Raw genomic sequence first — 113458 nt, 5'->3', positions numbered from 1 at the left:
AATCCGGGCAAGTACTTCTACGGCATCACGCAAAACGGCAGTTCAGCCCATCTGGCTATGGAGCTGCTGAAGGCCACGGCCGGCCTGGACCTGCCTGGCGTGCCGTACAAGGGCGCCGCAGCGGCGGTCAACGATTTCCTGGGCGGGCAGTTCCCCATCCTGATGGACGTCGTGATCAACCAGCAGCAGTTCATCCACGGCGGCAAGTCGCGCCCGCTGGCGGTGACGTCCGCGCAGCGCGCGCAGGCGCTGCCCGATGTGCCCACCGTGGCCGAATCCGGCTTCCCCGGCTATCAGGCCATCGGCTGGAACGGCATCTTCGTGCCGGCCGGCACGCCCGCCGCCATCGTCAAGACGCTGAACGGCGCGGTGCAAAGCGCGCTCAAGCAGCCGGCGCTGGCGCAACTGACGCAAAACGGGTTGGAGCTGCATGGCGGCACGCCCGAAGAACTGGGCCGCTTCGTTGCCAGCGAAAGCGAGAAGTGGCGCACCCTGATTAAAAGCGCCGACATCAAGGCCACCTGATGCAACGAATTCCTTACGGCGCCGCCGTCCGCGCCGACGACAACCCCTGGCTGCCGCTGGACCACGAACTGCGCGCCCAAGGCTTGCGGGCCGCGAACGCCCCGCCGGTGCGCGCCGTGGTCTGCGTCACCGTGCACGTGGACGGCCCCGCCGTCGAAGTCGGCCGCAAGCAGTTTCCGGCAGGCCCGTACACCGCGGGCCGCTACGCGATCCGGCGCGGCGTGCCCCGGCACCTGGAGATCCTGGCGCGGCACCGCATGCCCGCCACCTTCTTCGCATGCGGATACGACGTCGAACACTACCCCGCCACCTTCCACGCCATCCTGGCCGCCGGCCACGAAATTGCCGCGCACGGCTATCTGCATGAAGCCTGGGACCTGGGCGACGAAGAACCCGCGCTGCTGGCCAAGACCCACCGGATCATCCAGCAGGAGCTAGGCGTGACGCCGGTGGGCTGGTGTTCGCCGTCGGGGCGCAAAAGCCATCGCACCCTGCCCGCGCTTCGCGAGTTGGGCTATTGCTACGACGCCAGCGAAAAGGACCAGGACCGGCCCTACCTGGCCGATGGCGACGACGGCTTCATCATGTTGCCCAACAACACCGTGTCGCTGGACGACTACCCCTTCTACTTCTCGGGCCACAGCCTGGCCGCCGAAGCCTGCGACAACTGGGTTCAGGAGTTCGAGGCGCTGCGCCAGGCGGAAGGCTATGTGCACCTGACCGTGCACCCCAAGGCGGCTGGCGGTTCTGGCACGCCCGCCCGCGCGGCGGCCCTGGACCGCTTCCTGGGCCACGTCGCCGCGCAACCGGACGTGCACGTCATGACGCTGGAAGCGCTGGCCCGCCACTGCCTTGCCCATCCCGACAACTGGAGACGCGCATGACCGCCCCCAAGACCGTGCTGGTCACCCTGAACGTGCAAGGCATCGGCCCCGAAGCCGCGACCCAGCCCGAAACCGCGCTGCACGGCCGTGACGCCCATGGCCGTTACACCTATGGCGGCGGCCTGGCCCGCGTGCTGGACATGCTGCGCCGCCAAGGCATCCGCGCCACGCTGTTCTGGCCGATCTTCGAAGCCGAACGCTGCCGCGACCTGCTCGAACAGAGCCTGCGCGACGGCCACGAGGCGGCCTCCCAGGGCAACGCCTTCGAAGACCTGAGCGCCCTCGGCGACCGCGAGGCTGAGGTGCTGGCACGCGCCCGCGACCGCCTTACCCAGTTGACGGGCATCGCGCCGCAAGGCTTCCGCTACACCAGCAGCGCATTTTCAGCGCGCACCGTGCCGCTCCTGCGGCAATTGGGCTACCGCTATGACAGCAGCGCGATCGATGACGACGCGCCCTATGCGCTGGACGCCGACGGCGGCGCAGGCATGGTCGAACTGCCCTGGAGCGAAGGCCTGTGCGACGCCAGCCATTTCAGCCGCCGCGTCACCCAGGACCGCGCCTACGCGCACTGGGTGGAACAGGGCGACGCGTTGCTGGCCGCCGACGGCTACGCCTGCCTGACCCTGCATCCGCGCGCCGACCACGGCGTGGGCCGGGCGGCGCGGCTGCAGAAGTTGGAGCAATTGCTGGAACGCTTCCGGGCGGCGGGTGCCGAGTTCACGACTGGCGGCGACCTGGCGGCGCGTGCGTTACGGCAGGCTAGGGCCGTCATTGGGTAAACCCTGAGCAATATTGGCGCCAAAATAAGCTAACATTTTTGCAATATCGATTTCCCTCCGACTACACGGCGCGCGTCGCCGCTTACCGTCCATGACCCAGATCACCCAATTCCCCTTCGTATCGGTTTCCGGCACGCCCGAAGCCCGTGGCCGCTCCTATGGCCAGCAAGCCGCCGACCGCGTGCGCAAAAGCGCGGCCATGTACGGCCAGACGCTGGTCGACCTGGGCTACGACGCCATGGCGCGCACCCAGCTCATCGCCCACTTCGCCCGCGAAATCGAGGACTTCGCCCCGCATTACCTCGAAGAAATGCGCGGCATCGCCGCGGGTGCGGACGTGCCGTTCGAAGACATCGTGATGGTGAACGCCCGCACCGAAGTCGTCGCCAAGGCACGTGCCGAAAAGAAGAAAGCCGCCGAACTGGAACCCGGCGACGGCTGCACGGGCGCCCTGATCCTGCCCACGCGCTCGGCCAACGGCAACCTGATCCATGGCCAGAACTGGGACTGGCGCGCCGAATGCGCCGAAACCGCCATCGTGCTGCGCGTGCGCAACGACAACGGCCCGGACATCCTGACTTTCGTGGAAGCCGGCGGCCTGGCCCGTAGCGGCCTGAACAGCGCCGGCGTGTCCATCACCGCCAACTACCTGGAATCCGACCGCGACTTCCGCCAACTGGGCGTGCCGCTGTCGCTGATCCGCCGCAAGGTGCTGGAACAACAGCATTTTGCGCTGGCCATCAAGGCCGTCGCCACCACGCCCAAGTCGTGCTCGAACAACATCATGATCGGCATGGCCGCGGGCTTTGGCGTCGACTACGAATGCACCACCGATGAAGCCTTCCCGATCTACCCGGGCGCCGACGACCTGATCGTGCACGCCAACCACTGGGTCAGCGAAGTGGCGTTGGGCAAGCTGCGCGACACCGGCCGCGCCAGCACGCCGGAAAGCGCCTACCGCGACTGGCGCGTGCGTCGCCTGCTGAACGAGAAGACCCAGCTGACGCGCGAAGACCTGAAGCACGCCCTGTTCGACGACTTCGGTTCGCCCTATTCCGTTTGCCGCCCGCCGCGCCCCGGCAGCCACGACAACCTGTCGGCCACGGTCGCCATGGTCGTCATGGAACCCGCCGCCGGCCTGATGGAAGTGGCGCCGCTGCCTGCGCTGAACCGCACGTTCACCCGCTACAGCCTGACCGCAGAACCCGAACTGCTGGCCGCCGCCTGACCGGCAATGCGCCCGCGCAACCCGAGGAAATATCAATGAAGAACCATTGTTTGCGCGCCGCGGTTGCGCTGGCGCTGGCCACCCTGGCCGGCACGGCCGCCGCGCAGTCGGCGCCGCCGCTGCGTATTTCGCTGACGGCCGACATCCGCTCGACCGAACCCGGCGTCAACCGCGACAGCAACAGCGACGCCGTCGTGCTGCACATCGTGGAAGGCCTGGTTGCCTATGGCGAAGACGCCGAAGTGCGCCCGCTGCTGGCCAAGTCGGTCGACATCAGCCCGGACGGCAAGACCTATACGTTCAAGCTGCGCGACGGCATAAAGTTCCATAACGGCAAGCCGATGACCTCGGCCGACGTGCTGTGGACCTGGCAGCACTACACCGCCGCGAATTCCGGCTGGCGTTGCGCCAGCGAGTTCGACGGCCGCGGCACGGTGAAGGTCACCGGCGTGGAAGCGCCCGACGCACAGACTGTCGTCTACCACCTGGAGAAGCCCACCAGCCTGTTCCTGGCGTCGCTGGCCCGCACCGATTGCGGCGGCACCGGCATCCTGTCCAAGGATTCGGTCGGCGCGGACGGCGCGTGGATCAAGCCTATCGGCACCGGCCCGTTCGAACTGGCCGAATGGAAGCGCGGCGAGTACATCCGCCTGACCAAGTTCGCGGGCTATTCGAACCTGGACGGCAAGCGCGACGGCTACACCGGCTCGAAGCGCCCGTTGGTGGACGAAGTCCGATTCATGATCGTGCCGGACGACTCCACGGCCAAGGCCGCCTTGCAGCGCGGCAACATCGACATCATCGAAGACGTGTCCAACAACGACGTGCCGGTGCTGCAAGGCACCCCGAACGTGAAGGTGGCCTACGCGCCGGTGATGAGCATGACGGCGCTGCTGCTGCAGACCAAGGACCCGGTACTGTCCAGCCCGAAGATGCGCCAGGCCCTGGCCCACGCCATCGATTACAAGCAATTGGCCGCAGCCGTCACGGAAGGCCTGGCCCAGCCCAACAATTCCATCGTGCCGCTGGTCTCGCCCTACCATGACGCGGTTCAGAAGAAAGGCTGGGATTACGATCCGGCCGCGGCGCAGAAGCTGCTGAAAGAAGCGGGCTACAAAGGCCAGGAACTGTCGATCCTGACGACCAAGCGTTACCCGCAGTCGTATAACTCGGCGGTGATCGTGCAGGCGATGTTGCAGTCGGTGGGCATCAATGCGCAGTTGTCGGTGGTGGAGTGGGCAACGCAGCTTGACCGCTACAACGCGGGCACCTACCAGATGATGACGTTCCCGTATTCCGCGCGCCTGGACGCGGCGCTGAACTACGAGATGGTGACGGGCGACAAGGCCAAGCAACCGCGCAAGGTCTGGGACAACCCGGAGGCCGCGAAGCTGGTGGAAGCGGCGTCGGTGGATACGGACCATGCCAAGCGGCAGGCGGCGTTCGACCAACTGCATCAGCTGTTCCTGGCGGATGTGCCGAGCATTCCGCTCTATAACGGGCTGGATATCGGGGCTTACCGGAGCAGCATCAAGGGGTACCAACCTTGGGCGGTGAAGAAGCCGCGCGCTTGGGAAGTGGAGCGGGTTGCTCAGTAAGCGCTGTAGATGTAGTGAGGTAGGCCGCCCATCGGTGCAGTCATCCTGATGGCGCACGCCCACGATTGCGGTCCGGAGCCTTCGCTCCGGACTGCCCCTTTGTCATCTTCGTTGCGGCCTGCGGCCGCTGCCTTCAGATTCCCTCGGGCGCATCGAGGTTGCGCGCCATCAGGATGACTGCACCGACGGGCTACCCGCGTCTTGGCTCGAGGCGCTGCTAGACCCGTGGGTGGTGGAGAGTCTTGCGTCGCCCGCCGAATTGCGGCCGCGCGGGCGGCCACAATCGGCATACAGGGTTGTGGGCGTCGTGGCGGTGTCTATGCGCTAAAGCGCCCCCTTCTGGGCGTCCCCCTCCCTCCTCGACTCCGGTCTCTGATCGGGGCATTCCCGTCTCCCATTTTTTGCCGTTCGCCTGCGCAGGCGCGTTCGGCCCCTATATTCGGGATACTACTGGTATCCCATTGGGATACCAATGAAGTACCGTTCACCTATCGCATGGCCGCGACCCGGTTTTTCTGGTGGCGGCGCCACTTCTATTTCTGCAACACGCCATGAACGCTACGCAACGCACCTATCAAACACTGCTGGACCAAATCGTTTCGCGCCGGATTCCGGCTGGTGAGGTGCTGGAAGAGCGCCGCCTGGCGGATGAGCTGGATGTGTCGCGCACGCCGTTGCGCGCCGCGATGAATCGGTTGCTGGGCGAAGGCATGCTGGAGCGCCTGTCCAACGGGTCGATCGTGGTGCGGTCGTTCGGTGTGACGGATCTGCTGGAACTGCTGCAGATCCGTAGCCTCTTGGAAAGCGAGGCGGCGGCGATGGCGACGGGGCGTATTCCGGCCGAGCCGCTGGAAGGACTGCGCACGCGTCTCCAGGCCTTGCTGAATGCCCAGACGCCTGACGAAAAGTCGGATTGGGAGGTCGACAACGCCCTGCATGATCTGGTGGCCGCCTATTGCGGCAACCGGAACCTGGCGTCGATGATCACCGCGACCCGCCGGCAGGTGCGGATGTGCGACGTTGAACGCTTGCCGCAGCGGCAGGTGCAAGCCCGGGAAGAACACCTGGCAATCGTGCAGGGGTTGTTGTCCGGCGATTCGGCGCGCGCGCGCCAGGCGATGGCCGCCCATTTGGAGAGCGTGCGCCGCAGCTACGTCAACTCGCTGGGCTATCTGACCCATGGCGCGTGACATGACGGATCCCCTGGTCGTCGTGCGCGCGCGGCCGCTTACTGCCGACGCATTCGCGCCTTATGGCGAAGTGATTGCGCACCAAGGCACGGAACGTCGCCACTTCCTGACGGAGCCGATGCGGCACGGGCCGCAGGTCGCGCGGCAAGCCTGCTGGGTCAGCCGCGTGAATGCGCGGGCGCCCGGCCCCGTGGTGATCGAACTGATGGAGCGGCACCCCTACGCAGCCCAGAGTTTCGTGCCCTTGACCGCCACGCCTTACCTCGTAGTGGTTGCGCCGACCAGGGCCGACGGCTTGCCGGACATGGCGCGGCTGGAGGCCTTTCTGGCTTCCGGCAGCCAAGGCGTGTGCTATCGCGTCGGCACCTGGCATCACGGCCTGACCGTGCTGGGCGGGCCGGCGGAATTCCTTGTCTTGATGGGCCAGACCGGCCGCGATGACGACGATGAATTCTGGCAGGTGCCGGCCCCCCATGCCGTCGTTTCCCTTCCCGGTTGATTCCTTTCAGGTGGCTTGTCCGTCATGAACTTCGATCCCCCACACCTGCGCCGCGATTTCATCGGCTATGGCGCAAATCCCCCCGATCCCCAATGGCCCGGCGGCGCGCGTCTGGCGCTGAACCTGTGCATCAACTATGAGGAAGGCGGCGAGCCTTCAGTGCCGGACGGCGACCCGGAATCCGAGACCGGGTTGACCGAAGGCGGCGCGGGCGGCTTCACCGGCCGTGATCTGGCCGCCGAGTCGATGTTCGAGTACGGCAGCCGCATCGGCTTTTGGCGAGTGCATCGGATGCTGCAATCGCGCGGCATGACGGCGACCGTGTTGGGGTGCGGCCTGGCGCTGGAACGCAATCCCGAGGTCTGCGAGGCGATCAAGGCCGCAGGATATGACGTCTGTGCGCACGGCTGGCGCTGGGAACGGCACCAGACTCTGACACTGGAACAAGAGCGCGAGCGCATCCGCCGCACGGTGGAATCCATTACCCGCTCGGTGGGCGCCCGACCGCTGGGCTGGTATTGCCGCTACGGCCCCAGCCTGAACACCCGCGCGCTGCTCGTGGAGGAAGGCGGGTTCCTGTACGACTCCGACACTTACAACGACGAACTGCCCTACTGGACGCAAGTCGGCGGCAAGCCGCATCTGCTTGTGCCATACGGTCTGGCCAACAACGACGCCAAGTTCATCCGAGGCGGCATGGCCACGGGACAGGACTTGTTCGAGTACCTGCGCGACGCCTTCGACGTGCTTTACGAGGAAGGGTCGGCGGCCCCCAAGATGATGTCCGTGGGGCTGCACCTGCGCCTGGTCGGCCAGCCCGGCCGCGCGGCAGGGTTGGCGCGCTTCCTGGACCACGTGGCCGCCCATCGCGATGTGTGGGTGTGCCGCCGCGAGGATATCGCCCGCCACTGGCATGCCTGCCACCCGTACGCCCAGAGCGCGCTGCGCTGATTCGTTTTCTGCAATGACCAAGTTTTCTCTTTCAGGAGAGCAGTATGTCGAAGTACAGGAAATTCAATCGCCGCAGCGCGATGACCACGGCGCTGGCCGCGTTGCTGGCGCTGGGCCTGGGGACGGCCGCGCAAGCGCAACCGCAACCCTATCCGAACAAGCCCATCCGCATCGTCGTGCCCTTCCCGCCCGGCGGCGCGGCTGACACGCTGGCGCGCGCCCTGTCGCAACAACTGAACGACACGCTGGGCAAGCAGGTCATCGTCGAGAACCGGGCGGGCGCGGGCGGCACGATCGGGACCAACGCGGTGGCCAGGGCCGAGCCGGACGGCTACACGCTGCTGCTGGGCAACGTATCGACGCTGGCGATCGCGCCCAGCCTGTACCCGAACCTGAACTATGACCCGGTCAAGGACTTCCAGCCGATCACCCTCGTCGGCAAGAGCCCGCTGGTCTTCGCCATCAACCCGGCCCTGCCCGCGAAGAATCTGCCCGAACTCATTGCCCTGGCCGCGAAAGAGCCCGGCAAGCTGACGTTCGGCTCTTCGGGCGCCGGCAGCATCACCCACCTGACGGGCGAAGTCCTCAACCTGGCCACAGGCGGCAAACTGGTGCACGTGCCATACAAGGGAAGTTCGCCGGTGCTGCTGGCCGTGGCTTCGGGTGAACTGAGCATGGGCGTCACCCAGGTCGTGGAAATGCTGCCCCAGTACAAGGCCGGCCGGGTCGCCGCCGCGGCAGTGACGGGAACCGAGAAGTCGCCCGCGCTGCCCGACGTCTCGACAGCGGGGTCGCAGGGCGTGAAAGGATTGGAAGCGACCACGTGGTACAGCCTGATGGCGCCCGCCGGCGTGCCGGCAGCCGTCATTGAGCGCTTGCAACCCGCGCTGCAGCAAGTGCTGACCAACCCGGACCTGCGCAAGCGCTACGCCGACGAAGGCCTGATCCTGGCGCCCTCCACGCCTGCGGAACTGAGCGCCTTCCTGGGCAAGGAAGTCCAGGATTGGGCTGCCGTCATCAAACAGGCGGGCGTCAAGCTCGATTAACGCCCCTGGCGAGTCAGGGGCTCGGGTAGGGCAGGAGGGGCAATTGCTGTATTGAGAACGATTTGCAATAATGCACGCCCCTTTGTCCCCAATGGCCCCTATCCCGTGTCCTCCCGACGCCCGCCCCTGCCCGGATGGCTGGCCCATTACGCTGAGCTCGTCAGTGCGTGGGCACGGCGCAAGCATGATGCCGATGAGGGGCAGGATGCCGCGCAGAATGCGGCGCTGAGCCTGTTGCAGGCCGCGCAGCCCGATCTGCTTCGGGATCCCGCTGCTTACCTGCGGCGCAGCATCCGCAATGGCATGACGGCACGCTATCGGGACAAGGTCTCGGTCCATAGCGTGGCCTGGCAGGATTTGGCGGAACAAGAGCACCCTGCCGCCGCGGAAGTCGAATCGAACACTCGGGCAGCCCAGTTGTCCGACGCCTTGCAGCAAGCGCTGGAAGAACTGCCCCTGCCTTGCCAGCAGGTCTTTGCCTGGCATCGGCTGGAAGGCCGGACCATGGGCGAGATCGCGCAGCGCATGGACCTGTCGGTCAGCATGGTAGAAAAGCATATGGCCCGCTGCATGCGCCATCTGCACGTCCGGTTGAAGCAGCATGCCCCCTGAGCCCCTGTATAGTCTTCGGCTTCCCAAGACGGCATCAACCCGCGCGCCCATGACGAATTCCTCACAACCCGATTCCAGCGACCTTGCCTCGCAAGCGGCGGCGGACTGGTTCGCGCGTGTGCGGTCGGGTGGGATGACGCCCGCCCAGCAGGCGGAATTCGAGGCGTGGCGAGAGGCGGATCCCACCCACGCCGCCGCCTACGCCGAGATGGAAGCCGTCTGGCAAGCCACCACCCAGTTCGACACCGAGCGCTTGCGCCGCGTGCTGCCGTCGCGCCGCCCGTTGAATATCGCCCGCCGGCGCCTGGCGTTCGGACTGGGGCTGAGCGCGGCCGCGATCGCCGGGGTCAGCTGGAATCTGTGGCCATCCGACCCGATCCTGCAAGAACAGGTCATCACGACCCGTGCGGGCGAAAGGCGCCAGGTGCTGCTGGCGGACGGAACCATGCTCGAGATCAACACGGCCACCCGCGCGCGCGTGCGGCTTTATGCGGACCGTCGGAGGGTGGACATGGATTCGGGCGAAATCATGTTCTCGGTGACGCCGGACGCGCAGCGGCCGTTCCTGATCGACGCGGGCCAGACGCACGTCCGCGTGACCGGCACCCGGTTCAACGTCCGCCGCGATGGCGATGCGACGTCCGTCGCCGTCGAATCCGGATCGGTTGCCGTGACGACGGGAAGCTGGTGGCGACGGCAAGCCGTCAACCTGACCGCCGGCCAAGGCGTACGCAAGCCCGCGGGCCAAGCACTGTCGGACATCGAATCCGTCGACGTGCAGGCGCTGACCGCCTGGCGCCAGGGAAAGATCGTCGTCGCCAATGCGCCGCTGGCGGAAGTCACCAGCGAAATGAACCGCTATCTGACGCAACCCATCCTGCTGGCCGATGCGCGCCTGGGACGGCTACGGATTGCAGGCGTCTTTAGCATCGACGACCCCAGCGCCTTCCTGAACGCCTTGCCGTCGATGGTTCCCGTCGAGGTCTTGCGGGGCAGCGACGGCGGCATCGTCATCCGTGCGCGCTGAGCCGCCCGGTGGCGCGAATAAATACATTTAGTTGCAATTAACCTGCGCTTTCCATTACGGACTTTTGCGCGTTTTCCACTCTGGACAGTAGCGGTTGCGCGGCGGGACTTCCGCCGCCTTCCAAAGCACCTTTGGCCAAAGGGAAACCGGCGCATCGCGCCTGCACGCCTCGTCATGGAAAAGAAGGATCGTGAGCATCAACATTTTGCGCAAGCGCAAGCCAGCGCTTTCCCGTCCCGCCGCTTGGCGCACCTGGATCGGCGCATGCGGCCTGGCCGCAAGCCTGGGCGCCCTGCCCGCCCTCAGCACCGCGCAGGCCCAACCGGCCGCTGTCCGGATCGACATCCGAGCCCAATCGCTGAACCAGGCGCTGCTGCAACTCGGCCAGCAGGCGCCTATCGAAATCTATTTCGTGCCTGACCTGGTGGCCGGGCTGAACGCCCGCCAGGTCAGCGGGACCATGACGCCGGAACAAGCGCTGGACCAGTTGCTGCAAGGCACCGGCATCCGCTACGTGCGCGACGGGGGCAGCATCACGCTGACCTCGGCGCCGGGTCCGGTGCAGCTCGCGCCCGTCACCGTGACGGGCGCCTACGATGCCACGTCCGAAAACACCAATTCCTATGCCGCCCAGGCAGTGACTCTGGGCAAGACTGCCGAATCGCTGCGTGAAACGCCTCAGTCCGTCACGGTCATCACCTCGCGCCAGATCGAAGACCGCGGCATGACGACCCTGGCGGACGCGATGACCGCGGCAACCGGCATCACCGTCGTCCCCGACGAATACGTCACCGGTGGCAAGTATTTCTCGCGCGGGTTCCAGATCACGGACATCCGGGTGGACGGCGGCGCAGTCGCCGCGCTGGGCAAGAACGACTTCATCGCCGACCCGGACCTGGTCAAGTACGACCGCATTGAAGTCCTGCGGGGCGCGGACGGCCTGTATTCCGGCGCAGGCGAACCCGGCGGCACCATCAATCTGGTGCGCAAGCGGCCACTGGAAGGATTCCAGGCCAAGGGCAGCGTGTCGGCCGGCAGTTGGGACAACTATCGCGCCGTCGCGGACCTGAGCAGCCCGCTGGTGGAAAACGGCAAGCTGCGCGGGCGCATCGTGGCCGCGGCCGACACCAAGCACTACTTCTACGACACTGCCAAATCTGCCGGCCAGACGTTCTACGGCGTGCTGGAGGCCGACGTCGCCCCGCGCACCACCGTCATGCTGGGCGCCAGCTACGACAAGCGCCGCGAGACGCCCTGGTACTACGGCTTGCCCCGCTACAACACCGGCGAAGACATCGGCTTCACACGCAGCACCAGCCTGGCGACGGACTGGAGCGCCAAGCACCATGAAGCCTGGGACATCTTTGGCGACGTGAAGCACACCTTCGCCAACGGCTGGAAATTCTCGCTGTCGGCCACCCATTCCGCCCAGCACTACAACGACAAGTACGGCTACCTGAGCGGCGCCGTCGATCCGGCGACGGGCGACGGCATGGCCTACAGCGGCGCCTATTTCCGCTCGGCCGGCTACCAGAACCAGCTTGATACCAATCTGGCCGGCAGCTTCGACCTGTTGGGGCGTTCGCACGATTTCATCATCGGCGCCGACTACAGCAAGCACAAGGCACACGCCAAGCGCACGGAGCTTGCCGGCGGCGGCCCCGTCAACCTGGCGGACCTGTCGCAGGCGTATTGGCCTGAACCCGAGACGCCTGACTTCGGCGTTGGCACGTCCTACATCGACTTCCCGTATTACGGTGAAGAGCGCTCCGGCGCCTATGCCCGGTTGCGTCTGTCGCTGGCCGATCCGCTGCACGTCATCGGCGGGCTGCGGATCAGCAACTACAAGCAGTTCCTGGAACGCTCCGGCATGGCCGACGACGGCACCGCCAACTGGACCGAGCGCTACAACTTCAAGGACAACGATGTCATCACGCCGTTCGGCGCGGTCACGTACGACCTGAACGAGGCCTGGACTACCTACGTGAGCTATGCCGAGATCTACAAGCCACAGGCGGGATACCTGTCGGGCCCGCAGCCCGGCAGGCCGCTGGACCCGATCACCGGCCGCACCTATGAATGGGGCGTGAAGGGATCGCACATGGGCGGCAAGCTCAACACGTCGGCCGCGCTCTACTACACCGAGCGCAACGGCGAAGCCGCGCCCGACGGCCGCTACCCCACCGATTCCAACCCCGACGACGGCAGCGCCTGCTGCTACATCGCGCAGGGCAAGGTGGTCAGCCGCGGCATCGACCTGGAAGCCAGCGGCGAACTGGCGCCCGGGTGGCAGCTGTACGCGGGCTATACCTTCAACCACAACAAGGACCGCCGGGGCGACCAGCGCTACGCCAAGAACACGCCGGCGCATCTGTTCAAGCTGTGGTCCACCTACCGGCTGCCTGGCCAGTACAACAAGTGGATGGTGGGCGGCGGCGTGACCATGCAAAGCAAGAGCTCGGTCAGCGGCCAGGAATGGGTGCAGTCGGGCGGTGAATGGAGCCAGGCGGGCTACACGACCCGCCAGGGCGGCTACACGGTCGCCAACGCGCTGGTGCAGTACGACATCAGCAAATCCATGAGCGCCACGCTGAACGTCAACAACCTGTTCGACAAGCGCTACTACTCGGGCCTGGGCTCCAACAGCAAGAACAACTATTACGGCACGCCGCGCAACGTCATGCTGACGATGCGCGCCACGTTCTGAATGCAATAGGCCCCGGGGCATCACTGCCCCGGGGCCTATCGCGCCAGGCGGCGCCCGGACGGGCGCCGCGCCTTAGTTCGCGATCTTGGTTTCCCAGACGCGCGGCTTGCCTTCCCAGACCGAGAAGCCTTCCACGCGCTTGTTGACCGCCCAGGCGTCCGCCCCGTTGTACAGCATCAGCATCGGGGTCTGTTCCAGCATCAGGGCGTGCAGCTGGTCGAACAGGACCTGGCGCTTGGCTGGGTCGGATTCCAGGAAGCTTTCGTCGATCAGCTTCTGCGCGGCGGGATCATCCCAGACCTTGCGCGGCTGCTTTTCCTTGTCGCCGGCGAACTGCTCGAAGCTGAGCGACGGGTCCAGGCGCGACGAGAACGAGAACGAGCTGACCTGGTACTTGCCGGTGTTGTAGCGGTCCAGCTGCGTGGCCCATTCCAGCACCTCGATCTTGGCGTTGATGCCGACCGACTGCATCATGGCCTGTGCGATCACGGCCACCTGGTAGCTGGGCACGTGGGCGCGCTTGTTTGCGTAGATGACGACGGGTTCGCCCTTGTAGCCCGCTTCCTTCAGCAGTTGCTGCGCGCGCGCCGGATCGTATTTGTAGCTGCGCTTTTCCGCTTCCTTGTAATAGGCCGATCCCGCGTAGACCGCCGAATTGTTCAACTGGCCCAGGCCTTCGGAGGCGGCGGCGACTACTTGCGGAATGTCCAGCGAAGCGGCGATCGCCTGACGCACCTTCACGTTCTTCAGCACCGGGTCCTGCGTCTGGAACAGCAGTACGTGCTTGACGGCGTCGTGCGGGCTGAAGACGGTCAGGTTCTTGGCGCTTTTCAGTTCGCCCACATCGGTGTTGGTGATCTGGCTGGCGTCGATGGCGCCGGACATCAAACCGGCCTTGGACGTCGACGGGTCCGGCACCACCAGGAACTTCACCTCGTCCACCAGCGGGCGCTTGGAACCGACGTAGCCGTCCGGCTTGTCGCCTTCGGGCGAGACATAGTCCTTGAACGCGGACAGCAGGGTGTATTCGCCGCGCTTCCAATCCTTGAACATGTAGGGGCCGGTGCCCACGGGCTTGATCCACGAACCGTCCGCCGACACCGAATCCTTGGAGATGATGGCGGTCATGCCGCAGTCGGTGCGCGCCAGCGAATCCAGGAACACGGCCGACTTGCGGTCCACCTTCATCACTACGGTCTTCGCATCGGGCGCGGACACGTCCGTCACCTTCAGGCCGTTACGGCCATCGAAGTCACTGCGGCAGCGCCAGTCCGTCTTGGGATCCATGTAGCGCTGCCAGTTCCAGATCACGTCCGCCGAGGTCAGCGTGGCGCCGTTGTGGAACTTGACGCCGTCACGCAGCGTGAAGGTGTAGGTCAGGCCGTCTGGCGACAGGTCCACCGACTTGGCCAGCAGCGGGCCGACCGTGCCGTTCTCGCGGTAGCCGACCAGGCCTTCGACGATGTTCAGCACCACGCCGTCGGTGGTGTTGTCGCGGTTGACGCCGGGGTTGGTCGAGCGGATGTCGGCCGGCTGCGCCACAGTGAGCACTGCGGCGTGGACCGGCACGGCGGCAAGCGCCAGGGAGAGCGCAAGCGCCCGCGGAACGAAATGGTGGTGCATGGAAAAGACTCCCCGGCGTGCGGCGCAGATTTCACGCATATATTGGCGCCAAAATAATCTGCTAATTATGGCGACTCTGCAACGAGCCGCCATCGGGGGTATCCCTGAAACGGCTGCGCAAAAACACCGCGGCGGCTCCCTTTTCAGGAAGCCGCCGCATGGGGGAAACGCAAACCGGTCAGGAAGCTCGCGTCAGGAAATATCCTGTCCCACGTGCTGGGCGATGATTTTCTGCAGCTGCTTGACGTCGCGGGCCTCCAGCGCATCGACCATGTCGAAGTGCTCGCGCGCCGAGATCTCGATGCGTGACCGGGTCACCCATTCCTTGGCGGGCGCCGCGGGGCCGCGCGCGCGGGTTTCCTGGATCAGCGCGGCTAGTTCACGGTTGCTGCACAGGTCGTACATCCCCGCGTGGAACGCCAGGTTGACCTCGTACTGCTCCAGCAAGGTGCCGTCGTGCAGCAGCTTGGCGAAGCGTTCGGCCAGGGTGCGCAAGGCGCGGACCTTGGCGGCCGTGACGTTGGGCATCAGGTCGGCGGCCGCCCCGGTTTCCAGCAGGACGCGGATGTCGCGGATCTGCAGATGCTGGTCCGGATCCATGGCGTACACGTGGTAACCCCGGTTCGGGATGTGCGCGATCAGCCGCTTGGCGGCCAATTGGTCTAACGCCCGCCGGACGTCCAGACGCTTGGCGTCATAGCGTTCTTGCAGGTCGATCTGTTTCAACCAGGCGCCGGGACCATACATACCCGACTGAATATCATGGGCAATACGGTCAACCAGGCCGGGTTGCGTCGCTGCCGCTTTCGGCATGGACCACTCCCGTCAATCAATTCCAAGCGCGTATTTTAGGCATAACTTCTTGCGGCGATAGCAGGGGGTTCCCCCCCTGCCCTCAGGCGCTTGCCCGCAAGGGCTCCTGGCCGTCCAGCCGCCAACGCAGGCGCACCCCTCCGGTATCGGTGGATTCCAGGGCCGGAATCGCCGACAGCAGGCTGCGCGTGTAGTCTTCCTGCGGCCGGTCGAACACGGCGTCGCGCGAACCTTGCTCGACGATGCCGCCGTCGCGCATCACCACCACCCGGTCGGCCACCTGCTCGACCACGCCCAGGTCGTGGCTGATGAACAGGCACGAAAAGCCGTGCCGTTCCTGCAGGTCGGCGAACAGGTCCAGCACCTGCGCCCGCACGGTCACATCCAGCGCGGACACCGGCTCATCGGCAATCACGAAGGCCGGCCGGCGCACGATGGCGCGGGCGATCGCCACGCGCTGGCGCTGGCCGCCGGACATTTCGTGCGGAAAGCGCTTGGCGTATTCGGAGCCCAGGCCTACCTCGGCCAGCACCTCGTCCACGCGGCGGCGCTTATCCGCCGAAGGCATGTCGTCCAGCATGCGCAGGCCTTCGCCTACCAGTTGGCCGATGGTCATGCGCGGGTCCAGCGACGAATACGGATCCTGGAACACCATCTGGCAATTCAAGCGGTAGTCGCGCCAGGCGGGCGAGCGCCGGTTCACCAGCTGGTTGCGGAACAGGATCTGGCCCGAGGTGGGCGACAGCAGGCCGGCGATTGCCCGGCCCAGCGTCGTCTTGCCCGAGCCCGATCCGCCCACCACCGCCACGACTTCGCGCGGCTGGACGTGCAGGTCGATGCCATTCAAGGCGCGCTTGGCGCCCGTGCGGGAGAACAGGCGCTGATGGCCTGCGTAGTCCACCACCAGGTTCTTGACTTCGACGATGGGCGGCTCCGGCGCCAGCTTGCGGGCCGGCAGGCGGCGCGGCATGGCGTCCAGCAGCTTGCGCGTGTACGGATGCTGCGGGCGCTCCAGGATGCCGGCGGTCGTGCCGGTTTCCAGCACCTTGCCATGCTGCATCACCACCATGCGCTCGGTGTAGCGCGCCACCATCGGCAGGTCGTGGCTGATCATCAACACCGCCGTATGATGTTCGCGCGTCAGATCCACCATCAGTTCCAGCACGTCGCGCTGCACCACTGCGTCCAGCGCGGTGGTGGGCTCGTCGGCGATCAGCAGCGCAGGCTCCAGCAGCATCACCGAGGCCAGCATCATGCGTTGGCGCATGCCGCCCGAAAACTCGTGCGGCCAGGCGTCCATCGCCCCCTGGGGGTCGCGGATGCCCACGCGGCGCAGCATCTCAAGAATGCGTTCGCGGCGCTGCGCCGTGGACAGGTCCTTGCGATGCAGCTTCAGGCCTTCGTCCAGTTGGCGGCCGATCGGCATGGATGGGTTCAGCGACGTCATGGGTTCCTGGAAGACCATGCCGATGCGCGCGCCGCGCAGCTTGCGCAGCACGGCCGGTTCGGCCTTGGTCACGTCCACGCCTTCGAACAGGATGGCCCCGCCCGCCACCACCAGCGGCGCGGGCGTAAGCCCCATGATGGCGCGCGCGGCCTGGGTCTTGCCGCTGCCGGATTCCCCAACGATGCCGACCATTTCACCCGGCGCGACCTCGAAGGACACGCCGCTGACGATCTCGCGGCCGCCTGACCCTACCGTCAGGGTCAGGTTCGATACGGATACCAGTGCGCTCATTGCACGCCCCTCATGCGGGGATCGAGACGGTCTCGCACCGCATCGCCCAGCAGGTTGATCCCCAGCAGCGCGAGCGCGATGGCCAGGCCGGGAAGAATGGATAGGTACGACGCCTGCGCCATGAACGGACGCGCGGCGGCCAGCATGTTGCCCCAGGTCGGTGCGGGTGGCGGCACGCCCAGGCCCAGGAAGGACAGCGCGCTTTCCGCCAGGATCACCCAGCCGAACATGGATGTGGCCAATACGGTAAGCGGCGCCACGCAGTTAGGCAGCACGTGCCGGAACATCGTGTAGAGCTCGGAATTTCCCAGCACCCGGGACGATTCGATGAACTCCTTTTCGCGCAATGACAGCACCGTGCCCCGCACGATGCGCGTCACCGACGGCGTGTAGGCCAGTCCCAGCGCCAGGATGATGCCGTACTTGTTGGCGCCCACCACCGCCAGCAGCCCCAGCGCCAGCAGCAGGCCCGGAAAGGCCAGCAGCGCGTTGTTGAAGGCCATGATGATGCGGTCGGTCCAACCGCGCACGAAACCCGTCAGGGTGCCGATGGCGGTGCCCGCCACGATGGCGAACGTGACGGTCAGCAGGCTGATCCAGACGCTGCTGGATGCGCCCGCCAACAGGCGCGACAGCTCGTCACGGCCGAATTCGTCGGTGCCCAGCAGGAAGTCTCCGCCGGGCGGCTTGAGCCGGGCGACGAAGTTGATCTTGAGCGGGTCATGCGGCGTCCAGAAGGCGCCCATGATCGCCGCGACGATCATCGCCCCGACGATCACGCCGCCCAGGAGCGCGTTAGCTGCGATTCGCTTTTTCATTCGGCGGTCACTCTCGGGTCGAAGATGGGATAGCACAGGTCGATCAGCAGGTTCACAATCACGTAGACCACGCCCACGAACAGCAGGCAGCCCTGGATCACGGGATAGTCGCGCGCGAAGATCGAATCCACCAGCAAACGCCCCAGTCCGGGAATGGTGAACACCGTTTCCACGACCGCGATGCCGCCCAACAGGTTGCCCAGCACCAGGCCGATCAACGTCCAGGTCGGGCCGAAGGCGTTGCGAAAGGCGTGGCGCATCAACACGGCCGATTCGGACAGGCCCTTGGCGCGCGCATGGGTGATGTAGTCCAGCCGCAGCACTTCCAGCGTGCTGGCGCGCGCCATCCGCATCAGCACCCCGATCTCATGCAGGAAGAGCGTCAGGATCGGCATGGCCAGGTACAACAGGCCCGCCTTCCAGTCTTCACCAATGGACACGTAGCCCACCACCGGCAGCCACTGCAGCTTCAGGCCAAAGAAGATCAGCAGCAGCAAGCCCAGCCAGAAAGTCGGGATGGACACCAGCAGGGTTGCCGAACCGACCAGGAACAGGTCGGGCCATTTGTTCTGCTTCCAGGCCGCGATCATGCCGGCGGGCACGGCCACCAGCGCGGCAAACAGCACCGCCACCAGCACCACGCGCCCGCTGATCAGGAAACGGTCCCACACCAGCGGCAGCACGGGCTGGCCGGTGTTGATGGACGATCCCAGATCGCCGTGCAGCATGTTGCCGAACCAGATGCCGAACTGGGTCAGCCAGGTCTGGTCCAGCCCCAGGCGCGCACGCAGGTCCGCCAGGGCGGCCGGCGTCGCCAGGTCGCCCAGCAGCAGTTGGGCGGGATCGCCCGGAATCAGCCGGATCATCACGAACACCGCCACCGCCACGATCAGCAGGGTCGGCACGGCCATGACAATTCGGGATAGCGCAAAACGCAGCATGGCCCTCTCCTATTCCCAGACGCGGAGCGGCGGTGCGCCGCGCCCGCGTCCAGCGATATCAATTATCAGCATGTCGCAACTTGTGCAGCGCGCCCGCCAGGAAGTCCTGCACCTGGCCCACGCACTTCAAGCCGTCGTGCGGCACGTTTTCCACCACGTCCAGCACCGCCTTCACGCCTTGGGCTTCGAACGAACGGCGCAGCGATTCCAGGCGCTCGGGGCGCGTCTTGCCGGCGTCGTTGGCGCCCGGCATGAAGAACTTGCCGCCTTCGCGATGGGTGATTTCCCAGGTTTCCAGGTCGGCCTTGCCCACGATCATGTGGACCGCCACCTGCTTGAGCGCCTCGATGTCGACGCCCTTGCCGAAGCGGGCCTCGGCGTCGCGCACACCGACCCACCAGTCCTGGCTCGGGTCCAGCAGCGTGACCGAACCCGGCGCGCCGATCGACACGGCCCACAGGCTTTCCGGGTGCAGGTAGGCGAAACGGTTGACGAACTGGCCGCCGCCCGAATAGCCGAACAGGCCGAACTTCTTGAAATCGCGGCCGAACTTCTCACCGACTTCAGCCACCATGTCCAGCAGGATCTGGTCGTAGCGGATATCGCCTTCGCGCAGCTGCTTGAAGCCGTCGCGGTTGCCGTCGCCCAGCGGGCCCACGGGGAACAGCGGGCACAGGACGATGCAGTCGTTCCAGCGCGCGAACTCGGCGAACGCGTCGCGGTATTCCACGAAGGCGCGGCCGGTGCCGTGCATGATCACCACCAGCTCCATCGGATGCTTGGCGGCGTCGATGTGCGGGGGCACATACATGCAATAGGAAAAGCGCGGATCGGTGCGGGCCGCGAAAACGGTGCTGTGGCCCAGGTCGTACATGGCCCGCGCGCGGGCGGCGTCGGGTTGGATGGCGGGAGCTGCGTTGGACTGCATGATTTCCTCGTTTCCATGGCCGCGCGGGCGGGCACATGGTCTATGCCGGTGGTCAGAACAATAATCACATAAATTGGCGCCAATTTTAGGCGCATGCGTTTCCGGTCAACAAGGCAGGGGATTCCCTAGGGCCAACGGGTCCGGACCGGTAGGCCCGGCCGTCGTGTCATCCTGGGGGGAGAGGTAATCAAGGCGCCGCACAGGTGCGGCGCCGCACGGCGTTCAGCCTTTCTTGAACAGCCGCTTCACGACGCTGACCACGCCCAGCACCACTGCCCCGGCGGCGATGCCGAACAGGGCGTTGAGCAAGGTGGCGGTCAGCGCATGGACCACGCCGCCCCCGCCCACCGCGGCGGCGGCCTGCTCCACGGCGGCATGCACAGGCGGGATGCCATGGGTCAGGATGGCGCCGCCCACCATGAACATGGCCGCGGTGCCCACCACCGACAAAGTCTTCATCAGGTAGGGCGCCGCGCCCACGATGCGCTTGCCCAGCCACGCCGTCGCCTGCGACCGCTTCTGGCTCAGGTACAGGCCCAGGTCGTCCAGCTTGACGATGCCGGCCACCAGCCCGTAGACACCTACCGTCATGGCCACGGCAATGATCGACAGCACCAGCACCTGGCGCGTGAAATCGGCGTTCGCCACGGCGTCCAGACTGATGACGATGATCTCGGCGGACAGGATGAAATCGGTGCGCACCGCGCCTTTGATCTTGTCGCGCTCGAACGCGACCATGTCCACGGACGCGTTCTGCAGGGCTTCTGCGCGGGCGGCATGATTACCTTCGGCGGACTCGCCATGCGGCAGGAACTTGTGGGCCAGTTTTTCCACGCCTTCGAAGCAGAGGAACGCCCCGCCCAGCATCAGCAGCGGCGTCACCGCCCATGGCAGAAAGGCGCTGATCAAGAGCGCCGACGGCACCAGGATCAGCTTATTGATGAAGGAACCCCGGGCCACCGCCCACACGACGGGCAATTCCCGGTTGACCGGCACGCCGGTCACTTGCTGCGCGTTCAGCGCCAGGTCGTCGCCCAGCACGCCGGCCGTCTTCTTGGCCGCCACTTTGGTCATGACGGAGACGTCATCCAGAATCGTGGCGATGTCGTCGAACAATGCGAAGAAACTGCTACCAGCCATCCAGGATCCCCTGAGCCTAAGGTGATCCGAGTGTACAGGCGGCAAGCGCCGCCCGGCTGCAACATGGTTGGCCGTTTTCATTCCTTTTGTGTCGGGATCGGGCTTGGCGCAACCACCGCCACGTGGACCTGGCCGCGCACGAGGCGCTGCGCCGCAGCCTGGACGGGGTGCCGCCCCAGGACCGCTAGGCGGAACCCGGGGCGGTGGGCCGCTTAGTTGCGCGCCGGCGCCGCGGCATCGTCGAACAGGATGTTGTTTTCCAGATGGATGTGCGCCATCAGGTCTTCCTTGAACGTGCGGATGCCCAAATAGAGCGCGCGCCAGGTATTGCATGCGGCGCGCGGCAACGTCAGGTCGTGCGTCAGCGCCAGCAGCCGTTCCAGTGCCACGCCATGGTCGTCGTGCTCCATGCGCATCACCATGATCGGCATCGTCGCCATCGCACCATGGCCGCGGGCCAGCATGGGAAACAGCACCTGCTCTTCTTTCTGCATATGGCTTTCCAGTTCCTGCTGCATCGTGCGCAGGTGGTCCGCCAGGCCGGCCGGGCAATCCGGGCTGTCGGCATGCACCTGCTCGACCTTTAAGGCCAGCCGGATCAGCTCGGGCAACTGCTGGCGATGCACGTCGTGATAGCGGGCCAGGATGTGGTCGATCAGTTCAGCGGCCGACGCCTGGCCCCAATCCGTTTCCTGGGGCGGATTGTGGGACAGCGCGACGAGGCGCGCCTCGATCTGGGTCGGGTCCAGCGACCGTTGGGCCGCTGCCTCGCCCAGGCTTTTCTTGCCGCCACAGCAGAAATCCAGGTCGTATTCGTGGAACACTTGCGTGGCGCCCGGAATGCTGCGGGCCAATTGGCCCAGGGATTGCTCAACCATGCTCATCGCGTCTCTCCAGTGATCTTGACGGGTACTGGGATAGACGCGAAAAGCGTGCCAGAAAAATCTTGCGTTAAATCAATCACCTGCAAAATACAGGGTAGATAGCACCGTCGCGCGATAGGGTTTTAATCACCCTTGGACGGTAAAATCCACCCCATGCATAACCTCTTGCTTGCCGACCTGGTCGCCGACCTGCCGCCGGCCATCCGCCTGCAACGGCTGGTCTCCAGCCTGCGTGCGCATTTTCGTTGCGGCGCGGTGGCCTTGCTTCAACAGGAAGAAGACCATCTGCGCCCCATCGCGGTGGACGGCCTGACCCAGGACGCGCTGGGCCGGCGCTTTGCCGTGCACCAGCACCCGCGCCTGGCCGCCATCCTGGCCCGGCGCGGCGTCACCTGTTTCCACCACGACAGCACGCTTCCCGATCCCTATGACGGCCTGATCAACGGCATGGCCGGCGAGCCGCTGCCGGTGCACGACTGCATGGGTACCAGCCTGCACGTCGAAGGCAAACCCTGGGGCGTGCTGACGCTGGATGCGCTGGATGTCGGCACCTTCGACGGGCAAGCGCAGTCCGAACTGCGCGACGCCATCGTGCTGGTCGAAGCCGCGCTGCGCACCACGCGGCTGGAAACCGAGATCCGCGCCTTGCGCGACGCCCGCGGCCCCGCCCCCGCCGACAGCGTGGCGCCAGACCGGCACGAAATCCTGGGCAACAGCCCGCCCATCACCCGGCTGCTGCACGAGATCCAGGTGGTGGCCGATTCCGACCTGCCGATCCTGCTGCTGGGCGAAACCGGTGTCGGCAAGGAGTTGTTCGCGCATCGCGTGCACCGCCTGTCGCGCCGCAGCGGCAAGCCGCTGGTACACGTGAACTGCGCCGCCCTGCCGGAGTCCCTGGCGGAAAGCGAATTGTTCGGCCACGCCAAGGGCGCGTTCTCCGGCGCGGTCACCGACCGGCCCGGGCGCTTCGAAGCGGCTAACGGCGGCACGCTGTTCCTGGATGAAGTGGGCGAACTGCCACTGCTGGTGCAGGCCAAACTGCTGCGCGCGCTGCAGAACGGCGAGATCCAGCGCCTGGGCGACGACCGCCCTCGCACGGTGGACGTGCGCATCGTGGCGGCCACCAACCGCAGCCTGAGCGACCTGGTGCAGGCCGGGGATTTCCGGGCCGACCTCTATCACCGCCTGTCGGTCTACCCCGTTCCGATCCCGCCGCTGCGCGAGCGCGGCAATGACGTGCTGCTGCTGGCCGGCCGCTACCTGGAACTGAACCGCGCGCGGCTGGGCCTGCGCAGCCTGCGGTTGTCGGAAGACGCCGAAGAAATGCTGCGCCGCTATTCCTGGCCCGGCAACGTGCGGGAACTGGAACACGTGATCAGCCGGGCCGCCATCAAGGCGGTCAGCCACGGCGCCAACCGCAACGACATCATCACGCTTGAGACCAGCCTGCTGGACGTGTCGGACCACAACGCGCCGGTGCCCGTCACGGAAGCGCTGGCGCTAGATGACGGGCCGGCCGCCGGCCAGCCGTCATTGCGCGACACGGTGGACGCCTGCCAACGCCAGGCGATCCGCCGGGCGCTGCAGGCGCACGACGGCAACTGGGCCCATGCCGCACGCGCGCTGGACGTGGACCCCAGCAACCTGCACAAGCTGGCGCGGCGCCTGGGGCTGAAGCAATAAGGCGGAAGACGGCGCATCAGGCCTTGATGTACACCCAGGCGTGCACGCCGGATTTCAACAACACCGAGACGCGCTTGTAGTCCGCGACTTCATAGCTGTCGGCGGCATGCAGTTCCTTCTGGCTGATCTCGAACACCGTGCCGTGGACTTCGTCCTTCGGGTCGTAGCTGGCGTACACGATGGGGTGCTCGGCCTTGCCGCTGGTCTTCAGGACCTCCGGGTCGGTAATGGCCACCCAGTGCTGGACATACCCCGTCATCGCATCGGGCCGCCCGGTCAGCTCGCGGCCGAAATTGGCCAACTGCACCGCCTTGTCCTGCAGCGTCCCGTACGAGAAAAGCAGTATCGACGTTTCGTGGGAGTCATTCACCATCGTTCCTTCAGGGAAAAATCGTGGGGAAATGACTTTACACCAGTGCGTCCACGATGCATCCGAAAGGTCGACGCGCTGCGCTGAACAGGCGCCGACCCGTCTTGCCTTACACCCAGGAAGCCGGCCAGCGCGCCAGCCGCGTCACTAGGCCTTGCACGTCTTCGTACACGGCAAGCACCCCGCGCTTGTTGCGCAGGACGACGACACGTTTTCCTTCGAATTCGTTGATGTGGCTATAGTGCGCCGGCTCTTCAGCGCCACCGTCCTGCTTATAAGCCGTCTTGGCGCGGTCGACAAAATCGTCGTCGTCGCGCTCCACGCGCGTGATGCCCGGCCGCATGCGCACGGGCGGCATGTCCCCGGGTCGGCCGCTGCCGCCGTCCGCCATGAAACGCGCAATCCGCATCTTCACTTGCGGAGGATTGAAGTCGGCTTGCGCCATGCCAAGGGCCAGGATGCGTTGCCGCGCGTCTTGCGGAAGTTCCTGCCACTGGTTCAGCACAGAGGCGCCAAGAAAAGCCAGGATGCGCTGCTCGGCGTCGTCCAGTTGCTCAAGCGCGAATGACGTGGCCAACGCGGAAAAACGCGCGCCGCCTTCATCGTCCCATCGCGCCCTGCCTGCCCTGCCGGTTGAATTCGACATGCGATTCTCCTGGGCATGCGGGGTAAAAGCACCAACGGCAGGATCAAACGACGCCGCTGGAAAATAAAAGGCCGCCCGTGGAATTCAGGGCGGCCCGGTCAGGCATATGCGCAGCGCGATGCTGCCGGACATCAAACTGGCCTGGCATGTGCGTCAACCACGAGCCTGCCATGATTGATCGCGGCATCCACCGCCATTCCCGGGCTGGAAACGAATCCACCCGATTCGAACAACGGTACGGCATGATGTTCGTTGAGCTTGTCCTGATCTGCCGCAAGTTCCACCGCAACCGTTGCGGTGAAGGCGGGCCGGCCACTGCCCCCGACTGAAATCCGGGAAACACTAGCGGTGAGCCGATAGCCCTTGTAGACCATATTGTTGTGAAACATGAAACCCCCTATTTGATCAAAAGGCCGCAAGGGCCTTCATTCACAAAGCGCGGATTTGCGTGGCGTGCGGGCCTTTGGCGCCCTGCGCGGTGACATAGCTGACGCGCTGGTTTTCCAGCAGCACCTTATGCCCGTCGCTCACGATTTCCGAGAAATGCGCAAACAAATCCTTGCCGCCGTTCTCGGGCATGATGAAGCCAAATCCTTTGGCGTCGTTGAACCACTTGACGATTCCGGTTTCCATAATCTCTTTCCTTTAAATGCGAGCACCGCCCGCGAAATGAGCCTGTCAAGGAAAGGACTGCGAACAATGAAGCGCCCCCAAGGGTGCAAGACCGGACGAAAATCACGATGCTCGAAAAGCTTCAAGCCCACTATGGGTGCAGGGGTTCTTAAAGTCAATCGGCGTTTCCGATTACCACCAAATAGTTATTACGGTTCCAATTGGCGGTTATTTGGCCCGAAAAAAACGCGCCTGCATGTCTGCATGCCCCTTATTGTTTGCCTATTGCGTAACCAACCCTGCTTTTAACTACGCGCGCGAGGTAAAGCGCGTATGCTGGTGCGATGGTGCTTGAACGTGCGTTACCTTCGCCGTATCGCCATACAGGAGTATGGTCATGCCCATTCAACGTAATAACCTCTCGCAGTCCCTTCCAATGTCACGCGTCGCGTCAATGGCGTCCGCGCCGATCGCAGAATACGCGTGAGCGCATTCAGAAGGTCGATCGCAAAATTCGCAAACGCCTGCGTCAAACTGCTTCCGCCCGCATCCATGCCGCCTCGCGGCAACAGCGGCGAGCCCAAGCGTGAAGCACAGCGCGAACACGCAGCCATCTCGTCGCCCTGGCGCATCTACCGCATCTACGCCCGGCCCGGGCATCTGCTGATGCGCAATGAACAAGGCCGCATCCTGGACCTGGGTGTCATGAAAGGCGCGGAACCCAACCTGACGTACCGGCTGTTCGCGCGGGACCTCCAAGGCAAGGGCTTCGCCACGCGCACCTTGCTGCTGGACGACATCGCCCGCCGCATCGAAGCGGGCGAAATCGGCAAGGAACTGTTGAACCTGCCCGACTGGGATCAGTCTCTTGGTGCAGACCTGGACCGCGGCACGCATACGGATGTGTCGATGAAACTGGGGCGGTAAGGCGCCTGCCTGGCCCGCATGGGATATGCTTTTGGCCTGAAAATTATCAGGGCCCGCCCATGCAAGACCCCACTGCCATTCTGGATGCTTTCGAACGCCTGGGTTGGAAGAACAACGACCCCATGGCGCAAACGCTGCAACTGCAGCGTGAAGACCCCAAGGCGTTGGGCGATCTGGTCGCGCTGGCGCTGGACCGGTCGCTCGATAACGCCACGTTCATCGACGCCGCGCTCGACTTGATGGACGACGACACGTATGTGGCCACGGTCAGCCTGGCCTGGCAGCGCGCGATGCAAGGGGACCGGTCGGACCTCCTGTCTGCCGTGCTGGATTCCGCCGCCCTGCAATACCCTCATGTCTTCGCGGGCAGCTGGGAACCGTTGCTGGCCGCCGCGCACGCGGGCGAAGGCGGTCCGGAATATCTTGATGGCCAGGCCTGGCGCGCGTTGGACGCCGCTACATTGGAAGCCTGGTGCGCCGCGCTTGAGCACGACACCACCGAAGGAACGCTAGGCCGCGCACGCGCCATTGCCTTGCTGCGGTCGCGCCGGCCCGATGCCGTGTTGCACGCGTTGACGCGACTGTTCCCCGATGCCTCGGATCCCGCTGCTGCGTCCTGGCTGATGCTTGCCGGCTACACCCGGCACGCCGACGGCCTGCGCTCGCTGCACACGGAACGGCCCCTGCATATCGGCTTCAACGCCGCGCAGCGCAAGCGCATGCTGGCCGATCAACCCGCCTGGCGGCGCGACATCCACAGGGCCCATCCCACCTGGAACGCCGGGACGCCGCCCGTCACGCATGCGCGCATGGGCGGCGAGCTTGCCAGCACCTGCGGACTGTGCCATGCGCCCTTGCATCGCTTGCTGTCCCTGCCCGAACCCGCCCGCGCGGGCATCGAGAGCGGCAGCCCAATCGAATTCGCGACATGCCTGTCCTGCCAGGGTTGGGAGAGCGACGGTCCGCTGTTCTACCGGCACGATGCCGATGGCGTCGCCAGCGCGCATCCAGTGCAGCAGCGCGACGCCCCGTCGACACCCGACTTCGTCGCCGGCGCCTTGCTGGAGGCCGAGGTCCAGCTCTTTACCGCGCCCGCCCGTTGGACCTGCCAGGACTGGGGCGAATCGAACGGCCGCCAGAATCTCAGCCGCGTCGGCGGCGCGCCCAGTTGGGTGCAATCCGCCGACTACCCCGCCTGCCCCGACTGCCAACAGGACATGGCTGCCGTCATGCAGCTGGATTCCGGGTTGCCCCAGGCCGACGGCGGCGAATGGCTATGGGGCAGCGGGGGCTGCAATTACACGTTCTGGTGCCCGGACTGCCGCGTGAGCGGGCAGCTGTGGCAATGCACGTAGCCTGCGGGCTTTCCCAACGCTTGCGCATACGGAGGCCTTTGCCCGGTCGCACCGTCTGATAAATCATAAGCGCGCGCTCGTTTCATTTTCACGATGTGTATGGTACACATCATGAACAGCCTAGAGATCATTAAGCAGTTACGCCGGGCGGGATGGGTATTCAGGCATGCCCGAGGCCAAGGAAACGTATGAAATACCCCATCGCCATAGAACCCGGTAGCGACGTGCAAGCCTGGGGCGTGGTAGTCCCGGATCTGCCCGGTTGCTTTTCTGCCGCCGACTCGGGCATCGACGACGCCATCGAGAACGCCAAAGAAGCGATCGAACTTTGGATCGAGTCTGCATTAGACAGCGGTGAACCTGTGCCCCCTCCCGGCCGCATTCACACGCATCAATCGAAGCCGGAGTTCGCAGGCTGGATCTGGGCGATCGTTGAAATCGATCCTGCCGTGATGGATGACACCATCGAACGCGTCAATATCACCCTGCCTCGCCGAATACTCGCCAGGATCGACGCAAAGGCGCGCGCTGCCGGAGAGAGCCGGTCCGGATACATTGCCCACCTGGCGTTGACGCACTAATCCCGCCAAAGATCGGATAAGGTGTCGCCCTGCATGTCGCGCCCCATCAACCCCTGCAAGAATTCTGCACTATGACGTCTTCCGCTCCTTCCCCCTACCCCGCCGCCATCGATCCCGACCAGGTCGGCGAATACCCCGCCCTGACGAAGTCCGGCGGCGGGTATTTCTATGACGACGTGCTGGAGTACCGCGTGTGGGTGCACCCGCATGCGGGCGGCGAAGACTTGCACGACGGCGACGACTATTACTACGCGTTCGCTACCTTCGAGGACGCGGCAGAATGCGCGAACGAGACGCCGGGCGCGGAGCAGCCGCTGGTGCTGGTCCGGCAGTTTGAATCCATCAACGAACCCACCCCGGGCGTCTTCGAGCATTTCACCGAAGCGCGGATCACCGAATGGCGCGTGGAGTGGCTGGCCGACAGCAAGCGCACCGCCACGTCCATCCCGGATTTCCTGAACCGCCGCGCTCACTAGGCGCGCTGGCCGTCAGCTCATGTATACGCCGCCGTTGATGGCGTAGTTGGCGCCCGTCACGAACGCCGCTTCGTCGGACGCCAGCCAGGCGCACAGCCCTGCCAGGTCGCGGGCGGTGCCCAGCCGTCCGACGGGCACGCTTTCGATGATGCGGTCCAGCAGCGCAGGCGGGAAGGCCTTGACGGTATCGTCGGCGATGAAGCCCGGCGACACCAGATTCACCGTCACGCCGCGCGCCGCCACTTCCTGCGCCAGCGACCGCGTGAAGCCGATCACCGCGCCCTTGGCCGTGGCGTAGTTGATCTGGCCGATCTGGCCTTTTTCCGCCGCCACGGACCCGATGTTGATGATGCGCCCCCAGCCGCGGTCGGCCATGCTGTCGACCACTTGCTTGGTGCTGTTGAACAAGGTGTCCAGGTTGCTGCGCAGCACGGCCGACCAGTCCGCATACGCCATCTGGCGAAAACGCATGTCCAGCATCGAGCCGGCGTTGTTGACCAGCACGTCGATCTCGCCAACTTCGCGGCGGACCTTGGCGAACGCCGCCTCTGTCGAGACCCAATCTGTCGCGTCGCCTTCCGAGGCGACGAAGTCGTAGCCCAGGGATTTCTGTTCCTTCAGCCAGCCGTCGCGGCGCGACGAGCGCGGGCCGCAGCCGGCCACCACACGGTGTCCGGCATGATGCAGCGCCTGGCAGATCGCGGTGCCCGTGTGGCCCATTCCGCTGGTGACGTAAGCAATACGCAAAGCCATGAACGTTCCTTTATGAAAGTGCGGCAGGCGCCGCGGATCAAGCGACCCCGCCCACCAGGGGGAACAGGCCGAACGCCAGGGCGGCCGCCAGCATTACCATGCAGACCATCGTGGCCCACTTCAGCGAATAGCGCTGGTGGTCGCCGAATTCCACGCCGGCCAAGCCGACCAGCAGGTAGGTCGACGGCACCAGAGGGCTCAGCAGATGCACCGGCTGGCCGATCAGCGATGCGCGCGCCATTTCCACCGGTGAAATCCCATAGCCCTGGGCGGCTTCGCTCAGGATCGGCAATACCCCGAAGTAGAAGGCGTCGTTCGACATGAAGAACGTGAACGGCAGGCTGACCAGCGCGGTGATGCCGGCCAGGTACGGACCCATGGCATCCGGAATCACGGCCAGCAGGCTGCGCGACATGGCTTCCACCATGCCCGTGCCCGACAGGATGCCCGTGAAGATCCCGGCGGCGAAGATCAGGGACACCACCGACAGCACGTTGCCCGCATGCTGGGCGACGCGGCGGCGCTGCTCGGCCAGGTTCGGGTAGTTGATGATCAGCGCCACCGCGAAGGCGATCATGAACAACACCGGCAGCGGCAGGATGCCCATCACCAGGCTGACCATCAGCGCCAGCGTCAGGCCCGCGTTCACCCACAGCAGCTTGGGGCGGCGCAGGTCGTGGTCGACTTCGATCTCGGGCAGGTTCTTGGGGCCGTCTTCGTCGTAGCCGGCATGCAGCGACGCGCCAGCGGGCAGCGACAGCACGCCCAGGCGGCGCCGTTCACGCAAGCCCAGGAAGAACGCCAGGACCAGGATCGAGACAATCGCCACGCCCATCACCGGCACCAGCGGCACGAAGATGTCGCCCGCGTCCACGTGCAGGGCGCTGGCGGCGCGCGCCGTCGGCCCGCCCCACGGCGTCAGGTTCATCACGCCGCTGGCCAGCATCGCCAGGCAGGTCATGGACAGCGCGTTCATCTTCAGGCGGCGGTACAGCGGCAGCATCGAGGCCACCACGATCATGTAGGTCGTGGAACCGTCACCGTCCAGCGAGATCACCAGGGCCAGCACGGTGGTGCCGACCACGATTTTCAAGGGATCGCCCTTCACCGCGCGCAGGATGCGGCCCACGATGGGGTCGAACAGGCCGGCGTCGATCATCACCCCGAAATACAGGATGGCGAACATCAGCATCACGCCCGTGGGCGCAATCTTGCGGATCCCGTCCAGCATCATCTTGTCGATGCCGGCGCCGAAGCCGCCCAGCAACGCAAAAATAATGGGGACGAGGATAAGGGCGACCAACGGCGACAGGCGCTTGGTCATGATCAGCGTCATGAACGTGATCACCATGCCGAAGCCAAGCAGGGTCAGAAGCATGAGGGGTATCTCCGACTAGTCGTTGTTATGTGTGGCACTGCCTCCGGCGGGGGAAGCAGGTGCAGAAGACTAGGAAGAAAAGCTGTCTGGAACCTGTCGTTTTTTTGTAAGCAAGCCCGCAAGACCGGGGTAGCCGACGGCACTACAATCGGGCCCATGCGCATCCTGGTAATCGAAGACGACGAGGATCTGGCCGACGCCATCGTCCGCCGGCTGCGCCGTCTCGGCCATGCCGTGGACCTGCAGAACGACGGTCTCAGCGCCGACGGCGTCCTCCAGTACGAGACCTTCGATCTGGTCATCCTGGACATCGGGCTGCCCCGCATGTCCGGCTTCGACATCCTGCATCGGCTGCGCGACCGCGGCAGCAAGACGCCGGTGCTGGCGCTGACCGCCCGCATCGACATCGAGGACCGTGTCCATGCCCTGGATACCGGCGCCGACGACTACCTGGCCAAACCCTTCGACTTCCGCGAACTGGAAGCCCGCTGCCGCGCCCTGCTGCGCCGGCCCATCGCCCAGGCCACGGGTGTGCAGCGCTTCGGCGACCTGACCATCGACAGCGCCGCCCGCCAGGTGACCCTGGCCGGCCAACGCATCGACCTGCCCAAGCGCGAATACAGCCTGCTGGAAATCCTGCTGGCCGGCATGAACCGCGCCGTCAGCAAATCGGAAATCGCCAACAAGCTGTTCGCCTTCGACGACGATGCCGCCCCCAACGCCATCGAGGTCTATATCGCCCGCCTGCGCCGCAAGCTGGAAGGATCGCCGCTGCGCATCGAAACGCAGCGCGGCACCGGCTATCTGCTGACCGCGGCCGACGACACGGGCCGTAGCACCGCAGCGCCCGACACGCCGCAGGACTAAGCTGTGCAGCACCGCCGCCTCTCGGTCCGACGCCGGCTGCTGACCATGCTGCTGGTGCTTTTTGCCGTGGGCCTGGGCGCCCTCTATCTGCTGGTGCGCGGGTATGCGCAGCAGACTGCCGACACCACCTACGACCAATTGCTGCGCGCCTCCGTCCTGTCCATGGCCGACAGCCTGCAGCTGGTGCAGGGCGAATGGCAGATGGACATGCCGTATGCCGCGCTGGCGCTGCTGGAGCAAGCCCCGCGCGACCGGGTGTTCTATCGCGTGGCCGCCGGCGACGGCGCCCTGATCTCGGGCTATGGGGACTTGCCAGCCCCGGCCGGCGTGGACGCCGCCACCACCGCCGGCGTCCCCCAACTGTACGCAGCCGTCTACCAGGGCGAGCCCGTGCGCATTGCCTGGATGGCCCGCAAAGTGGCCGGCCCGCGCAACGCCGAGGTGGCCGTCATCCAGGTGGCACAGACCCGCGAGGCGCGCAATGCGCTGGCCCAGGGCATCCTCTGGCAAGGCACGCTGGCGTTGATGGGTTTCACCGCGGCGGCGCTGGCCCTGGCGTATTGGGGCCTGCAGCGCTCGTTGTCGCCCATCCAGCGCATTGAACGCGAACTTGCCGCCCGCAGCGCGTCGGACCTGCATCCCATCCACGCGCCCGTGCCTGAAGAGTTGGACAAGCTGGTCCACGCGCTGGATGGCTTCATGGCGCGCCTGTCGGACAACCTGGATACGCTGCGCCTGTTCATCGCCGAGGCCGCGCATCAACTGCGCACGCCGCTGGCCGCGCTGCACGCGCAGATGGAGGTGGCGCTGGATGAGGAAGACGCCGCCGAACAACGCCGCAGCCTGCTGGCCGTGCTGCGCAATGCGGAAAAGCTGTCGCGCCTGGTGAACCAGCTGTTAAGCGACGCCAGCGTCATCCACCGCAGCAACGTCAAACAGTTCCAACCGGTGAACCTGGCCGAGCTGCTGAGCCAGGCGGCCTACGACACCATCCCGCAAGCCGACCCCCAGCCCGACGTGCGCCTGCACCTGCCAGGCACGGCGGCGGGCGAAGCGCCGCTCATCCAGGGCGACAGCCTGATGCTGCGCGAGGCCTTCAAGAATCTGATCGACAACGCGCTGCGCCACGGCGCCAGTCCCGACGGCCACATCGACATCCGTCTTGACCGCCACGACGCGTGCTGGCGGATTATCGTGTCCGATCAGGGACCAGGCATTCCGCCGGCCTTGGCCAACACCGCCTTTGAACGCTTTGCACGCGGCCCCAATCCCCGCACGCCCGGCGCCGGCCTGGGCCTGTCCATCATCAAACGCGTAGTGGACATCCATCACGGCAAGCTCAGCCTGAGCAACCGCGTGGGCGGCGGGTTGGACGCCGTCATCACCTTACCGGCCGGCCCCCATGATGCGTGACACCCTATCATCCCTGCGCGGGTTCGGCCGCGGCCTGGTCACAATCGCCGCCTTGCTGCTGTTCCTGCCCACGGCGCATGCCCAGGAAGCCAGCGGCGCGGGCCTCACGCTGGGGCCTGCCGACAGCAAGCACGTGCTGGTCCTGCACGCCTCCAACAGCGTGCAGGTGTTCAAAGGCGTGCTGGAAGACTTCAGCAGGCTGAACCCCATGATCCGCCTGGAATACACCGAACTGACCACGCAGGAGCTCTACGCTGAAACCGTGGCCCGTGGTCAGGCCGGCGCTGCCCGATCCGGCCCGGACCTGATCATCAGCAGCGCCATGGACTTGCAGACCAAGCTCGTCAACGACGGCTACGCGCAAGCCCATGTCTCGCCCGAGACGCGGTCGCTGCCCGCCTGGGCCAACTGGCGGGACGAGGTCTTCAGCATCGGCACCGATCCCATCGTGATGGTCTACAACACGCGCAAGCTCGACGCCGCCCGCGCTCCCCGCACCCGACGCGAACTGCTGTCCCTGCTGCAGGCCCCGGACCAGCCCCTGGCCGGCAAGATCTCCACATACGACGTCCAGGGCAGCGGCATCGGTTACCTGGCTGCCACGCAGGACACCCGGTTGGACAGCATGGCCGGCGCGCTGCTGGCGGCGCTGGGCGCGAGCGGCGTCACCGTCCATCAATCCACCGAAGACGCCCTGGACAAGCTCGAGCGCGGCGACATCACACTGGCCTACAACCTGTTGGAGTCCTACACCCGGCACCGCATCGACCAAGGCGCGCCGCTGGCGATCATCTACCCGCAGGACTACACGCTGATGCTGTCACGGTCGGCGGTCATTCCCAGGCAGGCGCCGCGTGCAGACCTGGGCGCCCTGCTTCTGGACTATCTGCTGTCGGCGCGCGGACAGGAAATGGTCTCGCTGCAATCCGGCATGCGGCCCGTCAGCGCATCCGTCGTCCCTGCGGCAGGCGTGCGTCCGATGGGCCTGGGCGTGGGATTGCTGGTGTATCTGGACCCCTTGAAAAAGCGCCATTTCCTGGACTTCTGGCGGGTCGCGGTATTGCCTTCTGCTGCGGCAAACGCCAAGCCCTAGGGCGCCTGCCTGCCCATCCGGTCGAAATACCCCGGTGCGGCTGCACCACGCGTGGCAAACGCGGCACTTTTCCTGATCGCAGGGCGTAACGATTTTGTCCTTCGCCGCCATTTTGCGAGGATAATTTCCGCTTGGGTCCGCGGCGGCCGCTATCCATGCGCCCCACCTCGCCAACCCTTCCGCTCTGATCCGCAGCAGCCGAGCACCGCTTTGGTCCGAATAGGCCGAAGCTCCCCCACCAGCACCTGAGACACGTAGCAGCAATTACGTTTGAACCAGCGTTGGAGGTACACCATGGCCGAGCATCAGATTGTTTTGCGGCGCGCGATCGACGCCGTGCATCACCTGACCGACCCCGAGCCGCCCTGGCACGATATTTTGCGCACCGCCCGCGACCTGGTCGGCGCCGACAGCGGCACGCTGATCGTCTTCGATGCCCGCAACAAGCTGCTGAACCTGTCCGCCATCGGATTTTCGGATGCGTGTTATGCCGACTACCAAGGCCATTACCACCGTTGCGACATCCTGGAACAGGACTCCCGGCAGGCCCCTGCCGGCACCTGGCTAGACACGGCGCAGATGTACAGCCCCGACCAGCTGCAACGCACGGAGTTCTATACGGACTTCATGCTCAAGCACCGGATGGCGCAAATCCTGAGCCTGATCGTCGAGTCCAACACCGTGCTGCACGCCACCATCGGTTTCCAGCGCTCGACGGTCGACCCCAAAGCCAGTCAGCGCCTGCAGTCCGGTGATTTCGCCCAATACTTCCGCACGCTGCAAAGCCACCTCGCGCAGCGCGAAAAAGCGCTGGCCGTCGGCTGGCAATCCATTGAACGCGCCTTCTCGGAACTGGACGAAGCCATCTTGCTGATCAGCAAGGAATCCATGGTCAACGAGATGTCCGCGCTGGCGGTGCGGTATCTGGACGACGCCCAAGGCTGGACGGTGCGCGGCGGCAAGCTGCGGCACGCCGACCACAAGGTGCAGCGCTTGTTCGACGCCAACTGCGCCGCAGCCGTCCGGGACGGCAAAACGCGGTCGCTGGCCACCGCGTCCGGCTGGGGAGAGTTCTTCTGGATCGACATCAGCCCCGCGCCACACGCCCTGAACCTGATCGGCGGCAGGATGTTGCTGATCCGCATGCGTAAGAAAAGCGCCTTCGCGATGCCCGACGTCGCCAAACTGGAATCCGTGTTTGCCATCACGCATGCCGAAGCGGCTGTCCTCGCTGGTCTTGCCGCCGGCCATAGCGTGGAAGAAGTCGCCACCCTGCGTCAGGCCTCGGTGCTGACGGTGCGCAAACAGGTTGCCTCCCTGCTCAGCAAAATGGAATGCAACCGGCAGGCGGAACTGGTGCGCTTAGCCTCCTTGCTGTAGGTCGCCCTGCCCGCCAAGCCAAACGGCCGCCGTCCAGGCGCCTGCGGGCGTACCCAATTTTGAGTATGTGGCCTGCACCCATGCGGCCCTACGATGGGCCCGAAGCCATGAGAGAGGGGGCAATCCGGTCCCGCAGCGGTCCTTGTCCGAGCCTGCGCCCACGCATCCCGTCAAGGAAAAGCTGCGATCACGCTTGTCATCAAGGAGCACTTCATGAAGCCCATCCTCACCCTCCGCGCCGCCATCCCGGTGGCCTTGGCGGCCTTTGCGCTGCTGTCCGGCCCCGCCGTTGCACAAATGGGAGCCGCCCCGACCACCGCCACGCCCGAGCCGAACGTCGCCCTGAGCCGCGACGACGTCATGCGCGACCTGGCCGCCTGGAAGCAATCCGGCGTCGAAAGAAACTGGAATAGCGACAACACGCCAGACATCAACAGCCCGGAATACATCGACAGCTATAAAAAATACGTGGACACGGTAAGGCCCGGCACCACCTCGTCGCAAATGCAGTCGCAATCGCAATCGCAAAACCCGGGCAAATGGTGACACGTTTGCCTGCTGCCATGGGCGGTCAAGCCAGATAAGACGTCACCTCATCCGCCGTCAGGTACCGCTTGAACGTCATCGACGGCTGCTGCGCGTCGTGGATGATGCCGTTGAATCCCGACCAATTGCGCTGGGTGCCCTCATCGGTCTCCAGCGCAACCAGCACCCGCTTTCCATGCTTGGCCATGTTGAGGCGCAACGCCGCTTCGCCCCAGGCCCACAGCATCGGCTGGACCAGTTCGCCATCGGCATAGGCGCCGATCTGCAGCCATTGGAAGTCGGCGGTGTCCCGCTCCATATCGGGCTGGCGCGGCGCGATGTCCCGCTTCACACCCAAGGCCTCGGCATGCTCGCCAATGATGATCTGCAGCAACGTGAAGGCGTGGAAGGTATTGTTGACGGCGTGGGCTTGCACGACGAAGCCGGATCGGGACGCAGGCATCACTACGACCAATTCGTCCAGGTAGCTGACTTGCGCCGCCATCCATAAGTAATGCAGTTGCTCGAACGGCAGGCTGTCGTTGCTGGTGGCCATGGGGTGCAGCAACCCCATCAAGGCGTCGTCCGATACAAAGGCCTGATGGTTGCCCTGGTCGCGCATCAGCATCGTCATCATGGGCAAGACCAGGACGTCCACGGCTTGATGCAGGGCTTCGACCTGCCAGCGCTCGTCTTCGGCAACGGCGGCCATCTTCGCTTGCGCATCCGCCCAGGCCTGGCGGTCGGCTTCCTCGACCTCGTCATCGTCCGCTTCGACTTCCTGCGCGCAATAGGGCCGCAGGGTCTGCAGCCACTGGCTCAGCAGCGATTGCAACGTCGGAAAAAGAATGGCGGGATCGGCATCGTCTTCAACCAGGGACCCGCACATCAGCGCCAGGGCCGACGCGCGGTTGGGGTGCAGCCGGGGCAGCAGATCCACGCAGGTCTGCAGGGATGCGCTGGTGTGTGCCGCGTCCTGGGCGTGCACGTAAAACGCGCGAACCTCGGGGCGGTTGAAGAATTGCTCGAGCGAGTCCAGATCATCAGCGGTGAGGATCGGGGCGGTGAGCGCGGCGGCAAGGTCTGCGATGGGCATGGGAAGGACGGCAAGGGTTGGCGTGGTGCGAGCGCCGCCGGCACCAGCCCGCGCAGCCCGTCTTTGCCTGCAGTTTATTTCAGAACCGGTAGGCTACCCCCGCGCTCAGCGACCTGCCGTTTCCCGGCAGGAAAATGGGCATGGCCACGGTCGCCGTGTTGCGTATCGCATAACTGCTGGCGTACGTCTTGTCCGTCAGGTTGTCCGCCTGCACGTATCCGCTCCAGTGGGCGTCGTGCTCATACGCCACCTTGAAGCCCAGCAACGCATAGGCCTTCTGCTGCGTACCGGCGGCGTTGGCATGGTTGGTCTCGGTGTCGCTCATCAGCCAGCGCACATTCGGTCCCACGCGCCAGCCCCCCTTGCGGTACATCACTTCGGCGCTGAGCAGATGGCGCGGCACGCCAGCAATGCGGTTGCCTTGGTATTCGCCGGAGCGGAAGCGGAAGTCGCTGAACGTGTAGGCCACGCGGTAATCGAGCAAGCCGTCGCCCGGCGCGGGCAGACTGCCGTAGAGACCGGCTTCGATGCCCTGGTGCCGGGTCTGGCCGCCATAGTTGTAGGTGCCGGCCGGAGTACCGTTGGCGTTGGTGACGGACATGAGTTCATCGTCCACCTTGCTGCGGTACAGCGACACCGTCCAATGTTGCTCGCGGCCGGCCAGGTTGAAGGCGCCGTCGCCGCCCAATTCGTAGGTCAGCGCGCGTTGCAAATCCAGCTTGCTCATCGACGTGACGGCGGTAGCAGGATTCATGGGCGCGGGCACCTCGCCGTTGACGATTTCCCAGAACGTGGGCGCCTCATTGCTGCGGCTGACGTTGGCATACCACCGCTGGGCGGCGGCCGGCTGCCATACGATGCCCAGGCGCGGGGTGGCGTAGCTCCAGTCCTGGTCCAGGGTCTTGCCCGTGTTGCGCTCGCGGGCATCGCGCACCGCCTGGGTGTATTTCAGGTCGCCGACCAGGCTGAGTTGTTGCGTCACATGCCAATCCAGGCCGACCAGGGCGCTGCGGTTTTCCGCTTGCAGGTCGTAGGCGCCGAAACGCTGCAGGCGCCTGCCGTCGGCGGGACGAATGGCGTAGAAGTCGCGGTCCATATCGCTGCGTTGCCAGTCGAGAGCGACACGGTAGTCGACGTTGCCGGCCTTGCCCGCCAACTTCCACAACAGGCCATAGGTATCACCGTCGGTCACGTTCGCGACCTGCGGATTGGTGAAGTCGTCGTCGGTGCGCTGCCAGTACAGGCCCACGGTCTGGTTCAGGGCATCACTGCCCCAATAGCTGCGGTTCGCAAGGCGGAACTGGCTGGTGTCCCGATGCGGATCACGCTTATAGACGTTGTTGCTCAGATCCAGCGGCGAATCGCCGTCACCCAACACGCCGCGCGGATCCTCGTACATGCGCGCTTTGGGCACGGGCTGGGGGATGTCGAACTTGAGGTCGGTATATGACAGGTAGGTGCGGTTCTCGAACGTGCCACGGCGGAATCCCAGGTTGCCCTGGAAGCTGGACCGCTCGGACGCGGAATGATGGCGGTAACCATCGGATTTGTCGTAGCCGAAGCTGATGCGGCCGTCCATGCGTTCGTCTTCGAATCCCTTCGAGAGCGCGAGGTTGCGCGTGCCGAAGCTGCCGCCTCCCAAGCGGATCACATCGCTCTGGGTGCCCACCAGTGACTGGAAATCGACTTCACCGCCCAGCGTGCTGGCGCCTGGCGATAGCGCATTGGCGCCGCGCCGCACGGTGACCAGGCCGGCATTGCGGGGCTCCAGCAAACTGATGATGAACGAGCCGTCGGCGTCATTGAGCGGTACGCCATCCTGCATCAGCAGGATGCCGCGGCTTAACGGATTGCTTTGAATGCCGGAACCGCGGATGTTCAAGCGCGGTTGATCCAAGCCGCCGAAGAATTCCTGCACGATGACGCCGGGTTGATAGTCCAGGGCATCGCGCAAGGTGACAAGGCGCACCTCCTGCTGAGGTTCGATCAGGTTGGTGCCGCCCGGCACGGCCTGCAGGACTTGCCTGACTTGCTGCGGGCCGGGATCGAGGGTCTGCGTCAGGGTTTGGCCGGAGACGACCACGGGGGCTAGCGAGGGCACGGGTTGGCTGGCCGGCGCCGTGGCGATGGGCGCGGCCTCCTGGGCGAAGGCCACGGACAAGCCGAGGGCGCTGAGCGTGAGGCTGGACGCCAATTGGCGCAAGACGGGGGACGTCATGACAGTACTTCCGCGAAAAGCTGAATGGCTGGATTACCAGGACAGATGGAACATGGCTTTGGCCAGCAAGACGATGCCGACCATGTGACAGAAAACGCTGATGTGCACGCGCCGGCGCAACACGCTGTGCAAGCGCTGGCGGCGCGCCAATGTCATCGCAACGACGACGTGGATCAGCACGCTGGCGGCCAACGCGATCTTGATGGACAGCAAAAGCGCGAAGGAAGAACTGCCGGGGCTGGCGAGCGCGCCGCGGTATTGCCAGGCCATGCCCAGGCCGGCCGCATACAGCACCAGCACCGCCCACGGCACCACGGCGCGCACGCGGGGCCCAAGCTGGCTGCCCAACGCCTTGCGCACGTCAGCGGGCAAGCGCTTCTGCACAGGTTCCAGGAACAGCACTTCGAAAGTGACGGTGCCCACGAAGACAAACGCGGCGAACAGGTGCAGGACAAGCAGCAAGGGATAAGTATTCATGGCTAAGGTCCAAGGAAAGAAGACAGACAAGCGGTCAGGGTTGGAGAACGCCGTCGAACGCGATCGGCATGACGCCCCCCCGGTCCACCATGACGCAGCGGTCGACCAGCCCCCGCAGGTCCTCGGGGTCGTGGCTGATGCACAACAGGGCAGCGCCGCTGCGGGCGATTTCCTCGCGGCAGCAAGCGGCAAGCTCCCGGCGCAGGGCGGGATCCAGTGCGCTGAACGGTTCGTCCAGCATCAGCAGATCGGGCGCAAGGGCCAGGGCGCGAGCCAGCGCCACGCGTTGCGCCATGCCGCCGGAAAGCTCGCCGGGCCAGGCCTGCATGGCGGCGTCCAAGCCAACGCGGGCCAGCCAATGCTGGGCCAACGCACGGGCCTTGGCCGGCGGGTATCCAGCGCCCCGCAGCGGCAGGACGACGTTGTCCAGCGCATGGCGCCATGGCAGCAGGCGGGGCTCCTGGAACATCAGGACCGGATGCCGGAAGGCATTGCGCACCGCTCCGCTGCTGGGGGGGACCAGTCCGGCAGCCAGACGCAGCAGGCTGCTCTTGCCGGCGCCGCTGGGCCCGATCAGACCCAGGCGCTCGCCGGGACGCAAGCGCAGATTGACGTCGTGCAGCACGGTGAGTGCGCCGTAGCGCAGGGATAGGGATTGCATCTCAAGCACGGCTGGACTCCATCCACCGGCCCAACCGGCGCTGCAAAGGCTGCAGGAAGGCGAATTCCAGCACCGCCACCAGGCCCAGGATCAGCAGCACCCACGCGAACAGTTCCGCGGTGTCGAAGGTGCTGCGCGCGTTGGCCAGCGCGTAACCCACGCCGTTTTCGGCGCCCAGCACTTCCGCCATGACCACCAGCCGCACGCCGCCGCAAGCAGCAATCAGCAAGGCGGCCAGGAGCGGGGCGCTAAGCGCGGGCAGATACAGATGGCGCAGGCGCAGCCAGCGGCCGTAGCGATAGACGTGGGTCATCTCGATAAGATTCCTGTCCACGTGCAGCATGCCCTTGACGGTATTGACGTACATGCCGGGCGCCATCATCAGCGTGGTGATGAAGATCACCATCGGTGAACCCAGGCCGAACCACAACATGGCCAGCACCACGATCACGACGGGCGGCATGGCCATCAGCAACCAACGCAGCGGTTCGATCAATCCGCGCAGGCGGGCGCTGTGCCCGGCCAGCACCCCCGCCGTGAAGCCGAGGGAGGCGCCCGCCAGCACGCCAACGCCGATGCGCATCAAACTGACGCCCGCATTGGCGAAAAACTGCGGGCTTTGCACCAGCGGGACGATGGCGCATAGCGCTTCCCACGGCGTCGCCATCAGCAACGGCCCAAGCTGGCGCGCGGCCACATGCCAGGCCAGCACGATCAGCAATACGCCGACGGCGCTCCAGGTGCGCGAAGTACGCGCCGGCACGGCAGGGACGGGGCTCATGGGCCGTAGAAGCCAATGGGAGGCAGCTTGCCGCCGATGGCTTGCGGGAAACGGCCAGCCAACAAGCGGTACAGTGCCTCGAGTTCGGGGCGCGCATCCTGGGCGCTACGGCTTTCCAGGCGCGTCGCAAGAATGGCGTTCTCGATCGCCGGCTGAGGCAAATGCGGCAGATACCCGCGGACCAACGCGGCGCACTCGGCGGGGTGCGCGACGCACCAGCGCGCCGATGCGGCATAGGCCTGTTCCACGGCAAGGCACAGCTCCGCGTTGCCTGCGACACCGGCGGCAGCCATCACGCCTGCCTGCGGCAGCGAAGGCTGCGCGGGAAAAGCAGTGCGCCAGGCCTGTTCCAGGCTTTGGCCGCGATGGAGTGCCGGAGCCCGCTCGGTCTGTTGCGCCCGCCACAACAGCAGCGACGCCATCGGTTCGACCAGCAGCGCCTGACTGGCCTGGCCGTCCAGCATCAACGCGATCGCGTCCTGGCCGTCGCGCGTGTGGCGCAGCGCCACAGGCGCCATGCCGCGTTCGGCATGGGCGGCCAGCAAGGTATCCAGCAACACGGCCGGCAAGTCGCGCTGGAAGGGCACCAGCAAGTCACGGCCGGCCAGGTCGTCGAAGGTCTGCACGGCCGGATCGCGGCTGACCAGCCAAAGAATCCCCCACACTGAAATGTTCAACAGCCGCACCGGCATGCCCCGGTTGTGCAGCAAGGCGGGCAGCGTGCTGGGCGCCGCGCTGAAATCCAGGTCTCCGTTGACCAGCAGCGTGCGCAATTGGTCCGGCGTTTGCCACAGTCGGAAGCGCAATTGCTCGGTGTGGGTGGCCAGTGCCCCCGTGGCCGCCATGTGCATCAACGGGTAGCTGACCACGGCAGCGGGGCCAGCCAGTGTCAGCGTCGCAGGGCGTCGCGTTGGCGACGCGCGTACGATGGGCAGGCTGGACAGCAGCGCCGTGCCCAGGGCCGCCCCGCAGAATCGGCGGCGCATATGCGAGTTTGTCATTAAATATCAAACACGAATTGTTATCATTTAAGATTCTCGCATTCATGTTGAAAGACCCAGAATGACAAATATCAATCTGCCCGGGCCGGCCGCCCTCGCCTTGCTGGCAGGTCATCCGCTGCTGCAGGGCCTGCCTCCCGGCACGGGCCCGGAAGTCGCCGCGGAGTTGTTGCGCGGCGCCATGGCCTTGCGCGCCGACGCGGGGCAAGTCCTGTTCGGCGAAGGCGACGACGCCCTCTACTATTTGTTGATCGAAAGCGGCCAGGCCGAGGTCATGCGCTACAGCTACAACGGCGACGAGCGCGTGTTCCGCGTGTTCGAGCCTGGCCAGTTGATGGCCGAGGCGGCCATGTTCATGCCGCATGGCCGTTACCCCATGCAGGCGCGCGCCCGCACCCTGCTGCAGGGCTGGCGGCTAAGCCGGCACCAATTGCACGAGGCGTGCAGGCGTTGGCCGGACCTGGCGCTCAAGCTGTTGGCCGGCCTTAGCAAAAGCCTGTACGACCAGGTCAACAAGGTGGACTGGATGACGTCCAGCTCCGCGCCCGAACGTCTGGCCAACTACTTGATGGGGCTGCGCGAGCGCCATGGTGACGCCCTGACGTTGCCGCTGAACCAGCGCCAGTTGGCCGCGCACCTGGGCATCCGGGCCGAAACCCTGAGCCGCCTGCTCAATGACTGGCAGACGCAGGGCTACATCAGCGGACAGCGCCGTCAATGGGCCGTGCGCGACCCGGCCCATCTGGCCAAGCTGGCGACGACAGCGAAACGGCCGTTTTGAGTCGCGGGCGACGCGCATCGCGGCAAGGGATCGCGCACCTCCAATGACTTTCGTCATCGGCGCCCTCCCCGCCCGCGCCGCACAATGCAGGCCAGTCCTTTCCCCTGGCTCGCCATGCCCGTCTCCGACTTCCCTCCAACGCCTGAGCAGGCGGCCCCTCCCTTCACCGAAGCAGACATCCGGCAACTGGTGCACCGCTTCTACGCCAAGGTGCGCCAAGACGATGCGCTGGGACCCATTTTCAACGCCCGGGTCGCGGATTGGGACCTGCACCTGGACATGCTGTGCGACTTCTGGTCGTCGCTGCTACTGGGCACGCGTCGCTTCAAGGGCGCACCCATCCCGGCGCATGCGCGGATCCCGGATCTGTCCTGGCCGCTGTTCCAGCGCTGGCTTGCCTTGTTCCACGGCGTCACCGCCGAACTTGGCATCCCGGCCCTGCAAACACAGGCCGACGCCATGGCCGAGCGCATTGCCGCCAAGCTCTGGAGCATCTGGCAGCAGCGGCAGGCCCCAACGCCCCCCGCCCTGCCGAACACCTTGCCTGACGGCGTGCGCCCTTATCGTGACAGCCCGATGTTCACGCCGGACAACCTGCCGGCCAGCCTGCAAACGGCGCATGCGACCAAAGCCGGTACCTGGGGTTTGCTGACCGTGCATGCCGGCCTGTTGCGCTACACGCAGGATGATCCGCCGCACGCCCAGGTGGTGCTGGCTGCCGGACAACAGGTGCTGATCCAGCCGCAGGCGCGGCACCACGTGGCGTTTGAACTGCCGGGAAGCTTCCAGATCACATTCTGCCGGGCCGAGGACAAGGAATAGGGGGCCTGACGCCCTGTCGCGCCGACAACAAACCACGCCCACAGGTCCCTGACAGACGCGCCATGCCTGACGAGGGTCGTGGTAGATTCAATCGTCTTTCCGACCGCGGACCTTCTCATGTCGCCTTCCATGGAACCCAGACCGGCCGATTCGGCTATGCAGGAACCCGACGGGGAAGACACTGTCGCGGGACGGCGTACGGACGGACAACTCCCGGCGCTCGTGCCGGCGCGGACCGCGTTGCTGGTCATGCATTACCAGACCGATATCCTTGGGCTCTTCCCCTCGGTCGCCCCCGCCCTGCTTGCCAACACGCGCAGCCTGTGCGATGCGGTCCGGCAAACCGGCGTCAGCGTCTATTTCGCCAATATCCAGTTCAGCCCCGGCTATCCCGAAGTCAGCCCCTTGAACAAGAACGGGCAAGGAATCAAGCAGCTGGGGCTCTTCGTGGGCGACCAAGTCTCGCCGGAACTCGGCAGGCTGCCCAGTGAACCACTCATCATCGCGCATCGCGCCAGCGTGTTCTTCGGCACCGACCTGCAAGTCCGGCTTTCCGCGCAAGGTATCGATACGTTGATGATGGTGGGGATCGCGTCAACCGGGGTCGTGCTGTCGTCAGTGGCGTACGCCAGCGATGCGGACTTCCGCCTGCTGACCGTCAAGGACTGCTGCTACGACCCGGATCAGGTGGTGCATGACCACCTTTTTGCGACGGCGTTCGCGTCGCGCACGACGGTGCTGTCGCTGGCCGACGCCTTGTCATGGCTCGACCGACCATCCACGCGGCCCGGCCATGATTCCGATCCCACGTAGCGTGTTGCGTAGACGCGCCCGGACCCCCTAAATAAGTATCAAACTGCAATTCCCTTCCGAGGGTTCATGCCGCCCGTTCTGACCGGCAACGACGCCCCGAGTCCGGCTGGCGAGAAACGGCGACCATGCCCCCGCATTTCTCCGTGTTACAAGCTTTCCCAAATTTCATCAAATAAAACACCTCTGCCGCCACGCCTGATTTAGTTGTATGGCTTGCTTGCACGGACATCCGGCGGCACGACGCTCCGGGGCCCGCAGGCGAATACAAAAGCTATAAACCGGAGGAGGAGCCATGCGTTTTCTTAATCGCAGGATCGCCGCATTGCTGGCGAGTGGGCTGATTGTCGTACTGGCCGGCTGCGCCGCGCCCGGCGGCAAGAAAGACACCATCGATATGGCCGGGCTGTCCCAGCCCGTGGATATCGTCAGGGACAAGCACGGCGTGTCCCACATTTATGCGCAGAACCAGAATGACCTGTTCTTCGCCCAGGGCTTTACCGCTGCGCGCGACCGCTTGTGGCAGCTGGACCTGTGGCGCCGCCAGGGTGAAGGCAAAATGGCCGAACAGTTCGGGCCGCGCTTCATCGAACAGGATCGCGCCGCGCGCCTGTTCCTCTTCCGTGGCGACATGCAGGCCGAATTCGCCAGTTACCACCCTGAAGGCAAGGCCATCCTGACCGCGTTCGCCAACGGCATCAACGCCTATGTGAACTGGGTGAAGGCCAATCCGGAGCAACTGCCGCCGGAATTCAAGCTGACCGGCACCGAACCCGGATACTGGAGCCCCGAGACCTCGCTGATCCGCATCTACGCGCTGACGCGCAACGTCAATGAGGAAGTCAAGATGGCGCAGCAGGTCGCCAGCTTGGGGCTGAACAACGTGCAGGGGCTGAGCACGTTCGAGCCGCCCTTGGCGCTGCAGGTGCCGGCGGGCCTGGACGTGCGCCAGATCGACAAGACGGTACTTGCCAACTACACGCTGGCGCGCGACGGCCAGAAATTCGTTGCGGCCGACTTCCCGCGCAGTCCGTTGGCGGAAGATGAACGGGTGAAGCTCGCCAGCGCCTTGTCGGAAAACAGGCTGGCATCGCTGGACGCGGATTTCGATCCGATGGCGACCCGCTATGAGAGCAACAACTGGACAATCGGCGGCCAGCGCACCGCCAGCGGCAAGCCCATCCTGGCCGGCGACCCGCACCGGTCCATTACGATGCCGTCCCTGCGCTACATGGTGCACTTGAACGCGCCGGGCTGGAACGTGATCGGCGCCGGAGAACCCGCGCTGCCGGGCGTGTCCATGGGCCACAACGACCGCATCGCCTTCGGCCTGACCATCTTCGCATTCGGGGACGAAGAAGACCTTTACGTCTATGACACCAACCCAGCCAATCCCGGCGAATACCGCTACCAGGGCGGCTGGGAGAAGATGCGCCAGGTTGACGAGTCCATCCCCGTGCGCGGCGCAACGCCCGCCGTCCGCAACCTGAAATTCACGCGCCACGGCCCGGTGATCCACGAAGACCTGGTGCGTCACAAGGCCTATGCCTTGCGCGCGGCTTATCTGGAATACCCGGGAACCGCCGCTTATCTGGCCAGCCTGCGGCTGAATCAGGCGCAGAACTGGAACGAGTTCGTCGCCGGCATGGAAAAGCACTACACACCCAGCGAAAACATGGTGTATGCCGACGTGGACGGCAACATCGGCTGGTTTGGCGGCAGCATCGCGCCGATCCGTCCGCGCGGCGACTGGTCAGGCATGTTGCCGGTGCCGGGCAACGGCGATTTCGAATGGCGCGGCATCCTGCCGGGCAGCGCGCTGCCCCGGGCTTTCAACCCGCCCGAAGGCTATGTGGCGACCGCCAACGAGTACAACCTGCCCGCCGACTTTGCCTACAAGGAAATGTCGGCACGCACCTGGGCCGAACCCTACCGCGTGCAGCGCATCCGCGAGGTGCTGGCCGACGGTAAAGGCCTGACGGTGCAGCAATCCCAGGACCTGCAATACGACAATCTGTCGATTCCCGCCCGCACGCTGATGGGCTATGCCAAGTCCCTGAACGCCGCCGACCCCGCCTTGAATGACGCCCTGGGCCTGCTCAAGGACTGGGACGCCCGCATGGGCACCGAGTCGCGAGCCGCCTCGGTCTACGCGTTCTGGCTGCCCGAAGTCGTCAAGCGCGTGACGGATCTTTACGTGCCGGCAAATGGGCGAGCCGCCTTCGGCGAACTCTCCACCCGCAAGACGCTGGAAAAGCTGGCTACCCCCGATGCCGCGTTCGGCCCTCGGCCGGAGCAAGGGCGGGACGCGCTGCTGCTGCAGGCGCTGGCTGATGGGGTGATGAAGCTGCGCGCCACGCTGGGACCGGACTCGACGCAATGGCAATGGGGCAAGCTGCATCACATCCAGTTCGAGCACAGTCTCGCCAGCCTGCTGCCGCCCGACACGGCAAAGGCCTATGGCACCCCGCGCTATCCGGTGGGCGGCGACAACGACACGGTGCATCGCGGCACGTTCCGCAAGAGCGACTTCCGCCAGATCAGCGGCTCGTCGTACCGCCAGGTGATCGACGTGGCCAACTGGGATAACTCACGTGTCCAGAACGTGCCGGGGCAATCGGCCGATCCGCGCAGCCCGCATTATCAGGATCTGCTGAAGGGCTGGGCCACCGGGGAGTACTTCCCCATGGCCTTCAGCCGCGCCAAGGTGGACAGCGAGCGCGCGGATACGCTGACGCTGCGGCCGTCCGGGAATTGAGAAGGCGGCATGACTGACCGGCGCCGGGCCGCGACGCAAGGACGATGTCGCGGCCCGGCATTTTTCATCTTTTAATGGAGACCGCATGACCGAAAGAACCCTTACCGGCACCCGACCGACCGAGCGCCGGCAGCCCAGCGAACGGCGCTTCTGGTTCATCGTCCTGGCCGGCACGCTGGCCGCCCTCAGCTACGAAATCCTGGCCGTGCTGCAAGGCGATTTCTCGGCGGTGAAGAAACTGTTGCTGCCCGCGCTTCTACTGGCGTGGCTGTACCGCGGCAGCCCGTGGGCGCGCTGGATCTTGATGGCGCTGCTGCTGGGCTTCGGGGTCCTCAACCTGTACTTGGCGTTAGGGCTGCTGCAAGACGCCCCCGATCGCCTGCTGTACGTATCGATCTTCAGCGCCTTCATGATCGCAACGGGGCTGTACCTGGCGTTCGCCAAGCGGGATTTCGCCCGCTACTGCAGCTACGCCGCAGTGCGCGACGACCTGCGAGCCCGCGCAAAGCGGCGGTGACGCAGGAGTCCAGCGGGAACAGGCCCGAGCGCGCACAGCGCTCGGGCATCCTGACAAAGGGCCAAAGCGTCGGCCCTTACTTCTTGGACGCGTCCTGCTCCACGACCATGTCCAGCACATACACCTTCGACGGCGCGTCGGCGGGCGGGTTCTTCCAGTCGTAACGCTTCACGCGCAGCACGGTGCGCACGCCGTCCTTGTGCTCAAAGCCTTCGATGGACTGGTACAGCGGATGCCACTTGTCCTGCGTCGGCTGCTGCACGCCAGCTTCGTTGTAGCGGCGCTCGCGCACCATCAGGCACTGGTAGTTGGGAATCATCGGATGGCTGCATTCCGCCTTCTTGGCCGCGACTTCCAGGAAGATGGTTTCGCCGGCGCTGCCGTACAGCGTCTCGGGCGTGGGTTCGCCGACGAACTTCAGGACGGTGCCATCCTGCCCGACCAGCTCCAACGCGGGCTCGGCGGTATCGCCGGACAGCGTGGCGCGCAGGTCGCCCTTCATCCGCTCGTTGATCTCGGCATCCAGCTGCATCAGGCTTTGTTCGCACGCCTTCATCGTGGACGCCAGGTTATTCACATGCAGCACGCCGTTCTGATAACGGTAGCCGCCGAATTGCGCATTGCAGCCACCACGGATGTTCAGGGCGTCGTTCGAGAACGTCAGGCGCAACTGATGCTCGATCCCCTTCTGCAACGCGGCGACCGGCTTGCCCGACGTATCGGTAGCGGAAGCCAGACGCCAGTAGTAGGCGGGCAGGGTCAATTGGCTGGCGGGCGACGTGACGGCAGGAGTGGGCATGGAGGACGATCCTTCGCTAGGGGAGGAAACCGGGGCGCAAGCTTGAAGCAGCGCGGCGCATGCGGACGCAAGGAGGATTATTTTTTTCATGGTTCGTTCCTGTAAGCCGGATGGCACTGATGAAAAGCGGAATTCTACGTTCGCAGCGTGGACGAATTTGGCGAACCGGCTTCCAGACCGTTTCAAAATCTTGCCAACCGATTTGCGGCCGGATGGCGACGGCTGCGCGCCGCAGGCAGCCGTTTGCCCTGCTGCCCTGGCAGAAATCAGGGCCTGCCCTGACAAGCCGCTGACGACCCGCGGGCGCTTACAGTCTGACACCTTACGCCATCGGGCTACGCGACCCGCAGCATCCCCATCTCTTCCCGCACCACGCCCCGCTGCGTCAACGCATACACCGCCCGCTCGACCCGCGCTTCCGCATCCGCCAAGGTCCGCGCCATGCCCAGCATCCGGCACACCGACTTGATCACATCCGCCTTCGGCGAGTTTCCAGTCATCGCCAGCACATGCAAGACGCCGTTGGCCAGTTCCTGGACACACACGTCGTCGATCCGTCGGCGCGTCGCGTCGTCTTCGCCCGCCCCGCGAAAGCCCGTCCATTCCTCAGGCTTCACGCCCGCCGGCCAGTAGAAGGTGGTTTCGCCTTCCTCGGTCTGCCCCACGTCCATCGGCGTCAGCGTACGCAGCCGTTCAACGATCCTGACGCCCGTGCGCTCCAGGCCCCAGGCGCGCGCCACCTTACGGTGCAGCACGGTTTCGGCAATCGGCCCTTCGGTTTCAATCACCACACGCAGCTGCTCGGTCACCTGGCTGTTGTTGGCGCGGCTGTAGAACGCCTCTGAGTCCCCGCCTTCCAGTGCCGCCGGGGGGTACACCTCGAACCCGCCAGGCGTGCTGGCAGAAGCCGATGCGCCGTGCTCGGCGGCCCAGGCGCCCTCCTCCGTCGTGATCACGAATTCCACGGGGCGGCCGCTGTCGGGCGCGCTCGGCTGGACGGCTTCCTCAACCTCTTCCGCTTCCGGCTCCTCGTCGACCTTGCGCTCCAGCTCCGCGTTCAAGCGGGCCAGGATCTTTTCCACTTCCCGCTCGGGGTTGATCCACCAGTCGGTCGACCAGACCCGGTGCAGGCGCCAACCCAACCCTTCCAGCACCACCTGCCGCAGGCGGTCACGGTCGCGCGCCGTGGCGCCCGAGTGGTAGGCGCGCCCATCGCATTCGATGCCCATCAGATACCTGCCGGGCGCGCGTGGATCCACCACGCCCATGTCGATCCGGTATCCCGAACACCCCACCTGCGGATGCACGGTCCAACCGTGATTGCGCAGCACTTTGATAACCTGAGTTTCAAACGGGCTGTCCGGCTCGCGCCCCGTGGGCAACGACTGCTCGACCAGGGCGCGCGGCCCCTTCAGCGCAAACTCCAGGTAATGCTTCAGATCCCGCACGCCGGTCGCCCGCACGCGCGACAGGTCAATCTGTTCCGGCATTAGCGTGCTGTAGATCACCACGCCTTCCCGAGCGCGCGAAATCGCGACGTTCAGGCGCCGATGGCCGCCCTCGCCATTCAGCGGCCCGAAGTTCATCGTCATCTTGCCGGCGGCATCCGGGCCGAAGGTGATCGAAAAATAGATGACATCGCGCTCGTCGCCCTGCACGTTCTCCAGGTTCTTGATGAAGAGCGGCTCGCGGGACTGGGCCGAAATGGCCTTGTCCAGGTCGGCGCTCGCGCGGCGGCGGGCGTCCAGCAGGGTTTCGATCAGCGATTGCTGGGGTTGGTTGAACGTGACCACACCAAGCGTCTGACGGCGGCGGGACTTGTCCAGATAATGCTGTTCGATGCCCTGCACGATGGCTTCGGCTTCGCGGCGGTTGGTGCGGCTGCCGCCCCGGTCATAGACACCGGCCACCTTCTCCAGGCGCACGGCCACGTCGTCGGTGACGGGCGACGGGAAGGTAATCAGCTGCGAGTCGTAGTAGGTGACGTTGCTGAAGGTGATCAGGCTTTCGTGCTTGCTGCGGTAGTGCCACTGCAGGCGCAGGCGGTTCATGTCGGCACCCAGGCATTCATCCAGGATGCTCTCCAGGTCCTCGACCTGCCCGTCGTCGCCTGCGCCGTCTTCTTCGGGCGCGGACTTGCTGAAGAAACTGGTGGGCGGCAGTTGCTTGGTATCGCCCACCACCACCAGTTGCTGGCCGCGCGCGATGGCGCCGACGGAATCCCACACCGGAATCTGCGACGCCTCGTCGAACACCACCACGTCGAATTGCGAATGGCCCGCGTCCAGGTATTGCGCAACAGACAACGGCGACATCAGCAGGCAGGGCTTGAGCTTCGGCAACAGCGACGGCAGGCGTTGCATCAACTGGCGCACGGGAACGTGGCGCGCCTTCTTCTGCAGCTCGCGCCGCAGCAGTCCCAGCTCGCTGTCGGGGCTGACCAGGATGCCGTTGCCGGCGGGCACCTTGCCGGCCAGCATCGCGGCGATATAGGCCGACGTCAGTGTCTGGAAGCGGTCGTCGGCATCGCGGAATTCGCGGATCTTGCGTTCGTGGTCGGCGCTGGAGAACGACCGCAGCACCGGCGAATGATCGATGACCTTCTTCACCCACCAATTGCGGTAGCTGAATTCAAAATGCGCTTCCACCTGCGCAAGCGGAACGCGGCCCTGTTCCAGCGACGCGACCAGGCCTTGCAGTTGTGCACCGATCGCCTGTTCGCGGGCTTCGCGCCACACGCACCAGGGCATCAGGAACTGCTTGTTGTGGCGCCAGCCGGCGATGACTGCCTGGATGCGTTCCAGCGCGCCGTTGGCATCCGCGCCACCCGACAAGGCCTCGGTGGGCTTTGCCCGCGTGTCGACGTCGGCAAGCCTGTCCTGCAAGGCGCGCCATGCATTGCGGTAATCCAGCAGCCGCTTGCCCAGCGCCGCGCCCGGTTGCAGAAAGGCGCGGTTCTCGCCCACCAGCGCCTGCAACCGCGTGCGCAGATCGGCCGCCGTGGCGGCATCGCCCGCGACCCGCGTGACGGCCTCGGCAAAGCGATGCGCCCATTGCTCGTGGCGTTGAACCTGATCCCAATCCGTATTCAGACCCGTATAGGAATCCTGCAGCAGGCGCTGGGCATCGGCTTTCTGGACAGCAAGCTCGCGGTCTTCGAGATTGACCAATGCCAGCGGCGTCAGCACCGCGCTGATCGCCGCGTCGTCCGGGCGTTGCGAATCCGTGCGGTAGGCGGCCAGGCGCTTGCGGATGCCGCCCTTGGCGAACACGGACTTCGGCCACCACGCCGAACACGCGGCCAGCCATTCGGCCTTCAGCACATTGGCGTCCAATTCCGCCAACTGCGCGTTCCATTGCCCACCCACCTGCGCCCAGTGCGCGTTGCGCGCCAGCCCGTGGCGCACCATGGCCTGCACCTGGAAGCGCGCCGAAGCATCGTGCGCCTGCGCCGCCAATCCAAGGGGCACTTGCGGGGCGGCCAGCAGCACGTCGATCAATTGGTCCAGCCTGGCATAGGCGTCCAGGCTCAGGCCGGCGGCCGGCACGCCCAGGTCGTCGCCCGCCGCCACGGCGTGCTGCTGGAACCCGGCAATCGCCTGATCCAGCGCCTGCGCCGCCGCCAGCAGCGCATCCTGCCAACTGGGGCTCCATTCCGCCATGCCGATGTGCGCCAGCGGGTGGCCAAGCAGCGTGCCCAACTCGCCTGACAAGGTCGCCATGCGCCTTGCGGTCTCGCGCAGTTGCGCGAGTTCCCGGCGCTCATGCGCCTGCCCGTCCGGCCACGACATCGGCGACGGGTCGCGTCCGGCGTTCTGAATGCAGGTGCCGATGGCGTCGAATACCGTCAGGCCGTTGGGATGCTCGTGATGCAGCGCGTCCACCAGTCCGTTCAGGTCCTGGCGCAGCACGGACAGGCGCTCGGCCTCGCGGGCCCAGTCGTCGCTGGTGCGCTGGCCGCTATGGTCCAGCGCTTTACCCAGCTGTTGCAATACCTCGGCTTTGCGCGCCTTGGACGAATGCAGCTCCAGACAGAACGGCCCCAGGCCGATGTTGGCCAGCCGACGGTGCACGACTTCCAGCGCCGCCATTTTTTCGGACACGAACAACACGGTCTTGCCGCGGGCCAGCAAGTGCGCGATCAGGTTGGTGATGGTCTGGCTCTTGCCGGTGCCCGGCGGGCCTTCCAGCACCAGGTCGCGGCCGGCGTCGACGGCGCAAATGGCTTTCAGCTGCGACGAGTCGGACAGCAGCGGGGTCAGCAGGTCTTCAGGCTTGTAGCTGTCGTCCAGCCGGTCAAAGCGCGCATCCAGGGGTTCCTTCGCGAAGGCCTGCCCCGGATGATCGATCAGGTGCTTGACGACGCGGTTGGCTTTCAGCTGCTCGGTACGGTCCTGCAGGTCCTTCCACATCAAATACTTGGTGAACGAGAAAATCCCCAGGTGCACCTGTTCCAGCACTTCCCAGCCAGCGATCTCGCGCACGGCAAGACGGAAGGCCTGCAGCACGCGGGCCACGTCCACGCCCTTGTCGTCGGCGGGCAGGATGTCCAGGCCCGGGATGCGCAGTTCGTAGTTGTTGCGCAGCATCTGCAGCAACGTGGGGTTGATGATGGTCTCGTCATCGTGGCGGACCAGGCGGAAGCCGCTGCGCACCGACTGGCGCTGCAACGACACCGGCACCAGGATCAGCGGCGCCAGGTGCGCGCTTTCCGCGCCAGGGCTTTCCGTCCAGCGCAGCATGCCCATCGCCAGATACAGCGTGTTGGCGCCGCCCTCTTCCAGGCCGGTGCGCGCCGCGCCAAAGATGGCCAGCAGGTTGGCGTCCAGCGCTTCCTGCGTGACGCGCGCGATCAGTTCCTTGTTGCCCAGTGCCTCCAGCGCCATGTCGTCCAACGGCGCGCGGCCGCCCCGGCTCTGGTGCACATCGGCCACGCGCGGATCGTTGCCTTCCATCAATGCGGCAGGCAAGGGGCGGATGCGGAATTCGCTGCCATCGACGATGGCGTCTTCCAGCCGGCCCAGGTCGGGCACGACCAGGGGCAGCGTGGACTTGGTCAGCTTGAAGTTCAGCAGCCGGTTGCGCAGCGTCAGGTCCAGCAGCCGCGATTTCCACTTGGCCAGCCGGCCTTCCGGCGTGTCGTCGGCGGGCTCCAGGCTGATGACGAACTCGGGGTCCAGCGGCGGCAGGTCGGGCGTGGGCTCGATGGCCGCAGGACGTTCGACCTCATCCGCGTCGCCCGGCGTCACCGATACTGCGCGCGACGGCAGGGGCTTGATCTGCAGTTCGCGCGCACGGTGCACGTCGATGGCGTAGCGGAACGTGTCCTCTTCGCGCAGATGGGCGGCGCCCTGCTCCAGCGCCAGGCGCAGGGATGGGCGGAAGTTCGGGTGCTGTGCGATGCCGGTGGTTTCGAAGACCAGGAATTCGCCGCTGTCCACGCGCTTGCGCACCGCTTGCACGTCGTCGGTCAGCGGATCCGCGAAGCACGCCTGATGCAGCCATACGCCGACCCAGGCGTGGCCGTCCTTCATCAGGATGACCGGGCGCAGCCCGGCCTGCTCCAGGCAGGACGAGAACAGCATGGCCAGATCCAGGCAGGTGGCCACGCGGGCTTCCATGATGCGGTCCGGCGTACGGATCTTCTGGCCGTCCACGCCGAAGGACGCGGGCGGCTCGGCGTAATGCAGGGACTCCGCGGCCAGCGTGCTGTAGATGGCCGACACCTGCTTCCAGACCACATCGCGGCTCTTGGACTGGTATCCGTTCATCTGCAGATCGGCATGCTGCGCGCGCAGCAGCTTGGACGCCTTGCCGATCAGCACGTCCACCGCGGGATTGTTCGGCATCGAGAACGCGGCCAGCAGCTCGGGCAAGGCGCGCGTGCCGGCCCACTGGTCATAGGCCAATACGGTGATCGGCTGCGACGCGTGGCCCAGTTCCTGCGTGCCGGCCTGCACCGCCACGTCGATGCTGGCGCGCACGGCCTCTTGCAGGTCGGCCACATAAGCATGGTCGGGCGTCAGGTCCAACGGCGAGATGCGGCGGACTTCACCTGGCACCAGTTTGTCGAAGCGCAGCTTCACGCTTTGCGCAAAAGCGGGATTGCAGCGGATATGCACTTCGATGTTCTCGAAGGCCTGCGGCGCACGGTTGGTCAACCGCAGGGACCGGACGATGGGGACGGCATTCTGGATGGACGCGTAGCCCAGCGTCGGGTCAGATTCGATCGTGATGGCGATGGCGTCGGGCGTGTTCAACCCAGCGGCATGCGCCGCGCCTTCCTGGATCGCCGGCGGTTCCAGGTCTTGTCGCTTATCCATCGATATCTCTCTGCGAATACGGGGCGCTGGCCCCATTTCTAATCTGCAAGGACGAATTCTAAAGCCGTATCGAATGGCGGCGCCGGGTAACAGTCATTACAAGCGGAATATTCGCGTGTGCGTGCGCGTCAATCGTATTGGCACGCCGTGTTTCGGCGCCGATCGAAGACACTTGAATGAGGGTGAAGGATATGAAGTCGTTCAGAACGTTCGCCAGCGGCATGGTGGTCCTGGCCTCTTTGGCTGCCACCTCCGCATGGGCCGCGCAAGACCTGAATGTGTACGGCCCCGGCGGCCCCGCGCCTGCCATGAAAGAAGCTGCCGCGGCTTTCGGCAAGACCCACGGCATCACCGTCAACGTCACTGCCGGCCCCACGCCAGCGTGGGCCGACAAGGCCAAGCAGGATGCCGACGTGCTGTTCAGCGGCGCTGAAAACATGATGAGCAGCTTCGCCACCGCCTTGCCCGGCGTGTTCGACCTGCGCGATGCCCGCACGCTGTACCTGCGCCCGTCGGCCATCCTGGTGCGCCCCGGCAACCCCAAGGGCATCAGCGGCTTTAAGGACTTGCTCAAACCGGGCATCAAGGTCATGGCCGTATCCGGCGCGGGGCAGACCGGCCTGTGGGAAGACGTGGCCGGCCGCCTGGGCGATATCGGCACCGTGCGCGCATTTCGCGCCAATCTGGTCCTGCCCGAAGCCGCCAACAGCGCCATGGCGCGTACCCAATGGACCGAAGACCAAAGCATCGACGCGTGGTTGATCTGGAACATCTGGCAGGTGTCGAACCCCACGCTGGCCAGCGTGGTGGAAATCGAAGAACCCTACCGCATCTATCGCGACGCCGGTGCCGTGGTGACCCGGCAGGGCAAGAACAACCCGCAGGCGCAGGCCTTTGTGGATTATCTGGCGTCGGCCGACGGCAAGGCCATCTTCAAGAAGTGGGGCTGGAAGACGGACTGACCGACAAGCGCGTCGCCACTTGCAGGAACGACGCCAGCGCTGGATTCGCGTCGTCGCGGCGCCAGGCCAGGCCGACTTCCTGCTTCAGGAATTCGGTCGTGTCCGACAGCGGCACATAGCTGACTTTCGGATGCATCAAAGACTGCAGATTGCTGGGAATCAGCGCCACGGATAATCCTGCCGCAACCAGGCAGATCACGCTGCCGATCTGCGCGCTTTCCTGGTCGATCTGCGGATAGAACCCGGCCGTGGCGCACGCGGAAATCAATTGCGCATGCGCGGCCGGCACGTGCTGGCGCGTAAAGGCCACGAACGATTCGTGTGCCAGCTCCTTCAGCGCGACAGACTTGCGCTTTGCGAGCCGGTGCGTGTGCGGCAACGCGCACATCAGGCGGTCGTGCTGGTAGCGCATCGACGCAAGCAGGGTTTCGTCGTCGGCCAGCGGCGTGCGCAACATGCCCACGTCCAGGTAACGCCCCTTGATGCGTTCCAGCTGGTCGCGCGTAGTCATTTCGAACACCCGCAGCTTGACCTGCGGATAGTCGCGCCGGAACTGGCCGATCAGGTCCGGCATGAAGCCATACCCGGCGCTGCCGATATACCCCAGGGACAACTGGCCGATGTCGCCGCCGGCTGCGTGTTGGGCGCGTTCGACGGCTACGCGTTCATATCGCAGCCATTGATAGGCCTCTTCAAGGAATACCGCGCCCGCCGGAGTAAGCGCCACGCTGCGCTTATTGCGCACGAACAGAGGCGTACCCACATGCGATTCCAGCTTCTGGATGGCCTGGCTTAACGGCGATTGCGCGATCCCGACACGCAAGGCCGCGCGGCCGTAATGCAGCTCTTCGGCCACGGCAATGAATTGGCGCAGTAATCGGCTGTTCAACATAAAGATAATTATTGTCTTACAGAGCATTGAATTATATGTTGGACACGAAAAATATGCGCTTCTAGACTGGGTTTCCTTCATACCGCCCGTTCCGGAAAAACAATGAGCGAGACAAACATCCAGGCCCAAGATGCCTATGGCGCCATCGCCGCGCTGCTGGGCCGCGATTGGACCCAGCAAGAATCCCCCGAACACCGCCTGCGCTTCCATGGCGTCAGTCCGCGATTCGATTCCCCGCATAAATTGACCGTAGCCGCCGCCAGCGCCATCGGCGCGTACGCGTTGGCGATAGAACGCTGGCATCACATGGCCACCGCCCAGCACCAGACCGTGGCCATCGACTGGATGCAGGCGGCCAGCTCGTTGAATCCCGGGCACTTTCAAACGCAAAGCGGGTTTTCGCTGCCGGCCTTGTCGCTGCTGACGGAACTGAAGGCCGATTTCTATCAAACCGCCGACGACCGCTGGTTCTTCCCTATCGGCTCCTACCCGCATTTGCGCGACGGCGTGCTGGAGGTGCTGGACTGCGCGAACACCAACGCGGCGCTGGCCAAGGCCATTTCGCGTTGGAACGGCGACGATCTGGAAACAGTATTTGCCGAACGCAAGCTGCCGGGCGTCTATGCGCGTTCGCAAGAGGCGTGGCTAAGCCATCCCCAGGGCCGGCTGCTGGCCGACCTGCCGGCGGTTGAAGTCATCAAGATCGCCGACAGCGAACCGGAACCTGCTCGCGCAAACGTCCGGCCCCTGGATGCGATGCGCGTGCTGGATCTGGGCCATGTCATCGCGGGGCCGGTCGTGGCGCGTTCGCTGGCCGAGCACGGCGCCGATGTCCTGCGCATCACCTCGCCCGCCATGCAGGACCCGTTTCGTCAAACCGTGGACACGAACATCGGCAAACGCTCGGCGTTCCTGGATTTCGACGCGCCGACAGGCTTGCAGGCGGCGTGCGACCTGATCGCGGGCGCCGATGTGGTCGTGCAATCGTGGCGGCCGGGCAGCATGCGCAACCGCGGCCTGGGTCCGCAAGACGCCGCCGCGATCCGGCCCGGCGTGATCTATGTCACCGTCACCGCATTTGGCGACGAGGGGCCGTGGGGGCAACGCGGGGGCTTCGAGCAACTGGGCCAGACCGTCAGCGGCATTTCGGTGCGGGAAGGCGGCAAGGGCAAACCCCGCGTCGTGCCGCCCTACTTGTTGAATGATTACCTGACGGGATATCTGGGCGCCACCGGCGTCATGCAGGCGCTGATACGCCGCGCAGAAGAAGGCGGCAGCTACCACGTCAAGGTGTCGTTGGCCCGCACCTCGATGTGGGTGCAGGACCTGGGGCTGTTGAACGACTTCGATCCCACGCAGCCGCGGCGCCATTTCGCGCTGGAACTCAAACCCCTCCTGGAACGGCGCGAATCCGCCTATGGCGTGCTGGAACAGTTTCCGCCCGTGGCGCAGTTTTCGCGGACGCGCGCGGCCTGGGTGCTGCCCCCGGCGCCAAACGGTGCGCATCCGGCGCAGTGGCTGTAGGTCCACCGCTTGCAGATCGACGACGTTACATCCTTAGAAAAAAAGCAGAGGAGACATCATGAACATTCAACGAGTCACAGGCACGCTTGCCGCCGTTGCCATCGTGGGCATGGCGGGTGTTGCCCACGCGGCCGACGGCTATCCCAACAAACCCATCACGCTGATCATCGGCTTTGCGCCGGGAGGCCCCACCGACGCGATAGGCCGGGTCTTGTTCAAGACCGTGTCGCAGAAACTGAACGTGCCCATCATCATCGAAAACAAGCCGGGCGCGGGCGGCAATATCGGCACCGCGGAATTGATGCGCGCCAAGCCCGATGGCTACACGCTGCTGTACGGCACCTCTTCGATCACCACGGCGCCGCCCTTGTTCGGGCGCGATGACCTGAATCCCAAGACGGCGTTCCTGACCGCCAGTTGCTCGGTCAGCGTGCCGCTGATCCTGCTGACGAACAAGGCCATGGACCAGAAGTCCGCCACCCAGTTCTACGACACCGTCAAAGCGAATCCCGGCAAGTATTTCCAGGGATCGTCGGGCAATGGCGCCATCGATCACCTGGTGTCCATGGATATCGCCAACCGAATGGGCCTGGATATCCAGCACGTGCCCTACAAAGGCAACGGCCCGGCCCTGACCGACCTGGTCAGCGGCAACGTGAATTTCATGTATTCCGGTTCGTTCAACAGCGCCATGCCTTTCATTCAGAACGGCCAGGCCCGGGCGCTGGCGGTCACGTCGGAAAAGCGGTCGGCGAGCTTGCCGGACGTGCCCAGCCTGAGCGAAGCAGTGCCTGGCCTGAAGGGGTTCGATGCGGGAACCTGGCAAGTCCTGATCGCGCCCAAGGGCACCGACCCCGCCATCCTGGCCAAGCTGGACCAGGTGCTGCAGGAATCGCTGAAGGACCCCGAGGTGCAGAAAAGCCTGCGGTTCCAGGGCGCCGAGCTGATGGACAAAGATCCGAAGGCCTGCCAGGAGTATGTGGCCGCGGAATATTCCCGCTGGAGCGAAACGATCAAACGCCTGGGCCTGAAAGCCGAGAATTGATCGGGCCCGCGCCCGGGCGTTCGAAGACGCCTAGGACGCTGGCGCCTGGCGGTTACTGCGCGCCCGGAAACGCGGGATCCGTCAGGCAGGCTTTCGCCCATTCATAGTCATCCGACCCGTCGATCTCCCCGTCGATTTTGGGCAGCGGTTCGGACGCATAGACATATTCCGGCTGTTCCGGTTGCCGGTTCCATTTCGCCGGGGTGTCCCCGACGCTGGCGCAGGCCTCGTCCGAACTGCTGAACGAGCAGGACGCGATGACACGCGGCTTGCCACCCACCACGTTGGCGACATAGCGCTTGGTATACACGGAGCCCGACGCCCAGGATTCGTCCACCGAGCAGATGCGGTCATTGTTCTGGTAGTGGCGAATCGCGAAGCAGCCGTAATACCCATAATCGTTGGGAAACACATCGCAAGACGTCCAGTAGCCGGCGAACTCGCCGCCGGTGAATTGCGCCTGGAACTGCCTTTGCTGCACCGCGCGGTCGATGATCTCCGGCATGGACGATCCCTTCCGGGTTTCCTTGAACTGCGCCGCACGGCTGCCGATCAGATCCCGTGCGACCTCACCCACGGTCTTGTCATCGGCCAGCGCATCAGGGTCCGAGATCAAATGGTCCAGCGCCTTGTCGCGCGCATGGATCCAGCGCTTCTGGCTGTCCACCAGCATGGTGCGGATCTCGGCGTCGGGCGCCTGCTTCAGGATCGCTTGATAGGCTCGGTTCAAGTCGGCATCGGCCGCCACCGTTTTCTTGTCCGAGCAGATCAGTTTTTCGACGGCCGTGCCGGCCTTCGCACAATTGATCGCCAGGGCGGGCGCCGACGCTACGAACAGTCCAGCAAGAAGCAAAGACCTTACTGCGGGGAATCCGGATTGCATGACGTCTCTCTATTCCAAAGGCCAGCCGGGTCGGCTTAACGGCTGATGACTTCGCTGTCTTCCATCACAATGCGGTAGCGGTTGCGCAGGTCCAGCACATAGGTGAAGTTCGACGTGCCCGAAGCGGTCTTGCCGCGTGCCGGGCTGGATACGGTGTAGTCGTAGATGCCCATGACCAGGCACATCTGGTCTTTGCAGTTCGCCTTCAGCGAACTTTGGTCCACCACGAAGCGGCGAATCGGCCAACGGGCGAAATATGCCTTCTTGTCCGCCAGAATCTCGGACTTGGGACGCTTCTTCTTGAAATAGTCGACCGTGTCCGCATAGAACTCGCGCGTGAAATTCATCGCTTCTTCGTTCGGACCGGCGCCCGTCTGGATCATCAGCGCGGCGGCATTGATGGCCCGTTGCTCGTCGGAAGGGGCCGCAGGCGCCGTTTCCTTTTCCATATACGGATTGGCGACCGGGGCCGGTGCAGTGTGCGCGGTCCGAGCCGGCGCCTGCACAGGCGGCGAAGGCGGCGACACCGGCGCCGATGCGGTAGCCGATGCATTGATCTGACTGCCGCCCGTGGCCGCACGCGGCGCGCTATTTTGCGCGACTTGCGTCTGCCCCGTGCGGTTGATGCCGTACTTGGCGATTTCCTGCGGCTTGAAGAAATACATCTCTTTGGACGGCGTGCTGAACATGATGCCCAGCACGTCCGCCGACACGCCATATTTCGGCAGCGTCGCGACAATGTCCGAAACACCGAACTGGGCCTGCTCGCCCGTCATTTCCGGGGCAGAGATCTGGTGCACGCCCAGGCGGCCTTCAGCCAGGCGCTGGCGGCCGGCAAAGAACACGAACGCGCACGCCGACGCGCAATAGCTGTCTTTCGGAATGAACGTATTCAGCCCGCGCTCGTAGACCTCTTCGGCCACGACCAGGCCAATATGCACCAGTCCGCCGCCATTGTTCTGCAGAATCAGGGTGCCGATGGTGGGATGCTCGCGCAACGCCTTTTTCAGGTGCAGCATGTCGTTGGCGCCGACGCCGGTGTGATAGATCAGCAAGTTGGGCGCGCTGGGGAAAAAGACGAACGGGCCATAGCGCTCGGCCTCTTCGGCCGGCTGCGGCTGCGCGGGCGCCTGGGCCTGCGCCGAAGCGGCGGCAATGGCGCCCAGCGACAGCGCCATGCCCATTCCAAAAGCCGTTAGTTTTCTTTTCAGCATCGGTTCTGTTCTATCGCAAGTAGAGAAACTGGCGTTTCCCGGCCTGGGCTGCGGGGGCATCGCGCCCCCTCTTGCATCCCTGAGAGGCGCAAATTTATCAGTCTTCGCCCCTTGGCGCATGCCACCGGGGCGAGTTGGCCGTCAGAAAGTGACTTTGACCGAGGGCGCGCTGCGCTGGGCCTCGCCGTGGAACACGGCTTCAATGTTGTTGCCGTCCGGATCCAGCACGAACGCCCCGTAATAGCCGGGATGGTAGTTGCGGAATCCGGGCGCACCGTTGTCCTTGCCGCCATGGGCCAGCGCCGCTTGATGAAACGCGTCGACCATCGCCTGGTCTTGCGCCTGGAACGCCAAATGGTGGCGCCCCGTCAGCTGGCCTTGCGCCGCCTCGCTGTCCGCGGTGGACACGAACAGTTCATCGCCCCAGAAATAGCCGTCGCCCGTGCCGCCCATCGGCACCTTCAGGGCATCGAAGACGGCCTGATAGAAGGCCTGGCTGGCGGGTAGATCGCGGACGACCAGCTGGATGTGATCAATCAGGCGGCCGCGGTGGAGTTCGTTGGTCTGCATGGAACGCTCCAGGTTGAGGGGAGATCGCCTCAATATAGCGCCGTGCGGCCGCCCCCGAATTCAATGTATGGTCCGCGCCCCTTTGCGCGCCCGTTTGATCTCGTACATGCGCGCATCGGCCAGGCGAACCGCCGCCTCGGCGTCCAGGCCCCGCGGGTCTACCGCCACGACGCCCACGCTTGCGCCCTCGTAGGGCACCACCGCGTCGCCCAGCTGATACCGGCCGATGGTGGCCGCCGTCGCGCGTTCCTCCAGCGAACGGGCCGCGTCTTCGGCTTCGCCGCGCAGGGCTTCGCCCCCGGGGCCCGTATTGCCGCGTTCGATGGCGGGGCCGGGGCCGATCAGCACGAATTCGTCGCCGCCGATGCGGCCCAGCATGTCCGACGTGCGCAGCGTGCCGGCCAGGCGGCGCGAGATCTCCTGCAGGAACACGTCGCCTTGCTGGTGTCCGTAAGTGTCGTTGATGCCCTTGAACCCATCCAGGTCGATCACGCCCACCAGCACGCTGCCGCCTTCGCGCAAGGCACGCTTTTCCAGGCGTTCAAGCTCTTCGTACAGCGCGCGGCGGTTGGGCAGCCCCGTCAGCGGATCAGTCAGCGCGTAGGACATCAGGCGGACGTTGGCGGCGTGCAGTTGCTCCATCAACAGCTCGCGCTCCAGGAAGTTGGCGATCACGTTGGAAAACAGCTTCAACACGGTTTCTGCCTGCGGAGCGATCTGGTGCTGTTGCGCGCTGGCCGCGCACAACGTGCCCAGCAGCATTCCTTCATCGGTGCGCACGGGCGCGCTGACATACGTCTGGATGCTCAATTGGCGGGCGGCGTCGGAATCGGGCCAGCATTGGGAGACATCGCTTGTGCACATGCGGCCTTCTTCCAGCGCGCGCTTGCACAAGGTGTCCGACCACGGGACCGACAAGCCTTCGGGAATCTGCAGATCGCCCACGTTGCGCGCAAAGCGCACGTGCTGCAGATCGTCCTTCAGATCGATCGAGGTAAGGTAGGTGGATTCCAATCCTGTCACGCTGCCCAGCATGTCCAGCAACGGGCGGGTCAATTGCTCGACCGATTTGGCCTGAGGCAGGGAAGTCGACAGTCCGGCGAGTATTGGATCCAACAGCAATCTCCTCGAATCGCGCGCTTATTGATGCGGCAGTATTTGCAGCCCCGTCCCTGGAACGGGTGGGGGCCAGTCAGCCGCCATTATGCACTGCGTATCGCGCGGGTTTTGTGGCGCCTGCCGCTTGGTCGCATCCCGTAAAAAAAAGAAAACCCGCATTCCCCTGTTCGGGAAATGCGGGTTGGAATTCGTGGATGATATCGAGCGCCAGTCAGCGCCCGAGATAATCCGATCAGCCGACCACGCGGAAACGTTCGGCGTCGTCCATGAAACCCTTGTCGCCGAAGCCGTTTTCGTTCGAGCCGAACGGCATTTGCGCGCGCAGCTTCCACGATGCCGGGATCTTCCATTCGCTGGCCACGACACCGTCGATCAACGGGTTGTAGTGCTGCAGGCTGGCGCCGACACCGGCGTTGGCCAACGCAGTCCAGACCGACAGTTGGGCCATGCCGCCCGCTTGTTCCGACCACACCGGGAAGTTGTCGGCGTACAGGGCAAACTTTTCTTGCAGGCTGCGCACGACGTCCTGGTCTTCGAAGAACAGCACCGTGCCCACGCCGGCGGCAAAGCTCTTGAGCTTGGCTTCGGTCTTATCAAAGCCTTCGGCGGGCGCAACCTTGCGCACGGCTTCGATGGCCAGATCCCACAGCTTGATGCTTTCGGCGCCAAACAGGATGACGGCGCGCGAGCTTTGCGAATTGAACGACGAGGGGCTGTGCTTGATCGCGTCTTGGATCAGCGTTGCCAGTTCCTCTTTGGAGGCCGACAGGTTGCGGCCCAGCGAATATTGGGTGCGGCGCTTCTTGAGGGCGTCGAGATAAGCGTTGCTCATAAGAATATAACCTTTCGACCAGTAGATAGAGGGGTGGTATGCGAGGCGATTCTACCGGCAGCCCTGTGACCGGAAAACCCATTCCCGTCAAAAATCCGGGGTTTGGGGTCGGAACAAACTGTTCTATTCATGAACCCAATCGGGCGGATAGCACGCCCCTACGACGCTATTGCAGCGCTGACTTCGCCATGGCCGAAAGCATCCAATCCCGAAACGCCTGCACGCGGGAATCGGCCGCCGCGCCCGCCGGATGCACCAGGTAATAGGCGTACTCCGGCGCCACCCGCACACCCACGTCGAACAGCCGGACCAGGCGGCCAGCCTGCACGTCCCGATCCACGAGTTCCCATTCCACCAGCCCCACCGCCCCGCCGTCGATCACGGCCTGCACCACGTGGCTGGATTCGGTGAAGGCGACGCTACGGCTGTCGTCAAAGCCATCGATGCCGGCTGCCGCCATCCACATCGGCCAATTCGGCCACACCACGCCGCCCGGTTTGCAGTCCACGTAGCAAAGCGTGTGTGCAAACAGGTCGCGCGGTGTCCTCAACGGCGGGCCGGCCCGCAGCAGCGCCGGGCTGCATACGGGAACCACCTCGGTATGGAACAGGCGATGTGCAATCGCCCCTTGGTATTTCCCCGCGCCGAAACGGATCGCGACGTCGACATCGTCAGCGTCAAAATCCCGCACCTCGTCGCTGATGTCGAACGTCAATTCCAGCCCAGGATGCGCGGCACGAAACTGCGGCAGCCGGGGCAGCAGCCAGTTGGTGGCAAAGCGCGCCCCCACCGACAGGCGCAGATGTTCGGATCCGCGGCTCACGCGTCTGGCTTTGGCAGCCGCGCGCTGCAGCGTTTGCAGCGCATCGGCTGCCGCTTCGAACAGGATCGCGCCCGCCGGCGTCAACTGGATGCTGCGGCTGCTGCGGGTAAACAGCACGACATCCAGCTGGTCTTCGATCTCTTTGATCTGGTAGCTGACGGCGGCAGGCGTCAGCCCGACCTCGTCGGCGGCCCGCGTGAAGTTCAGGTGGCGCGCGGCGGCTTCAAAGGTTCGAAGGGCGCGCGTGCCGGGCAGCAGTCGATTCATGATCTTCAAGCCAAATTTAATGATCAGATGAAAATTACTCGTTTCCCCCGGGGAATTCAATTAAGGATAGTAGAAGCCCTTGATGATCAACCCGTTCCAGGAGCTTCCATGCCGACCTCTCCGCCCGCTTCCTTCGTCACGCACCGCAATGGCCAGCCGGCCACCTTGCAGGACCTGACGCCCTTGGCGTTTGCCGGCTACGCCCACTTCACCGCCATGCAGGTGCGGGACGGGCGGGTGCGCGGGCTGGACCTGCATCTGGCACGGCTACACGCGGCATCGATCGGGATGTACGGGCAAGCCTTGCCCGACGAGCAGATCGTGATGGCGCTGCGGGCGGCGATCCAGGCCGGGCCGGCGGACGTCTCGCTGGTGGCCACGGTGTATTCGCCCGCCGGTGAATTCACGGTGGCAGGGCCCGAGGTGCAGCCGGAACTGCTGGTGCGGACCGGCCCGCCCGCTACCGGGCCGGGCGGTCCGCTGGCGTTGGCGGCGATCCCGCATGAACGGATGCTGCCTTCGGTGAAGCATGTAGGCGAGGTCGCCAAGACCTACCTCTTGCGCGCAGCCGCCGCGCAAGGTTTCGATGATGCGGCGTTCGTGGATCGGCAAGGCCGCCTGAGCGAAGCCTCCATCTGGAACCTGGCTTTCTGGGACGGCGAGGCCGTCGTGTGGCCGGATGCGGCGATGCTGACCGGCACGACCATGGGCATCGTGCAGCGCCAGCTGGATCGAATGGGCGTGCCGCAACGGGTGCAGGCCGTCACGCAGGAAAGCCTTCGAGACCTGCGGGGCGCCGTCGTCATGAACTCGTGGACGCCGGGGGTGGCGGTGCACCGGATCGGCGCGGCCGCCCTGCCCGCCGCGCCCCGCTTCATGGAATTGCTGCATGCGGCCTATGGGGCGGAGGCACCGGTATCGCCTTGATGACGGTGGCGGCTGACCTGACCCCGGCATCCGGCAGACCGCCGCGGTCTATCCGCCGCGGCCTACCCGCTTCAGGCGATTCAATCGGCGCGGAATCCCGTCGCTTTCACGACGTCTGACCAGCGCCTGGATTCCGATGCCAGCAAGGCTTGCAGCGCTTGCCGGTCGGACCCGACCACCACGAAACCGGCCTCGCCCAGGCTGCGCACCGCCGCAGGCTGGCGCAGCGCCTGTGCGCTGTCCCGCTGCAATCGGTTCAGCACGGCATCCGGCGTACCGGCAGGCGCGAACAGCGCGAACCAGGCGCCGAAGTTGATCGCGGGCAAGCCGCGTTCGGCAAACGTCGGCACCGACGCCAGGGCCGGCGAACGGTGCGCGCCGGTGATCGCCAGCGCGCGCAGCTTGCCGCCCTGCACCTGCGGCACCGCCAGCGCCGTGGTCACGAAGGCGGCCTGGACCGCGCCGGACACCAGGCCGGACACGGCATCGCCCGTGGAGCGGTAGTGGATGGCTTCGATCTTCATGCTGGCTTCGCGGGCGAATAGCTCGGCGCCGAAATGCCCCGGGGTGCCCGCGCCAAAGGTCGCGAAATTAAGGCGGTCCGATGCCTTGCGGGCCCCGTCGATGAACGCGCCCAGATCCTGGTAGGGCGAATCCGCCGGCACCACCAGCACGAAGTCGGCGCGCACGACTTCGGAGATAGGCGCGAAGTCGCGCGGCGGGTCGTAGTTCAGGTTGCGATAGGTCGCCGGCGAAATGCTGATGGAACCGACCTCCCCCAGCAGCAGCGTCTGGCCGTCCGCCGGACTGCGCGCCACCGTCTGCGCGGCGATCTGCCCGCCTGCACCCACCTTGTTTTCCACCACGACGCTTTCGCCCAGCAGCGGCCCCATGTGCTGCGATAGCGTGCGGGCCACGATGTCCGGCCCCGTACCCGGCGGAAAGCCCACGTTCAGGCGCACGGGGCCATTGGGAAATTGCGCCATCGCCGCGAACGGCAGGCATAGCAGGAAGCCGCCGAACAAGCGGCGCAACGTCGATGTCATGGTTGTCTCCGAGTGGTCTTGTTATCCATGCCGCGGCGGCCGCCGCGGGTTCAGCAGATGCGGTAGAAGCGCAATTCGACGCGGTCGGGGTAGCGCGCACCCGTGCCGATGAACAGGCTTTCGTTCATCCAGCCCAGGCCCGGCGACGCGGTTTCAAAGCGCGGGTAGCTGCGGAAGTAGATCCGGGCGGGGTCGACGGCTTCGCCGCGCACCAGGCGGGCGATATCGTCGGCGTGCCCCGTGCGGATGCCGGTGTTCTCGACATAGATGCGTTCGCCGTCGGGCGTTTCGATGACGTAGCGTGCGTGAATGTCCGTGTAGGTAGCCGAACGGATCACCTGGAAATCCGCGCCGCCAGGCAGGACTTTGCCGCGCAGGCGCGGGCCGTCCACCGTGCCACCCGTGATGGGAATGACGCGGCGGCAGCCTTGCGGGGTGTCGCCCACTTCCTGCGGCGCGCCGACCTCGACGACGACGGTGGCCACGTGCTCTAGCTGCGGCGCCAACGGGTCCGCAATAGCGGCGGCTGCATGGGTCTTGTCGTTCATGGCGATTCCCCCCGGCTCTTGCGCACGGTGGCGGGATCGAATCCCGCGAGTTGTTTGTAGCGCAACGATACCGCCGCCAGCTCCTGCGGCGCGATCACGTTGCCAATATCGTCAAAGCCTTGCGGCGCACGCTCTTCGGCCATCTGCATCACTTGCTCTGGCCCGTTCAGGCGGTTGCGCAACACGATGCCGGCCGTGCGCGGCAGCCGCTCCGCCTCGTATTCCAGCAAGGCGATCTCCGGCGTACGCACCGCGCCGCTCAACGCTTGCGCCAGCCAGTCGGACAGGCAGCGCGCGTCCAGGATCGCCTGCGCCGACCCGTTTGAACCGATGGGATACATGGGATGCGCGGCATCGCCCAGCAGCGTCACGCGCCCCCGCGTCCAGCGCGGCAACGGGTCACGGTCCACCAGCGGGAACTCGTAGATCGCTTGCGCGCCGTCGATGATGGCGGGGATGTCAATCCAGTCCCAACGCCAATCCGCAAAGCGGTCCGCAAACACGGACTTGTCCACCTGTCGGTTCCAATCGGTTGCGGGCAACTCCGCGCCCGGCACCGACAGTTCGGCGATCCAGTTGATCAATGACCGCCCCTGCCGGCGCAGCGGTTCTGAAATCGGGTAGCAAACGAATTTCTGGTCCTGATGGCCGGCCATGAACATGCTGCGGCCATCCAGGTACGGCGGCGCTTCGGTCACGGCGCGCCATAGCATGCGGCCGGAGAAGCGCGGTTCGTCACCCGTGGGATGCAATTGGCGACGCAGGGCCGAGTGGATGCCGTCGGCGCCCACCACGATGTCCGCCCGCACGCTTTGCAGGGCCCCGTCAGCCCGGCACCGGAAATGCGCCGTGGCGCCAGAGGCGTCCTGTTCCACCGATTCCAGCAACCGGCCCGTGACGATGGCGTCCTCACCCAGCCGCGCGCGTACGGTCTGCGCCAACAGCATCTGGAACTCCCCGCGATGCACGGAGAACTGCGGCAGCGGATAACCGGCATCCAGGCCGCGCGGCTCGCGCCAGATCGGCTGTCCGAACTTGTTGTAGTAGTGCAGTTGCGAGGTCTCGATGGCGCGCTCGGCCAAGCCGGGCAGCAGGCCCAGAGGTTCAAGTTCGCTGATCGCGTGCGGCAGCAGATTGATGCCGACGCCCAAGGGCCTGAGTTCCTGCGCGCTTTCAAAGACGCGGCAATCGATGCCGCGCCGATGCAGCATCAAGGCGAGCGTCAGCCCGCCGATGCCGGCGCCGGCGATGACGATTTGCATGTCTGCTCCTGGTTTTATTTGTTATGCAACATAACAAAATCCAGGTGGCTTCCGCACCCCGGGGATTTCCCGTAATGCGGTAGCGCGGCGACAATAGGTGCATTAGTGTTGAGGCCCCTTAATCGCGATCGCCCCATGTCCAGAGCCGCATCCCAACGCCCCCGGCGCCCCGCCGCGCGGGGCGAGCATTTCGATCCGCATGTGCCCGGCATCCGTTACGGCGCGCTGGACGACCTGGTCGGCTACGCCATCCGGCGCGCCCAGATCGTGATCTACGAAGACTTCCTGAATGCGTTGGCGCCCTGGGACATCACGCCTCAGCGTTTTTCGTCGCTGTCTCTGATCGCCGCCAACGCCAATTTGAAGCTCACGGACCTGGCCCGCATCCTGGGCATCGCGCGCTCTGGGGCCGTGCAGATCGTCAACCAGCTGCAGGACCTGGGTTATGTCGAACGGCGGGAAGCCGAACGCGACAAGCGCGCGTATTCGCTGGCGATGACCCAGGCCGGCGAAACGGTGCTGGCCGAGATCACCCAAGCCGTCCAGGCGCATGACGCGCGCATCAGCGCGCAACTGAGCCCGGCGCAAAAGCACCAATTGATCGGTTTGCTGGGCAAGCTGGGGTAGCCCGCCAGGTAGCCCGCCACCCGGCGCGCGCGGGGCACGGTGATACGATCATCGGTAAGCCTCAAAGAGCAAGGAACCTGCCCCATGCCCAGTTCGAATCCTGCCGACACGCCGCTTGCCACCGGCCGACGCCGCCTCGCGCTGGACAGCGTGCACAACGCCCGCGACCTGGGCGGCCTGACCGGCGCGAATGGCCGGCGGCTGCGTGACGGCAAGCTCTTTCGCAGCGGCAATCCCGGCCGCGCCAGTGCCGCAGACCTGGAATTCCTGGGCACGCTGGGGCTGGAAGCCGTCATCGATTTCCGCGCCGACACCGAGAAAGCGCAGGACGATCCCCACTTCGGCAAACGCTTCCCCTGGATCGCGTCGCCCGTGCTGGATGGCAACATGGCCATGGCCGTGCTCTTGCCCAAGCTGCGCGAAAGCACGCAAGCCGCCGCCCACGCGATGATGGTGGACATCTACCGCGAATTCCCGTCCCGCTACCAGGCGCCCTTCGGCGGCTTTCTCAAGACAGCTGCCACCGGCAAGACACTGTTGTTCCACTGCACCGCCGGCAAGGACCGCACGGGTTTCGCCTCGTTGCTGCTGCTGTCGGCCTTAGGCGTTTCGCAAGACGACATCGTGGCGAACTACCTGGAATCGAACCACTGGAACGCGCGCTTTTTCCAGGAGATCCTGGCCAAATCCGCGGAACGCGGCGTGCGCGACGACGTCATGATGCCGCTGCTGGAAGTCGCCCCTGCCTACCTGGAGGCGTCAGTGCAGGCGATCGACGACGCGTACGGCGGCATGGACACGTATCTGCGCGACGTGCTGGACGTGGATGTGGACGTCCTGCGTGCGCACTACCTGGATAATTGAGCACATGTTGAAAGACCGCGGATTCCAGATCTGGCTAGCCGTGTTCGCATTGGTCGCCGGCACGCTGATCGCCTTGCTGTGGCCGAAGCGCTCCGGCTATCCATCCATCGGCGGCGGCGGCTACGATCTGTCGAATTGGGTCTACACGCTGGCCCTGCTGGCATTCACCGGCGTGTGGACGCTGGTCACGCTGCTGGTGGGCCTGAACCGCAGCACGCCGCATGCGGCGAAACGCGCGTACTGGCTGGCCGCGATCGGCGCGGCCACCTTCGTGGCGTCGCTGGTCGCGTTTGGCCACCATGTGACCTAGACCCGCATCCGACGCTTTCCATCAAACCCGCTGACGGTCCTGCCCAGCGGGTTTTTTTCTGCGCGTTGAAACCCTGGCACCCGCCATCAGGGCATTCCCCTATTACCCGCCTGCCGTCAAAAAACTATCGTATTCGAGAATTATCAAATAAGAGAATTCTCGCTTCCGACAAAAATGACTGCTGATCCCCTATACGATTTCGCCGTGGTCGGCGCCGGTATCGCCGGCGCGTCCGTGGCCTACCGCCTGAGCGCCACGGCGTCCGTGGCAGTGCTGGAACGCGAGTCCCAACCGGGTTATCACTCCACCGGCCGTTCTGCGGCCATGTTCATGGAGACCTACGGCACCACGCAGATCAAGGCGCTCACCCGCGCCAGCCGCGCCTTCTACGAGCAGCCGCCCCAAGGGTTCAGCGAGCATCCGCTGCTTAGCCCTCGGGGTGTGCTGTACATCGCCACGCCGGAACAGAAGGAACTGCTGCAAGAGGTGTTCAAAGACTTCCACCGTCAGTCGCCCAACGTAACGCTGATCGATGCCGAGCAGGCCGTGGCGCGCGTGCCCTGCCTGCGCGCCGACCAGCTTTGCGGCGCGATCGAAGAACCGGATGCGCGCGATATCGACGTGCATGCCCTGCACCAGGGGTTCCTGCGCGGCATGCGCCGGCAGGGCGCGGTGCTGCACAACAACGCGGAACTGGTGTCCGCCGCCTACGCGGACGACGCCTGGGTCCTGACATTGGCGGACGGCCGCACCATCCGGACGCGGGTACTGGTCAATGCCGCCGGCGCCTGGGCGGACCACGCCGCGGCCCTGTGCGGCGCCGCCCCCATCGGTCTGCAACCGTGCCGCCGCACGGCGTTCACGTTCTCGGGCCCCGAAGACACCGACTTTTCCCATTGGCCGGCCGTGGTCGGCGTGGATGAAAGCTATTACTTCAAGCCCGACGCTGGCCAGTTGCTGGGGTCGCCCGCCAACGCCGACCCGGTGGCCGCGCATGACGTCGTGCCCGAAGAGCTGGATGTGGCGACCGGCATCTACCGCATCGAATCGGCCACGTCGCTCACCATCCGCCGTCCCAAGCACACCTGGGCGGGCTTGCGCTCGTTCGTGCGCGACGGCGACTTCGTGGTGGGATGGGATGCGCACGCCCCGGCTTTCTTCTGGCTGGCGGCGCAAGGCGGTTACGGCATTCAGACGGCCGCCGCCACCTCCGAACTGGCCGCGGCATTGCTGATGCATCAGCCGCTTCCCGACCACCTGCACGCACACGGCGTCAACGCCGACGCGGTGCGCCCCGAGCGCCTGCGCTGACCTTCATCTCCCCCTTCCACGAGACTCCCATGACCGCCATCACCCGTTATCCCAGCTCCCTGCCTCTGCCGTTCTCGCGCGCCACCCAGGCGGGTGGCTTCCTCTTCCTGTCAGGCCAGATCCCCATGGATGCTAGCGGGCAGGTCGTGCGCGGCGATATCACCGTCCAGACCCATGCCGCCATCGAACGCATCAAGGAAACGCTGGCGTTGACGGGCGCCACCCTGAAAGACGTGGTGCGCGTGACGGTGTGGCTGTCGGACCTGACGCTGTTCGCGCAGTTCAACGAAGCCTATCGCAGCCATTTCGCGTCGGACTTCCCGTCGCGCTCGACCGTCGAGGCCAAGCTGGCGATGGACGTGGACGTAGAGATCGAAGTGCAGGCGTGGCTGGGCGCGGTTCAAGCCCCGGCTTCGAAGGCCTGAAACCCAGCCGTTTGATTGCATGACACCGCCTGGCCGCGTGCCTGGCGGGGCAGCCCCCAATGCGCGCGCCCTGATGCCCGCGCCCTGATATCCCACTTTTGCGCGGAGCGTCATCCATGAAGATCTTCTCCGGGTCCCTGGCGACCGAGACCAACACTTTTTCCCCCATCCCGACGGGCCTGTCCGCCTACCGGGCACGTGGCTACTACCCCGCCGGGCAGCATCCGGACCGCATGCAGATGTTCTCGGGCCCGCTTTGGGCCGCGCGCCAGCGCGCCGTGGGCAAGGACTGGACGTTGATCGAAGGCATGACCGCAGGCGCCACCCCGGCGGGGGTCACCACCCGCCACGCCTACGAAACGCTGCGCGACGAGCTGCTTGAAGACCTGCGCCGCGCCGGCAAGGTGGATATCGCCCTGTTCGGCCTGCACGGCGCCATGGTGGCCGACGGCTATGACGACTGCGAAGGCGACCTTCTGAGCCGCGCCCGCGCGATCGTCGGCCCCGACACCGTCATCGGCGCCGAGCTGGATCCGCACTGCCATTTGACGGACGCCATGGTGGACAGCGCCGATTTCCTGGTCTGTTTCAAGGAATATCCGCACACCGACATCCTGGACCGCGCATTCGACCTGGTCGACCTGTGCGTGGCCCGCGCCGAAGGCCGCAACACGCCCACGCGCGCGGTGTTCGACTGCGAGATGATCTCCATCATGCACACCAGCCGCGAACCCATGCGCAGCTTCGTCGACCGCCTGTTGGCCATGGAAGGCAAGGAAGGCGTGCTGTCGGTCTCCATCGCCCACGGCTTTCCCTGGGGCGACACGCCGGACATGGGCTCGAAGGTACTGGTCTATACCGACGGCGACCAACACCAGGCCGAGGCGCTGGCGCGTGCACTGGGCGAAGAGATCATCGGCTTTCGCGACCAGCTCGCGCCGCCCTACCCCGGCGCCGACGAGGCGCTGGACCAAGCCTTGGCGAAAAAGGAATTCCCGGTGGTGCTGGCGGACTCCGCCGACAACGCCGGCGGCGGCGCCCCCAGCGACGCCACCTTCATCCTGGAACGCGTGCTGGCACGCGGCATCACCGACGTCGCCACCGGCCCCTTCTGGGACCCGGTTGCCGTGCAGCTTTGCTTTGAAGCGGGCGAAGGCGCGCAAATCAAGCTGCGCGTGGGCGGCAAGGTGGCGCCCGTGTCCGGACAGCCGCTGGACCTGGACTGCGAAATCCTGGCGCTCAAGCGCGACGCCGTCATGACGGGGCTTGCGGGCACGCCCGCGCTGCTGGGCGATGTTGCCGTCGTGCGCACCCAGGGCGTGACGATCGTCATGAACACCTCGCGCACCCAGGCCATGGGCACGGACCTGTTCACGCAGTTCGGTGTGGACCTGCAGGCGATGAAGCTCATCATCGTGAAGTCGTCCCAGCACTTCTACGCGTCGTACTCGAAGGTGGGCCGCCACGTCATCTACGTCGAGACGCCGGGCGCCATCACCCAGGACGTCAACGCGCTGCCTTTCACCAAGCGCAAATTGCCCAAGTGGCCGTTCAAGGCCTGAGGCGCCATCCATTGCCGCCCTGACCGGGCATCCAGAATGAATAAGGGGATAACAATGATCAGACGTTTCAGTTTGCTGGGGGCCGCGGCGCTCCTGGCCATGAGCGCCGCCACCGGCGCGCTCGCCCAGACCAAGACCTTGCGCATGGTGCCGCACGCGGACCTGAAGACGCTGGACCCGCTGTTCAACACGGCCTACATCACGCGCAACCACGGCTACATGGTGTTTGACACCCTGTTCTCTCAAGACAGCAAGGGCCAGGTCAAGCCCCAGATGGTCGACACCTGGACCTCGTCCGAAGACGGCAAGACGTGGACCTTCACCTTGCGCCCCGGCCTGAAGTTCAACGACGGCACGCCGGTAACGGCCGAGGACTGCATCGCATCGCTGCAGCGCTGGGCCAAGAAGGACACCCTGGGCCAGGCGATGATGGCGGCCGGCGCCGAATTGGCCGCCACCGGCGACAACACGTTCACCCTGACGCTCAAGGAGCCCTTCGGCCTGGTGCTGGACGCGCTGTCCAAGCCGTCGGGCATGCCGCCCTTCATCATGCCCAAGCGGCTGGCCATGACGGACCCGAACACGCAGGTCACCGAAATGGTCGGCTCGGGTCCATTCCTGTTCAAGCGCGACGAATGGGTGCCCGGCAACAAGGTCGTCTATGTGAAGAACCCCGCGTACGTGCCCCGCGCCGAGCCGGCCGACGGCCTGGCGGGCGGCAAGAACGTGAAGGTGGACCGCGTCGAATGGCTGTACATCCCCGACGGCAACACCGCCACGGCGGCGCTGATGAACGGCGAGGTCGACATGATCGAACAGATCACGCCCGACTTCCTGCCCGTGGTGGAAAGCAATCCGGACATCACCCTGAGCACGTCGGTTGCCTCGCAAGGCATGGTCATCGTCAACGCGCTGCATCCGCCGTTCAACAATCCGCTGGCCCGCCAGGCGCTCTACCACCTGGTAAGCCAGAAGGAAATGCTGTCGGCCATGGGTTACCCGGAGAAATACCGCGTCGACTATTGCGCCACCCTGTACATCTGCGGCTCGCCGCTGGCAACCGACGCCGGCGCCGCGCCCTACGCCAAGCCTGACCCGGCACGCGCCAAGCAACTGCTGCAGGAAGCCGGCTACAAGGGCGAAAAAGTGGTGCTGCTGTATCCGACCGACCACCTGAGCGCGCCCGCCGTGATGGTGCTGGCGCAAAACATGAAGAAGGCCGGCATCAAGGTGGACGTGCAGTCGATGGACTGGGCGTCGCTGGCCGGCCGCCGGCTGAAGAAGGATCCGCCCGAACAGGGCGGCTGGAACATCTTCCTGACCTGGGGCGGCTACTACGACGCCAGCACGCCGGTGACCAATCCCTGGCTGTCGGCTGCCTGCGGCAACAGCCTGCCGGGCTGGCCCTGCGACAAGGAGCTGGACACGCTGCGCACCAACTGGATCCGCGAGACCGATGCCGCCAAGCGCAAGGAGATCGCCGCCCAGATGCAGGCGCGCGCCTACCAGACCGTGCCCTACGTCATGTGGGGAGAATTCAAGCCCGTCTTCGCCGTGCGCGGCCTCAAGCACACCGAGCTGATCAAGAACGGCATCCCGGTGATGTGGAACATCGAAAAGCCGTAAGGCAGACGCCGGGCGCATCGAGCGCCCGGCCGCAAGCCAAGGGGAATCCAGCGTGAAATACATCCTGCGCCGCATCGCGGCCGTCATTCCAGTCATGGCCGTCGTCGCGGTCGTGGTGTTCCTGCTGATCCATCTGTCGCCGGGCGATCCGGCTGCGGTGATCGCCGGCGACAACGCGACCGCCGAGGACGTCGAGAAAATCCGTCAGAACCTGGGCCTGGACAAGCCACTGCCGCAGCAGTTCGTCATCTGGATCAGCCACATCGCCGTGGGCGACCTGGGCACCTCGATGTCCTCGCAGATGCCGGTATCGCAACTGATCGGCCAACGCATGGGGCCGACCGTGTCGATCGCCCTCTTCACGATGCTGTTCGCCGTGCTGGTGGCAGTGCCGCTGGGCGTGCTGGCTGCCTGGAACGCCGGCCGCTGGCTGGACCGCCTGGTGATGATCGGCGCGGTCTGTGCGTTTTCGGTGCCGGTGTTCCTGATCGGCTACAGCCTTGTCTATGGCTTTTCCATCAAGCTGGGCTGGCTGCCGGTGCAGGGCTACAAGCCCCTCGCGGACGGCCTTGTGCCGTATCTGCGCCATCTGGTGCTGCCCTGTCTGTCGCTGGGTCTGGTCTACATGGCGCTGCTGACGCGCATGACGCGCGCCACCATGCTGGAGGCCCTGTCCGAGGACTACATCCGCACCGCGCGCGCCAAGGGCCTGTCGTCGGGCCCCATCGTGTGGCATGCATTGAAGAACGCCGCCAACCCCATCGTCACCACCATTGGCGTGGGCGTGGCCCTGCTGATCGGCGGCGTCGTGGTCACCGAAACCGTGTTCGCGATTCCCGGCCTGGGCCGCCTGACCATCGACGCCGTGCTGCGCCACGACTACCCGGTGATCCAGGGCGTGTTGCTGGTGGCCTCGGGCATCTACGTGCTGATCAACCTGCTGGTCGACCTGAGCTACCGGCTCTTCGACCCCCGCATCCGCTACTGAGAAGGGCAACGCATGAACACGACCACCCTCCCGCTTGCGATACCGCGCCCGCGCCTGCGCCGCGCCGTCCGGTCGCTGCGCCGCCATCCCATGCTATATGTGGGCGGCGCGATCCTGCTGGTGCTGGCGGCCATTGCGCTGGCCGCCCCGTGGCTCGCCACCGTCGACCCGCAAGACATCAACCCGATGGCGCGTATGAAGCCGCCGTCGACCGAACATTTCTTCGGCACCGACGCGCTGGGCCGTGACGTGTATTCGCGCACCGTATGGGGCGCGCGCGTATCGCTGCTGGTCGGCATCGTGGTGGCCGTCGTCTCGACCGTCGCCGGCGTGATGCTGGGCATGCTGGCCGGCTACTTCCGACGCGTCGACGCACTCATCATGCGCATCATGGACGGCCTGATGGCCATTCCCGGCGTGCTGCTGGCGATTGCCCTGATGGCCACCCTGAAAGGCGGCCTGGGCACCGTGATCATCGCCATCGTCATCCCCGAGGTGCCGCGCGTCGTCCGCCTGGTGCGCGCGCTGGTGCTGACGATCCGCGAACAGCCGTACATCGAGGCGGCCGTATCGGTAGGCACGCGCGTGCCGTCGATCCTGCTGCGCCACATCCTGCCCAACCTGTTCGCCCCCTTGATGGTGCAAGCCACGTTCATCGCCGCATCCGCCATCCTGACGGAAGCCGTGCTGAGCTTCCTGGGCGTGGGGATCCCGCCGCAGATTCCCAGTTGGGGAAACATCATGGCCGAAGGCCGAAATTTCGTCGCCGTGGCGTTCCACATCATCCTGTATCCCGGCCTGTTCCTGGGCGTCGCGGTACTGGCCGTCAACCTGGTGGGCGACGGGCTGCGCGACATGCTCGATCCCCGTCTGGCCAAAAAGCTGTAGGAGCGCCCATGCAACCCACCCCTGTCTTGCGCGTGCATGACCTGACCACCTGTTTTGACGGCGACGACACGACCGTCGTGGCTGTCGACAAGCTCTCGTTCGACCTCCTGCCCGGCGAAACGCTGGGCCTGGTTGGCGAATCCGGCTGCGGCAAGAGCGTCACGTCGCTATCCATCATGCGTCTGCTGCGCGCCCCCGGCCGGGTCGCGGGCGGCCGCATCGAGTTCGACGGACGCGACCTGCTGGCCCTGCCCGAAAAGTCCATGCGCGCTATCCGCGGCAACCAGATCTCGATGATCTTCCAAGAGCCCATGACCTCCTTGAACCCCGTGATCACGGTGGGCAAGCAGATCAGCGAATCGCTCATGCTGCACCAGGGGCTGTCGCGCCGCGACGCCCTGGCGCAGGCCGAGAAGCTGCTGGAGCTGGTGCAGATCTCGGACCCCGCGCGCCGCGTGCGCGAATATCCCTATCAGCTGTCCGGCGGCATGCGCCAGCGTGCCATGATCGCCATGGCGCTGGCGTGCCAGCCCAAGGTATTGATCGCCGACGAGCCCACCACCGCGCTGGATGTCACCATCCAGGCGCAGATCCTGCACCTGCTGCGCGACATCCAGGCCCGCCTGGGCACGGCCATCGTGCTGATCACGCACGACCTGGGCGTCGTCGCCCAGATGTGCCAGCGCGTCATCGTGATGTACGCCGGCCGCAAGGTGGAAGAAGGCAGCGTGGACGACGTGCTGGACCGTCCGCAGCATCCCTATACCCAGGCGCTGATCCGGTCGCTGCCCGACTTCGTCGACGGCCAGGACCACACGGCGCGGTTGGCCGAACTGCCCGGCATCGTGCCGGTGATGACGCCCGCCTCGCGCGGCTGCGCCTTCGCCGCGCGCTGCCCGCAAGCGCTGCCGCGCTGTACGGAAGAGGCGCCGCCCGCCATCGATGCCGGCAGCCGCCACCGCGTCTGGTGCTGGGCGCGCCTGTCCGAGCCGGCGCCTGTCGCCATGACCGCCTGAGACCCGCCATGAACCTTCACGACATTCCTCTCTCGTCCGCGGCCTCGGCCCGCACCGCCCCTGCCGCGGTGCCCATGCTGGAAGTCATCGGGCTGAAAAAGCACTTCCCCGTCGACAGCGGACGCGGCGCGAAAGTCCTGCGCGCGGTGGACGGCATCTCGCTATCCGTCCCGCGCGGCCAGACGCTGAGCCTGGTGGGCGAGTCCGGCTGCGGCAAATCCACCACCGGCAAATGCCTGATCCGCCTGACCGACCCCACCGAAGGCCGCATCCTGCTGGAAGGCGCAGACCTGGCGACGATGAACAGCAGCCAGTTGCGCGCCATGCGCCAGCGCATGCAGTTCATCTTCCAGGACCCGTTCTCTTCCATGAACCCGCGCATGCGCGTGCGCGACATCATCGGCGAGCCGCTGCGCAACTTCGGCCACGACCGTGCCGCCATCCGCGAACGCGTTGCGCAGTTGCTGGCGCGCGTCAGCCTGCGTCCCGATGCCGCCGACCGCTACCCCCACGAGTTCTCGGGCGGGCAACGCCAGCGCATCGTCATCGCGCGCGCCCTGGCGCTGGACCCCGGCCTGATCGTCTGCGACGAACCGGTATCGGCGCTGGACGTCTCCGTCCAGGCGCAGGTCATCAACCTGCTGATGGACCTGCAGCGCGACCTGGGCCTGACCTACGTGTTCATTTCCCACGACCTGAGCGTCGTGCGCCACATCAGCCACCGCGTCGCCGTGATGTACCTGGGCAAGATCGTGGAAATCGGCACCCGCGACGCCATCTTCGACCGCCCCGCCCACCCCTATACCCGCGCCCTGCTGGCGGCCGTGCCGTCGGCGCGCCAGGGCCAGCGCACGCCCGTCGAGGTCCTGAAAGGCGAAATCCCCAGCCCGCTGTCGCCCCCGTCCGGCTGCGCCTTCCGCACGCGCTGCCCGATGGCGCAGCCGCGCTGCGCCGAAGAAACCCCTTTGCCTCGTGAAGTGGCCCCCGAACAGCAAGTCGCCTGCCACTTTGCCTGAACCCACTTAGCCGGAGATCCGCATGTCCCAGCCTGACGCCACCCCGTTTGACTACATCCTTGCCGGCGGCACCGTCATCGACGGCGCCAACACCCCCGGCCAGCGCGCCGACGTGGGTGTGCGCGGCGACCGGATCGCCGCCGTGGGCGACCTCTCCACCAGCGCCGCGCACCGCCGCATCGACGTCAGCGGCAAGGTGGTGGCGCCCGGCTTCATCGATTCGCACACGCACGACGACAACTACCTGCTCAAGCACCGCGACATGACGCCGAAGATTTCGCAGGGTGTCACCACGGTCGTCACCGGCAACTGCGGCATCAGCCTGGCACCGCTGGCCCACGCCAGCCCGCCAGCCCCGCTGGATTTGCTGGACGAAGGCGGCTCGTACCGTTTCGCGCGCTTCTCCGACTACCTGGATGCGCTGCGTGCCACCCCCGCCGCCGTCAACGCCGCCTGCATGGTCGGCCACTCCACGCTGCGCGCCGCCGTCATGCCCGACCTGCAGCGCGAAGCCACGCCCGACGAAGTGCAGGCCATGCAGTCGCTGGCCGACGACGCCCTGGCCAGCGGCGCCATCGGCATCTCGACCGGCACCTTCTACCCGCCCGCTGCGCGCGCCACCACCGAAGAGATCATCGAAGTCTGCCGGCCGCTCAACACCCACGGCGGCATCTACGCCACCCACATGCGCGACGAAGGCGAACACATCGTCGCGGCGCTGGAAGAAACCTTCCGCATCGGCCGCGAACTGGACGTACCCGTCGTGATCTCGCACCACAAGGTCATGGGCCAGCCCAACTTCGGCCGTTCCCAGGAAACCTTGCCCCTGATCGAAGCCGCCATGGCAAAGCAGGACGTCTCGCTTGACGCCTACCCCTACGTGGCCGGCTCCACGATGTTGAAGCAAGACCGAGTGCTGCTGGCCGGCCGCACAATCATCACCTGGTGCAAGCCGTTCCCGGAATTGAGCGGACGCGACCTGGACGAAGTCGCCGCCGAACGGGGCAAATCCAAGTTCGACGTGGTGCCAGACCTGCAACCCGCGGGTGCCATCTACTTCATGATGGACGAGCCCGACGTCCAGCGCATCCTGAAGTTCGGCCCCACCATGATCGGCTCGGACGGCCTGCCCCACGACGAACGCCCCCACCCGCGGCTGTGGGGCACCTTCCCCCGCGTGCTGGGCCACTACTCCCGCGACCTGGGGCTCTTCCCCCTGGAGACCGCCGTCTGGAAAATGACCGGCCTGACCGCCGCCAAGTTCGGCCTGGCCGAACGCGGCCAGGTCCAGCCCGGCTACTTCGCCGACCTGGTCGTCTTCGACCCCGCCACCGTCGCCGACGCCGCCACCTTCGAACGCCCCACCGAGCGTGCCGCCGGCATCCATTCCGTCTATGTCAACGGCGCCCCCGTCTGGGAAGACCAGGCCTTCACCGGCCAGCACGCCGGCCGCGTCCTGAACCGGACCCCCGCCTGAACGCAGGCCCACCCCTTACAATCCGGCGTAGACGCGGCAGGGCTTGCGGGCCCTGCCCCAGCCCTCAACCCCTTGATGCCAGATCGCTACATGGCCCAACCCGGCAATACATCCCCGCCCGAAATCGTCGGCAAGGAAGAAATGGGCGCTCGCCTGCGCGCCGAGCGCAAGGCCAGAAAGATGACCCTGCAGGCGTTATCGCAGGCCAGCGGCATCGCGGTATCGACGCTATCGAAGGCAGAGCTCGGGCAAATCGCCCTGAGCTACGAAAAGTTCGCCGCACTGGCGCGCGCGCTGGACATCGACATGACCCGCATGTTCATGCTGCGCGACGCCTCCCAAGCTGCCGTCGCCCCCACCTACGTCAAGAACAAGCTCAGCGACGCCCGCGACTACATCACGGAAAACTATCACTACCGCCTGCTCATGGGCGAATACCCCGGCAAAAAGATGCTGCCGATGGTGGCCCTGATCGATTCGCGGAAGGTGGTGGAGTTTGAGGACTACATCCGGCACCCGGGGCAGGAATTCGTCGTGGTGCTGTCGGGCAAAGTCCGGATCCAGTTCGAAAATGGCGACAGCGTCGTGCTCGCGAAGCTGGAATCGGCGTACTTCGACAGCAGCATCGGGCACGTTTACCTGTCGCTCAGCCGGAAACCGGCCGAAGTGCTGGCGATATGCAGCGATACCGAAGACGTTCCGTCCAGGCTGAAGGGGGGCTGAAGGGGCTGGGGCTTCGGAATGCGATTTTCCGCTTGCGCTGGCATATGGCTGTCACACAGGCCGGCCATACTTGTCGACAAGATGCTTGGGGAACCCGATCTGGGTCGGGCCAGCCCTGGATATTCATATGAATGGTAAATCGTTGGGCTGAGCAAGAAGCCGGCTTACGATGCCTAGCATCTACTGGGCCCGGTGCCCGCAGGAATGCTCCGACATGCAACGCTTGATCTCCCCCATTTTGACCCGCCGCCCGGCACTACTCGCCGGCCCGCGCAGCGGCCGCCGCTATGACGCGGTGTATTCGGTGAAAGCCCATCGTGAAGCGCGGATGCTGAACGAATCCGCACAACGGATTCTGGCTGTTTCGGCCCGGTATATGTTGGCAGGCGCTTAAACCTGCTGTTTGTAGGGCTGGCGTTGCCTAGGCAATGCCAATGTAGAAATCCCGCTGACGCGTATCGTTTCAGCGGGATTTTTATTTGGATTTTTGGCTCAACTGAGAAATCTATCGCCGATTGTTCCAAGACTCGGATGGCGGCTTACGGCCAGGAGCGGACGCAGGCCATGAAGTTTCCATTGTCCGGTGCTGAAATCAAAACGGACATTGATGGCCGGCACTCCACGAATCCGGCCACCTCAGGGTCAGTGAAGCTCTCTGCTTGAGGGAGCTCGGCGGCCGGTGTGCTTTAGGCGGTCCTAGCGGGTCGCGCGCAGGTCGGGGCAGCGGAAGCGCTCAATCCTTGAGCGTTTTGAACATGTCCCGGACTTCATCCTCGGTAACTGTCTCGGCCCGTGCCGTTGATGGAGCGCTTGAGTACGATTGCCCATCGTCATCAGTGTCAGAGTGATATTCTTCGGAGTCGGCAATCGCATTTTCTATTTTTCGGATTTGCTTAGAAAAATCTATTCCATGTCGCTCGGTCAGTGCTTGTAAACCATCGCGTAGGCTATTCAATTCCTCCGTGGTATCGCAATTGCCAAGATCCTCGCCAATACCAACGGTCTGATAGTGTTGAAACGCCGACTTCAATTTAACCTCGTCGCTCTCTAACCACTCAAAGGCCAAACCCGGGAAGCTCAAAAGATCTAGCCAATCGTCCACGTTTGCTCGTCCGAGATGGCCAAGAAGCGCATTGAGTAGTCTTCGATAGATGGGTCGAGCGCCATGCAGAAATAGCCAGTCGCCTTCGTAAATTTTTTCCAAAGAACCCAGCGCTGCTTGAAAATCAGTGCCTTTACGCCTCCAATGGTCAATTAGCCAGTCGGCGTACGTCGAGCATAGCTCCATAAACTCGAGCGACTCCGACGCCTCCGCTATTTCAAGCAACGTACCTAAACGCCCCTCTTCGCGCGAGTCGATGTAGGAACCAACCGAACCCTTTGGAGTGGTTTCCCAGTGCAGCGACGGGCCATAGAGCACTCGTTCGGCCCGCAAGCGGAGTGCGGCAATATCGGCATAAAACGCCGCCAACAATGGCTGCCCCGTCTGTTTTCGCGCTAGATCCCATATGTTCGAAAATTGACCTGCCCCCCAGACTTAGTACGGTATCGACATAGAGTCCAGGGTTAGGGTCAAGGGTCACGTCCACGTCTGTTGTTGGCCAGCCAGGTAGGCATCGGGAGCTGTCGCTGTTTTGTGTCGCTGCTCAACAGCGATTCCATCTTCTTTACAGTATGTACCCATAGACTTAACGCAGTTGTCGCACGGTGTGCACGTAATACATACCCAGTACTTCCACACGTTTTACTACTCGCGTGCCAAGAGCAGACGCCGCCGCGTCCTGTCGTTGATGTTCGGCGGGCGCGCCACTGTAGCCAGTAGGCAAGCATCCAATGGTCTTGATTATTTGTGATTCATCCAATTACTATTGGTCATATAACCGTTGACGAGGAGCAGAGCGATGGCAGGATGTACGGCACCAGTTCGTGGGCACCGTTCCGCAGCAGCGGCTGCGGATTGCCCTGCATGCAGTTCCCGTTTTGGCGGGTACGGCAGGGGCTACGGGTATGGCAGCAGCTACGACTACGGTTCGTCCTACCCTTCGGGTGGTGGAAGTGGCTACAGCGGGGGTGGCAGGTCTGGCGGAGGTGGTGGTTCAAGGCCGCGATGGTCGCGCACGGGTTCGTCCGTCTCGTACACGCCTGCTCAGGTGGTGTCGCTAACGCCAGTCCGCGAGGCTGTTGAAAATGAAGCTGCGGCGAAGCCAGATCTTAGAGACTGCTTTCTCTGTCACGCTTGGGACGACCGACAGGGAGCGGCCAAGGAACTGCATGATTTCCTCGAGGCGGCTGGTGTCAAAGTTTGGTTCAGTGAAAAGGACCTTGGCCTCGGCGTGCCGATGATGCGCGCCATCGACAAGGGCTTGGCGGCTTCGAAAATCGGGCTCGTCCTGGTGACCCCCGCATTGCTAGCGCGCCTCCCGAAAGAGGGCGTCGCTGACAAGGAGCTTTCATCCTTACTCCAAAGTAACCGGCTCGTGCCTATCGTGCATGGAACGACGTATACAGCGCTCCGCGACGTTAGCCCAATGCTCGCTTCGCGAAGCGGTCTGGACACGTCGGAAGACACGATGGCTGTAATCGCAACCAAGATTGCCGAGCTGGTCACCATCTGGCGCTGACATGGTCAGAGGCAAGGGGATCGAGGCGTTGTCTTCAAGGTAGCGTGTTAGATCCTCGTGGCGCTTGTACGTCAGCGGTAGTACTGTCTTCGGTAGGGTGTTCATCTAACAATGATGGGCATTCTCAGCCCCAACATGAAAGCCAAAGACCTGACCACTAGCGATGACGGAAATACCATCCAGTGAGGACCGTTACGTTAGCTGAGAGGTTGAGGCTGAAACCGAGGCGGCAGGGTCCAGCCTCAGCCCCATAAGCAGGATAGCGGCGCAGGAGCGAGTTTATCGCCAAAAGGCACGACATCCGGACTGTCGTAGATAACGACGCCGAAGGCGAAGCGATCCCCGCGGGCTTCGGCGAGCGGATCAGCCGCGTAGCCAATCCACCGATTTATTGACACAAACGAGACGTTGAATACTTGACGAGAATATTAACTCGCCAGGGGGGCTTCGAATGGTCTCGCATGCAATTTGGTGACATGTCCAGACAACCACTGTTTGATGGACACATTCCGAGCTGCACGTAAGCCTGCAAGCGAATAACAAGACGTTGACCATGAGTGGAAAGAGAGCCGAGCACTCGTTTTTAAACAGCGCGCTTGCCGTGCCTCCGCACCGCTCGGTTCCCCTGATGGGTAGTCGACCTTGAACTTGGGGCATAACCACGTGTGGTCGTGGCCTCCGTATGGCTACTTCCGACTCGTGAGCGGTCATAGCAAACCGTTTCCCCTCATTGACGGCAATGGGTCGGAAGCAGTCAGAAGCTCTCCCACCGAGGCCGCGACAGCCTCCCAGGAGGAAATAGCGCCGACGGTCTACCACTAAGCGGTTGCCGACATGAAGAACCGGCTTCAACTGCGCGTTCCGAATGGCATCTCGAAGTCCGCGAGGAAGAATTTCCTTAAAGACCGAAGTATGCGTATGGCCAGAACAAGCGGCGTAGCTAACGCCGCTTTCAGCGCGCCCCTATACAGCTCACAGGCAGACCACTCAATAACTGCACCCGCGATCCGTGACGCATGTCTCGCCATTTAAAGTGCAAACACCGCCACCACGCCTTACTCAACATGGCACTCGCACCGGAACCTTATACCCCGCGCGGAATCGCCCACATCGACACTTGGCACACCGCTGACCACGCGATCAAGGTCTATGGCATCCATCGTCATCCCAATTGGGCTTCCCCTATTCTTTCCGATGCCGTCATCGCCTCGGCGCATGCCACCGTACAAGATGTGCTGACCACCCATGCGCGCGACGAGCGTAATCATGGGCTGGGATTCTGCATCATGCACGTCGGAGAGGAAGCCGTATGGCTGCTGGTGGATTGGTGGATCTCGGGCGGGATCGTGTGCCAGCAGATGCTATCAGCGCCTCTGGCGCAACCGGACCGGTTAACGCCGGTGCGCACACCGGCACTGGCGTGCGTCTGGGAACTGGTCGTCACGGCGCATGAGCGCAACGCTTGGGTGCGGCACATGCTGACCACCAAGCCCAACCCGCCTGCGTACCTTGAAGACATATTGCCTGCGGGCCCGTATTGAAAATCCACTTTTACGGCACGATATGTTCAGCCCCAAAGAAATCCTCGTCCTGACAGGGCCACCCGGTTCTGGCAAAACGACCGCGGCGAACATCATTACGCAACTGCCAGGGGATCCAAAGGTCCACCTGCATGCGGACGACTTTTGGCGTTTCATCAAGACGGGGTCGATCCCGCCTTGGCAAACTGAAGCCCACGGCCAGAATGCCACGGTGATCAACGTCTTGGCCCAGGCGGCGGCCGGCTACGCCAACGGAGGCTACTTCGTGTTGGTGGACGGCATTATCGGGCCGTGGTTTCTCGACGCTTTCCGCGGCCTAGGGGTGGCCCTGCATTACATCGTGCTTCGTCCGGATCTTGCGGAGGCAATCAGGCGCTGCCAGGAACGGGGCGAGGACACGCTGACGGATCCTGCTGCGATTTCTGCGCTGTACCAGCAGTTCCAAAACTTGGGCGCCTTGGAAGCCCATTCCCTGTCGGTTGAAGGTCTGAGCGTTGACGACACCTGTGCCGCCATCGGCAAGGCGGTCGATAGCGGGCGCTTCCGATTACGCTGAATCGGACGATGACATGAGCACGATTTTCGGCTCATATTCTTGGATACCGCGACATTAGTAATGCCTGACCGGGTATTAATTCTGGATATCGACCGATCCCGCAGCAGAGCGGGAATCTAGCGTAGATTAAGCCAATAATTCATCGACGTCTTGCCATTTGGCGCCAAATAAAAATCAGGCAATTGGCTCGCGAAAAAAATGCGAGCAAAGCTTCAATACGCCCTATTGACAAGCATTACCTCGGTCTGAATACTCGCTGCGCGCCGACTTATTAGGCGTATAACGAAACCCGAGGTCTTTCATGTTCATGGCAAGTCGTAAACACTTGGATTGTGTTCGCAGTCGTTTTTCTTTTTATCTGCAGTCGGCCTTGCTGGTGTTCGCCTGCGCACTGGCTCCAACGGGAGCAGCCTTCGCGGACTCTGCGCTGGCGATCCGCAATGATTCCGCAAGCGCGTTGCAACACCTTTACGCTGCCGAGCCAAGCACGAAAGAACTGGGCGAAAAAGCGGTGGCGGTGCTGGTTTTTCCCAAGATCTACAAGGCCGGCTTCGTTGTAGGCGGCGAGCACGGGCAAGGCACCCTGTTCAAGGGTAAGGAGCCTATCGGCTATTACGAAATCTCCGCCATGTCCCTGGGCCTGCAGGCAGGTGCCCAGACGTTCGGCTATGCGCTTTTCTTCATGAACCAGAAGTCGCTGAACTATCTCGAAAAGAGCGATGGCTGGGCGTTGGGCAGCGGCCCGAGCCTGGTCGCCTGGGATAAATCCGTGGCTTCCAGCCTGTCTACCACCACCTTGTCCCAAGACGTTTTTGCCGTGCCCTTCGGCGCCCAGGGCTTGATGGCGGGCATGGGTCTTGAAGGCTCCAAGATTTCCAGCATCACCCCCTGACGACATCGATGGCTGGGCAAGAGACGCGTCGGCGGCGAACGCCGCCGTCTCCTTTTTTGCACCGGTTTGTCTCACCTGGATTTTTTTTTATTCCTCCCGAAGGAGCGCGATGTAAATTCGCCCACGATTTCCCGCAAATCGATGCGTAGGGCAAACAATTTTCAGCAGAGGTGGAGCGTCCGGCAATCTGGCTGACGGTAAAGCCTGGATCCATGTCGAACGCCACCCCGTCCATCAAACTCAGAAGCTTCCTGCACATCAGCCCCTACCTGGCCAGTCGGGGCGTCTCTCCGCTTGAATTCTTTCAGCGCGTGGGAGTCTCTCCGAATATTTTCCAAACCCCTGATATCTGGCTTCCACGCACTCTGTGCTTTCAGATCGCCAACGAGATGGCGGCCATCGCAGAAGACCCCTTTGCCGGCGCCTACGTCGGCCGCTTGATGGAGTTGGGTTCACTCGGCGCATGGGGGCATCTGGTGCTGCGGTCGGCGAATGTGGCCCAGGCCTGTGCCATGGCAGCGCTCAATGCGGAAATGCTGCATCAGGGCGGAGAAGTCCGCATCGTCACGGAAGGTCGCACAACGCGGCTGATCCATCGTTTCACGGGCCCGCTGGAAGCAGATCCGCAGCAGTTCATCCTGGGAAGTCTCGCGGTGCTTCGCAAGGTGCCGCTGATGTCCGGCGAACCCTCGGCCATACGCGTTCACTTGCAGAGTTCGCGAACCCGGGGCGATGACGCGTTGGAAGAATGCCTGGGCCCCAACATCGAAACCGGGGCCGACTACAACATGATCGAATTCGACCGCGACTTGCTTGAAGCGCCGCTTCGACCATTGAAGGACGACTCTCACAAGATCACGCAGGCGCTGCAGTCGACGGTCGATACCGCAGGACTGCTGATCGAGCGGATTTCGGAGCAAGATGACATCAACCTCAGATCCGTCGCGAAAGAAATCGGCATGTCTGCCCGGACGCTGCAACGGCGGCTTAAGCACAGCGGGGTCGATTTCGAAGACTTGCGAGACGAGACCCGCCGTAGCGAGGCGCTTCGGTTGATCCGGCTGGGCAAGTATTCCGCGACCGAAATTGCCTACATGGTCGGGTATAGCGACCCGGCGCATTTCACTCGTGCCTTCAAGCGTTGGACGGGCCATACCCCGTCCCATTTCCGTTCGGCGCAACGCGAACGTTAGTACTGGCTAAGCACTTTGGCATCGAATGGCAAGCCCGGGCGCAGCATCTTCTGTAGCCTCGCGGGGCTGCGTTAGCGGGCAACTCAACAGCGGCAGTCGGTTGCAAGGCGCAGGCCTTCGCAAGGCAACAGCACGGTTAGCCATTCAAAGACATGAACGTTTATCCACACTTGGTGGCCTGCGAACATTGCGACAGCGTGTACCAGCGCTGCACGTTGGCGGCAGGCGAGGTCGCGCGCTGCCGTCGATGCCACGCCGTGCTCCAACGCGCCAACCCGATGGATGTAAATCGGTGGCTGGCGTTGACTCTCACGACAGCCGTCGTATTCGTGATCGCGAACGTCTGTCCCGTCGTACGCATCAGCCTGAACGGAACGCATAGAGAGGCGACGCTGTGGGAATTCGCGTGGTCCCTCGCCCAGGGCAGCGTGGCGCCCCTTGCGATCATCGCCGCGCTGGTGATCATCCTGGTGCCGCTTGCGCAGATTGTCCTGCTTGCATGGGTGCTGCTTTATGCGCGAGTTGGCCATCGCGCGCCGGGCTTTGCCCGGGCCTTGCGGATGCTGGCGCTGTTGCGGCCATGGAGCATGGTCGAAGTGGGCATCCTCGGCATCCTGGTGGCGATCATCAAGCTGATCAGCCTGGTGGAGGTCACTCTCGGCGCAGGCGTCTGGGCGACCGCCGCCCTGATGGTATTGCTGACCGTGATTGCCCATCGAGACCTTGCTGCGCTGTGGGATCAGACCGAAGGCGGCCCGGCATTGCGAAGCGGCATCGCGGCATGAGCAGACAGCCCTTCGCAAGCGATTTGTCGATCGTCGGCTGCCACACCTGCGGCCTGGTTTGCGACCTGGATACGTTCGGGCGAACGCAACAGTGCTCTCGCTGCGGCTCGACGCTCCACCATCGCCGTCCCAACGGTATTGCGCGCGCCTGGGCGCTGCTGCTGACAGCTGTCATCTGCTACATCCCGGCCAATGTGCTGCCCGTCATGCACACCAGCCTGCTGGGCAAGGGCAGCAGCAGCAGCATCATGGAAGGCGCGGTGGAGTTCTGGACATCGGGCTCTTATGGCATCGCGTTCGTGATTTTCATCGCCAGCGTGGCGGTTCCTTGCGCGAAATTCCTGATCCTCGGGCTGTTGCTCGTGACCTCCCAACGGCGTAGCCGATGGGCGACGCGAGAGCGCGCCAAGTTGTACCGCATGGTGGAGTTCGTCGGGTACTGGTCGATGCTGGATGTGCTGGTGGTGGCCGTGGTGGCCGCGCTAGTGCAATTCCAAGGCCTCACCGACATCTCTCCTCGCGTCGGCATCCTTTTCTTCGGCATGGTCGTGATTTTCACCATGCTGGCGGCCATGTCGTTCGACCCCCGACATATTTGGGATGGTGAAATCAATGGTGGTGATGAATGAATGATGCTTCCCGGGAGCTCCACGGGCTCGACGCTCCTACGGTGATACCGCGCAGAAAATGGCGGATCTCGCTTATCTGGCTGGTGCCCGTCACCGCCGCGCTGATCGGCCTTTCCATGCTGGTGCAAACCTGGATGACCGAAGGCCCCGTGATCAGTATCACGTTTCGCACGGCCGCCGGCCTGGAAGAGGGCAAGACCTTGGTGAAGTACAAGGACGTCAACGTGGGCACGGTGACGGCGATCGGCTTGAGCGAAGACGGTTCCCGTGTGGTCGCAACGGTCGCGCTGGATAAGGATGCCGCGAGCCTGGCGCGTGAGGACTCCCGGTTTTGGGTGGTGCGCCCGCGCATCGGCATCGATGGGGTTTCCGGCGTGGATACGCTGCTGTCCGGGGCATATATCGGCGTCGACCGGGGGCAATCGACAGAGCCCGGCAAGGAATTCACGGGCCTGGAGAGCCCACCCACCGTCATCGGCGACACACCTGGCCGGTCTTTCGTTCTGCATACCGAAGATCTCGGCTCGCTGGACGTCGGTTCCCCCGTCTATTACCGACGAATACAGGTCGGCCGTGTCGCGTCGTACCAGTTGGGCGAAGACGGCAAGGCGGTCGCCCTGCGCCTTTTCGTCAACGCGCCCTACGACCGTTTTGTCACCACGGAAACGCGCTTCTGGAACGCCAGCGGGGTGGACGTCTCGCTCGGTGCGGACGGATTCAAGCTGCAAACGCAATCGATCGCCACCATCCTGGCGGGGGGTGTGTCCTTCGGGACGGCCCCAGGCGTGGCTGGCGAGCCCGCTGCCGAAGACACGGCCTACGAGTTGGCCAAGGATCAGCAGGCCGCGCTGGCCCCGCCCGACGGGCCGTCGCAGACCGCCTATCTGGTCTTCGAGCAATCCTTGCGCGGCCTGACCATTGGTGCGCCCGTGCAGTTCGATGGCATGGACCTGGGCAAGGTCGTCTCCATCAAGCCCGATTACGACCCCGACCGGCGCCGCTTTCAGTCCAAGGTCGGCGTTGTGGTTTATCCGCAGCGGCTGGGCGAGATCATGGAGAAAATGCCGGCCGTCGACGGCACCGAGGAAGACCGGCTGGTGCACATGCTGCAAGAAATGGTGGCGCACGGCCTGCGGGCTCAGGCAAGGACAGGAAACTTGCTGACCGGCCAGCTTTACATCGCCCTGGACTTCATCCCGAATACGCCCAAGGTCGTTTTTGATCCGCAACGTCGTCCGATAATGCTGCCCACCGTCAGCGGCAGCTTCGACCAATTGCAGGAGCGGGTCGCCAGCATCGTGGGCAAGATCGACAAGATGCCTTTGGACAGTATTGGCCGAAATCTTGACGCGTCCTTTGCCAACCTGAATAAAGCGCTGCAGCAGGTCAACGGCCTGGTCCTGCCGCAGGCCACGCAGACTCTGCGCCAGGCCCAACAGACCATCGGCGCCGCGCACGGCATGCTTGCCGAAGATGCGACGTTGCGGCAGAACCTGGGCCAGGCCCTGCAGGAAATCCAGCGCGCCGCGCGCTCGGTACGCACCTTGACCGACCTGTTAAGCCGCTATCCCGAGGCGATGGTGCGGGGCCGCCCCAAGAACGCCACCCTCGAGGCTTCCACAGAGCCGCCAGCCCGCACGATGGAGACTCCCCAGCGATGACCCGACCTATTCGTATCAGCCTCCTCGCCCTGACCCTGGCGCTGGCAGCGTGCAGCGCGTCTACGCCTGTCCGCCATTACACCTTGCTCACCCCTCAGGCGGACGCGGCGCCTCAGGGGCCGCCAGCGCGCTTCGTGGTCGACGTGCTGCCCGTGACGTTGCCGGAGTATCTGAATCAACCCCAACTGGTGGTCAGGCAAGACGACAGCGGCATGCTCGCCGTCCTGGATGACGAGCGGTGGCTGGGGCCGTTGGACGAAGAGATACGCAACGCCTTGTCGGCGCAGTTGGTCGATCGCCTGGGCACCCAGGACGTCGCCGGCCTGTCCATGCCCAGCGACGGGCAGGTGATCAGGGTGAAATTGCAGATCCGCCGGTTTGACGCGTGGCCGGGCAAGCGGGTGCAGCTGGAAGCGGGTTGGACCTTGGGGGACGCGCGGGTCCCTGGCAGCGCCAAGCTGGTCTGCCACGGACGCTTCGAGGAACCCGCGGCCGCCGGCTATCCCGCGCTTGTGCAAGCGCAGCAGCGCTTGATCGCGGCGTTGGCCGAACGGATCGGCCAAGACGCGACGACATGGTCGGCCTCGCGCCAGTCGAAATGCGGGGCCGCGCAGATGTCCTAGACGGACTGCTCCCCCCAAAAAAAACAAACAAGCAAAAAGCCCGCTGAAACTTCACGTTTCAGCGGGCTTTTTACGAGGAATTCTTGGTGCCGACGGCGAGACTCGAACTTCATAGCAAGCTTCCTAGCGCTATCACCAAGAAGTACCTAAAACGGTACCAAAAAATGAAGACTTGGCCGATATCCGCAGATACGACGCTAGACTATTGACGCGGATGACTCACTTTTGAGCCGGTCTAGGTCAGCATGCTAGCGGCTCCGCGCAACTCAAGACGATGGTGCGGGCTTTGCCCCCCTGCCAACTCCGCCCGCAAGGCGAGATACTTTTGAGCCTGCTCCTTCACCATCATGTGGCGGGACAATGTGTCCGAGATTCGGACATGTCCCAAATCCGGACATGTCCCAGTTCGGGACTAGCGACCCGTGCATTCCGGTCAGTCCCGCCTAAGCGGGGTTAACAATTCGAGCGCAGGTTAACAATTTTTTTGTTAACCGTGCCCGACTCGAGGGCGCTCATGCTCCACCCCCATGCAGTGAATACAGGGCCACCCCGTCATGCCGGTACCCCTCATCGTCCCAGATGCTTACGCGCTCGGTGCTGATGTTGTGGCCCTGGCGGCGCAGTTCGATAATGCGCGTGGGGGCTTGGTAGCAGCCCAATTTGCGCAGCTCGTAGGAGGTATGGGGACGCAGGGTCAGGGCTTGCAAGATGCGGATGCGCTGGGCTGCGCCGCTGGTGGACTTATCGCGCATGGCCGCCCCCCAACAAGGTCACGCCCAAACGGTCCAGTGCTTGCTTCGCGTGCGCATACCCTTCCCGGTGGTCCGCCGCGCCCTGCATCGCCGTGCTGGCTACAAACTGCGCCGCGATGAGAATGGAGCGGCGGGGCACATCCAAGCGCCCCCGCTCGCCCGGCCCAATGCCAACGGCCTTGTTAATGAGGCGGTTGACGTTCATATGAACGAACCGTTCATGCGGCGACTGCCCTGCGAGCGCATGGATTTCATCGTGGAGCGCATGGTACGTCGGCAGGTATTCCGCGTGGGTCAGGTCTTGCGCCTGGCGGGCCTCGCGGAAAGCCTTCACCAAGCGAACCTTGAGCGCCCGCACGGTGGCCGTGTTGCGGCTATAGGTCAGCAACAAGTACGCCTGATCCTCATTCAGCAAGGCGTACTTCTCCGGCCGCCCGCCCAGTGAGCCCGCAGGGGGTTTCCCGATTTGAAATCGAAATATTCCCAGCTCCCGGAAGTCGTCGGCGTAGGCCGTCAACAGTTTGGTCACGCTCTCATGCTGATTGCCCAGGTGCAACGCGAGCAAGCGGCTATCAATGCGCGGTTCACCCTTGACGGGATACAACGTCACCGCGATATCATGCGCGCTGGTCGTCGGGGTCGCGCTCTTGCAGAAGTCACGGCCCTTTTTTTTGGTCGTCATCGCCATAGCTCAGCCCCCCACCTTGTTGGCGGCCTGCCATGCGCATGGATCCACCAGCCAAGCACGCACGTCGGCCACCGGCCAGGCGCTCACTCGCGGCGACAACTTCACGGGTTTGGGGAAACGGCCCTGGGCGGCCCAGGCCCACAGCGTGGACACCGCGATGCCCAGCACGCGGGACACCATAGGGACGCGGGCATAGCCCACGGCGGGCAGGGTGGCTGTGTACGTTTCAGTGGTGTGTACCGGCTTGGTAGACGGTGCGGTACGACCCGGTTTGATGATGGTGGCGTGCATCGCTGCTGCGCTCCTGTTGTTTGAAACAAGAGGCAGATTGCCGGGTGGTGCCTAGGCAAAATAGGTCATCTACGCGTAGACGTACTACGCGTGCGCGTAGGCATACCCCGTCTGCGCGTAGAAGGGGTATACGCAATGTGCTGAATGTGTTACGAGCCCGCCTTTCGCGTAGTGCGGGGACGAATTACCTTGTCATGGTCGGGCATTTCTCTCAGCCATTTTTCAATCGTTTTGGAGGCCTGATCTTTGGAGAGTCCCACTTTCTTTCCGGCCTCGCTGCTCAGCACAGCATCTTCCACCGCAAGCCTGGCTTGTCTTCGGCTGGGCCATTGGCCGCTTGCTGGTACACGTTCTCTCACCAGCCGATAGGCCAACTCTATGCACGGTCCGTATCGTAAGTCAGACCGCGCCTTCGCCGCCTTGGTCGCACGCTGAGCAGCCTCACGCTCTACCAGATTGACGGCGGCAATAGCCACGGCGTCACCTTCGTCCGCCAAGCGCCGTATGTCGGCCATCTCCATCTTCATCACCCGTTCGTGATGGCCCAACTGACGGCTTTTCTGTTCACAAAGCGCCCCCAGGTCACGTACCTCGCGCTCAAGCTCCCAGTCTCTCTGCTGCGTGGCAGGTTGTTCCTGTGCTGGAGCCACTAGCGAATCAACCGCCGCCAGTTGGCTTTGAACGTACTCCCTAAAATCGCTTTCGCTCTTCCGCCAAGGGCTTTCTAGCGCAGCAAACGAATGCGATGCAGGAGCAACCATCTCGGCAAGACGGCGTGCTGCGCTCTGTGCTGAATGTATGGCATCGATACGCGGTACTGAAATGTTGTCCAGCCAATTTTGATGCCGCACTTCCAACTGAGCGGCAACCCTTGCCGCTGCTGCGGCAGCGGCAGGTATTCTGATCCGTTCTGCGAGGTCAAATGCTGGCTTCAAACGCAACTGCAACTGTGCTGCTGCCGCTACAGCCCCAATGTCCTCACTGCTGCGCAGCTTCGCAGCCAACGCAGCCGCTACAGTTCTAATATCCTCGCGGTCGTCCATACTCGCGCCGTCCTATGCGCCGTCCAAGGAATAGGAGCCAGCGCCAAGCCGGTGGACGTTCCGGCTTTTCGGGGATCAGCCTAGGCGCTGGCGAAGATGAATCTAGATGACGGAAGATGATACTGGACAAAAACCCAGGATGGTCATTGTATGGCTTGTCGGCCGGTGGACTTCAAGTTTTATCGAACCGCGCTGTCCCCCGCCGGGCGGGTGCTAAGTCCTGCTAACTGGCCCGGCTATCCAGCGGCGACGCCGCTCCTAGGCGGGCAGAAAGCAGGGCTGAGAAAAGCGGCGTCTGAGAAAACCGGCTGGCCGAAGCCTCCCCGCAATCCCCCGCCCAAAAAAGGGAGCGCAACAGCATACGGACGAAAAAACACCGCCTGGCGGCGGCAGCCCGCCTTGGAGCATTCGGGCTTCTCAGATCCGGCTACCATTGGTGCTGTAGCGCAATTTATATACGGCATAGGAGCGCTCATGCTCCACCCCCATGCAGCGAATAGAGGGCCACGCCCTCATGCCCGTACCCATCATCGTCCCAGATACTCACGCGCTCTGTGCTGATGTTGTAGCCCTTGCGGCGCAGTTCAAGGATGCGCGTATTGGGTTGGTAGCAGCCCAGTTTGCGCAGTTCGTAGGACGTGTGGGGGCGCATTGCCAGGGCTTCCAGAATGCGGCGTTGCTGGGCCGCTCCAGACGTGGATTTATCGTTACGCATGGTGGCCACCTCCAAGCAAGGTCGCGCCAAATCGCTCAAGGGCGTCTCTGGCCTGCGCGTATCCTTCGTGGTGGTCTGCTGCGCCGTGCATCGCCGTGCTGGCCACGTACTGCGCCGCGATGAGCATGGACTTGCGCGGCACATCCAAGCGCCCCCGTTCACCCGCGCCGACGCCGATGGCCTTGTTCACCAGCTTGTTGACGTTTATATGAACGAACCGTGCGTTCTGGGACCGTCCTGCCAGCGCGTGGATTTCGTCATGCAGCGCGTGGTAGGTGGGCAGGTATTCGACCTGCGTCAAGTCTTGCGCCTGGCGGACCTCGCGAAAGGTCAGCACCAGCTGGAGCTTCAAGTCCGCCACGCGTTCGGTGCTCTTGGAGAGCGACAGCAGGTAATAGGCTTGGTCCTCGGTCAGCAGCGCGTACCGTTCAGGATTCCCGCCCCCTTGTTTGCGTTTGCCGACATCCGTTTGAAACCGCAATTGGCTGATGCGCTCGAATCGGTGACGGTGCCGTTCGATAAGCTCACACACGCTCTCGTGCTGATTCCTCAAATGCAGCGCCAGCAGGCGGCTATCAATGCAAGGCTCGCCCTTGACAGGATGCAACGTCAGCGCGGTAACACGCGCGCTGGTCGTCGGGGTCGCACTCTTGCATGAGTCGAGGCCCTTTTCTTCGGTCGTCATCGCCATGGTTCAGTGCTCCACCATGTTGGAGATCTGCCTGACAAGATGACCGGCCAGCCATGCGCGCACTTCGGCCACCGACCACGCGCAGACGCGCGGCGACATTTTGACGAGCTTGGGTAAACGGCCTTGCGCGGTCCAGGCCCAGATGTTGGACATGGCCACACCGCAGAGTGCCGGCGCGACGGGCAGGCGCACATAGCCCGTGGCGGGCAATGCGGCGGCGTCGGTTTCGGTAGTGTGTACTGGCTTGTTATACGGAGCAGTACAACCCGGTTTGAGAATGGCGGCTTGCATAGGGATGCATCTCACGAAAGTTGATCGTGATCTGAATACTATGCATCGCTAACCGCCAATCCTACCCGTAGCCGCAGAGCGTGCGGCAAGCGCTGGACGGACTTCAAGCGCAAAAATCACGTTGTGCGCAGAGCTTCCTCTTTGCGCAGACGGGAAATAATCTCAGCAATTTTCTTGTACGAGAGAGGCACAGCGTTGGCGCGGATTACCTGCTCTGCCGCTTTCTGCGCGGACAGGGAAGGATCAATGTGAGTGCGCCAGTAATTTTCAACATCAGCACGCAATGCATAGTTTTCCTTATGGCGCATCTTTGCGAGCGCAGATGCCGGGCTCTCCCCTCTTCCTTTTGAAGATGTTGCCCCAAGGATAATTCCAGACCAGTACTTAGCTTTCGTTGCGTATAGCCACGCCTGATCCCAGTCCCCTGCTTTTTCAGTCTTTATTGTCTGCACTACGTAGGCTGCGCACGTAATCATGCATTGGATGCCAAATGGGAGTCTGTCCGGATCAGACACATCGCCCATCAATTCGACGTGGGCATCACCGGACGTTTCAGGGTCATCCAAAAGAGGCCGTACCACTGCGGTAGCAAAGAAGGTAAGCGGATCTAGCGTCTCGCCCTCATCAGATTTGAGGTATTCACCTGCGTTTCCGTGGAACATTTCCTCCCATACTCCGAGGACCGAATTCAAGGCTGTTGCAGCCTCCTTTATGGGGCTTGTGCCTTCCTTTGGAATAGGGATTTCATTCTCGGCAAGCGGCACTGCGGGTCGCCGTGGGCCTAGGGCTTCAAAAGCAACAGCCCCGACGGCATAGAAATCTGCCGCCTTTTCTAGCAACTGTTCGCGGGTTTCCCACTCCAAGAAACTTAAAGCCTCCGTCCTCTTTTTTGCAAACTCAGCTTCTGCCTTTTTTTGCGCCTCGTCCATCACTCGCCGTCCTATGCGTCGTCCATAGAATAAGGCCCAGCACCAGGCCGATGGACGTTTCGGCTTTTCACCCCGTCGGGTTAGGCTGGCGTAAACGAATCTAGATGACAGCACATGATACTGGGCAAAAAAACAGGGTGCCACGTGAGCCTTATCTACGGGCGGCCATGTCAGACGATCCTGAGAGCAGGCCTTGCCGGATGTAACTTCCCAAGGCCACGAAGATGCTGGAAACGTCGGCGGATCGCCCGGAAACCCGCATGAATACTAAGCTAGGGAGAATATTATTACCCCCCTTAGGAATTTTCCTGACTAGAGAGCGTCAGGGGATCGAATCACCCTTACCGCCACTGTCCGGCTAGGGCCCCCCTGAATTGGCTGTGGAGCCAGTGCTTCCCATTAAGCGGCTCACGCGACTGTGGGGCGACATGACTACCGGATTTGGTGCCTCTGTTGCCTCTGCGCTAGAGCAGGGGCAACACAGCAAACCCGCGCCAATGCTTGATGTTGCCTCTGTTGCCCCAGGCCGATAACTCTCCATTGCCCATTTTTCTCCTTGCGGATTATGCCGTCCGCGTCAGGGGAATCACGTTATCAGCACTTTCGATGGCCGCCAGCGCGTCCAGATAGTCCGCCCACCGCTGCATGGCTTCACGCCGCTCATCATCAAACTGCGTGCGGTCATATGCGGCCTGGATCTGGTCACGCTTGGCGTGAGCAAGCTGAGCCTCCAATACGTCAAAGTCGATGCGCAGCCGTTCACGCGCCACGGTGCGCAGCATGGCCCGAAATCCGTGCGGGGTATGCGCCCCAGCAAAGCCCATCAGCCGCAAGGCCCGCGACAGCGCGTCGCGGTTCAGCTTCGGATTGCGCATCTTGCCCACGGCGGGGAACACGTACTCAGCGCCCCCAGAAAACTGCTGCATGTCCTTGAGCATGTCCACCGCTTGGTGCGGCAGGCTCACGATATGTTCATGCCCGGTTTTCATGCGGCGGCGGCCATCTTCTTCCAAGGCGGCGATATGCCACTCGGCCCGGTCAAGGTTAATCTCCGACCATCGGGCGCGGGCGATCACTCCGGGGCGCAGTGCAGTCCAGGCGGCCAGCAGCAAGGCCGACCGCACCACCGCCCCCTCGTAGGCCCGACTAGCCCGGATCAGCGGGCCTATGCCCTGCTCCCGCGTGACGGCCGGGACGTGCCCGCCACGATGGGACGGCAGCACTCCACGCAGTCTCAATACCCGGTCATCGTCGCGGATGCCCTCAAGGATGCAGTGGTCCACCACGCCATTTAGGTGCTGGACGGCCTTTTTAGCCAGGCTGGGGGCGGTTGCCGCAATCTGGCGCAGCGTCTCGGTAACGTCCAGCGAAGGTCGCGCATATCCAGGCGGCCAATCTTGGGCTGTAAGTAGGTGCGAACAACATAGACCGCCTTGAGGTAGCTTTCCGCCGCCCAGCCCGCTTTGCGAACTTCTAGCCACGCTTCGGACAGCACAGCGAACGAATGGCGCTGAGCATCCTCGGCGGCGGCAATGGCGGCCTGTTCAGCATCGGACCGATTGGCAGCCTTGGCCCGCGCCTCGACGCATGCCAACGATGGGCGTTCCCGTGCGTGCGGCAAGGTGTACATCCGCCGCATTGCCATGAGCCTGCGCAACAGACAGATCGGGATAGGTGCCGATCACGACCTTGCTGCGCTTGCCATCGGCGGTCTGGTACCGGACAAGCCATTGCTTTCCGCCCCCAGGCAGCACCTGCAAGAACAAGCCATTCCCGCTGGCCTAGGTGTAGGAATCGGCCTTGGGCCGCGCCTTATCCGCCGCGACGGCGGTTAACTGTTTGGTGAGCTTAGGCATGGTCTATGGCGATGGTACTTTTTGGTCTCAAACCGAGAGCACCTTTGGTACTTTTCAAAAAAGTACCAAAAGACCTTAGATTCAGCGACACGACCCTAGACTCATAGACAACAAAAAACCCGCGTCTCTCTATGAGAATCGCGGGTCTGATGTACTTCCATGTACTACCTGATAATGCGTTTTGGTGCCGACGGCGAGACTCGAACTCGCACAGCTTTCGCCACTACCCCCTCAAGATAGCGTGTCTACCAATTTCACCACGTCGGCAAATCCAAACCAGAAAAGCATGCCTTCCTGGAAAGTCGAGCATTCTATCACGCAATTAGGCATTCTGGCGAGTCGGCCCCGTTTTTGGGCCCGACCTTCCCCTCAGCCAACCGGGTGCCCGGGCGGGAACCGGGCGGATCGCCGCCCTGCCCCGCCTATGGCAATCAGTTGATCTGCAGGTTCGTCGCCTTGACGACTTCTCCCCACTTGCGGGTTTCGCTTTCCATGAAGGCCTTGAATGCTTGCGGCGTGTTGGGCGGCGGGGGCATCAAAAAGCCGTTGGTCTGATAGTTGGCGGCCAGCGCGGTGTCCGAGGTCAGCGCCTTGTTGATGGCGGCGTTCACCTTCAGCACGATTTCGGGCGGGGTGCCGGCCGGCGCAAAGAGGCCGAACCAGGCCGCCACGTCGAAGCCTTCCACGCCGGATTCGGCAATGGTGGGGATTTCGGGCGCGAAGGGCACGCGCGCCGCGGTGGTCACCGCCAGGCCAGTCAGTTTGCCGGCGCGCACATGCGGCAGCAGCGGCGGCAGGTTGTCGAAGATGGAGTCCACCTGGCCGCCCAGCAAATCAGCCACGGCCGGGCCGCTACCGCGATAGGGAACGTGCAGGATATCAATGCCGGTCTTCATCTTGAACAGCTCGCAGCCCAAGTGCGCGGACGAGCCGTTGCCGGGGGACGCGCAGGTCAGTTTGCCGGGGTTCTTCTTGGCATAGGCGGTGTATTCCTGCACCGACTTGACCGGCACGCTGGCATTGACGGCCAGGATGTTGGGCACCACGTTCAACAGCGCGACGGCGTCCAGGTCCTTGAGCGCGTCGTACGACATCTTGGAATACAGCGACTGGTTGATCGCCGTGGAAATCGACCCGACGAACAAGGTGTAGCCGTCGGCCGGAGCGCGGGCCACGGCTTCGGCGCCGATGTTGCTGTTGGCGCCCGGCTTGTTTTCCACAATGAAGGTCTGGCCCAGCTCCTTGCCCAGCACGTCCGCGATCATGCGGGCGCTGATGTCGGTCGTGCCGCCCGGGGCATAGCCCACCACCAGCCGGACAGGCTTGGCCGGATAGCTGTCGGCCTGGGCCTGGGCCTGCACGTGGCCCGTGGCCGCGCAGGCTAGCAACGCAGCCATGCCGGCCATTTTGAAATTCATCTTCATCTTGTCTCCTCCTGTTGAAAGCGGATCGGCGCACGGCAATGGGTGCGCCCGTATTTTTTGGTGGTGTGGGGCAACGCTGCCCCGGCACGGCCGGTCGGCCGCCTGGCCGTTCTAGGCGGCGCAGGCCGCGCGCACCGGCGCGATCAAGTCCGGCGTGACGTCAGCCAGCGTCCGGCAACCGAGCAGCGCCATGTTGGTCGAAATTTCGCTGCGAAATATCTCGGCGACTTTGCGGATGCCGGCGTTGCCGCCGACGGCGGCGCCGAACAGCTGGGGACGGCCGGTGAAGACCATGCTCGCGCCCAGGGCCACCGCCTTGAGCACGTCGGAGCCGCGGCGAAAGCCGCCGTCGACCATGACCGGCAAACCCGCGGGCACGGCAGCCACAACGTCGGGCAGCGCCTGCAAAGGCGAAATGCAACCGTCCAGCTGACGCCCGCCATGGTTGGAAACAATCACACCATCTACGCCCGCGTCGGCGGCCAGCCGCGCGTCCTCCGCGTGCATCACGCCCTTGAGCACGAGCTTGCCCGGCCAGTTTTCCCGAATCCAGCGGATATGTTCCCAAGACAGCTTGTCGCGCTCGCCACGAAAACCGTTGGGCGGGTCTTGGGTGATGGGCGGTCCGATTTCCTCATACAGGTTCGCAAAACGCGGCACCCCGCTGCCCAGCAGCGTACGCATGAAGACGTTCACGCTCCAGCGCGGATGTCGCATGCCGTCCAGCACCACGCTGGAACTCATTTTGAATGGCACCGTGAATGCCAGCTTCTGCAGGTTTTCGCGATTGGCGCCCACGCAGGTATCGATGGTCACCGCCAGCACGGGGATCTCGGCCTGGCGCAGACGCGCGATCAGCTTGCCGATGCGATCGACGTTGCCCGGCAGATAGGCCTGATACCAGCAGCGCTTGCCGGTCGCCTCCTGCAACCGCTCCAACGGCACACTGGAGGCGCCGCTGATGATGAACGGAATCTCGGCGTCCTGCGCAGCGCGCGCCAGCGCCAGATCGCACTCGTGCATGACGATGGCGGAGAACCCCGTCGGCGCGAAGCCGACCGGCATGGCATAGGTCTGGCCGAAAAGCTCGACCTGGCTGCTGCGCTGATCCACCACGCGCAGGCCGCGGGGCCGGAAACCGATGTCGCGCAGTGCCCGGACGCTCTCGTCGAGCGACGCGCCGTCTTCCGTGCCGCCGCAGACGTAACCTTCGACGCAGCGCGGCAGGATGCGGCGCGCCTCACGTTCGAAGTCGCGCACCGACAGGCAGCGGTTCAAGCGGCTCATGCCGCCACCGGGGTACCGGTTTGCAGGCCCAGCGCCTGCAGGCAAGCGGCCAGGGAACGGTCCTGCGTGTCTTGGTAAAGCGCCAGTTCGTCTTGCACCGGTGCGCCCAACGCGGCTTCGAAGGCGGTCTGGCTGGCGTTCTGCGCGTACTCGGCCTGGGCCTTGTCACCCAGGTTCGACTGAAAGATGCCTGCGGCGCTGACCGGCAGGAAGTCCTCGTAGACCAGCGGCTCGAACCGGATGTAGCCCTGGCTGATCAGCGACTGCACGTCGCCCTCCTGCACGGGGCCTTGCTTGCCGGTCAGGAAGTAGCGGAAATAGCCCAGACCTTGATCGTGCAATTGCGCATAGTCGTCCGGGAACGCGGCAAAACAGTCCTGCAGGTTCTGCATGTAGGCGGCGGCATTGCTTTCATTGGGCGCGCCCTGGATACGGCTGCGCGCCAGATCCAGCGACTGGTCGTACAGCGCCCGGCCTTTGCGGGTCAGGGCGACACCGCGCTGCTCGATCTCGCCGAAGCGGGCGGTATGGCTGCCCACGCCGTTCTGGCCGTCCGCCCCGGCGAACAGGACCGGTTCCTCCAGCGCCTTGAAACTCGTCTGACGCAACAGGATCGGGCACTTGCGCGGCGGCGGACCTTCGATCACCGCCTTGGCCGACACGCCACGGCGCGGCATCTCGGCCTGGGCCTCGTCGATGTCCAGCGTGCGCGGCGTCAGATGGTTGATGTGCGGTCCCTTGAAGGCCACCACATCGGCAATCAGGCGATGCTGGCCGTGCAATTCCCGGTAGTCATCCAGGCTGACCGTCGCCTCGCTGTGCCAGCGGAAAGTATGCAGCGCTTCGGTGACGAATTCCCGGGCGTCGGCGTCGTTCAAGCCGCCCTGCGTTTCGAAGCGGCCAGCCAATTCCAGGGCCCTAGCCGTAAAGATCTGGCGCGCGGCCAGAATACGGGCGGCCTTGTCGCGCAACGCGACGTCGTCGATCAGTTCCAAGCGCAGCAGCGACGTGAAGACGCGGAACGGGCTGGCTTGCAGAGAGGCCTCGTGCGTGGCGCGAAATGCCGTCGAATGCACCGGCACGCCGGCCGGCGACAGGTCGTAGTAACCCACCGGCTGCATGCCCATCACGGCGAACACACGGCGCATGTTGGAAAGCTCTTCGGGCGTGCCTACGCGAATCGCGCCGTGGCGCTCGATGTCCAGGCGTTCGATTTCGCCGGTGCGCGCCAGTTGCTCGGCCAGTTCGGGCTGCTCGGCCAGCGTCTTGGCGTTGACCTCAGCCACCAGGTCCAGCAACGTGTCGTAAAGGGGCACTTCCGACTTGTACATGTCGGACATGGCGCGGGAGAACCAGGCGCGGATCTGATCGGGATTGACGAAGTTCTGACTCATGGCGGGCTCGGCACATCGGTAAACAGGGATGGCCCGCATGAAATCACGCCCGGCAAGCGCAATCAAATGAAAAAATTCGGCCTAATCAGTCCGTTTTTTCATGGATCGCGCGCGCAGGGCGTCGCGGTCTCGTTTCTGCGCGGCCTCTTCTTCGACCCACGCCACGAATTGCTTGATCTTCGGGACTTCGGCGGAGTGTTCGGAATAGGCCACGAAGTAGGCGCCGTCGCTGGGCTGCACGTAGCCCCAAGGGATGACCAGCTTGCCGGCCTGCAGTTCTTCTTCGGCCAGCAATCTTGGGGTCAGGGCGATGCCGCAGCCGCCTTCGGCTGCTCGCACGCACATGTAGAACGTGTCGAACCGGGGGCCGTGATAACTGCGGTCGGACTGGAATTGCTGATGCGAGAAATAGTCGTGCCAGGCTTCCGGGCGGGACGCGCACTGGATCAGCGCGTGGTCGCTAAGCGCCTCCAGGCTGGGCACTGCATCTCCGGGCAGAAAGCCGGGCGCGCACACCGGCACTACCTCGGCTGCGAACAGCTCGCGGCATTGGGCGCCAGGCAAGGTGCCATGGCCGAAGAAGAAGGAAATGTCGATCTTGGCCTGCATCAGATCGAACGGCCGGGTTTCACTGCGTACCTTCACCTGAATATCCGGATGCGCGGCCATGAAGCGCTGCAGCCGCGGAATCAGCCACCGCGCGCCAAACGTGGGCTGCGTGCCGATGGTAAGCACCTGGGTTTCGCTGCCGTAGGTCAGGATGTAGCGGGACGACATGTCCACCTGGTTCAGGATCGCCCTGACCTCGGATTGGTACAGTGCCCCCGCGGGCGTCAATTGCAGTCGCCGGCGCACGCGCAGAAAAAGCGGGTTGCGCAACAGCGCCTCCAGCTGCGCGATCTGCTTGCTGATCGCGCTTTGGGTCATGTGCAGTTCTTCGGCGGCGCGCGTGACGCTCATGTGCCGCGCGACCGCATCGAAGCTCTGGAGCGCCATCATCGACGGCATCAAACGCTTTTCCATGGGGGCCGATCCGAAATGTCCGGCGCGGGAGCCGGACTGCGATGACAGGATATCCGGCCTTGCAGCCCGAGGCACGGCACCAATGAAAAAGGCCGGCGTCAGACGCCGGCCTTCTTGTCTACGCTGGCGCTTACTTCGCCGGCGTTGCGGGCGTGTCGGCCGGCTTGTCGCCTGCTGCGGGCGCGGCCGGAGCCGTGGGCACCGAAGCGTCGGGCTTGGCCGGCGCGGCAGGAACCGAAGCGGCGCCCGGGACGGACGATGCACCTGCGCCCGGCGCGGCGGGCACAGAACCCGGCACTTGCGGAACCGAACGGTCGGACGGGAAGCTTTGCATCACGCCGGAATCCACGGCCGGGCCGTTGGTGCCCTTGTGGCTGACGTAAGCCAGGCCAGCGGTGGATGCGAAGAAGACCACGGCGGCCCACTTGGTCGCGCGCGACAGGAAGTTGGCGGCGCCGGTGGCACCGAACAGGCTGCCGGACGAACCGCTACCGAAAGCGGAACCCATGTCGGCGCCCTTGCCCTGCTGCAGCAGGACCAGAACGATGATAGCCAGCGCCGAAAAGACTTGGACGGCCAGCAGAAGTTTAAGCATCAAGGGCATTACAGACTCCGGAACGGAAACTTAGATGGCGGCAATACGCAAAAATTCTTCAGCCACAAGCGACGCGCCGCCGACCAGGGCTCCGTCGATATCAGTCATGGCGAACAAACTGGCGGCGTTGGCAGCTTTGACGCTGCCGCCGTACAAAACCTGCACCTGCGCCGCGCCCAGCGCGCGCAAGGCGGCGCGGATGGCGGCGTGGACTTCTTGCGCTTGCTCGGGGCTGGCGGTGCGGCCAGTGCCGATGGCCCAGACGGGCTCGTAGGCCAGGACCATGCGCGACACGGCGTCCGCGCCCAGCGCCAGCACGGGCTTCAACTGGCGTTCGATGACGGCCAGGGTGTTGCCGGCTTCGCGGTCGGCCAGCGACTCGCCCACGCAGACCACGGGGGTCAGGCCGGCGGCCAGCGCGGCTTGCGCCTTGGCGGCCACGACTTCATCGGTTTCACCGTGCAGCACGCGGCGCTCGGAGTGACCGGCCAGCGCCCAGCGGCAGCCGAATTCTTTCAGCATCGCACCGGACACTTCGCCGGTGTAGGCACCCTTTTCGTGCGCGCTGACATCTTGCGCGCCCCAGGACACGCTGCTTCCGGTCAGGGCCGAACCGGCTTGCGCCAGGTAGGGAAACGGAACACAGATGCCGATGTCGCAGTGGCTCGCGGCATCCGCGGCGCGCAACTCGGTCAGCAACGCGGCGTTCTCGGCCAGGTTGCCGTGCATCTTCCAGTTGCCCAGCACGAGGCGGGCGCGGTTTTCGACTGAAGTCATGGCGCAATTGTCAGAGAGGGTGAGTCCCGGGGGATGACGCGACCGCCCACGGGCCTGCCTGGAAAAAATTCCAGGCGAAACCCGAGATTGTATCCTGTTGCGCGGCGATACGCCGAACGCCGCGCGTTTCTTACATTGTCAGGATGATTTTGCCGATATTTTCGCCGCCTTCCATCATGGCGTGCGCCTTGGAGGCCTCGGCCAAGGGGAAAGTCGCGTGCACGATCGGCTTGATGGCCCCTTTTTCCAGCAAGGGCCAGGCGTGTTCGCGCAGGGCGCGCGCGATGGCGCCCTTGAAGTCGATGGACCGGGGACGCAGCGTGGACCCGGTGATGGTCAGGCGGCGGCGCATGACCTGAGACGTATCCACATCGGCGCGCGCACCGCCCAGCTGGGCAATGATGACGATACGGCCGTCGTCCGCCAGGCATTGCATGTCGCGGGCGATGTAGTCGCCGGCCACCATATCCAGGATGACGTCCACGCCGCGCCCGCTGGTGGCGTCCATGACTTCCTTCACGAAGTCCTGCGTCTTGTAGTTGATGCCCTTTTCAGCGCCCAGCGCTTCGACGGCACGGGCGCGGTCGTCGCTGCCGACCGTCGCGTAGACCCTGTTGCCCATTGCACGGGCCAACTGGATCGCCGTGGTGCCGATGCCGCTTGCGCCGCCGTGCACCAGCAGGATCTCGCCGTCGGACAGACGGCCGCGGTCGAACACGTTGCTCCAGACGGTAAAGTAGGTTTCCGGCAGGCCGGCCGCTTCGATGTCGGACAGGCCCTTGGGGATGGGCAGGCACTGGGCAACGGGCGCCACACAGTATTCGGCGTAACCGCCGCCCGCCACCAGCGCGCAGACCTTGTCGCCCACGGCAAAGCCGCTGCCGGCCACGTCGCCGCCCACGATTTCGCCGGCCACTTCCAGGCCCGGCAGGTCGGACACGCCGCGCGGCGGGGCGTAGTTGCCCTTGCGCTGGAACACGTCGGGGCGGTTGATGCCCGCGGCGCTGACTTTGATCAAGACTTCACCCGCGCCGGCCTCGGGCGTGGGGCGTTCTACGGGGACCAGAACCTCGGGGCCGCCGGGGCGGGAGATTTCTACAGCTTGCATCGCGTGCCTCCTTTGCAGCAAATGGATTATTATTGCGCCCTTTACGGCATATCGCGTTGTCGTTCGGGCAGAATGTTTGCCTGACGGCCGAATCGCCGGACAGCGGGTGCAGGTCAACCAGGCCCCACCCGCAAGACAAATCAGCAGACCCCGGAAGCGTGGCAGAGTGGTCGATTGCACCGGTCTTGAAAACCGGCAACGGGCAACCGTTCGTGAGTTCGAATCTCACCGCTTCCGCCAGAACACCAATAAAATCAAGGTGTTAAGGCATGGTAACTTCATTACCCGCCACTTAACCCACCATCAATTGCGCCCTTATCGTAGGGTCTTCCACCGAGTCGGCACTTGCACCCTCACGCGGTAGTGGACGATGTTGCGGACGTGCGCGACGCTCACGTCGAACATCTTTGCAAGTCGTTTGTACCCCAGACCCTCAGTCTCCCGGATCTCACGCATTAGCTCCACATCGTGGTCTGTAAGCGTGGCGCGGTGATGATCCTCGCCGACGCGCAGGCCTAATTCATTGATTCCTACGACACGAGTCATATCCGACCTCAGAATCCGAACGCACGGCCCAAATCGGGCGCACGCAACCGGCTACCATTCGGCGCCGCGAAATACTGCTGATCGAACTCCTTGCGCGCGCGTTGCTCCATGCGGCGCAGATAACCAGGCGAGGCCATTTCCTGTAGCTGGTTGAAAATCAGCCGGTCGGTAGCCGCCTTCGTGTACCAGAGATTTGCCGCCGGGATCTTGCCCTTGAGCAGCCGGACAGCTCGGGCGCCGGCGTCCGACTCCTTCCCGGCGGTCGCCCGCTGTACGCTCCCCATAGCCAGCTTCATGACCTCTTCCACGTCCCCGAGAATTGGACCACCGAACGTGCTCGCCACCGACGAACCGAACCGGGTGTAATCGGCGAAGAGGAAATCGCCGTACAAGCCCAGCGCCCCGCCCTTCAAGAATGCCTGTCCCCAGAAGCGGGGGTCGCCCATGTCGCGCGGGTCCCGGCCGGAGGCCACCTCATTGAGTTGCACCGCCAGCCCACCGAGCACGGTGGTAAGGGCGACGACGCCGGCGATGTAGGCGCCCTTGCCGAGCGCCCCTTCCTGCGCGAGTGCGCGCGAGCCGTGGCGCATCATCATCGAGATAGGGAAGCTCTTGAACTGCAGCATCGATCGCCAAAGCTCTGTTTTCCATGTTCCGCGCCGCTGTGCAAAGGAACCGTAAATTGCCGCGCGTTCGCGCGCACCGGGTTCGATAATCGCCATGCTGGTTTCACCGTCGACAAACGCCAGCATCCGGGTGGCGGCCTGTTCCCGCAGCGCGGTGGGCGTCGTGTTTTGCGCCTCAGCCAGTGCGGCCAGATTTTCGTCCGGAATCCGATAGATGCTTTCTGCCGTCAGTACTGTGTCACCCATGCCGCGCCAGTCCTCGGGCTTGGCCATTTTCCAGATAGCGAAATCGGCCTCGGTGATGCCTGTATCGGTCAGGCGGCGCGCTAGGCGCGCATCCCCACCCTTCCCCGCCGCAATCGCAGCCAGCGATTGCGCGTCGCGCGTGATGCCCCCCAGGCTGTCCATCAGGACTGAGCCGAACGCTTGTTGCCCGGCGCCGGTCAGAGCGTTCATGCCGGACAACTTCATGACGCCGGCCGCCGCGCTTTGAGCGTATCGGCCGATCCGGCCGGAAACCTGGGCATCCTGAGCGAGGCCGTCGGTGCCCCATCGGTTTACCGCCCCAATGAACTGCTGAATCCCCAGCCCGGCCCGCAGTGCCTGGCGCCGGTCAGCCGCCCGCGCCGGGTTCAGCGTTCGCAGCTCATTGCGGAACACCTGCACCAGCGGGATGCCGTTGTAGATCGCCGTAAGTGCCTGCGTGCCTACGTCGGTCACAGACGTGATGACCGCCGATCCCAGACGAGCGCCGGTATTCAGTGCGCGATAAGTATCGAAACCCTCCGCGATCGCGGCTGACGCTGGCGGCTTCTTGTTGCCCGACACCTCGTCATAGATCGTTTCCAGACGCGCAACCCGGGATTCAATTTTTCCCAGGTCGTCGGGATGAGCTTCCGTCATCTGCTTTTTGACGGTATCCGCCCAATAGCGAAACATCAAATTCGGATTCGGGCCCAACGTTTCTACCAGAGCGATATCGCGCGCCGCAGACTCAATGTGATTGATCAGCGTCTGTAGCACCGGAGTGTCGCTGTAGCGCTCCTGCGCTGCGAGATAGGTGTCTGCGTCGCGGTAGTGGATTTGCCGCTCTTCGCTGCCGCGATTGGCACGCATGCCATTGCCCCCGGGCCTCCCGGGTTCCAGTTTGTTCGCCCCATTCGTCGCGATGGTGCCCCAGGCGTGTTCCAAGAACGCGCGCAATTGCGCGTCGTCCATCAAAGATCCGTCGACGTTGGTGTAACGGGACCGGTCCACCCAGCCCATATGATCACTGACCCATTTGTCTTTGCCCGCGCGCGCGGCCAACGCTTGGCTGTGGCTCTGGGGCATACCCCAGTCTTCCAGGCGCCCCACCTGCCCGCCGGCCCTGTTAAACCGCTCGCGCAAGTCGTTGGCTACCTTCTGGAATGTCCTGGCGGCGACCGCAGCATCGGCATTGCCTGTGCTCTGGCCGCGCAGCTCGCGCACCAGATCCAGCACGCCCTCCCGATTGGTAAAAAGGCCCAGTGCTTTGCCTCGCGTCGCGTCGAAGACTTCCAACATATTGCCAAGCGCGTTGTTGCGGATCGCATTGGCGGTTGCTTCCACCGAGATCGTCCCGCTCTTGCCGTCCCCGTAGAACACCAGGAGACGCTCTAAGGCGCCAAGCGGGGAGCGAGCGGAGCCGTTCAGATAGTTCCGGACCGCATCGTGCCGCAAAGCCGTCAGAGCAATACGGCGACGCTTGAGCGCGGTCTCGGCCTGCACATCCTGCGCGGCGCGCTCGGCGCCAGCCTGCAACCTATCCCCTGTGCTCATTCGACGCCAGGCGTCGATATCGCTGGCGGCAATTTTCTTCATCGCAGAAATGACCCGCCCTTCAATATCGCGCGCTTCCGCCTGCGTGATAGAACGGCCCAGCGCACGGGATACTGCTTCGATGCATTCAGCGCGCATTACACGCCTCCCTTAAGTTGACACAAGATCGCGGCATCAAAGGCTTCGGGCCGCGCATAAGCCAATTCGGCGTCGGCTTCCGCCAGCGCTTCCCGCAGCGACAACTGCACCTCGTTCCCGTTCTCGTCAATGACGGGCAGCACGATGTCGCCCTGCTCTTCGATAAGGGCGAGCCCCACCCGGGTCTCCAGATCATCAATACGGCCGCCCGACGCCCGGCCGCGTCCCTCGGAAACCGCAGGGGCACCGCTCCGAGGTCCAATATCGGGCTGCGCTTGGGGTGGATTAAGTGGCGGCCGGGCGCCACCATCGGGAGCGGTGGACGCCCGAGGACGCATGAAGTCCTGCAGAGCGCTCACCAAACGACGCGCAAAGGGCTGCGTACCCGGTTCTGCTTCCGCTGCATTTCGCCCACCGTAGTCGGGCATGGCGTCGCGCAGTGCCGCCGCCAACGGCGTTGGCTCAACCGCCGGCGCATCCACTGCGGTGCGGTTCTCACGCAAAGTGGCAATCTCGTCGTCCAGCGCGGCCAGTCGTTGCAAAGCTTGGCTGGCCTCTCGATTCTGCGACAGCGCGGCATCTACACGCTGAATTTGGCTATCCAGATCCTGCACTTGCGCTTGGATTTCGTCGCGGGCGCGTGTCAGTGCGCGCTTGTAGCTGACGAATGGCCCTCTCGCCTGGATCTCTTTGGCACGCGCGCGGATACCGGCATCATCATCCTGTACGGCCGCACGCCGCTGCTGCAGGTCCGCCAGTTCGTCCCGGATAGCCGCCACCTGCCCAAGATCCGCCCGACCGCTCGCATCGGCAAATAGGTCTGCACGCTGATCTTCCACGGTGGAAATTTCGCGTTCCAACGCCGCAGCCGTCCGCGCTCGCTCTTCAGGAAAGGACGACAGCCGGTCGCTAGGCCTGGTGCGATCAGACCAGGAATCCCGGCCCAGCCATTCGCGCACGCGGGCCAGATATTTGCGCGTCTCTTCCGCCTTGGGCTGACGCCCGGCAAGCACCTCCCGCGCCTGACGCGGGCCGCCGTTGTAGTCCGCCACCATGGCGTCAACATTGCCACCATACTGCCGCGCGGTGTCCCGAAGATATCGGCCCGCGGCGTCGATCATCTGCGCCGGGTCGGTCGGATCCGTCACACCGTACTTTTTCAGGTTCTCCGGCATGAACTGCATGACACCGCGTGCGCCGGCGGGACTGACCTGATTGCTGTTGCTGCGTTCGCCGGCGTTCTTGAGCGCGTTGATGATCCCGGCGGGCAATCCGTTCTCTCGCTCGACGTGAGCGGCGTATTCGTTCAGCTCCTGAGCGTCGAATCGCAGGCTGGCGCGTTCGGCTGCCCCCATGTCGCGCAAACGCACGCTGGGAACGAACCGATCCTCGGGGCGCAAGTCGCCCAGGTGCGTCTGGCGTACACCATCCGACGGGCCTCGGTCACGAAACCGGGGCAGAAATTCCCCGCCGTCAACGCCGGTTTGCGATACGTCCACCCGACGCCCTTCCCATGTCGCGCGCGTAGCTTCATCCAATGCGCGGTTGTGGGCCACTGCGGTCGCCGGATCCGCCGGCACGCCGGGGGCGGTATCGATCGCAGCGTGGCGCGCGTCTCGCGCGACCATAGCGCCGTCCACGACGTCGCGGGCGCGCATCGGAAGACCCGCCCGAGCACCGACCAAGCCAAACACCCCGCCGAGCACGGCCTCGGCCGTCGATGCCGCGGCGTCGATCGGCGCGTACTGCGTGGCCATAGCCTCGTAGCCTGCAGACTGCAGGACGTCGTGCAGGGCGCTTCGCTGCGTAATGCCCATGGCGACGTTGGCGCCCGCGCCCAGGGCCGCGTTGGCACCGTAATAGGCCGGCTGCGTCAGCCGCAGCCCAAGACCCGCGACGGGTGCGGCCATACCACTGAAGCCGATCGCCGCAGGCATCGCCACGCCGGCGCCGGTCATGACAGCATCCACGAAGCCCGCATTCAGCGCTGTACTGGCATCTACGCCCTTCTGTTTCAACTCCGAATATGTCGCGCGACCCGTCGATAGGCCAGCCGTGGCAGCCCCGCCAGCCATCACCGCGCCCGGTGCGGTTCCTCCAGATAGCGCGGTTACTGCCGACCCGATCCCGACCTGAGCGAGCACGTCGCCCAGCCCGTTGAGCAATTGCCCGGCGGCGCCCGTGGTCATGGGGTCGGGCGCCATCGACCGCGCGCGGGCATCTGCATTCGCTGCCCAGGACTCGAAAATATTGAGCGGCTTCGTGCCGGTAGTGCTTTCCACGGCGTCGTACATCGGCTGCGCAACCTGCCCAAGTCCGGCAGCAAGCGCCCCTTGGACCTTTGCCGCGCCGCGCTCGATCCCCCTGAACGGCTCGGTCAGCACGCCGGAGAACATTCCGGGTTCCGGCGCGCCTCCAAGGATCTGTGCAGAGGTTTGCGCCTGCGACGCTAGCGATTGGGCGCGCCGATTGTCGAACACCATCATTTGCGCACCCCGCTCGTCGGAATTTGATCTGACAGCTTTCGACCAAACGTGTCGCGGCCGGCGTCCGCGTCGGGTGTCAGCCGGATAGTTACCGGCTGGCCAGCCTTATCCGCCAGCGGCATGCCCGCTAGGGTGACGAAGTACGCACCGCCACCCACGCCAATCAGGCCCACATTCGATGACTGCTGCCAAACCGAGTCCTTCAGACCACGGCGATCCAGCTCACTCCAGATGGCATCGCCGGCCCGCTTTTCGAACGTCGCCGTACCCATACCCCAAGGGGCAACGACACTGCCCTGCCCGTTGTAGTCGACCGGTTCGCCCAGCACCGCGCGCAATGCTTGATCCATGCGCTTGCTGTCGATGTCATCGGAAATCACGCCATCCTGCGAGGCGCGGCCGACGTAGTAGGCCTTCACCGCATAGGCATCCTGCATCATCTGCGTTGCCCCATCGTCGCCGGCGCCAGCACCGCGGTAGAGATTGCCGACCCGGGCGTCGAGCGCGTTGAAAAACTCGTCATCCTTCGGCACCGGCATTTTTAGCGACCCTTCTTTGCCGCCCGTCTTCAGGATCTCATCGCCGCGCAGCATCAGCGCCGACACGTCGCCAGCCCGCTGCACCACGTCGGCATCGATCAAGTTGTTCTGCAGCGTTGCCTCGGCCAGGCTCGCGGCGCGAATGCCGGCCCGAGCATAGAACGGCGATACGGA

108 protein-coding genes and 2 tRNA genes (2 of these 110 running past the window's edge) are annotated in these 113458 nt (G+C 64.4%); 55 read left to right on the top strand and 55 right to left on the bottom strand.

Features of this window, described 5'->3' with window-relative positions; translation table 11 throughout:
• From CEY09_RS05915 to CEY09_RS05860, 12 genes are all read left to right on the top strand, one after another.
• A protein-coding gene (locus CEY09_RS05915) for a Bug family tripartite tricarboxylate transporter substrate binding protein (protein WP_088587916.1) crosses the window boundary here: on the top strand, window positions 1–525 show its 3' portion. Its footprint begins 498 nt before the window's first position; only the last 525 of its 1023 coding nucleotides appear in the window; its start codon lies beyond the left edge, outside the window; the stop codon is at window positions 523–525.
• Window positions 525–1409: a polysaccharide deacetylase family protein gene (locus CEY09_RS05910; protein ID WP_088587915.1), complete on the top strand. Its 885-nt coding sequence runs from the start codon at window positions 525–527 to the stop codon at window positions 1407–1409. Before CEY09_RS05915 ends, CEY09_RS05910 begins: the two co-directional genes overlap by 1 nt.
• On the top strand, window positions 1406–2191 hold the full coding sequence (locus tag CEY09_RS05905) for a polysaccharide deacetylase family protein (protein ID WP_088587914.1): 786 nt from the start codon (window positions 1406–1408) through the stop codon (window positions 2189–2191). The genes CEY09_RS05910 and CEY09_RS05905 overlap by 4 nt, the downstream gene beginning before the upstream one ends.
• A gap of 91 nt (window positions 2192–2282) precedes the next feature.
• Window positions 2283–3419, top strand: a complete 1137-nt coding sequence (locus CEY09_RS05900) for a C45 family autoproteolytic acyltransferase/hydrolase (RefSeq protein ID WP_006223724.1) — start codon at window positions 2283–2285, stop codon at window positions 3417–3419.
• A gap of 35 nt (window positions 3420–3454) precedes the next feature.
• Window positions 3455–5017: an ABC transporter substrate-binding protein gene (locus tag CEY09_RS05895; protein WP_006223723.1), complete on the top strand. Its 1563-nt coding sequence runs from the start codon at window positions 3455–3457 to the stop codon at window positions 5015–5017.
• Between the two features lie 551 nt (window positions 5018–5568).
• A complete protein-coding gene (locus tag CEY09_RS05890; RefSeq protein ID WP_088587913.1) occupies window positions 5569–6207 on the top strand; it encodes a GntR family transcriptional regulator in 639 nt (212 codons plus the stop codon).
• A gap of 1 nt (window position 6208) precedes the next feature.
• Window positions 6209–6706, top strand: coding sequence for an ureidoglycolate lyase (locus CEY09_RS05885; protein WP_234818233.1), 498 nt, complete (start codon window positions 6209–6211; stop codon window positions 6704–6706).
• A 24-nt stretch (window positions 6707–6730) separates the two neighbouring features.
• A complete protein-coding gene (locus CEY09_RS05880) occupies window positions 6731–7657 on the top strand; it encodes an allantoinase PuuE (protein ID WP_088587911.1) in 927 nt (308 codons plus the stop codon).
• A gap of 44 nt (window positions 7658–7701) precedes the next feature.
• Window positions 7702–8703, top strand: coding sequence for a Bug family tripartite tricarboxylate transporter substrate binding protein (locus CEY09_RS05875; RefSeq protein ID WP_088587910.1), 1002 nt, complete (start codon window positions 7702–7704; stop codon window positions 8701–8703).
• Between the two features lie 105 nt (window positions 8704–8808).
• On the top strand, window positions 8809–9315 hold the full coding sequence (locus tag CEY09_RS05870; RefSeq protein WP_158218655.1) for an RNA polymerase sigma factor: 507 nt from the start codon (window positions 8809–8811) through the stop codon (window positions 9313–9315).
• A gap of 49 nt (window positions 9316–9364) precedes the next feature.
• Window positions 9365–10342, top strand: coding sequence for a FecR family protein (locus CEY09_RS05865; protein ID WP_158218654.1), 978 nt, complete (start codon window positions 9365–9367; stop codon window positions 10340–10342).
• A gap of 190 nt (window positions 10343–10532) precedes the next feature.
• Window positions 10533–13049 (top strand): TonB-dependent siderophore receptor, encoded by a 2517-nt coding sequence (locus tag CEY09_RS05860; RefSeq protein WP_088587907.1) that lies wholly within the window; start codon window positions 10533–10535, stop codon window positions 13047–13049.
• 72 nt (window positions 13050–13121) lie between these two features.
• Here the strand turns inward: CEY09_RS05860 and CEY09_RS05855 are convergent, their stop codons facing one another.
• The 8 genes from CEY09_RS05855 to ytfE form a co-directional block, all read right to left on the bottom strand.
• Window positions 13122–14672, bottom strand: coding sequence for an ABC transporter substrate-binding protein (locus tag CEY09_RS05855; RefSeq protein ID WP_088587906.1), 1551 nt, complete (start codon window positions 14670–14672; stop codon window positions 13122–13124).
• A gap of 192 nt (window positions 14673–14864) precedes the next feature.
• Complete coding sequence (locus tag CEY09_RS05850) at window positions 14865–15485, bottom strand: GntR family transcriptional regulator (protein WP_006223714.1); 621 nt, start codon at window positions 15483–15485, stop codon at window positions 14865–14867.
• An 82-nt stretch (window positions 15486–15567) separates the two neighbouring features.
• On the bottom strand, window positions 15568–17223 hold the full coding sequence (locus tag CEY09_RS05845) for an ABC transporter ATP-binding protein (protein ID WP_088587905.1): 1656 nt from the start codon (window positions 17221–17223) through the stop codon (window positions 15568–15570).
• Window positions 17220–18041, bottom strand: coding sequence for an ABC transporter permease (locus CEY09_RS05840; RefSeq protein ID WP_006223712.1), 822 nt, complete (start codon window positions 18039–18041; stop codon window positions 17220–17222). Before CEY09_RS05840 ends, CEY09_RS05845 begins: the two co-directional genes overlap by 4 nt.
• Window positions 18038–18982, bottom strand: a complete 945-nt coding sequence (locus tag CEY09_RS05835; protein WP_006223711.1) for an ABC transporter permease — start codon at window positions 18980–18982, stop codon at window positions 18038–18040. Before CEY09_RS05835 ends, CEY09_RS05840 begins: the two co-directional genes overlap by 4 nt.
• Window positions 18983–19040: 58 nt before the next feature.
• Complete coding sequence (locus CEY09_RS05830; protein ID WP_006223710.1) at window positions 19041–19910, bottom strand: alpha/beta hydrolase family protein; 870 nt, start codon at window positions 19908–19910, stop codon at window positions 19041–19043.
• 222 nt (window positions 19911–20132) lie between these two features.
• The gene (locus CEY09_RS05825) at window positions 20133–21050 is read right to left on the bottom strand and encodes a DUF808 domain-containing protein (protein WP_088587904.1); all 918 of its coding nucleotides are present in this window, start codon (window positions 21048–21050) and stop codon (window positions 20133–20135) included.
• Window positions 21051–21262: 212 nt separating this feature from the next.
• Window positions 21263–21934 carry an iron-sulfur cluster repair protein YtfE gene (gene ytfE, locus CEY09_RS05820; protein ID WP_088587903.1) on the bottom strand — a complete coding sequence of 224 codons (672 nt, stop codon included), beginning with the start codon at window positions 21932–21934 and terminating at the stop codon, window positions 21263–21265.
• Window positions 21935–22087: 153 nt separating this feature from the next.
• On the opposite strand from ytfE, the gene norR reads away from it, so the two are divergent.
• Window positions 22088–23617 carry a nitric oxide reductase transcriptional regulator NorR gene (norR, locus tag CEY09_RS05815; RefSeq protein WP_088587902.1) on the top strand — a complete coding sequence of 510 codons (1530 nt, stop codon included), beginning with the start codon at window positions 22088–22090 and terminating at the stop codon, window positions 23615–23617.
• A gap of 16 nt (window positions 23618–23633) precedes the next feature.
• Here norR and CEY09_RS05810 read toward each other — a convergent pair whose 3' ends face one another.
• The 4 genes from CEY09_RS05810 to CEY09_RS05795 all read right to left on the bottom strand — a co-directional run bounded on the left by CEY09_RS05810 (window position 23634) and on the right by CEY09_RS05795 (window position 25266).
• The gene (locus tag CEY09_RS05810; protein WP_088587901.1) at window positions 23634–23990 is read right to left on the bottom strand and encodes a gamma-glutamylcyclotransferase family protein; all 357 of its coding nucleotides are present in this window, start codon (window positions 23988–23990) and stop codon (window positions 23634–23636) included.
• Between the two features lie 106 nt (window positions 23991–24096).
• Entirely contained in the window at window positions 24097–24633 is a 537-nt protein-coding gene (locus tag CEY09_RS32380; protein WP_175216751.1) for a hypothetical protein, read from the bottom strand.
• A 131-nt stretch (window positions 24634–24764) separates the two neighbouring features.
• Window positions 24765–25022, bottom strand: a complete 258-nt coding sequence (locus CEY09_RS05800; RefSeq protein WP_081534077.1) for a hypothetical protein — start codon at window positions 25020–25022, stop codon at window positions 24765–24767.
• 40 nt (window positions 25023–25062) lie between these two features.
• On the bottom strand, window positions 25063–25266 hold the full coding sequence (locus CEY09_RS05795; RefSeq protein WP_006223700.1) for a cold-shock protein: 204 nt from the start codon (window positions 25264–25266) through the stop codon (window positions 25063–25065).
• Between the two features lie 462 nt (window positions 25267–25728).
• Between CEY09_RS05795 and CEY09_RS05790 the strand changes: the two genes are divergently transcribed.
• The 4 genes from CEY09_RS05790 to CEY09_RS05775 all read left to right on the top strand — a co-directional run bounded on the left by CEY09_RS05790 (window position 25729) and on the right by CEY09_RS05775 (window position 28584).
• Window positions 25729–26172, top strand: a complete 444-nt coding sequence (locus CEY09_RS05790) for a hypothetical protein (RefSeq protein WP_088587900.1) — start codon at window positions 25729–25731, stop codon at window positions 26170–26172.
• A gap of 59 nt (window positions 26173–26231) precedes the next feature.
• Entirely contained in the window at window positions 26232–27527 is a 1296-nt protein-coding gene (locus tag CEY09_RS05785; protein ID WP_088587899.1) for a hypothetical protein, read from the top strand.
• Between the two features lie 188 nt (window positions 27528–27715).
• Window positions 27716–28108 carry a type II toxin-antitoxin system HicB family antitoxin gene (locus CEY09_RS05780; protein WP_088587898.1) on the top strand — a complete coding sequence of 131 codons (393 nt, stop codon included), beginning with the start codon at window positions 27716–27718 and terminating at the stop codon, window positions 28106–28108.
• A 71-nt stretch (window positions 28109–28179) separates the two neighbouring features.
• On the top strand, window positions 28180–28584 hold the full coding sequence (locus CEY09_RS05775) for a hypothetical protein (protein ID WP_006223697.1): 405 nt from the start codon (window positions 28180–28182) through the stop codon (window positions 28582–28584).
• Window positions 28585–28596: 12 nt separating this feature from the next.
• Here the strand turns inward: CEY09_RS05775 and CEY09_RS05770 are convergent, their stop codons facing one another.
• Together CEY09_RS05770 and CEY09_RS05765 are read right to left on the bottom strand one after the other, a co-directional pair.
• The gene (locus tag CEY09_RS05770) at window positions 28597–29337 is read right to left on the bottom strand and encodes an SDR family oxidoreductase (protein WP_088587897.1); all 741 of its coding nucleotides are present in this window, start codon (window positions 29335–29337) and stop codon (window positions 28597–28599) included.
• A 37-nt stretch (window positions 29338–29374) separates the two neighbouring features.
• The gene (locus CEY09_RS05765) at window positions 29375–30715 is read right to left on the bottom strand and encodes a CitMHS family transporter (RefSeq protein WP_006223695.1); all 1341 of its coding nucleotides are present in this window, start codon (window positions 30713–30715) and stop codon (window positions 29375–29377) included.
• A gap of 156 nt (window positions 30716–30871) precedes the next feature.
• Here CEY09_RS05765 and CEY09_RS05760 point away from each other — a divergent pair, with 156 nt between their 5' ends.
• The 5 genes from CEY09_RS05760 to CEY09_RS05740 all read left to right on the top strand — a co-directional run bounded on the left by CEY09_RS05760 (window position 30872) and on the right by CEY09_RS05740 (window position 36014).
• Window positions 30872–31582 carry a response regulator transcription factor gene (locus CEY09_RS05760; protein WP_088587896.1) on the top strand — a complete coding sequence of 237 codons (711 nt, stop codon included), beginning with the start codon at window positions 30872–30874 and terminating at the stop codon, window positions 31580–31582.
• Window positions 31583–31585: 3 nt separating this feature from the next.
• Window positions 31586–32995 carry a sensor histidine kinase gene (locus CEY09_RS05755; RefSeq protein WP_088587895.1) on the top strand — a complete coding sequence of 470 codons (1410 nt, stop codon included), beginning with the start codon at window positions 31586–31588 and terminating at the stop codon, window positions 32993–32995.
• On the top strand, window positions 32985–34088 hold the full coding sequence (locus CEY09_RS05750; RefSeq protein ID WP_088587894.1) for an ABC transporter substrate-binding protein: 1104 nt from the start codon (window positions 32985–32987) through the stop codon (window positions 34086–34088). Before CEY09_RS05755 ends, CEY09_RS05750 begins: the two co-directional genes overlap by 11 nt.
• 294 nt (window positions 34089–34382) lie before the next feature.
• On the top strand, window positions 34383–35468 hold the full coding sequence (locus CEY09_RS05745) for a LuxR C-terminal-related transcriptional regulator (protein WP_088587893.1): 1086 nt from the start codon (window positions 34383–34385) through the stop codon (window positions 35466–35468).
• A gap of 213 nt (window positions 35469–35681) precedes the next feature.
• Entirely contained in the window at window positions 35682–36014 is a 333-nt protein-coding gene (locus CEY09_RS05740; protein WP_088587892.1) for a DUF4148 domain-containing protein, read from the top strand.
• Window positions 36015–36039: 25 nt separating this feature from the next.
• On the opposite strand, the gene CEY09_RS05735 is transcribed toward CEY09_RS05740, so the two are convergent.
• From CEY09_RS05735 to CEY09_RS05710, 6 genes are all read right to left on the bottom strand, one after another.
• Complete coding sequence (locus CEY09_RS05735) at window positions 36040–37089, bottom strand: hypothetical protein (RefSeq protein ID WP_088587891.1); 1050 nt, start codon at window positions 37087–37089, stop codon at window positions 36040–36042.
• A gap of 79 nt (window positions 37090–37168) precedes the next feature.
• Window positions 37169–39307 carry a TonB-dependent receptor family protein gene (locus CEY09_RS05730; protein ID WP_088587890.1) on the bottom strand — a complete coding sequence of 713 codons (2139 nt, stop codon included), beginning with the start codon at window positions 39305–39307 and terminating at the stop codon, window positions 37169–37171.
• Between the two features lie 33 nt (window positions 39308–39340).
• Window positions 39341–39784 (bottom strand): CopD family copper resistance protein, encoded by a 444-nt coding sequence (locus CEY09_RS05725; protein ID WP_088587889.1) that lies wholly within the window; start codon window positions 39782–39784, stop codon window positions 39341–39343.
• A 34-nt stretch (window positions 39785–39818) separates the two neighbouring features.
• Window positions 39819–40445 (bottom strand): ATP-binding cassette domain-containing protein, encoded by a 627-nt coding sequence (locus CEY09_RS05720; protein WP_234818239.1) that lies wholly within the window; start codon window positions 40443–40445, stop codon window positions 39819–39821.
• Between the two features lies 1 nt (window position 40446).
• On the bottom strand, window positions 40447–41226 hold the full coding sequence (locus CEY09_RS05715; protein WP_088587887.1) for an ABC transporter permease: 780 nt from the start codon (window positions 41224–41226) through the stop codon (window positions 40447–40449).
• The gene (locus CEY09_RS05710; RefSeq protein ID WP_234818232.1) at window positions 41223–42227 is read right to left on the bottom strand and encodes a substrate-binding domain-containing protein; all 1005 of its coding nucleotides are present in this window, start codon (window positions 42225–42227) and stop codon (window positions 41223–41225) included. Before CEY09_RS05710 ends, CEY09_RS05715 begins: the two co-directional genes overlap by 4 nt.
• A gap of 61 nt (window positions 42228–42288) precedes the next feature.
• Between CEY09_RS05710 and CEY09_RS05705 the strand changes: the two genes are divergently transcribed.
• The 5 genes from CEY09_RS05705 to CEY09_RS05685 all read left to right on the top strand — a co-directional run bounded on the left by CEY09_RS05705 (window position 42289) and on the right by CEY09_RS05685 (window position 47915).
• Window positions 42289–43008 carry a Crp/Fnr family transcriptional regulator gene (locus CEY09_RS05705; protein ID WP_088587885.1) on the top strand — a complete coding sequence of 240 codons (720 nt, stop codon included), beginning with the start codon at window positions 42289–42291 and terminating at the stop codon, window positions 43006–43008.
• A gap of 114 nt (window positions 43009–43122) precedes the next feature.
• Window positions 43123–43830, top strand: coding sequence for a TehB-like domain-containing protein (locus tag CEY09_RS05700; protein WP_088588054.1), 708 nt, complete (start codon window positions 43123–43125; stop codon window positions 43828–43830).
• Between the two features lie 156 nt (window positions 43831–43986).
• Window positions 43987–44643, top strand: coding sequence for a cysteine hydrolase family protein (locus tag CEY09_RS05695; protein ID WP_088587884.1), 657 nt, complete (start codon window positions 43987–43989; stop codon window positions 44641–44643).
• 292 nt (window positions 44644–44935) lie between these two features.
• The gene (locus CEY09_RS05690; RefSeq protein WP_088587883.1) at window positions 44936–47398 is read left to right on the top strand and encodes a penicillin acylase family protein; all 2463 of its coding nucleotides are present in this window, start codon (window positions 44936–44938) and stop codon (window positions 47396–47398) included.
• Between the two features lie 85 nt (window positions 47399–47483).
• Window positions 47484–47915: a hypothetical protein gene (locus CEY09_RS05685; protein ID WP_088587882.1), complete on the top strand. Its 432-nt coding sequence runs from the start codon at window positions 47484–47486 to the stop codon at window positions 47913–47915.
• A gap of 76 nt (window positions 47916–47991) precedes the next feature.
• Here CEY09_RS05685 and CEY09_RS05680 read toward each other — a convergent pair whose 3' ends face one another.
• Window positions 47992–48714 (bottom strand): META and DUF4377 domain-containing protein, encoded by a 723-nt coding sequence (locus CEY09_RS05680; RefSeq protein WP_234818231.1) that lies wholly within the window; start codon window positions 48712–48714, stop codon window positions 47992–47994.
• A gap of 335 nt (window positions 48715–49049) precedes the next feature.
• Window positions 49050–55037, bottom strand: coding sequence for a DUF3320 domain-containing protein (locus CEY09_RS05675; protein WP_088587880.1), 5988 nt, complete (start codon window positions 55035–55037; stop codon window positions 49050–49052).
• Between the two features lie 191 nt (window positions 55038–55228).
• Here CEY09_RS05675 and CEY09_RS05670 point away from each other — a divergent pair, with 191 nt between their 5' ends.
• Window positions 55229–55999 carry an extracellular solute-binding protein gene (locus tag CEY09_RS05670; protein ID WP_167390020.1) on the top strand — a complete coding sequence of 257 codons (771 nt, stop codon included), beginning with the start codon at window positions 55229–55231 and terminating at the stop codon, window positions 55997–55999.
• Here the strand turns inward: CEY09_RS05670 and CEY09_RS31875 are convergent.
• Window positions 55971–56891: a LysR family transcriptional regulator gene (locus CEY09_RS31875; RefSeq protein ID WP_158218653.1), complete on the bottom strand. Its 921-nt coding sequence runs from the start codon at window positions 56889–56891 to the stop codon at window positions 55971–55973. The two genes, CEY09_RS05670 and CEY09_RS31875, sit on opposite strands and share 29 nt — an antisense overlap.
• Window positions 56892–56993: 102 nt before the next feature.
• Between CEY09_RS31875 and CEY09_RS05655 the strand changes: the two genes are divergently transcribed.
• Together CEY09_RS05655 and CEY09_RS05650 are read left to right on the top strand one after the other, a co-directional pair.
• On the top strand, window positions 56994–58415 hold the full coding sequence (locus tag CEY09_RS05655) for a CoA transferase (protein ID WP_088587878.1): 1422 nt from the start codon (window positions 56994–56996) through the stop codon (window positions 58413–58415).
• A 58-nt stretch (window positions 58416–58473) separates the two neighbouring features.
• Window positions 58474–59460 carry a Bug family tripartite tricarboxylate transporter substrate binding protein gene (locus CEY09_RS05650; RefSeq protein WP_088587877.1) on the top strand — a complete coding sequence of 329 codons (987 nt, stop codon included), beginning with the start codon at window positions 58474–58476 and terminating at the stop codon, window positions 59458–59460.
• A gap of 52 nt (window positions 59461–59512) precedes the next feature.
• Here CEY09_RS05650 and CEY09_RS05645 read toward each other — a convergent pair whose 3' ends face one another.
• From CEY09_RS05645 to gcvA, 6 genes are all read right to left on the bottom strand, one after another.
• Window positions 59513–60343: a lysozyme inhibitor LprI family protein gene (locus CEY09_RS05645; RefSeq protein ID WP_167390019.1), complete on the bottom strand. Its 831-nt coding sequence runs from the start codon at window positions 60341–60343 to the stop codon at window positions 59513–59515.
• Between the two features lie 35 nt (window positions 60344–60378).
• The gene (locus tag CEY09_RS05640) at window positions 60379–61521 is read right to left on the bottom strand and encodes a hypothetical protein (protein WP_234818230.1); all 1143 of its coding nucleotides are present in this window, start codon (window positions 61519–61521) and stop codon (window positions 60379–60381) included.
• A 177-nt stretch (window positions 61522–61698) separates the two neighbouring features.
• Entirely contained in the window at window positions 61699–62127 is a 429-nt protein-coding gene (locus tag CEY09_RS05635; protein WP_088587874.1) for a VOC family protein, read from the bottom strand.
• Window positions 62128–62187: 60 nt separating this feature from the next.
• Window positions 62188–63243 (bottom strand): sensor domain-containing diguanylate cyclase, encoded by a 1056-nt coding sequence (locus CEY09_RS05630; RefSeq protein ID WP_088587873.1) that lies wholly within the window; start codon window positions 63241–63243, stop codon window positions 62188–62190.
• 235 nt (window positions 63244–63478) lie between these two features.
• Window positions 63479–64078 (bottom strand): nitroreductase family protein, encoded by a 600-nt coding sequence (locus CEY09_RS05625; RefSeq protein WP_006223672.1) that lies wholly within the window; start codon window positions 64076–64078, stop codon window positions 63479–63481.
• A gap of 166 nt (window positions 64079–64244) precedes the next feature.
• Window positions 64245–65168, bottom strand: coding sequence for a transcriptional regulator GcvA (gene gcvA, locus CEY09_RS05620; RefSeq protein WP_088588053.1), 924 nt, complete (start codon window positions 65166–65168; stop codon window positions 64245–64247).
• A gap of 108 nt (window positions 65169–65276) precedes the next feature.
• Here gcvA and CEY09_RS05615 point away from each other — a divergent pair, with 108 nt between their 5' ends.
• Entirely contained in the window at window positions 65277–66095 is an 819-nt protein-coding gene (locus tag CEY09_RS05615; RefSeq protein WP_088587872.1) for an aminotransferase class IV family protein, read from the top strand.
• Window positions 66096–66175: 80 nt separating this feature from the next.
• Here CEY09_RS05615 and CEY09_RS05610 read toward each other — a convergent pair whose 3' ends face one another.
• From CEY09_RS05610 to CEY09_RS05600, 3 genes are read right to left on the bottom strand one after another with little or no spacing between them, the layout of a single operon-like run.
• The gene (locus CEY09_RS05610; protein ID WP_088587871.1) at window positions 66176–67141 is read right to left on the bottom strand and encodes a Bug family tripartite tricarboxylate transporter substrate binding protein; all 966 of its coding nucleotides are present in this window, start codon (window positions 67139–67141) and stop codon (window positions 66176–66178) included.
• Between the two features lie 50 nt (window positions 67142–67191).
• A complete protein-coding gene (locus tag CEY09_RS05605) occupies window positions 67192–67689 on the bottom strand; it encodes a DUF3237 domain-containing protein (protein ID WP_088587870.1) in 498 nt (165 codons plus the stop codon).
• On the bottom strand, window positions 67686–68951 hold the full coding sequence (locus tag CEY09_RS05600; RefSeq protein ID WP_088587869.1) for a flavin-dependent oxidoreductase: 1266 nt from the start codon (window positions 68949–68951) through the stop codon (window positions 67686–67688). Before CEY09_RS05600 ends, CEY09_RS05605 begins: the two co-directional genes overlap by 4 nt.
• 135 nt (window positions 68952–69086) lie before the next feature.
• Between CEY09_RS05600 and CEY09_RS05595 the strand changes: the two genes are divergently transcribed.
• The 14 genes from CEY09_RS05595 to CEY09_RS05530 all read left to right on the top strand — a co-directional run bounded on the left by CEY09_RS05595 (window position 69087) and on the right by CEY09_RS05530 (window position 82178).
• The gene (locus tag CEY09_RS05595; protein ID WP_088587868.1) at window positions 69087–69578 is read left to right on the top strand and encodes a MarR family winged helix-turn-helix transcriptional regulator; all 492 of its coding nucleotides are present in this window, start codon (window positions 69087–69089) and stop codon (window positions 69576–69578) included.
• A gap of 84 nt (window positions 69579–69662) precedes the next feature.
• Entirely contained in the window at window positions 69663–70442 is a 780-nt protein-coding gene (locus CEY09_RS05590; protein ID WP_088587867.1) for a tyrosine-protein phosphatase, read from the top strand.
• Window positions 70443–70446: 4 nt separating this feature from the next.
• Entirely contained in the window at window positions 70447–70752 is a 306-nt protein-coding gene (locus tag CEY09_RS05585; RefSeq protein WP_088587866.1) for a hypothetical protein, read from the top strand.
• Window positions 70753–70926: 174 nt separating this feature from the next.
• Window positions 70927–72063, top strand: a complete 1137-nt coding sequence (locus CEY09_RS05580) for an NAD(P)/FAD-dependent oxidoreductase (protein WP_088587865.1) — start codon at window positions 70927–70929, stop codon at window positions 72061–72063.
• 29 nt (window positions 72064–72092) lie between these two features.
• The gene (locus CEY09_RS05575) at window positions 72093–72488 is read left to right on the top strand and encodes a RidA family protein (protein WP_088587864.1); all 396 of its coding nucleotides are present in this window, start codon (window positions 72093–72095) and stop codon (window positions 72486–72488) included.
• A 116-nt stretch (window positions 72489–72604) separates the two neighbouring features.
• Complete coding sequence (locus tag CEY09_RS05570) at window positions 72605–74050, top strand: M81 family metallopeptidase (protein WP_088587863.1); 1446 nt, start codon at window positions 72605–72607, stop codon at window positions 74048–74050.
• A gap of 54 nt (window positions 74051–74104) precedes the next feature.
• Window positions 74105–75676 (top strand): ABC transporter substrate-binding protein, encoded by a 1572-nt coding sequence (locus CEY09_RS05565; RefSeq protein ID WP_006223660.1) that lies wholly within the window; start codon window positions 74105–74107, stop codon window positions 75674–75676.
• 52 nt (window positions 75677–75728) lie between these two features.
• On the top strand, window positions 75729–76664 hold the full coding sequence (locus CEY09_RS05560; RefSeq protein ID WP_006223659.1) for an ABC transporter permease: 936 nt from the start codon (window positions 75729–75731) through the stop codon (window positions 76662–76664).
• 12 nt (window positions 76665–76676) lie between these two features.
• Window positions 76677–77552, top strand: a complete 876-nt coding sequence (locus tag CEY09_RS05555; protein ID WP_006223658.1) for an ABC transporter permease — start codon at window positions 76677–76679, stop codon at window positions 77550–77552.
• 8 nt (window positions 77553–77560) lie between these two features.
• Window positions 77561–78568 carry an ABC transporter ATP-binding protein gene (locus tag CEY09_RS05550; protein WP_006223657.1) on the top strand — a complete coding sequence of 336 codons (1008 nt, stop codon included), beginning with the start codon at window positions 77561–77563 and terminating at the stop codon, window positions 78566–78568.
• Window positions 78569–78576: 8 nt separating this feature from the next.
• Window positions 78577–79584: an ABC transporter ATP-binding protein gene (locus CEY09_RS05545; protein ID WP_088587862.1), complete on the top strand. Its 1008-nt coding sequence runs from the start codon at window positions 78577–78579 to the stop codon at window positions 79582–79584.
• Between the two features lie 22 nt (window positions 79585–79606).
• A complete protein-coding gene (locus CEY09_RS05540; RefSeq protein ID WP_088587861.1) occupies window positions 79607–81061 on the top strand; it encodes an N-acyl-D-amino-acid deacylase family protein in 1455 nt (484 codons plus the stop codon).
• 90 nt (window positions 81062–81151) lie between these two features.
• Complete coding sequence (locus tag CEY09_RS05535) at window positions 81152–81784, top strand: helix-turn-helix domain-containing protein (RefSeq protein WP_088587860.1); 633 nt, start codon at window positions 81152–81154, stop codon at window positions 81782–81784.
• Window positions 81785–81998: 214 nt separating this feature from the next.
• Window positions 81999–82178, top strand: a complete 180-nt coding sequence (locus tag CEY09_RS05530) for a hypothetical protein (protein ID WP_088587859.1) — start codon at window positions 81999–82001, stop codon at window positions 82176–82178.
• A gap of 339 nt (window positions 82179–82517) precedes the next feature.
• On the opposite strand, the gene CEY09_RS31870 is transcribed toward CEY09_RS05530, so the two are convergent.
• A complete protein-coding gene (locus CEY09_RS31870; RefSeq protein WP_147254630.1) occupies window positions 82518–83255 on the bottom strand; it encodes a hypothetical protein in 738 nt (245 codons plus the stop codon).
• A 679-nt stretch (window positions 83256–83934) separates the two neighbouring features.
• On the opposite strand from CEY09_RS31870, the gene CEY09_RS05520 reads away from it, so the two are divergent.
• The 9 genes from CEY09_RS05520 (at window position 83935) to CEY09_RS05480 (ending at window position 92285) form a co-directional block, all read left to right on the top strand.
• Window positions 83935–84405, top strand: a complete 471-nt coding sequence (locus CEY09_RS05520; protein WP_234818229.1) for a toll/interleukin-1 receptor domain-containing protein — start codon at window positions 83935–83937, stop codon at window positions 84403–84405.
• 1064 nt (window positions 84406–85469) lie between these two features.
• A complete protein-coding gene (locus CEY09_RS05515; RefSeq protein WP_088587856.1) occupies window positions 85470–85946 on the top strand; it encodes a hypothetical protein in 477 nt (158 codons plus the stop codon).
• 22 nt (window positions 85947–85968) lie between these two features.
• Entirely contained in the window at window positions 85969–86502 is a 534-nt protein-coding gene (locus tag CEY09_RS05510; RefSeq protein WP_088587855.1) for an AAA family ATPase, read from the top strand.
• Between the two features lie 301 nt (window positions 86503–86803).
• Complete coding sequence (locus CEY09_RS05505) at window positions 86804–87394, top strand: lipid-binding SYLF domain-containing protein (protein WP_234818228.1); 591 nt, start codon at window positions 86804–86806, stop codon at window positions 87392–87394.
• A gap of 212 nt (window positions 87395–87606) precedes the next feature.
• Window positions 87607–88587 carry an AraC family transcriptional regulator gene (locus tag CEY09_RS05500; protein ID WP_088587853.1) on the top strand — a complete coding sequence of 327 codons (981 nt, stop codon included), beginning with the start codon at window positions 87607–87609 and terminating at the stop codon, window positions 88585–88587.
• Window positions 88588–88739: 152 nt separating this feature from the next.
• Window positions 88740–89372 carry a paraquat-inducible protein A gene (locus tag CEY09_RS05495; protein WP_088587852.1) on the top strand — a complete coding sequence of 211 codons (633 nt, stop codon included), beginning with the start codon at window positions 88740–88742 and terminating at the stop codon, window positions 89370–89372.
• Window positions 89369–90001 carry a paraquat-inducible protein A gene (locus CEY09_RS05490; RefSeq protein WP_088587851.1) on the top strand — a complete coding sequence of 211 codons (633 nt, stop codon included), beginning with the start codon at window positions 89369–89371 and terminating at the stop codon, window positions 89999–90001. Before CEY09_RS05495 ends, CEY09_RS05490 begins: the two co-directional genes overlap by 4 nt.
• Window positions 89998–91662, top strand: a complete 1665-nt coding sequence (locus tag CEY09_RS05485; RefSeq protein WP_088587850.1) for a PqiB family protein — start codon at window positions 89998–90000, stop codon at window positions 91660–91662. The genes CEY09_RS05490 and CEY09_RS05485 overlap by 4 nt, the downstream gene beginning before the upstream one ends.
• Window positions 91659–92285, top strand: coding sequence for a PqiC family protein (locus CEY09_RS05480; RefSeq protein ID WP_088587849.1), 627 nt, complete (start codon window positions 91659–91661; stop codon window positions 92283–92285). The genes CEY09_RS05485 and CEY09_RS05480 overlap by 4 nt, the downstream gene beginning before the upstream one ends.
• A gap of 512 nt (window positions 92286–92797) precedes the next feature.
• On the opposite strand, the gene CEY09_RS05475 is transcribed toward CEY09_RS05480, so the two are convergent.
• From CEY09_RS05475 to CEY09_RS05395, 19 genes are all read right to left on the bottom strand, one after another.
• Window positions 92798–93037 carry a helix-turn-helix domain-containing protein gene (locus CEY09_RS05475; protein ID WP_088587848.1) on the bottom strand — a complete coding sequence of 80 codons (240 nt, stop codon included), beginning with the start codon at window positions 93035–93037 and terminating at the stop codon, window positions 92798–92800.
• Window positions 93027–93725 (bottom strand): Rha family transcriptional regulator, encoded by a 699-nt coding sequence (locus CEY09_RS05470; RefSeq protein WP_208625046.1) that lies wholly within the window; start codon window positions 93723–93725, stop codon window positions 93027–93029. Before CEY09_RS05470 ends, CEY09_RS05475 begins: the two co-directional genes overlap by 11 nt.
• Window positions 93726–93728: 3 nt before the next feature.
• Window positions 93729–94016, bottom strand: coding sequence for a helix-turn-helix transcriptional regulator (locus tag CEY09_RS32465; RefSeq protein ID WP_234818227.1), 288 nt, complete (start codon window positions 94014–94016; stop codon window positions 93729–93731).
• A 149-nt stretch (window positions 94017–94165) separates the two neighbouring features.
• Window positions 94166–95059: a hypothetical protein gene (locus tag CEY09_RS31865; RefSeq protein WP_143219542.1), complete on the bottom strand. Its 894-nt coding sequence runs from the start codon at window positions 95057–95059 to the stop codon at window positions 94166–94168.
• A gap of 472 nt (window positions 95060–95531) precedes the next feature.
• A complete protein-coding gene (locus CEY09_RS32130; RefSeq protein ID WP_158218651.1) occupies window positions 95532–95774 on the bottom strand; it encodes a helix-turn-helix domain-containing protein in 243 nt (80 codons plus the stop codon).
• Window positions 95767–96465: a Rha family transcriptional regulator gene (locus CEY09_RS05450; protein WP_208625044.1), complete on the bottom strand. Its 699-nt coding sequence runs from the start codon at window positions 96463–96465 to the stop codon at window positions 95767–95769. The genes CEY09_RS32130 and CEY09_RS05450 overlap by 8 nt, the downstream gene beginning before the upstream one ends.
• A 3-nt stretch (window positions 96466–96468) precedes the next feature.
• Window positions 96469–96756: a helix-turn-helix transcriptional regulator gene (locus CEY09_RS05445; protein WP_088587845.1), complete on the bottom strand. Its 288-nt coding sequence runs from the start codon at window positions 96754–96756 to the stop codon at window positions 96469–96471.
• A 116-nt stretch (window positions 96757–96872) separates the two neighbouring features.
• Window positions 96873–97685 carry a hypothetical protein gene (locus CEY09_RS05440; RefSeq protein ID WP_088587844.1) on the bottom strand — a complete coding sequence of 271 codons (813 nt, stop codon included), beginning with the start codon at window positions 97683–97685 and terminating at the stop codon, window positions 96873–96875.
• Window positions 97686–98248: 563 nt separating this feature from the next.
• Window positions 98249–98797: a tyrosine-type recombinase/integrase gene (locus CEY09_RS32460; protein WP_234818226.1), complete on the bottom strand. Its 549-nt coding sequence runs from the start codon at window positions 98795–98797 to the stop codon at window positions 98249–98251.
• A 179-nt stretch (window positions 98798–98976) separates the two neighbouring features.
• Entirely contained in the window at window positions 98977–99315 is a 339-nt protein-coding gene (locus CEY09_RS32455; protein WP_234818241.1) for a hypothetical protein, read from the bottom strand.
• A complete protein-coding gene (locus CEY09_RS32450) occupies window positions 99230–99439 on the bottom strand; it encodes an Arm DNA-binding domain-containing protein (RefSeq protein ID WP_234818238.1) in 210 nt (69 codons plus the stop codon). Before CEY09_RS32450 ends, CEY09_RS32455 begins: the two co-directional genes overlap by 86 nt.
• 284 nt (window positions 99440–99723) lie before the next feature.
• Window positions 99724–99808: transfer RNA gene (locus tag CEY09_RS05430), tRNA-Leu, on the bottom strand.
• Window positions 99809–99972: 164 nt separating this feature from the next.
• The gene (locus CEY09_RS05425; protein WP_088587843.1) at window positions 99973–100965 is read right to left on the bottom strand and encodes a Bug family tripartite tricarboxylate transporter substrate binding protein; all 993 of its coding nucleotides are present in this window, start codon (window positions 100963–100965) and stop codon (window positions 99973–99975) included.
• 111 nt (window positions 100966–101076) lie between these two features.
• Window positions 101077–102252, bottom strand: a complete 1176-nt coding sequence (locus tag CEY09_RS05420; RefSeq protein WP_088587842.1) for an alpha-hydroxy acid oxidase — start codon at window positions 102250–102252, stop codon at window positions 101077–101079.
• Window positions 102249–103646: a 2-oxoadipate dioxygenase/decarboxylase HglS gene (gene hglS, locus CEY09_RS05415; protein ID WP_088587841.1), complete on the bottom strand. Its 1398-nt coding sequence runs from the start codon at window positions 103644–103646 to the stop codon at window positions 102249–102251. Before hglS ends, CEY09_RS05420 begins: the two co-directional genes overlap by 4 nt.
• Before the next feature lie 81 nt (window positions 103647–103727).
• A complete protein-coding gene (locus CEY09_RS05410; protein ID WP_035212754.1) occupies window positions 103728–104669 on the bottom strand; it encodes a LysR substrate-binding domain-containing protein in 942 nt (313 codons plus the stop codon).
• A gap of 130 nt (window positions 104670–104799) precedes the next feature.
• The gene (gene secG, locus CEY09_RS05405) at window positions 104800–105273 is read right to left on the bottom strand and encodes a preprotein translocase subunit SecG (protein WP_088587840.1); all 474 of its coding nucleotides are present in this window, start codon (window positions 105271–105273) and stop codon (window positions 104800–104802) included.
• A 21-nt stretch (window positions 105274–105294) separates the two neighbouring features.
• Window positions 105295–106041 carry a triose-phosphate isomerase gene (tpiA, locus tag CEY09_RS05400; RefSeq protein WP_006223634.1) on the bottom strand — a complete coding sequence of 249 codons (747 nt, stop codon included), beginning with the start codon at window positions 106039–106041 and terminating at the stop codon, window positions 105295–105297.
• A gap of 130 nt (window positions 106042–106171) precedes the next feature.
• Window positions 106172–107149 carry an NAD(P)H-quinone oxidoreductase gene (locus CEY09_RS05395; protein WP_088587839.1) on the bottom strand — a complete coding sequence of 326 codons (978 nt, stop codon included), beginning with the start codon at window positions 107147–107149 and terminating at the stop codon, window positions 106172–106174.
• Between the two features lie 152 nt (window positions 107150–107301).
• Here CEY09_RS05395 and CEY09_RS05390 point away from each other — a divergent pair.
• Window positions 107302–107389, top strand: a tRNA-Ser gene (locus CEY09_RS05390).
• Between the two features lie 314 nt (window positions 107390–107703).
• Here CEY09_RS05390 and CEY09_RS05380 read toward each other — a convergent pair.
• The 3 genes in view from CEY09_RS05380 to CEY09_RS05370 are tightly spaced (each overlapping or abutting the next) and all read right to left on the bottom strand, a layout consistent with a single transcriptional unit that may run on beyond the window.
• Window positions 107704–110259 carry a hypothetical protein gene (locus CEY09_RS05380; RefSeq protein ID WP_088587837.1) on the bottom strand — a complete coding sequence of 852 codons (2556 nt, stop codon included), beginning with the start codon at window positions 110257–110259 and terminating at the stop codon, window positions 107704–107706.
• Complete coding sequence (locus tag CEY09_RS05375) at window positions 110259–112745, bottom strand: lytic transglycosylase domain-containing protein (protein WP_088587836.1); 2487 nt, start codon at window positions 112743–112745, stop codon at window positions 110259–110261. Before CEY09_RS05375 ends, CEY09_RS05380 begins: the two co-directional genes overlap by 1 nt.
• On the bottom strand, window positions 112742–113458 hold the final stretch of the coding sequence (locus tag CEY09_RS05370) for a hypothetical protein (protein ID WP_088587835.1). It continues 1419 nt past the right edge of the window; the window shows 717 of its 2136 coding nt (coding positions 1420–2136); its start codon lies beyond the right edge, outside the window; its stop codon occupies window positions 112742–112744. Before CEY09_RS05370 ends, CEY09_RS05375 begins: the two co-directional genes overlap by 4 nt.

This window comes from Achromobacter marplatensis (genome assembly GCF_002209535.1).
Taxonomy (GTDB): domain Bacteria; phylum Pseudomonadota; class Gammaproteobacteria; order Burkholderiales; family Burkholderiaceae_B; genus Achromobacter; species Achromobacter marplatensis.
The sequence above is the reverse complement of the archived record's forward strand: the minus strand, read 5'-3'. Positions and strand labels throughout refer to the sequence as shown.

Excerpts from the sequence above, each read along its gene's own strand:
- CEY09_RS05785 (WP_088587899.1), top strand. The coding sequence starts at position 26,232 with ATGCAAGACCCCACTGCCATTCTGGATGCTTTCGAACGCCTGGGTTGG.
- CEY09_RS05775 (WP_006223697.1), top strand. The coding sequence starts at position 28,180 with ATGACGTCTTCCGCTCCTTCCCCCTACCCCGCCGCCATCGATCCCGAC.
- CEY09_RS05445 (WP_088587845.1), bottom strand. The coding sequence starts at position 96,756 with ATGCAAGCCGCCATTCTCAAACCGGGTTGTACTGCTCCGTATAACAAG.
- CEY09_RS05530 (WP_088587859.1), top strand. The coding sequence starts at position 81,999 with ATGCAACGCTTGATCTCCCCCATTTTGACCCGCCGCCCGGCACTACTC.
- CEY09_RS05410 (WP_035212754.1), bottom strand. The coding sequence starts at position 104,669 with ATGGAAAAGCGTTTGATGCCGTCGATGATGGCGCTCCAGAGCTTCGAT.
- CEY09_RS05905 (WP_088587914.1), top strand. The coding sequence starts at position 1,406 with ATGACCGCCCCCAAGACCGTGCTGGTCACCCTGAACGTGCAAGGCATC.
- CEY09_RS05730 (WP_088587890.1), bottom strand. The coding sequence starts at position 39,307 with ATGACGTCCCCCGTCTTGCGCCAATTGGCGTCCAGCCTCACGCTCAGC.
- CEY09_RS05640 (WP_234818230.1), bottom strand. The coding sequence starts at position 61,521 with ATGGCGCTGTCGCTGGGCGCCATTGCCGCCGCTTCGGCGCAGGCCCAG.
- CEY09_RS05835 (WP_006223711.1), bottom strand. The coding sequence starts at position 18,982 with ATGCTGCGTTTTGCGCTATCCCGAATTGTCATGGCCGTGCCGACCCTG.
- CEY09_RS05625 (WP_006223672.1), bottom strand. The coding sequence starts at position 64,078 with ATGAGCAACGCTTATCTCGACGCCCTCAAGAAGCGCCGCACCCAATAT.
- CEY09_RS05765 (WP_006223695.1), bottom strand. The coding sequence starts at position 30,715 with ATGCTTCTGACCCTGCTTGGCTTCGGCATGGTGATCACGTTCATGACG.
- CEY09_RS05710 (WP_234818232.1), bottom strand. The coding sequence starts at position 42,227 with ATGACAAACTCGCATATGCGCCGCCGATTCTGCGGGGCGGCCCTGGGC.
- CEY09_RS05570 (WP_088587863.1), top strand. The coding sequence starts at position 72,605 with ATGAAGATCTTCTCCGGGTCCCTGGCGACCGAGACCAACACTTTTTCC.
- CEY09_RS05780 (WP_088587898.1), top strand. The coding sequence starts at position 27,716 with ATGAAATACCCCATCGCCATAGAACCCGGTAGCGACGTGCAAGCCTGG.
- CEY09_RS05750 (WP_088587894.1), top strand. The coding sequence starts at position 32,985 with ATGATGCGTGACACCCTATCATCCCTGCGCGGGTTCGGCCGCGGCCTG.
- CEY09_RS05540 (WP_088587861.1), top strand. The coding sequence starts at position 79,607 with ATGTCCCAGCCTGACGCCACCCCGTTTGACTACATCCTTGCCGGCGGC.
- CEY09_RS32465 (WP_234818227.1), bottom strand. The coding sequence starts at position 94,016 with ATGCACGCCACCATCATCAAACCGGGTCGTACCGCACCGTCTACCAAG.
- CEY09_RS32455 (WP_234818241.1), bottom strand. The coding sequence starts at position 99,315 with ATGTACACCTTGCCGCACGCACGGGAACGCCCATCGTTGGCATGCGTC.
- CEY09_RS05825 (WP_088587904.1), bottom strand. The coding sequence starts at position 21,050 with ATGGCTGGTAGCAGTTTCTTCGCATTGTTCGACGACATCGCCACGATT.
- CEY09_RS05895 (WP_006223723.1), top strand. The coding sequence starts at position 3,455 with ATGAAGAACCATTGTTTGCGCGCCGCGGTTGCGCTGGCGCTGGCCACC.
- CEY09_RS05485 (WP_088587850.1), top strand. The coding sequence starts at position 89,998 with ATGAATGATGCTTCCCGGGAGCTCCACGGGCTCGACGCTCCTACGGTG.
- CEY09_RS05875 (WP_088587910.1), top strand. The coding sequence starts at position 7,702 with ATGTCGAAGTACAGGAAATTCAATCGCCGCAGCGCGATGACCACGGCG.
- CEY09_RS05690 (WP_088587883.1), top strand. The coding sequence starts at position 44,936 with ATGCGTTTTCTTAATCGCAGGATCGCCGCATTGCTGGCGAGTGGGCTG.
- CEY09_RS05850 (WP_006223714.1), bottom strand. The coding sequence starts at position 15,485 with ATGCCGAAAGCGGCAGCGACGCAACCCGGCCTGGTTGACCGTATTGCC.
- CEY09_RS05635 (WP_088587874.1), bottom strand. The coding sequence starts at position 62,127 with ATGCAGACCAACGAACTCCACCGCGGCCGCCTGATTGATCACATCCAG.
- CEY09_RS05685 (WP_088587882.1), top strand. The coding sequence starts at position 47,484 with ATGACCGAAAGAACCCTTACCGGCACCCGACCGACCGAGCGCCGGCAG.
- CEY09_RS05565 (WP_006223660.1), top strand. The coding sequence starts at position 74,105 with ATGATCAGACGTTTCAGTTTGCTGGGGGCCGCGGCGCTCCTGGCCATG.
- CEY09_RS05375 (WP_088587836.1), bottom strand. The coding sequence starts at position 112,745 with ATGATGGTGTTCGACAATCGGCGCGCCCAATCGCTAGCGTCGCAGGCG.
- CEY09_RS05450 (WP_208625044.1), bottom strand. The coding sequence starts at position 96,465 with ATGGCGATGACGACCGAAGAAAAGGGCCTCGACTCATGCAAGAGTGCG.
- CEY09_RS05725 (WP_088587889.1), bottom strand. The coding sequence starts at position 39,784 with ATGAATACTTATCCCTTGCTGCTTGTCCTGCACCTGTTCGCCGCGTTT.
- CEY09_RS05715 (WP_088587887.1), bottom strand. The coding sequence starts at position 41,226 with ATGAGCCCCGTCCCTGCCGTGCCGGCGCGTACTTCGCGCACCTGGAGC.
- CEY09_RS05475 (WP_088587848.1), bottom strand. The coding sequence starts at position 93,037 with ATGCGCGATAAGTCCACCAGCGGCGCAGCCCAGCGCATCCGCATCTTG.
- CEY09_RS05650 (WP_088587877.1), top strand. The coding sequence starts at position 58,474 with ATGAACATTCAACGAGTCACAGGCACGCTTGCCGCCGTTGCCATCGTG.
- CEY09_RS05670 (WP_167390020.1), top strand. The coding sequence starts at position 55,229 with ATGAAGTCGTTCAGAACGTTCGCCAGCGGCATGGTGGTCCTGGCCTCT.
- CEY09_RS05585 (WP_088587866.1), top strand. The coding sequence starts at position 70,447 with ATGTTGAAAGACCGCGGATTCCAGATCTGGCTAGCCGTGTTCGCATTG.
- CEY09_RS05600 (WP_088587869.1), bottom strand. The coding sequence starts at position 68,951 with ATGCAAATCGTCATCGCCGGCGCCGGCATCGGCGGGCTGACGCTCGCC.
- CEY09_RS05865 (WP_158218654.1), top strand. The coding sequence starts at position 9,365 with ATGACGAATTCCTCACAACCCGATTCCAGCGACCTTGCCTCGCAAGCG.
- ytfE (WP_088587903.1), bottom strand. The coding sequence starts at position 21,934 with ATGAGCATGGTTGAGCAATCCCTGGGCCAATTGGCCCGCAGCATTCCG.
- CEY09_RS05575 (WP_088587864.1), top strand. The coding sequence starts at position 72,093 with ATGACCGCCATCACCCGTTATCCCAGCTCCCTGCCTCTGCCGTTCTCG.
- CEY09_RS05605 (WP_088587870.1), bottom strand. The coding sequence starts at position 67,689 with ATGAACGACAAGACCCATGCAGCCGCCGCTATTGCGGACCCGTTGGCG.
- CEY09_RS05740 (WP_088587892.1), top strand. The coding sequence starts at position 35,682 with ATGAAGCCCATCCTCACCCTCCGCGCCGCCATCCCGGTGGCCTTGGCG.
- CEY09_RS05490 (WP_088587851.1), top strand. The coding sequence starts at position 89,369 with ATGAGCAGACAGCCCTTCGCAAGCGATTTGTCGATCGTCGGCTGCCAC.
- CEY09_RS05495 (WP_088587852.1), top strand. The coding sequence starts at position 88,740 with ATGAACGTTTATCCACACTTGGTGGCCTGCGAACATTGCGACAGCGTG.
- CEY09_RS05770 (WP_088587897.1), bottom strand. The coding sequence starts at position 29,337 with ATGGCTTTGCGTATTGCTTACGTCACCAGCGGAATGGGCCACACGGGC.
- hglS (WP_088587841.1), bottom strand. The coding sequence starts at position 103,646 with ATGAGTCAGAACTTCGTCAATCCCGATCAGATCCGCGCCTGGTTCTCC.
- gcvA (WP_088588053.1), bottom strand. The coding sequence starts at position 65,168 with ATGAATCGACTGCTGCCCGGCACGCGCGCCCTTCGAACCTTTGAAGCC.
- CEY09_RS05885 (WP_234818233.1), top strand. The coding sequence starts at position 6,209 with ATGACGGATCCCCTGGTCGTCGTGCGCGCGCGGCCGCTTACTGCCGAC.
- CEY09_RS05440 (WP_088587844.1), bottom strand. The coding sequence starts at position 97,685 with ATGGACGAGGCGCAAAAAAAGGCAGAAGCTGAGTTTGCAAAAAAGAGG.
- CEY09_RS05480 (WP_088587849.1), top strand. The coding sequence starts at position 91,659 with ATGACCCGACCTATTCGTATCAGCCTCCTCGCCCTGACCCTGGCGCTG.
- CEY09_RS05695 (WP_088587884.1), top strand. The coding sequence starts at position 43,987 with ATGCAGGAACCCGACGGGGAAGACACTGTCGCGGGACGGCGTACGGAC.
- CEY09_RS05470 (WP_208625046.1), bottom strand. The coding sequence starts at position 93,725 with ATGGCGATGACGACCAAAAAAAAGGGCCGTGACTTCTGCAAGAGCGCG.
- CEY09_RS05610 (WP_088587871.1), bottom strand. The coding sequence starts at position 67,141 with ATGACATCGACGTTGCGCCGCTTGTTCGGCGGCTTCCTGCTATGCCTG.
- CEY09_RS05745 (WP_088587893.1), top strand. The coding sequence starts at position 34,383 with ATGGCCGAGCATCAGATTGTTTTGCGGCGCGCGATCGACGCCGTGCAT.
- CEY09_RS05535 (WP_088587860.1), top strand. The coding sequence starts at position 81,152 with ATGGCCCAACCCGGCAATACATCCCCGCCCGAAATCGTCGGCAAGGAA.
- CEY09_RS05655 (WP_088587878.1), top strand. The coding sequence starts at position 56,994 with ATGAGCGAGACAAACATCCAGGCCCAAGATGCCTATGGCGCCATCGCC.
- CEY09_RS31865 (WP_143219542.1), bottom strand. The coding sequence starts at position 95,059 with ATGGACGACCGCGAGGATATTAGAACTGTAGCGGCTGCGTTGGCTGCG.
- CEY09_RS05395 (WP_088587839.1), bottom strand. The coding sequence starts at position 107,149 with ATGCAAGCTGTAGAAATCTCCCGCCCCGGCGGCCCCGAGGTTCTGGTC.
- CEY09_RS05760 (WP_088587896.1), top strand. The coding sequence starts at position 30,872 with ATGCGCATCCTGGTAATCGAAGACGACGAGGATCTGGCCGACGCCATC.
- CEY09_RS05735 (WP_088587891.1), bottom strand. The coding sequence starts at position 37,089 with ATGCCCATCGCAGACCTTGCCGCCGCGCTCACCGCCCCGATCCTCACC.
- CEY09_RS32130 (WP_158218651.1), bottom strand. The coding sequence starts at position 95,774 with ATGCGTAACGATAAATCCACGTCTGGAGCGGCCCAGCAACGCCGCATT.
- CEY09_RS05880 (WP_088587911.1), top strand. The coding sequence starts at position 6,731 with ATGAACTTCGATCCCCCACACCTGCGCCGCGATTTCATCGGCTATGGC.
- CEY09_RS05380 (WP_088587837.1), bottom strand. The coding sequence starts at position 110,259 with ATGCGCGCTGAATGCATCGAAGCAGTATCCCGTGCGCTGGGCCGTTCT.
- CEY09_RS05810 (WP_088587901.1), bottom strand. The coding sequence starts at position 23,990 with ATGGTGAATGACTCCCACGAAACGTCGATACTGCTTTTCTCGTACGGG.
- CEY09_RS05840 (WP_006223712.1), bottom strand. The coding sequence starts at position 18,041 with ATGAAAAAGCGAATCGCAGCTAACGCGCTCCTGGGCGGCGTGATCGTC.
- CEY09_RS05510 (WP_088587855.1), top strand. The coding sequence starts at position 85,969 with ATGTTCAGCCCCAAAGAAATCCTCGTCCTGACAGGGCCACCCGGTTCT.
- CEY09_RS05910 (WP_088587915.1), top strand. The coding sequence starts at position 525 with ATGCAACGAATTCCTTACGGCGCCGCCGTCCGCGCCGACGACAACCCC.
- CEY09_RS05615 (WP_088587872.1), top strand. The coding sequence starts at position 65,277 with ATGCCGACCTCTCCGCCCGCTTCCTTCGTCACGCACCGCAATGGCCAG.
- CEY09_RS31875 (WP_158218653.1), bottom strand. The coding sequence starts at position 56,891 with ATGTTGAACAGCCGATTACTGCGCCAATTCATTGCCGTGGCCGAAGAG.
- CEY09_RS05545 (WP_088587862.1), top strand. The coding sequence starts at position 78,577 with ATGAACCTTCACGACATTCCTCTCTCGTCCGCGGCCTCGGCCCGCACC.
- CEY09_RS05580 (WP_088587865.1), top strand. The coding sequence starts at position 70,927 with ATGACTGCTGATCCCCTATACGATTTCGCCGTGGTCGGCGCCGGTATC.
- CEY09_RS05890 (WP_088587913.1), top strand. The coding sequence starts at position 5,569 with ATGAACGCTACGCAACGCACCTATCAAACACTGCTGGACCAAATCGTT.
- CEY09_RS05720 (WP_234818239.1), bottom strand. The coding sequence starts at position 40,445 with ATGCAATCCCTATCCCTGCGCTACGGCGCACTCACCGTGCTGCACGAC.
- CEY09_RS05595 (WP_088587868.1), top strand. The coding sequence starts at position 69,087 with ATGTCCAGAGCCGCATCCCAACGCCCCCGGCGCCCCGCCGCGCGGGGC.
- CEY09_RS05705 (WP_088587885.1), top strand. The coding sequence starts at position 42,289 with ATGACAAATATCAATCTGCCCGGGCCGGCCGCCCTCGCCTTGCTGGCA.
- CEY09_RS05420 (WP_088587842.1), bottom strand. The coding sequence starts at position 102,252 with ATGAGCCGCTTGAACCGCTGCCTGTCGGTGCGCGACTTCGAACGTGAG.
- CEY09_RS05680 (WP_234818231.1), bottom strand. The coding sequence starts at position 48,714 with ATGCCCACTCCTGCCGTCACGTCGCCCGCCAGCCAATTGACCCTGCCC.
- CEY09_RS05590 (WP_088587867.1), top strand. The coding sequence starts at position 69,663 with ATGCCCAGTTCGAATCCTGCCGACACGCCGCTTGCCACCGGCCGACGC.
- CEY09_RS05900 (WP_006223724.1), top strand. The coding sequence starts at position 2,283 with ATGACCCAGATCACCCAATTCCCCTTCGTATCGGTTTCCGGCACGCCC.
- CEY09_RS05700 (WP_088588054.1), top strand. The coding sequence starts at position 43,123 with ATGCCCGTCTCCGACTTCCCTCCAACGCCTGAGCAGGCGGCCCCTCCC.
- CEY09_RS05795 (WP_006223700.1), bottom strand. The coding sequence starts at position 25,266 with ATGGAAACCGGAATCGTCAAGTGGTTCAACGACGCCAAAGGATTTGGC.
- CEY09_RS05425 (WP_088587843.1), bottom strand. The coding sequence starts at position 100,965 with ATGAAGATGAATTTCAAAATGGCCGGCATGGCTGCGTTGCTAGCCTGC.
- secG (WP_088587840.1), bottom strand. The coding sequence starts at position 105,273 with ATGCCCTTGATGCTTAAACTTCTGCTGGCCGTCCAAGTCTTTTCGGCG.
- CEY09_RS05800 (WP_081534077.1), bottom strand. The coding sequence starts at position 25,022 with ATGTTTCACAACAATATGGTCTACAAGGGCTATCGGCTCACCGCTAGT.
- CEY09_RS05550 (WP_006223657.1), top strand. The coding sequence starts at position 77,561 with ATGCAACCCACCCCTGTCTTGCGCGTGCATGACCTGACCACCTGTTTT.
- norR (WP_088587902.1), top strand. The coding sequence starts at position 22,088 with ATGCATAACCTCTTGCTTGCCGACCTGGTCGCCGACCTGCCGCCGGCC.
- CEY09_RS05845 (WP_088587905.1), bottom strand. The coding sequence starts at position 17,223 with ATGAGCGCACTGGTATCCGTATCGAACCTGACCCTGACGGTAGGGTCA.
- CEY09_RS32380 (WP_175216751.1), bottom strand. The coding sequence starts at position 24,633 with ATGTCGAATTCAACCGGCAGGGCAGGCAGGGCGCGATGGGACGATGAA.
- CEY09_RS05555 (WP_006223658.1), top strand. The coding sequence starts at position 76,677 with ATGAACACGACCACCCTCCCGCTTGCGATACCGCGCCCGCGCCTGCGC.
- CEY09_RS05830 (WP_006223710.1), bottom strand. The coding sequence starts at position 19,910 with ATGCAGTCCAACGCAGCTCCCGCCATCCAACCCGACGCCGCCCGCGCG.
- CEY09_RS05505 (WP_234818228.1), top strand. The coding sequence starts at position 86,804 with ATGTTCATGGCAAGTCGTAAACACTTGGATTGTGTTCGCAGTCGTTTT.
- CEY09_RS05500 (WP_088587853.1), top strand. The coding sequence starts at position 87,607 with ATGTCGAACGCCACCCCGTCCATCAAACTCAGAAGCTTCCTGCACATC.
- CEY09_RS05675 (WP_088587880.1), bottom strand. The coding sequence starts at position 55,037 with ATGGATAAGCGACAAGACCTGGAACCGCCGGCGATCCAGGAAGGCGCG.
- tpiA (WP_006223634.1), bottom strand. The coding sequence starts at position 106,041 with ATGACTTCAGTCGAAAACCGCGCCCGCCTCGTGCTGGGCAACTGGAAG.
- CEY09_RS05855 (WP_088587906.1), bottom strand. The coding sequence starts at position 14,672 with ATGCACCACCATTTCGTTCCGCGGGCGCTTGCGCTCTCCCTGGCGCTT.
- CEY09_RS05645 (WP_167390019.1), bottom strand. The coding sequence starts at position 60,343 with ATGCAATCCGGATTCCCCGCAGTAAGGTCTTTGCTTCTTGCTGGACTG.
- CEY09_RS05515 (WP_088587856.1), top strand. The coding sequence starts at position 85,470 with ATGGCACTCGCACCGGAACCTTATACCCCGCGCGGAATCGCCCACATC.